The following is a 115,343-nucleotide window of genomic DNA, read 5'->3' on the forward strand; positions in this document are numbered from 1 at the left end:
CCGCTCCGTGACGGCCGGCCCGTGCTGATCACCGGCGACCGGGCCTACGACCTCGCGGTCCGCCTCACGGTGAACGGTGTGCCCTTCCGCCACGTAAAGACCTTCGACGAGGCGATCCAGGCATCTCCGCCCGGACGGCTCGAAGTGATCGCGAACTACACCGCCTTCCAGGACATCCGAGCGGAGCTGGACCGTGTCAACTGAAAGTGTTCTGCGGATCGTCTGGATCTATCCCGACCTGCTGTCCACCTACGGCGACCGCGGGAACATGCTGATCCTGGCCCACCGGGCGGCCCTGCGCGGCATCCCGGCCGAGACCCACGAGGTCCGCTCCGACCAGCCGATGCCCTCCACCGCCGACATCTACCTGATCGGCGGCGGGGAAGACGGCCCGCAGGCGCTGGCGGCCCAGCGGCTGATCGCCGACGGCGGCATCCACCGGGCGGTCGGCCAGGGCGCGGCGGTGCTGGCCATCTGTGCCGGTTATCAGCTCTTCGGGCACTCTTTCTTCGCCAAGGGGGCCAAGTTCGCCGGCCTGGGCCTGCTCGACCTGGAGTCGAACCGGGGCGAGACGCGGGCCGTCGGCGAGCTCCGGGGCGACATCGACCCGCGGCTCGGGCTGCCGCCGCTGACCGGTTTCGAGAACCACGGCGGGCGTACCCACCTGGGGCCGGACGTTTCGCCGCTGGCCCACGTGACCGCCGGCATCGGCAACGACGGGCAGACCGAGGGCGCCTGGCACGGCAAGATCCTCGGCTCCTACAGCCATGGCCCGGCGCTGGCCCGCAACCCAGCGATAGCCGATCTGCTACTGCGTTGGGCGACGGGCGCGGATAGTCTTGCCCCCGTCGACGATGCCTGGGCCGAGGCGCTCAGGTCCGAGCGACTCACCGCAGCAAGCGTCTGACCAGCCGAAACAGCCCGACGACACCAGGAGCGGTAAGCCTTTATGACTGACACCCTGATCGCCCCGAAGGCCATCACCTCCGCGGACCCTCAGGCTGCCTCTCCCCTGGCTGCAACCGCTACCGAGGGCGCTCCGGCCCCGGTCACCTGGCGGCGCCGGCTGGTCCGCTTCGGCACGCTGGGCCTGGTCGTGGCCGGCCTGGCCGTGGCCGCCGCGGTGCTGCCGCTGCGTGACATCGCCGCCTCGGTCGCCGGGCTGGGCCCGGTCGCCGCGGTCGGCGTGGCCGTGATCGGCGGCCTGCTGCTCTCCGTGCTGGTGCCCCGCACGGCCATCACGCTGGCCAGCGGCGCGCTGCTCGGCGCGGCCACCGGCGCCGCGGCCGCCCTCGCCGCCGCGGTGATCGCCGCCGCCGCCACCTACTACGCCGGGCGCTGGGCCGGCCGGGGCGCGCTCGGCGCCAAGGCCGACGGCCGGATGAAGCGCCTGGACGGCTGGCTCAACCGCCGCGGGCTGGCCGCGGTGCTGCTGGTGCGGTTCCTCCCGCTCGCGCCGTTCGGCCTGATCGGCTACGCGTACGGCACCACCAGCGTCTGCCGCAAGCGCTACCTGCTGGGCACCACGCTCGCGTCGATCCCGTCCGCGGTGTCGTACGCGGTCATCGGCGCCGCCGTCACCGCCCCCGGCTCGCTCAACCCGATGTCGCTGGCCCCGGCGCTGATCGGCTTCACCCTGACCACGACGATCGTGGTCCGCTGGCGCCGGGCCGCCCGCCGCGACGCCGCCCTGGCCGCCGCCACCGCCTGATCTCTGGCACTGTGGGCGGATGAATTTCCGCCATGCCTACCGCGCCGCCGCGGTCTCCTTCGCGGACCTGGTCAGCCGGGTCCCGGTCGACCGCTGGCACGTTCCCGCCCTCGGCGACTGGAGCCTGCTCGACCTGGTCGGTCACGTCGCCACCGAACTGCGCGACGTGCCCGAGGTGCTCGGCGCCCCGGCCGGCCAGGTCGAGATCCCGTCGACCGAGGCGTACTGGGCCTTCGCCCGGGTCGCGCCGGTCGACGTGGTGGCCAAGGCGCACGCCGAGTCGGGCCGGTCCGCCCGGGAGGCCGGCAAGGCGCTCGGCGGCGATCCGGCGGGCGCCGTGAACGAGCTCATCGGCCGGGCCACCCAGACCCTCGCCGCGGCCAAGGACGACGACGTCGTGACGACCGCGGCCGGCGGCATGCGCGTGCAGGACTGGGTGCCGACCCGGACATTCGAGCTGGTCGTCCATGGTCAGGACGTGGCCGCGGCGGCCGGGGTGGAGTTCTCGCCCGGCCTCGACGCGATGGCCGAGGCGGTCACCCAGGCGACCTTCGTGGCCGTCGCCGTGGGTGACGGCCCGCTCCTGCTGCGAGCGCTGACCGGACGCGCCGCGCTCCCCGACCGGTACTCGATCATCGGCTGAACCGCCAGTGGTGGCCGAGCCCGGTATCCGTGGCACGGATGCCGGGCCTGGCTACCACTGGTCGGGAGCTACCGGTCAGACGACCACGCTGACCAGGCGGCCCTTCACCACGATGACCTTCTTGGGCTCGCGACCGGCCAGCGCGTCGGCCACCACGGCCAGCGCGGCCGCGCGTACCTCGTCCTCGGCCGCGTCCGGCTGCACCTCGACCCGGCCGCGGACCTTGCCGTTGATCTGCACCGGATAGGTGATCGACTCGGCCACCAGCTGGGCCGGGTCGGCCACCGGGAAGTCGGCGTAGGCCAGCGTGCCCTCGTGGCCCAGCCGGCCCCACATCTCCTCGGCCAGGTGCGGGGCGAACGGCGCCAGCATCAGGGTCAGCGGCTCGACCGCCTCACGGGTGGACTCCGCCTGCGGGGTCAGCGCGTTGGTCAGCTCGATCAGCTTGGCGATGGCCGTGTTGAAGCGCAGCTCGTCCAGGTCTTCCCGGACGCCGGCGATGGTGCGGTGCAGGTGCTTGCGCAGCTTCGGGTCCAGCGGGGTGTCGGTCACGCGGACGGCGCCGGTCTCCTCCTCGACGACCAGGCGCCACACTCGCTGCAGGAAGCGCTGGGAACCGACCACCGCCCTGGTCTCCCACGGGCGGGAGACGTCCAGCGGGCCCATCGCCATCTCGTACACCCGGAAGGTGTCGGCGCCGTACATGTCGCACATCTCGTCGGGGGTGACGACGTTCTTCAGCGACTTGCCCATCTTGCCGTAGCTGCGGGTGACCTCCTGGCCGTCGTGGAAGAACTTGCCGTCGGTCTCGACGACCTCCTCGGCGGCCACGTAGAAGCCACGCGCGTCCTGGTAGGCGTACGCCTGGATGTAGCCCTGGTTGAACAGCTTGCGGAACGGCTCGAACGACGACACGTGACCCAGGTCGTACAGCACCTTGTGCCAGAACCGGGCGTACAGCAGGTGCAGCACGGCGTGCTCGACCCCGCCGACGTACAGGTCGACGCCGCCGCAGTCACCCGGCTCCCGCGGGCCCATCCAGTAGGCCTCGTTCTCGGGGTCGGCCAGCACCTTGGTGTTGTGCGGGTCGGTGTAGCGCAGCTCGTACCAGCACGAGCCCGCCCACTGCGGCATCGTGTTGGTCTCGCGGGTGTACGTCTTCGGCCCGTCGCCCAGGTCCAGCTCGACCTCGACCCAGTCCTTCTTGCGGGACAGCGGGGTCTCCGGCTCGCTGTCCGCGTCGTCCGGGTCGAAGGTACGCGGGGAGAAGTCGTCCACGTCCGGCAGCTCGACCGGCAGCATCGACTCGGGCAGCGCCACGGGCAGGCCGGTCTCGTCGTACACGATCGGGAACGGCTCGCCCCAGTAGCGCTGCCGGCTGAACAGCCAGTCACGCAGCCGGTAGGTGGTCGCGCCCTTGCCCTTGCCCCGCTCCTCCAGCCAGGAGATCATCGCGGCCTTGGCGTCGACGACGTTCATGCCGTCCAGCCAGTCGCTGTTGATCGCCGGGCCGTCGCCGGTGAACGCGCCCTCGAAGTCGGCCGGCGCCGCCACCGTACGGATGATCGGCAGCTCGAAGACCTCGGCGAAGGCCCAGTCGCGCTCGTCCTGGCCGGGCACCGCCATGATCGCGCCGGTGCCGTAGCCGGCCAGCACGTAGTCGGCGATGAACACCGGGACCCGCGTGCCGTTGACCGGGTTGGTGGCGTACGCCCCGGTGAAGACGCCGGTCTTCACCTTGCCGTCGGCGGTGCGCTCCTCCTCGGTCTTGGCCGCCGCCGCGGCCCGGTAGGCCGCCACCGCCGCCGCGGGCGTGCCGGCGCCACCGGTCCACTTCTCGTTGGTGCCGGCCGGCCAGGCCGCCGGGATGATCGACTCGACCAGCTCGTGCTCGGGCGCCAGCACCATGTAGGTGGCGCCGAACAGGGTGTCCGGTCGGGTGGTGAACACGCTGATGACCCGGTCGTCGATCGGGAAGTCGACGTGGGCGCCGCGGGAACGGCCGATCCAGTTGCGCTGCATGTGCTTGACCGGCTCGGGCCAGTCCATCACGTCCAGGTCCTCGACCAGCCGGTCACCGTACGCGGTGATCCGCATCATCCACTGCTTCAGGTTGCGCTGGAAGACCGGGAAGTTGCCGCGCTCGCTGCGGCCGTCCGGCGTGACCTCCTCGTTGGCCAGCACCGTGCCCAGCCCCGGGCACCAGTTCACCGGCGCCTGGCTGACGTAGGCCAGCCGGAACCCGTCGATCACCTGGCGGCGGTCCACGGCGGACAGGCCGGCCCAGGCGCGGCCGTCGGGTGTCGCGCGCGCGCCGCTCTCGAACTCGGCGATCAGGTCGTCGATCGGGCGGGCCTTGCGTACCTCGGGATCGAACCAGGAGTTGAAGACCTGCAGGAAGATCCACTGGGTCCAGCGGTAGTAGTCCGGGTCGATGGTGGCCAGCGAGCGGCGGTTGTCGTAGGCCAGGCCCAGCCGGCGCAGCTGACCGCGGTAGCGCTCGATGTTCGTCTCGGTGGTGGTGCGCGGGTGCGTGCCGGTCTGCACCGCGTACTGCTCGGCGGGCAGCCCGAACGCGTCGAAGCCCATCGGGTGCAACACGTTGAACCCGGCCATCCGCTTGTACCGGGTGTAGCAGTCGGTGCCGATGTAGCCCAGCGGGTGCCCGACGTGCAGGCCGGAGCCCGACGGGTACGGGAACATGTCCTGCACGTGCAGCTTCGGCGCCCCGAACCGCGGGTGGTCCGGGTCGGCCAGGTCGCCCACCGGGTTCGGCGCGGCGAAGGTCTCATGCTCCGCCCAGTACGCCTGCCAGCGCGGCTCGATCTCGCCGGCGGTCGCGGCCGTGTAGCGGAACGGCGGGGTCTCGGGGTCGCTCATCGTCACCATCTCGTCTTCAAAAGTCAACGGGCCACGGACGTTTCACGGCCTGCTTGAGGGCACAAAAAAGCCCCTCTCGCAGGAGGGGGCGCCGCGCTGACGTCAGGAGTGACGGGTCAGCACGGCCGGCTAAGAAGCAGGAACGACCGGGCCATGTGTTGCATGATACCGGTCGCCGCCGTGCGACGGCGACCGGTATCACCTGTTGCTACCTAGTGGCTCACGCCGTGGGAGATCCGTAGATCGCCAGCTCGGTGGAGTCCAGGAAGGTGCAGCCGCTGACCGCGGCCGGGCAGAGCCCCGCCGCCTGCGCCTGCGAGTTGACCATCGTGAACCGGACGTACCCGACGTTGGTGCCGCCGGCCGTGACCGGCACGACCTGCGGGGTCACCGTGTTGAGCGGGAACCGGCCGGACGCCGCGACGGTCCAGGTGGCGCCGTCCGCGGACGTCTCCACCCGGAAGTCGCCGGTGCCCGCGGTGGCGTCGTCGCCGCAGGTCGCGGACGGGTTGATCACCAGCTGGCTGATGGTGACCGCGGCCGGCAGCTTGACCACCGCGTTCTGGCCGTTGGCGGCCACGTCGGAGCCCCAGCCGGAGCCCTGACCCTGGTCGATCAGGCCGATCGGGCCGCAGCCGAAGGACGTGTAGTCCGGGCCGGTGGCCGACACGATCGTGGCGCCACCGCTGGCCGCCGCCCAGTCCCGGCGCACCGCCCAGTCCTTGCGGTTGGCGCCGGACCGGATCGAGATGGCCGCGACCGAGTTCGGGTCGTAGCCCGCACCCTGCGCGAACACCTTCGGGTAGGTGCCCGGGATGATCCCGCTGATCGTGTACGTGCCGTTGGCCGCCGTGACGGCCGCGTAGTCACCGGCGAAGCCGGAGGCGTGCCCGCCGAAGGCGACGGTCACACCGGGCGCCGGCCGGCTGGTCTCCTGGTCGGTGACCGTGCCGGTGAGCGAGCCGCGCGGCGAGTTCGGGTTCGGCGGCAACGAGAAGTCCTCGACCGGCGAGGTGTCGGCCGCGTTCAGCGCCCCGGCGAAGTAACCCATGCCCCGGTCGGCGAAGACCGTCCAGATCTTCTTCTGCAGCTTGCCGTCGTTGACGACCAGATCGGCCTGGAGGATCGAGTTGCGCATGTCCAGGAAGGTCGGGTCGGCCGGCGCGAGCTCCATCGCCCGGGTCACCAGCGAACGAGCCTTCTGGCTGCCGATCACCTTGCGCAGGTCCCACAGGGTCTGCGCCCAGATCTCACCGTCGGCGTGCACCTCGGGGACGCCGGACGGACGGATCCGGCCGTAGTCACCGTAGGTGTAGCCGCCCTTGCCCGCGGCCGGGGTGCCGGCACAGGCGGCGACGGTGCTGTTCAGCGAGCAGTCGGTCGCCTCGGTGCGGATGGAGCCGCCCGAGGACCAGTAGACGCCGACCTTGAGCTCGCCGTCCGTCGCGGTGTCCGGGAGCAGGCCCTGGGACGCCAGGTAGTCCATCGCGTACCAGTCGCTCCAGGCCTCGCCCATCGCGCCGGCCTGCTGGCTGTTCAGCGTGGAGTTGCCGGTCGCGTCCACCACCAGGCGGTTGGAGAGGCCGTGGGTGTACTCGTGGTACACCACGTCCGCCTCGTCGCCGGTGTTCGACGCGATGCGGGTGGCGGTGGGCAGCGTCAGGTACATCTGCATCCGCGGCGAGGTGCCGTCGGCCGGGGTGGCCATGTTGGCGTTGTCGTCGTGGTCGGCGTCGGGCAGGCCGTTCGCGGTGTTGGCGCCGTCCAGCGCGTTGCCCACGACCGCGTCGCCGTCGACCGCCTCGAAGTTGCCGGCCGCCCGGGTGAACCCGATCGGGGCGGCGGCCAGGTGGTCGTGCCAGTTGCCGAGGAACCAGTACATCTGCGTGGCGTTCTGGGACCGGTTGGTCTGCCAGGAGTTCGGCACGGCCGGGTTCCAGGAGCACTTGTACTGCGCCGAGCACCGGCCGCCGACCTGGGCCGAGAAGTCGGTGAAGGGGAAGTCGAAGCTGCGCTTGGCGGCCGGCAGGACCTCTTCGGTGGCCTGGGCGGTGTCGTCGTCGTTGACGTCGGAGAAGACGTGCGCGACGTTGCCCTCAAGCTTGGGGGCGTCGACCGGCAGCCACTTGTTCAGGTTGACCGTGTGCTGGGTGCCGCCGGACGGGGCACCCGGGTAGTTCTCCCAGGTCTGCGCGTGGTCGTTGGCGACGATGTTCTGCCGGAACAGGACCTTGCTGTCGGCCGCGTCGACCACGCTCAGGTAGCCCTCGTCCATCGAGGTCACCTGCCAGGCCAGCCGCGGGCCGGCGGCGGTGTTGAAGACGACCTGGCGGGCGTTGCCGCCGTCGCTGAACTTGGTGGTTCCGGCGGCGGCCGACTTCACCGTCGCCGTGGAGTCGCCGAAGACGTCCCGCACGGCCGCCTTCCGGGCGGCCGCCGCGTCGAGCTTCGCGGTGCCGGCCGAGGCGGGCAGGCCGGCGAGCGGGGAGCCGTCCACCGAGACGAGCCGGCCGTCCTTGGCGATGTGCGCCTTGACGCCGTTGCCGAATACCTCCACGCCGCCCACGCTCTGCGTGAAGCTCAGGTGGTGGGTGCCCGCGATGTCGACGTAGTCCTTGCGCAGCTTCAGCCCGGCGTTGTCGCCCGAGGTGAGACCGAAGACGTCGCTGTGCGCGGCCAGGTAGTCGCGGGCGATCTTCTCCGGCGCGGCCTTGCTGGCGGCGGTCAGGAAGCCGTCGAGCTTCGCGACCTGGCGGGGTGTACCGGTCGCCCGGTCGATCTCGACGACACCCTGCACGCCGAGCGCGGCACGCAGGTCGCGGGCCGGCGATCCGGCCTTGTCCGCGGCCAGGGTGCGCTTCGCGGCGGCCGTGCCGGTCCTGGCCGGAGCGAGATCACGCGCATCGAAGTTGGGCAGCTCGGCGGTTGTGTTCGCCGGCTGGGGCGCCGGGGCGGCGGGCGCGGCCTGCGCGGTCGCCGGCAGCAGCCCGGCGAGTAACACCACGCCCGCGGCGGAGGCCAGCCACCGCCGGCTGGGTGGTGCATACAGATTTGTCACTTCAGGTCCCCTCGGCCTGTCCGGGCCACGGCCGGGGCTCTCGTGGAGCGCGTCACGACCGGCAACCCGTTTGGGTGTTCCATCGATCGCCGATCCTTCTGCTCCATCGACTTAGGTAACCAGATCGATGTCCGATTCTTTACCCGACCGTGATGTTCGTCCGGTTGACCCTTACTGGCATCCTGTCCCCCGGCCGGGTCGGCGTCTCGCTGTGACCGGGCTAACCTGTGGAGAACGGGCGGCGAGCGCCGGAGGCCCACGGACCGCCGGCCGCCCGCGAACCTTCGGTGCCCTTTCGGTGTACGCACGTAGGAAAGGGCAAGGACGACATGGAGGAGGCCCGTGACAACCCCCACCTGGGATGAGCCCGGCGGACCGATGCAGCTCGACGAGTTCCGCGTCGCCACCGAGGCCATCATGGCGAACATCGAGCACGTCATCGAGGGCAAGCACGCCACCGTGCGGCTCGCCCTCGCGGTGATGCTGGCCGAGGGCCATCTGCTCATCGAGGATGTGCCCGGCGTCGGTAAGACCAAGCTGGCCAAGGCGCTCGCCCGCAGCATCGACTGCTCGGTCCGGCGGATCCAGTTCACGCCCGACCTGCTGCCCAGTGACGTCACCGGGGTGAGCGTCTACAACCAGGAGCAGCGCGACTTCGAGTTCAAGCCGGGCGCGGTGTTCGCCAACCTGGTGGTCGGCGACGAGATCAACCGGGCCTCGCCCAAGACCCAGTCGGCGTTGCTCGAGTGCATGGAGGAGCGCCAGGTCACGGTCGACGGCACCACGTACGAGCTGCAGGCGCCGTTCATGGTGATCGCGACGCAGAACCCGATCGAGATGGAGGGCACCTATCCCCTCCCCGAGGCGCAGCGCGACCGCTTCACCGCCCGGATCGCGATGGGCTACCCCGACCCGCGGGCCGAGCTGGCCATGCTCGCCGGGCACGGCGCCGTCGACCCGCTGAACGCCCTGCGTGCCGTGGCCGACGCGGCGATGGTCCGCCGGCTGATCGCCACGGCCCGCGACGTGCACGCCTCGGACGCCGTCCAGCAGTACGCGATCGCCCTGGTCACGGCCACCCGGGAGGCCCCCGAGATCCGTCTCGGCGCGTCCCCGCGGTCGACGCTCCAGCTGGTCCGCACGGCCAAGGCGGTCGCCGCGCTCGAGGGCCGCGACTACGTCCTGCCCGACGACCTGCAGGCGCTGGCCGTCCCGGTGCTCGCCCACCGCATCATCCCCACCACGGATGCTCAGCTGAACCGGCGCACCACCGACGCCATCGTGGCCGAGATCGTGCACCGGCTCCCGCTGCCGCACGACCGGGCGCGGTCGCCGTACGACACCCGCCAGGCCGGCGACAACCGGGGGAACACGTACGACACCCGGGGGCGCTGACCGATGCGCGAGGCCATGCGGGGCCTGACCACCCGCGGCCGGTCGTTCCTCGCCGCCGCGGCCGCCGCCGGACTGTCGGCGTTCATCCTCGGCGAGCGTGACCTGCTGCGGGTGGCCATCCTGCTGGCCGCGCTACCCCTGCTGGCCGCGGCGTACGTGGGACGTAGCCGCTACAAGCTCGCCTGCACCCGCTCGCTGGAGCCCGGCCGCACCCCGGTCGGCTCGAGCGCGCGGGTGATCCTGCGGCTGCAGAACCTGTCCCGGCTGCCCACCGGCACCCTGATGCTGGAAGACCGGCTGCCGTTCGCGCTCGGGTCCCGGCCGCGGGTCGTGCTCGAACGGCTCGGGGCCCATCAGGCCAGCTCGGTGGCGTACACCGTGCGGGCCGACGTGCGCGGCCGCTACCCGGTCGGCCCGCTGGTGATCCGGCTGACCGACCCGTTCGGGCTGTGCGAGCTGAACCGCTCGTTCCCCAGCATCGACCGGCTGACCGTGATCCCCCAGGTCGTCCCGCTGCCCACGGTGCGCCTGGCCGGGGAGTACGCGGGCACCGGCGAGAGCCGCGCCCGCTCGGTCGCGGTGCACGGCGAGGACGACGCGGCGACCCGGGAATACCGTCGCGGCGACGACCTGCGCCGGGTGCACTGGCGGTCCACCGCCCGCACCGGCGAGCTGATGGTCCGGCGCGAGGAACAGCCCTGGGAGAGCCGGGCGACCGTGGTCCTCGACACCCGGGTGTACGCGCACCGCGGTGAGGGCCCGGCGGCCAGCTTCGAGTGGGCGGTGTCCGCGGCGGCGAGCATCGCGGTGCACCTGCGCCACGCGGGCTACAAGTTGCGCCTGGTCACCGGCACCGGCATCGACGTCGACGCGACCGAGGTGGCCGGCGACGGCGTCATCCTGGACACCCTGGCCGACGTGACGACGGCCCAGAACGGCGACATCTCGGTGCTCGTCGAACAGGTCCGCCGCCGCTCCGACGGGGGCCTGGTGATCGGCCTGTTCGGCAGCCTGACCGTGGCCGAGGCCGAGGTGCTCAGCGGGCTCCGCGGCAACGGCGCCACCTGCATCGGGTTCGCCATCGACAGCACCACCTGGATCAGCCTGCCCGACCCGGAACGGCAGGAGGCCGACCGGGCGCAGGAGGCGGCGGCGCTGGCCCTGGTCCGCAGCGGCTGGCGGTCGCTGCCGGTACGCCACGGCGACACCCTGCCCGCGCTCTGGCCGGCCGCGGCCCGAGGCTCGCAGGGCTTCGCATGGCGCGCGGCGATGGCCGAGACGGTGGCCGGGGGCGGCCGGCGATGACCTTGATCCTTCGACCCGAAGGGACCCCTCGACGTGACCGGTCGTAGGCGACTCGGGCTGGTGGCCGCCAGTGCCACCCTCCTGGCGGCGGCGCCGCTCTCCGTGATCTTCGATTCGTGGGTCTGGTTGATGCAGTGCATCCTGGCGGTCGGGCTGACCGCCGGGGCGGCGGTGCTCACCCGTACCCTCCGCTTCCCCGGCTGGGGTCAGGGGCTCGCCCAGGTGGTGACCCTGCTGCTGATCCTGACCTGGACGTTCCCCAGCGGCGAGGAGTTCCTCGCGCTGATCCCCGGCCCCGAGACGTTCCAGCACTTCGGTCAGCTGTTCACCCAGGCCGGCGAGGACACCCGCAACTACGGCGTGCCGGTCCCCGACCGCGACGCCCTCCAGTTCATCACCGTCCTCGGCGTCGGCGGCTGCGCCATCGCGGTCGACGTGATGACCGTGCTGATGCGCAAGCCCGCCCTGGCCGGCCTGCCCATGCTCGCCATCTACTCGGTGCCGGTCGCCATCTTCGTCGAGAGCGTCCCGGTGCTCCCGTTCATCGTGGGCGCGGTCGGGTTCCTCTGGTTGCTGGTCGCGGACAACGTCGATCGGGTACGCCGGTTCGGCCGCCGCTTCACCGGTGACGGCCGCGACGTCGACGTGTGGGAGCCGTCCCCGCTGGCCGCCGCCGGCCGCCGGCTGGCCGTGATCGGCGTGGCCGCGGCGATCCTGCTCCCGGTGATCGTGCCCGGCCTCAACACCGGCCTCCTGTCCCGCCTGACCCAGGTCGGCACGGGCGCCGGTGGTGGCTTCGGCGGTGGTGGCAACGGCAAGGTCAACCTGTTCTCGTCGCTCAGCGGCTCGCTCAGCCAGAGCGAGACCAAGGACATGATCCAGGTGACCACGACCGAGGAGGACCCGTTCTACCTCCGCCTCGCCGTGGCCGACGTGGCCAGCGCGGCGGGCTTCGCCAACCGCAGCCCGTCCGGGCAGCCGGTCACCCGCCCCCTGCCCGACCCGCGCGAGATCCAGCGCAACGGCGTGCAGTACGCCCAGTACAACGCCAAGGTCAAGATCATCGACCTGACCATGGCGTACGCGCCGATCTACTCGGTGCCGGTGACCACCGAAGACCTGGGCAGCTCCTGGAACTTCGACCCGGCCACGACGGTCGTGTACTCGAACCGGCAGACCACCCGCGGCCGGGAGTACTCGTTCAACTACGTCCGGGCCCGCTACTCGCCGGCCGCGCTGCGCCGGGCCGAGCCGGTCACCGACAACACGCTCAAGGCCCTCACCACGGTCCCCGACGACGCGACCGTCGACCCGCTGGTCGAGCGCCTGACCAGGAACGCCGCCACCGAGTACGACAAGGTCATGGCGCTCTACAACTACTTCTCCAAGGACAACGACTTCACCTACAGCCTCCAGACGCAGAGCAGCGCCAACGGCCCGTCCAGCTCCGACATCGCCTCGTTCCTGGAGAGCAAGGCCGGCTACTGCCAGCAGTACGCCTCGGCGCTGGCCTGGATGGTCCGCGCGGCCGGCATCCCGGCCCGGGTGGCGTTCGGCTTCACCCGCGGCGGCGACCGCGACGGCAACACCTGGACGATCACCAACCGCAACGCCCACGCCTGGACCGAGGTCTACTTCGAGGGCTTCGGCTGGGTCCCGTTCGACGCCACCCCGACCTCCGGCGTCGTCGGCTCCAGCCGCTCCGACTGGGCGCCCGACGTCGACGCCCCCGACCCCGAGGCGTCGTCCTCGACCGCCCCCGTGGCGCCCAACGCGTCCTCGTCCGCGGGCCCCGCCGGCGCGGAACGCCCCGACCGCGACTTCAACGACCCCGGCCTGGCCGCGGGCGGCGGAACCGGCTCGTCCGGCGCCTCCACCACGGCCCTCCTGATCGTCGGCATCGCGGCCCTGATCATCGCCCTGCTCCTGGTCCCCGCCCTGCGCCGCAGCCTGACCCGGCGCCGCCGACACGCGGCCACGGTCAAGGAGAAACAACCGGCGGTGGCCAGCGCGACCGGCGCCCCCGACATCACCGTGACCGCGGAGACCACCCAGGCCCGGGCCGACGCCCACGCCGCCTGGGACGAGCTCATCGACACCATGATCGACTACCGGGTGCCGATCGACCCCACGGAGACCCCCCGGGTGACCGCCCAGCGCCTGATCCGCGAGGCCGAACTCGACACCCAGCCGGCCGACTCGGCCACCCTCCTGGGCCGGGCCGAGGAACGGGCACGCTACGCCAGGCGTCCCCTCCAGGGCGGCGAACTGAACCAGGCCCTCACCCACGTACGCAAGGGCCTGTCCCGCTCAGCCCCCCGCCGCACCCGCCTGGTAGCCACCCTGATGCCGCCGTCCGTGATGCTCCGCTGGCGCATCACCCTCGGCGACGCGTCCGCCGGAACGGTCGGCTTCTTCAGCCGCATCCGCGAGTCCCTGGTCCGCTTCAGCCCCCGCCGCCTGCTGGCCTCGAGGGCGCGCTGACCCAGCCTTCCCAAAGCGGCCCACCTGCCTCACGGTCGGTGGGCCGCTCTCTTCCCCAGCGCCTACCTCACCCGCCTCACCCCGCCGCGCGTCGCCCCGCCTCGCGCCGCACCGTCCGCCCCACCTCGCGTCGCACCGCCTCGCACCGCACCGTCCGCCCCACCTCGCGTCGCACCGCCTCGCACCGCCGCGCCTCGCCCCGCGTCGGCCCGGCCCGGCCCGGCCCGCGGAATGATCTTGCGATTTCGCGCGGCCGCCGCCACCTCCCCCACCCCTGAACTGGGTGGGTAGGAACGTAGCGGGGAAATTCGACGATCCTGTTGCCTGTCCACAGGCGGGAGTCACCGAAAGGACCGGGGCGCGGATTTCCGGACGTCGCGGCGGGGCTCGGTCAGGTCGGCCGAGCCAGGTGGGCGGCGATGGCTCGGGCCAGGCGGTCCTTCTCGTCGTCCGGGACTTGGGCAAGCGAGGGCTGGGCGAGATAACGGAAGATCTGTGGGCCGCGGTGGTCGGGTGGGAGGTCGGCCATGCGGGGGACGATGTGGACGTGGACGTGGGCGAAGCCGTTGCGTTCGGCCATCTGGATCACGTAGGTCTTCACGCAACCGGTCACCTCGCGCAAGGCCCGGGACAGGCGGACCTGCCAGGTGCCGAGGGTGGCCGCCTCGGCGTCGGTGAGGTCAGCGATCGCCGTGACGTGCCGCCGCGGCAGGAGCACCAGCCACCCCGGCAGCGCGCTGTCAAAACTGTGGGCCACGCGCCAGTGGTCGTCTTCGGCGATGCGTTCGCGGGGAGGCAGCGTCGTCCCGGCTGACGTCTGCCGGCAGGTGAAGCAGTCCATGGGTTCCACAGTGGTCCAGATCCAGCCGGCCGTCACGGTTGAAGGAGATCCAGTCGCCGGCACGGTGGATGAAGAGCTGGACGCCGGCACGGTGAAAAGGGCTAGGCGGCTGTCACGGTGAAGAGGGTGAAGGTGGCTACGAAGGGGGCGGTGGCCAGGCGGGACAGCCATGCCCTGGTGGCGTGGGGGTCGAGGGCGCCGGACTCGCGGCCTCGGCGGGCCTGCTCGGGCATGCGGAGGATGGCGTCGGCCTCGGCGTAGTCGGTGAAGAGGATGGCCTCGGCGGTCACCTCGACGCGGTCGAAGCCGGCGGTGTGGAGGAGGCGGGCCAACTCGCGGCCGACCGTCGCGTTGCGGATCACGTGGGTGGTCACATAGCGGGTGAAGGCGCGGCTGGTGGCCGTGTCGGGGTCGGCTATGGCCAGGGTGTCCCAGTCGGGGTCGGCGACCACGACGCGGCCGCCGGGGCGGACGACGCGGCGTAGTTCGGCGGCCGCCTTCGCCGGATCGGCCAGGTGTTGGAAGACGCGGTCGGCTCGGGCGCGGTCCACGCTCGCGTCGTCCAGTGGCAGGTGGTGGGCGTCCCCGGCCAGCAGCTCGATCGAGGCGTCGGTTTCGCAACGCCGCCGCGCCTCGTCGAGCATCATGGGATCGCGATCGACCCCGATCACCCGCCCCGCGTCGAACCCGACGAGGCGGCCGGTGTTCGGAAGGGCGCCTTCTGCCGGGGACACGGCGGGCAGGTGGGTGGCCGTGCCAGGGCGGACCGGCCGGGACATGGCGGGGAGATCGGAGGCCGAGCCGAGCGCAGGAGACCGGGGAGCCAGACCGGCCGGGCCGGAGCCCGCCATGGCGGGGAGACCACAGGCGAGGCCAGAGGTAACTGCGGCCGCCATAGCCGGAAGGTCAGGAGCGGCGCCAGAGGCGACCTCGGCCGCCATGGCCGGGAGGTCGGTGGCGGGGCCGCAGCCCACGTCGAGGACGGTCAGGCCGGGATGGAGGTCGAGCGCCGACATCAGGCGGCTCTTGTAGCGGCGGCCGGGGTCGGTGGTGGCGGCATGGTGCAGGTAGGCGACGGTCATGCTCGCAACATGTCAGGCGGATGTGGAGAAGCCGCGCCGGGATTGTGGGGATTGTGGGCGGAAAAAGGCGATGGCGGCCGTGGAGGCCGCCATCGTTGATCGCCCTCGCGCTAGCGGTGGCCCTCGGGGCGGTTCTTCCACCGCTCCTCGAGCCGGTCGAGCAGCCCGCCGGATTTGCGCGGGCGCCCGGTGCGGCGCGTGGCTGTGCCACCGACCGCGTGCAGATCGGTGCTCTGCCCCTTGCGCCGGCTGTGCATGGCGAAGGCGGCGGAGCCCAGCATGACGACGAAACCGCCCACGCCGAGCAGCGTGTTGCGGCTCACGGTGCCGTAGACGAGAAGAGCCAGCCCAGCGATGATCATGAACGCGGCGATCACCAAACGACGCCGTGCATGGAATCGCGGGTCGCTGGCCCGCACAGCCGAGGCGAACTTGGGGTCCTCGGCAAGCGACCGCTCGATCTGATCGAACAGCCGCTGCTCGTGCTCAGAGAGCGGCACGGCTTTCCTCCCCGGGCGCATGTCCGGCCCCGAGGCCGGGGTCGGGTCCGGCCATCTGACCGACACAACCAGTGTGACTGATATAACCACTGGACCCGACACATCGCTGTGGCGGATGTACCAGTGTGACACCGCTGACACCAGACAGACCACCGGCTGCCCTGGAGCAAGTCTACGAGTGGGTAGGCGGGTCGGAAAGCGGGACGACCGTCGAGTGCGGGTGATTTTCGGTTCTGCGCGGATCTCGGCGGCCGAGAAGGCTGGCCGGTCCGACGACAGATCGGCCGAAACGGGCAGCCGCGGCGTCGGCGGCGGCCTCCGCCTCACGCCAGCCACGCTCGGGCTCACCCAGGGTGAGCTGCCGCGATGTGGTTGAGGTGGGGCTGAGACCCTCGACGCGTACGCCGAGCAGCCGGATCTTGTCGGCCGGGCCGAGCGCGGTGAACAAACCCCAGGAGATCTCGAAGATCTCACGTGCCACATCGGTCGCGGTGGCAACTGTGCGGGACCGGTTGACGGTCTTGAAGTCGGCCAGCCGCACCTTGATCGCCACCGTGCGCCCGACCACCCCGGCCGCCCGCAGCCTCGCCCCGACCTTCTCGGACAGCGCCAGCAGGCTGCGCCGGAGCAGCTCGCGGTCGCCGCTGTCGGTGTCGAAGGTCATCTCGGCGCCGATCGACTTCTCGACCTGGTCGGGTTCGACCCGGCGCGGGTCGCGGCCCCAGGACAGCTCGTGGAGGTGGGCCGCGGACGCCTCGCCGAGGGCCGAGCGCAGCAGGCTGACCGGCGCCTGCGCGACGTCGCCGACCGTGGTCAGGCCCAGCCGGCGCAGCGACTCGGCGGCCCGCTCCCCCACGCCCCACAGCGCGTCGACCGGCAGCGGGTGGAGGAAGTCGAGGACCAGATCGGTCGGTACGACGATCATGCCGTCGGGTTTGGCCCGGGTGGAGCCGAGCTTGGCCACGAACTTGCTGCGGGCGACACCGACCGAGACGACCAGCCGCTGTTCGGAGAGGATGCGGTGGCGGATGGCACGGGCGATCACCGCGGGGCGGCCGAGGAGCCGCTGGGCGCCGGCCACGTCGAGGAACGCCTCGTCCAGGGACAGCGGCTCGACCAGCGGTGTCACGTCTCGGAACACCCGCATGACGGCCCGGGACGCCTCTCCATATGCCGCAAAATCGGGCGTCAGGAAGACCGCCTCGGGACACAGGGCGCGGGCGCGCATGCCGGGCATCGCGCTGCGTACGCCGAACCGCCTGGCCTCGTAGCTGGCCGAACTGACCACCCCGCGCGGACCCGCCCCGCCGACCACGACGGGCCGGCCCCGGAGCTCGGGCCGGCGGCGCACCTCGACCGACACGTAGAAGGAATCCATGTCGGCATGCAGGATCGTGCAGCCCGTGTCGTCGGCCTCGGGCCCGAACCGCGGGTCACGCCCCGTTCCGACCGCCTGGCTGCGTCCCATGATCTGGAGACTACTGAGACCCTCTGACAGAACTGAGCAGCGGAACCGTCATCTCGGCCGCGGTGACCGAGCCGTGATAGGCGACCAGCCGGCCGACCGAGGGCGGCTCGTAGGCGGACGCGAGCGCGACGACCCGGTCCAGGCAGACGATCACGACGTCGCCGATCCGGCCCAGGTTGCGATCGGCCACCGGACCGAAGACCTCGAGCGCCTCGGTACGCGACAGAACCAGCGCCGAGGACCCGAACAGCGACGCCGCGGCGGCTTGCACATCCTCCTGCGCGCCCGGGGCCACGTGCAGGTAGCGGACCCGGGGCTCGCCGGCGACGGCGACCAGCCCCTCGATGCCGGAGACGTCGAGCCGCGTGGTCGGGGGCACGTTGAGCTGCCCGTGGTCGGCCGTGACGAGCAGCGCCGAGCGCGGCGGCAGCCCGTCCACCAGCATCGCGACCAGCCGCTCGACCTCCCGGGCGGCCGCCGTCCACGCGGGCGACGCCACGCCGTCCTCGTGCCCGGCCCGGTCCAGGTCGCCGTGGTAGCCGTACACGATCCCCGGCCCGGCCCGCAGCGCCCCGAGGATGCCGGCGGCCTTCTCGTCGAGGGTCGAGGCGCCGACGAAGGCCGCGCCGCGATACGCCGACACGGTCAGCCCGGTGCCCTCGAACTCGGGCCGGGTGACCTGGGTGCACGCCACCCCGGCGGCCACGGCCCGCTCGAAGACCGTCGGCACCGGCTGCCAGCGCGCGGGCGGCGGGTCGTCGTTCCAGTGGATGTGGTTGAGGATCCGGCCGTCCGGCATCCGCGAGGTGAAGCCGAGCACCCCGTGCTGCCCGGGCGGCACCCCCGTGCCCAGCGTGACCAGGCTGACCGGTGTGGTGGAGGGGAAACCCGAGGTGAGGGTACGCGCGGCGAGCCCGTCGAGGCCCGGGAGCAACGGCAGCTGGTACGACCCCATGCCGTCGACCAGCAGCACGGCCACCCGGTCCACACCGTCGAGGGACTCCCGCAGACCGAGCACGTCAGCAGTGGCCGGAACGCCGAGCACCGCCGCCACCGAGGGCATGATCTCGGCCAGACTGCCCGTCCCGTACGCGGGCCGGACCTGCTCGAACGCGGAGTCGGGCAGGTCGTCCGGCGGCGTCACGGCCGCCGCGCGAAGACGTGCAGCTGGGACGCGATGTCCCGGAACGGTGGCTGGGCCGACAGCGACAGCTCCAGGTCGAGCAGCGCCTGCGGGTCGCCCTCGACCACCGAGGCGGGCAACAGGTCGGCGATCACCCGTACCCCATGGGCCTGCTCCACCTCGAGACCCGCCGAGCGCAACAGCGCCGACGCGCTCTCCACGTCGTAGCGCCGGCGCAGCGTGTCCCGCGGCCCGGACCGGCCGTCGGGGTCGGTGACCAGCGCCGCCGCCGCGCCGAGCTGGCCGTTGACGGCCCGGCCGAGCACCGCGGCGGCCCGACCGGCGACCAGCACGCTGACCGCGCCACCCGGACGCAGCGCGGATGTGATCGCGGAGACCACCCCGGCCGGGTCGTCGACCACCTCGAGCACCGAGTGGCAGAGGATCAGGTCGACGCTGCCGGGCTCGATCAGACCGGCCAGCGACTCGCCGTCACCCTGCACGGCGCGGACCCGATCGGCCACCCCGGCGTCGGCGGCGCGGCGGGTCAGCGCGGCGAGCGCGTCGGGGCTGGCGTCGACCACGGTCACCCGGTGTCCCGCCTCGGCGACCGGCACCGCGAAGCCGCCGGTGCCACCGCCCACGTCCAGCACGGTCAGCTCCCGGCCGGCCGGCCGCCCGAGCTCACGGTCCAGAACGGCCCAGACGGCGGCGTTACGCGCCGAGACCGGGCGGGGCGCGCGCGTCGGTGTGCTCTCCACCCGCGCAGCGTAGCGGGCCTGCCCGGGGCCGGAACGGACCGCTGCCATAGTGGGCTGATGGACTTCTACGCCGAGACCCGCGGGCCGTACCGCCTGTGGGCCCGCGCCACCGGCCCCTCGGACGCGCCCGCGCTGCTCCTGATCATGGGCGCCAACGCGAACGCCCTGACCTGGCCGCCGGCCCTGATCGAGGCCCTCGAGGAGAAATTCCGGGTGATCGTGTACGACCACCGGGACACCGGGCGGTCGACCTGGGCGTTCGACGAGCACCCGTACGGCATCGCCGACCTGGCCGAGGATGCCGTGGCCGTGCTCGACGCGGCCGGCGCCGACCGGGCCCACGTGGCCGGCATGTCGATGGGCGGCGTCCTCGTCCAGTTGCTCGCCGCCGACCACCCCGATCGCCTGCTCAGTGCGACCGCCTTCTGCACCGCCGCGGTGAGCGGGGACGGCCCGCCGATGCTCGACCCCGACCCGCGCCTGCTGGAACTGTGGGAGCACCTCGCCGACGAGCGCGACCGCGAGGCCGAACTGGACTGGCGGGTCGAGCACTGGCGGCTCCTCAACGGCGACAAGCTGCCGTTCGACGCCACCTGGTTCCGCGCGATCGAGGAGGCCTGCATCGACCACGCCGGCACGCCCCGGAACGCCGCCGCGCACGCCCGCGCCGACCAGTCCGGGCTGGCGCGTGACCTGTCCCGGGTCACCGTCCCGTTCCTGGTCATCGACGCGCCGGAAGACCCCGTCAACCCGCCGCCGAACGCCGCGCATCTGGCCGCTCAGGTTCCCGGGTCGGAGCTGGTCACCGTGCCCGGGATGGGTCACGCCCTGCCCCCGGCCGTCGTCCCCGACCTGGCGCGCATCCTGCGGTCACGGTGACGCGCGCCAGTCCAGCCGGGCGTCGATGAGGTCGGTGAGGTGCTGCCACCAGGCCGCCAGCGTGATGCGGTCGAGCTGGAGCCACTGTCTGATGTGGGCCTTGCGGGGCCGGGCACCGGCCGGGCGCAGCGCGTCGTCGAGCTGGTCGAGCGGGGCGCCCGGGCCGAGCAGCGGGTAGGCCTCCTGGATGTCCAGGGCCAGCATCAGCTCGTTGGCCATCGTGCCGGTCTTGACCATCAGGTCGGGCAGCCACCGTTCCGGCGGCATCTCCAGGTTGACGGCGGGCAGGCCGAGGTCGTAGCGGTTGGCGTCGAGCAACGGCAGGTACGCCCGGGACATCGACTGGCACAGCCAGTCCCAGTGCGGGATGCCGCTCAGGTCGTGCTCGCGGGTCGCCATCGCGAAGCCGGCCGCCTGCTCGGGGCGCGGCATCAGCGGGAGCCGGCCGGCCGTGCCGGCGAACACCGGCGTGGCCCAGCCGTCCTCCTCGGGGACGTAGGCCCGCAGCGTGTAGCCGGTCCGGTCGCCGATGGTCAGCTCGACGAGCTGGACCGGGAAGTCGGCGGGCAGGAACCCGCGCGGCCCCTGCGGATAGGCGGGCTGCTGGTGGCGCGGCTGCTGATAGGCCGGCGGCGGCCCTTGATACGGCGACGGTTGCCCCTGATAAGCCGGCGGCCGATAGGCGGGAGGCGGCGTGGGAGTGGGGGTCGGGGTGGGGGCCGGGCGATACGGCGGGGCCGAGATCGACGGTGGCGGTGTCATGGCCACGGTGGCGTCGGCGCGGGCCGCGGTGGCGAGCAGCGGCCGGGCCTGCTCGGCGGTCAACCGGCGGGCCGGGTCCTTCTCCAGCAGGCCGGCGATGATCGGCCAGAGGTGCCCGGCGTCGGCCGGCGCGGCCGGCGGCATGGCCAGGATGGCCGCGATGGTGCCCTGGGTGTCCTCCCGCTGGAAGGGCGAGCGCCCGTTCACCGCGGTGTAGAGCGTGATGCCGAGCGCCCACAGGTCGGCCGGCGGGGCCGCGGGCACGCCGTTGATCCGCTCCGGCGCCATGTAGGCCGGTGAGCCGATCATCATCCCGGTCGCGGTCAGCGCGGAGGCGTCGTCCATGGCCGCGATGCCGAAGTCGGTCAGCATCGCCCGGCCGGTCTCGATCAGGATGTTGGCCGGCTTCACGTCCCGGTGCACGGTGCCGCGCTGGTGTGCGGCCGTCAGCCCGTCGAGCACCTGGAGCCCGATCTCGGCGACCCGGCCCGGCGGCAGCGACCCGGACTTGGCGATCAGATCGGCCAGCGACGGCCCGTCGACCAGCTCCATCACGATCCACGGCCGGCCCCCGTCGAGCGCGACGTCGTGCACGGCCACGATGCTGGGGTGCCGCAGCCGGGCCGCGGCCTGCGCCTCGCGCATCGCCCGCCGGATCCGCGGGTCGTCCTGGTCGACCGGGCCGGAGTCGGCGCCCGCCAGGTAGATCTCCTTGACCGCGACGTCGCGGTCGAGCAGCGTGTCGGTGCCCTGCCACACGGCGCCCATGCCGCCCCGGCCCAGGATGCGATCGAGCCGGTAGCGGCCGGCGATCACCCTCGCGTCCGTCACATCGGAAATCTACCGAACGGGTCAGGCCGCCTAAAGCGCCAGTGCCTCCGTAGGCGGGAGAGCCGCCGCACGCATCGACGGATAGACACCCGCGAGCACGCCGACCACCACCGCGCCGACCGGGCCGGCCAGCGTCGCGGACAGCGGGATGACCGGCGGCCAGCCGTGGTAGGCCGCGTAGCCGACCGTCGCCAGCACGCCGAGCAGCGTCCCGGCGAGGCCGCCCAGCGCCGCCAGCGCCACCGCCTCGGTCAGGAACTGGCCGCGGATCTGCCCCTTGGTCGCGCCCAGGGCCCGGCGCAGGCCGATCTCGCCGCGGCGTTCGAGGACCGAGATCACCATGGTGTTGGCCACCCCGATGCCGCCGACCAGCAACGCCACCCCGGCCAGGCCGAGGAACAGGGCCGAGAACGCGTTCTCGGTGGCCCGTTTCGCGGCCAGCGCGTCGGACGGCCGGCTGACCACCACGTCGGCCGGCTGGGCCGGGTTCACGGTCTCCGGGAGCACCCCGCGCACCTGCTCGATCGCCGGTTCCCGGGACTGCACGTAGAGAACGGTGGGGTGGCCGTCGAAGCCGAGCACGGACTGGGCCGCGGGCCAGCCGACGAACACCGACCGGTCGATCTCCGGCAGCAGCGGGACGGCGGCGAGGATGCCGACGACGGTGAACCAGCGCTTGCCGATCATCAGTTGCTGCCCGGTGCCGGTGACGCCCAGGCGGACGGCCGAGACCGAGCCGAGCACGACGGCCGGGAAGTGTGATGTCGCCTCGTTCAGCCACTGCCCGTCCTGGACGCGGGCGTTGATCGCCGGCAGCAGGTCGAGGCGGCTGGCCAGCACGGTCAGACCCGAGCCGTCCTGCGGGTCGGTGCGGTCGGACCGGCGTACCACGGTGTGGGTGTTGGCGACCGCGCTGGCCCGGGTCACCGGCGCGATCCGCCGCACCATGCCGACCGACTCCTCGGGCAGCAGCACCGGCGGCTGCTGGTCGGGCAGCGCGCGGACCTCGAGCATGTTGGTGCCCAGGGCGCTGAGCTCGCGCATGAGCTGAGCCTGGCTGGACGCGGGGATGCCGGTGACGACGATCATGGTGGCGATGCCGATCGCGATGCCGAGGGCCGACAGCGCGGCGCGGGCCTTCCGCGTACGCAGGCCGAGAAACCCGAGTCCGAGCAGGTCGGTGACGGCCAGCCGGACCGGCGTGGTGTCCGGGGTCACGAGACCACCCGGCCGTCGCGCATGAAGACCCGGCGGGGCAGGGACGCCGCGATGTCCCGGTCGTGGGTGATGACCGCGATCGTCGTGCCCTCCTCGTGCAGCCGGTAGAGCAGCTCCAGCACGGCCTGGCCGGTGCGCGTGTCCAGCGCGCCGGTCGGTTCGTCGGCCAGCAGCAGAGCGGGATGGTGTACGAGGGCCCGCGCGATCGCCACCCGCTGCCGCTCACCACCGGAGAGCTGGTGCGGCCGATGCGCCACGCGATGCGACAGCCCGACCCGGTGCAGCGCCTCGACGGCCAGCGCCCTGCGTCGGCGGCGCGGCACACCGGCGTAGAGCAGGCCGGTGGCCACGTTCTCGGCGGCGCTGAGTCCCGCGGTGAGGTGGAACTGCTGGAACACGAAGCCCAGCCACCGGCCGCGCAGCGCGGAGAGGCGCCGGTCGGGCAGCCCGGCGATGTCCAGCCCGCCCAGCTCGACGGTGCCGGAGGTCGGGCGGTCGAGGGTGCCCATGATGTGCAGCAGCGTCGACTTGCCCGAGCCGGACGGGCCGACGATGGCCAGCATCTCGCCCGCCTCGATGTCGAGCGAGACACCGGCCAGGGCGACCACGCCGCCGGGATAGCGCATGGTGACGTCGCGTACGGAGAGGACGGTCACGAGGTCGTCACCACCTGGACGCCCTCGCCGATCCCGTCGCCGGTGACCTCGACCAGGCCCTTGGCGAACAGTCCGGTCTCGACGCCGACCAGGCGGTGGTCGGCGAGCTGCACGCCGTACCCGCCCTCGCTGAGCGCCACCAGCGCGCCCACCGGGACGGCCAGGACCCCCTCCCGGGTCTCCCCGGCCAGGTCGACCTGCACCTGCGCCTGGTCGATCCCGCCCAGCTCGGCATCGCTGTCCAGGGTCACGGTGACGGCCCGCTTGGGTTCCGCGGTCCCGGCGCCGCCCTGCTCATCCTGCTGGATCTCGGTGCCGACGGCCGCCACCTCGCCGGGCACCGACTTGTCGCCGGGCAGCACGACCGTGACCTTGTCGCCGGCCCGGATCGTGCCGGCCTCGGCGACGGCGGCCGAGGCGGTGACCACCTTCGCGGTCGACGTCACGGTCAGCAACGGGGTGGCGGCACTGTCCCCTTTGATCGCCGTGACCGAGTCGACCCGCACCGCGCCGGACAGCACCACGACGTCCCCCACGCCGATCCGGCCGGTCACGGGCATCCCGGCGTCCTTCTGCCACCGCTTGAGGGCCGATTTCAGGGCCGAGGTCAACACCCCTTCCCCCTTGCGTACGGTGACCCGCACGGTTTTGGCCTTGACCTTCGCCCCCGGGGAATTCGTCTCCCGGGAATCCGCCTCCGGGGAAGGGGCCGGGCCGGGGATCGACCGGGTGACCGTCTCCCCCGCGCCCGGCTGGTAGCCGATCGAGTACCCGAGGGCCTTCAGGTTGGTGGCGACGATCTTCACGTCGCGGCCGGCCGTCCCGGTCTCCCCGAGGTCGCGGTAGAGCGGCATCGACCCGTAGAACAGCGGCACCGGCCGGTCGTCGGCCCGATAGAGCTGCTGGCCGCGCTTGACCGCGGCGCCGGCGCGGGGCAGCCAGGTGATCACGCCGTCGCGCCCACCCTTCACCGGCTGCGCCCGGCCGTACCCGAGGCTGCCGGTCAGCGACTCGGTGACGGAGAGGTCGGTCTTCACCACGGCCACCGTCTGGACCGCGACCGGGGCGACGGCGGCCGGCGACTGCGGGTCCCGCCGCTCGTACCAGAGGACGCCGCCGGCGACGATCAGCACGAGGATCAGGACCGGCACGACGATCCATCGGCGGATCCGGCGCGGGGACGGGGATTGGTCGGGATGCACGGCCGAGATCCTGCCGACCGATTGTCAGAAGCCGGTTAGCTTCGGCGGATCTGACAGCCCTCTGACAATGCTCTGTGATGGTGCTCGGCATGCCTCAGAGAAAAATCGTCGCGGCGCTGGTCGCCGCCAGTCTTCTCGGCGGTGGTACCGGCCTGCTCGGCGGTTGCTCCGGTGAGAAGGCCGAAGCCCCGCCGGTGGCGACGCTGCAGAGCGCCGCCGCCCCGGCGGCGAGCTCGCCGGCCGTCAACGACGACCTGCGTCCCCTGGTGCGGCTGGACGCGACCGACGAGGAGCAGACCGCGCTCGTCAAGGTCTGGTCGACCTGTGTCCAGAAGGAGGGCGGCCCCGGGTACGAGGAGCCGAAGATGCTCTTCCAGTACTTGGCCGACAAGGACCCCAAGGCGATCCGGGTGGAGGCGGCCTGCCACAACAAGTTCCCGGAGAGCTACGAGGAACGGCAGAGGCGCAAGGACATCGCGGCGTTCCGGGACAACCAGCGGCAGTGGTACCGGTGCGCCCAGCAGGCCGGCTACAAGCTGACCACCCCGGACGAGGACGGCCAGTTCGGGATCACCGAGATCGGGCCGCAGGGCGACTTCCAGTCGCCCGGGATGGAGAACTGCCGCAAGGAGGCGTTCAAGGACTGAGCGGCAACCGCAGCGTCATCGTGGTGCCCTCACCGGGACGGCTCGCCGCGGTCAGCGTCCCCCCGTGTGCCTCGGCGAGCTTCCGGGCGATCGGCAGGCCCAACCCGCTGCCGCCGGTCGCCCGGGTCCGGGAGGAGTCGGCCCGCCAGAACCGGTCGAAGATCTTCGGCAGGTCGTCCGGCGCGATGCCGGTGCCGGTGTCCCGTACGGCGATGATCATCTCTTTTTCCGTTGAGATGGCCGACAGCGTGACCGTGCCGCCCGCCGCGGTGTAGCGGATCGCGTTGGACAGCAGGTTGCCGACCATCTGCCGGAGGCGCATCGGATCGGCCTCGACCGGAGGGTCACCACGCAGATCGGTGACGAGCTCGACCCCCGCCTGGTCGGCGGCGCCGCGCTGCGACTCGCCGATGTGCGTCAGCACGTCCCGCACCCGGATCGGCTCGGGGTGCAGCCGCAGGTCACCGGCGTCGGCGGCGGCCAGGTCGCTGAGGTCGTCGATGATGTGGTGCAACATCGTCGCCTCGTCGTGCAGCAGGTCCAGCAGGGCCGGGTCGGCCGGGACCACCTCGTCCTGGGCCGCCTCCAGCCACGCGCGGATGTTGGTCAGCGGGTTGCGGAGTTCGTGGGCGACGTCGCTGACCAGGTGGCGGCGCTGCTCCTCGGCCCGTTCGCGCCGCTCGGTCGCGTCGCTGAGGGCGCGCGCCAGGTAGCCGATCTCGTCCCGCCCCTTGATCGGCATCGGTGCGGGCGCACCAGCCGGTTCCATGGCCGCCTCGGTGAGCGCCCGCAACGGCCGGACCAGCCGGCGCCCGGTCAGCACGGTGAGCAGGATCGTCGCCAGCAGCACGGCGACGGTCACCCAGACGATCCGGACGGCGTTCTCGCCGGACAGGCTGAACACCGGCTCGTCGGCCGCGCCGGTGTGCGGGTCGGTGACGAAGAGCAGGGCGGGCTTGGCCACGTACGGCCGCAGCTGCCGGATCCGGGCCTGCGCCACGCACGACTGCACCTTGCGCAGGTCGAACCTCCGGTCCTTCAGCCCGAGCACCGAGAAGTTCCGGTCCAGGATGAGGATGCCGTGCTCGGTCACGTCGAGACAGTCCTCGGCCAGCCAGGCCAGGTCCTCCAGGGCCAGCGTCTCGGTGCCGGTGGTGCCGAGCGGGGCCTTGGCCCGGCAGAAGCCGACGACGAAGTTGGTGTCCGCGGTGGTGATCCGCACGGCCGGGCGGCCCTTGGCGTCGTCGATCACCTTGGCGTCGACCCCGCCCCCGCGGATGCAGTCCAGCTGGGTCCGGGCGGTCCGGCGGAGCTTCTCGCGTTCCCGCTCCGGCAGCAGGTAGGGGCCGGTCACCCGCGGGTCGATGCGGTCCGAGCTGTCGCTCAGCCCCGGGTCGAGCCGCAGGGCGTCGACCGTGGCCGAGGCCCGGGCGGTAGCCGGCGGGCGTTCCGGATGCGAGTCGGCGATGACCTGCCGGTCGTCGGTCATCAGGGTGATCCGCCGGCCCAGGCGCCGGGCCTCGCCGGCCACGGTCGGCTGGACCTTGGTCCAGTCACGGTGCGTGGCGGCGTACCCGATCATGGTGTCGTAGATGCTCTTGTCGTCGGCCAGCGAGCGGCCTTGCTCCTGGCGGATGGCCCGGCTGGTCGACTGGACGGCGAGCCAGGCGGTGGCCGCGATCGCCGCGACCGCGATCAGGATCGAGGTGGCGAGCAGGCGTCCGAGCAGGCTGCGGTGCAGGGGCACGCGGCCTGGGGTCACGTCGGGCTCGCCAGCTTGTAGCCCACGCCGTACACGGTCTGGAGCAGGGCGGGGTCGATCTTGCGGCGCAGGTTCATCACGTGGACGTCGATGGTGCGGCCGGTCGAGTGCCGGTCGATGCCGCGGGTCCGGGCGAGGAGTTGCGTCCGGGTGAAGACCCGGTCGGGCTGCCCGGCCATCGCGGCCAGGATCGCGAACTCGCCCGGTGTGCACTCGACGGGTACGCCGCCGGCCTCGACCCGGCGCCGCCCCGGGTCGACCACGAGCGGGCCGACCGTCAGCACCTCGCCCCCGGCCGGCGCCGTGGTGCGCCGGCGACGCAGCAGCGTCCGCACCCGGGCGACCAGCTCGCGAGGACTGTACGGCTTGGTCAGGTAGTCGTCGGCGCCGACGTCGAGCCCGGCCAGCAGATCGTCCTCGGCCGTCCGGGCGGTCAGCATCAGCACCAGCAGCTCACTGTCCCGGCGCAGCTGCCGGCACACCTCCAGCCCGTTCAGCCCCGGCATCATCACGTCGAGGATCAGCAGGTCGGGCGCCTTCCGCCGGGCCCGGTCGAGCGCGGCGTGACCGTCGTGCACCACGGTCACCTCGTGCCCACCGGCCAGGAGGTACTGCCGCAGCACTTCGGCCTGCCGTACGTCGTCCTCGGCCACCAGCACGTGCGCACACACGACGGCGACTATAGGTCGGTTCTTCCAGCCGTCGGAGAATCTGACAGGTTCCTGATCAGAACGTGAACAGGACGCCCGTGGCGCGCTTCATGTCGCAGGTGTTGCTGAACTTCTTCGACCAGGTGACGGCCTGACCGCGCCAGGTGCCGGTGACCGCGGCGGTGATCGGCGCGTACTCGAGCGTGCACATGGTCTTCGCCGGCTTGATCGTGGCCGGGTTGCCGTTCACCTTGGCCAGGGTCCGGCACACCTTCTCGGCCTGCGGGTGCACGCCGCCGGCCGGGTCGCAGGTCACCACCACCGCGGCGGCGAACCCGGCGGCGGCCTGGTAGGACAGCGTGAGCTCGGTCCTCGGCGCGCGGGCGCTCTCCTCCGGCCCGCCGGCCGCCGCGTTCGCCGGGCTGCCGATGAGAACCCCGATCAACGCCGCCGCCAGAACAATCTTCCGCATGATGCTCTCCCCCCGCTGGGTGGTGCCTATACGCGCTCAGAGCAAGACCCCTTGCTCTGAGCGCGTATAGGCACCGCTGGTCCGCATCCGGTATAGGGCACCAAAGGTGCAAAGGTTGCGGAACGGAATAAAGTCTGGCCGTTCAGCGGAAGTCGCGGGAGGGACCCACGATCGGCGGCGTGACCCCTTCGAGCCGGTCGGCGACCAGGTTGAGCACGCCCTCGGCCTTCTCCAGCCGGCCCCGCACGATCAACGCCGTGCTCGTCCTCGCCACCTTCCGGTAGCGCTGCCACAGCCCCGGCGAGCAGGTCACGTTGAGCATGCCGGTCTCGTCCTCGAGGTTGACGAACGTGACGCCGCCCGCGGTGGCCGGGCGCTGCCGATGGGTGACGATGCCGCCGACCCGGATCCGGGTGCCCGCCTCCACCGCGCCCAGCCGGGAGATGGGCAGCGCGCCGGCGGCGTCGAACCGGTCCCGCACGAACTGGGCCGGGTGCGCGTCCGGGGACAGGCCGGTCGCCCAGACGTCGGACACCAGCTTGCCGACGTCGTCCATGCCGGGCAGGGCCGGGGCGTCGGTGCCGGTCACCGTACCCGGCAAGCGGTCGGGTTTGTCCTGCGAAGCCGCGCCCGCGGCCCAGAGCGCCTCCCGGCGGGAGAGCCCGAAACCCGCGAAGGCGTCGGCGGTGGCGAGGGCCTCCAGGTGGGCGGTGGAACATCCGGTACGCCGGGCCAGATCGGTCATGCTGCGGTACGGGCCGTGCGCTCGCCGTTCCTCCTCGATCCGCTTCGCGAGGTCGTCGCCGATCGTGCGTACCCGCTGAAGCCCCTGCCGCACCGCGGGCCCGTGCAACCCCCACGCGTGCGGCGCCTCCCCGGCCAGCGCGCCCCACCTGGTCCGCGCGTCCGACTCGAGGGTGGCCGCGGCGGCGCTGAGGTTGATGTCCGGGCGGCGCACCTCCACCCCGTGCCGGCGGGCGTCGTCGACCAGCGTCTGCGGCGAGTAGAAGCCCATCGGCTGCGCGTTCAGCAGCGCCGCGCAGAACGCCGCCGGGTGGTACCGCTTCAGCCACGCGGACGCGTACACCAGGTAGGCGAAGCTCATCGCGTGACTCTCCGGGAAGCCGTAGCTGGCGAACGCGGAGAGCTTGACGTAGAGGTCGTCGGCCAGTTCGCCGGTGATGCCCCGCTCGGCCATCCCGTCGTAGAGCCGCGTCTTGATGCGCTCCATCTTCTCCATCGAGCGCTTCGAGCCCATCGCGCGGCGCAGCTGGTCGGCCTCGGACGGGTCGAAGCCGGCCACGTCGATCGCGAGTTGCATCAGCTGCTCCTGGAAGAGCGGCACGCCCAGCGTCTTCTCGAGCGCGTTCCACATCAACGGGTGCGGGACGGTCGCCTTCTCCTTGCCGTTCTTGCGGCGGATGAACGGGTGCACCGAGCCGCCCTGGATCGGGCCGGGCCGGATCAGCGCCACCTCCACCACCAGGTCGTAGAACTCGGTCGGCTTGAGGCGGGGCAGGGTGGCCATCTGGGCGCGGGACTCCACCTGGAAGACGCCCACCGAGTCGGCCCGGCACAGCATCTCGTACACCTCGGGGTCGTCCAGGCGCATCGTGCTGATGTCCAGATCGGACTCCAGCATGTCGTACGCGTAGTGCAGCGCCGACAGCATGCCCAGCCCCAGCAGGTCGAACTTGACCAGGTCGATCGCCGCGCAGTCGTCCTTGTCCCACTGGAGCACGGTCCGCCCCGGCATCCGCCCCCACTCCACCGGGCACACCTCGATGATCGGCCGGTCGCAGATGACCATGCCGCCGGAGTGGATGCCCAGGTGCCGCGGGAAGCTCTGCACCTCGTTCGCGAACTCCACCACCTGCGCCGGGATGTCGTCCACGTCCAGCGTCGCGATGCTGCCCCAGCGGTCGATCTGCTTGCTCCAGGCGTCCTGCTGGCCGGGCGAAAATCCAAAGGCCTTGGCCATGTCGCGTACGGCGGAGCGCGGGCGGTACGAGATCACGTTCGCCACCTGGGCGGTGTGTTCCCGGCCGTACTTCTCGTAGACGTACTGGATGGCCTCCTCGCGGCGGTCCGACTCGATGTCCACGTCGATGTCCGGCGGCCCGTCCCGCTCCGGCGCCAGGAACCGCTCGAACAGCAGGTCGTACTCGACCGCGTCGACGTTCGTGATGCGCAGCGCGTAGCAGACCGCCGAGTTGGCCGCCGACCCCCGCCCCTGGCAGTAGATCTTCTGCTCCCGGCAGAACCGCACGATGTCGTAGACGACCAGGAAATACCCCGGGAAGTCCAGCTCCTCGATCATCCGCAGCTCGTGTTCGATCTGCGCGTACGCCTTGGGATGCGCCTCCGGCGGCCCATAACGTTCCCGGGCGCCCTCCATGGTCAGGTGCCGCAGCCAGCTCATCTCGGTGTGCCCGCCGGGCCTTCGGAAGTCGGGCAGCTTGGGGGCGACCAGCCGCAGGTCGAAGGCCAGGTCACCGCCGAAGATCGCGGCGTTCTCGACCGCCTTCGGCCAGGCCGCGAACCGCCGGCTCATCTCGGCGCCGGACCGCAGATGGGCGGTGCCCGCCGCCGGCAACCAGCCGTCCAGCTCGTCCAGGCTGCGCCGGGCCCGCACCGCCGCCAGCGCGGTCGCCAGCCGCCGCCGGCGCGGGGTGGCGTAGTGCACGTTGTTCGTGGCCACCGGGAGCAGACCGCGGCTGTGCGCGAGCTCGAAGAGGAAGTCGTTGCGCTCGTCGTCGTACGGGTCGCCGTGCGCCGTCAGCTCGACCGCGACGTTCCCCTGGCCGAACAACGCCACCAGCCGGTCCAGCTCCCGAGCAGCCGCCGCGGGCCCCTGCTCGCGCAACGCCTTCGGGACGCTCCCCTTACGGCAGCCGGTCAGCACCAGCACGTGATCCCGGAGCTCGCTCGCGACGTCCTCCAGGTCGCCGTAGTCGGGCTTGCCCTTCTCGGCCCCCCTGAGCTGGGCCCGCGAGATGGTGCGGGCCAGCCGCGCATAGCCTTCCGCGCCGTGCGCCAGGCACAGCAGGTGCCGGCCTTCCGGGTCGGCCTCGCCGTTCTGCGGTTTCGTCAGATCAAGCGAGAGCTCCGCACCCACAATGGTCGGCAGCCCCAGCTCACGGGCCGCCTCGGAGAACCGCACCACCCCGTAGAACCCGTCATGGTCGGTGACGGCCAGTCCCTTCAACCCGAGCCGCGACGCCTCCTCGGCCAGTTCCTCCGGATGACTGGCCCCGTCCAGAAAACTGAAGTTGCTGTGGCAGTGCAGCTCGGCGTAGTCCACCGTGGACTCGGTCCTGACCAGCGCCGGCGCCTCATACCGTTGCCGCTTCCGGCTCCAGGCCGGCGAGTCCCCGCCGTCACCATCCCCCGCCAGCGGATCAACAACCCGCGGCTCCCCCCGCGGCCACCCGCCACTCCCCGCCTTCCCCCCGCCCTCTTCCCCGTCGCTCTTTCCTCCTCCGCCCTTTCCCCTCTCGCCCTTTTCGCCCGGCTTCTTCTCCCCGGAGAGCAGCCCTTCGAGTTCCGACCAGGACATCTTCGGGTTGTGGAAGCCCATCAGCCCGCCGCCCTAGTCATAGATCGCCTCGACGGCCCAGTGCCCACCCGCGAGCGAGAGCAACATGGCCCGCCCATCGGCGAGCGCCACCTGGAACCGGGCCCGCCGCCGCATCTCCTCAGCCGCCCACCACCGCTCCTCAACCGGCCAGGGCCCGGCCCACCCCACGATCTCCACCGCCGCCGCCCGCCCCAGCAACAACCCGACCGGCACCCCCGTCAACTCCAGCCGGGCACTGACCCGGACCGGCTCCCCCACCGCGTCCACCACCACCGCCCCCGGCTGCTGCAGCAACACCACGGCCGGCGCCGGCTTGGGCAACCGCCCCGGCCAGGGCGGCAACGCCGGCGCAACCCGCGCCTTCCGCCCCCGTCTCGCCACCGCCCCATCCCTCGTGCTCGGCCCAGCCGCGCCGGCAACCTCAGCTTTCGCCGCCACCCCACCGATTTCGCCGGCCTTCCCCGCCGCGCCAGCCCTTCCCTCAACCGCCTCTTCCCCACCTTCGTCCTCGTCCTCATCCGCACCAGGCATCGGAAGAAGCGACAAGGCCGCCCGGCCCTCTGATGTGGACACCAGCCGCAGGTCACCATCACCGCGACTTCCTCGCCCCTCGATGACCCGAAGGGCGGGCCTCTCCGCGCCTCGTGTTCCCTCTCCCGAGCCGGCCGCGGGGTTCGACATCGCCGCCTTCCCTTCCCGCACCTCGGACAAGGAGATCAACCCCGCCCCACTCTCCTTCCGCGGCGCCCCTTCCGCGGAGGGCCGGTCACCCAGGCCGGAAACCAAAGGCCCGCCGTCCGGGTCGGGGACGGCGGACAGCGGGAGCGGGATCGGGTCTGGGGTCACGGCCGTGATGGGGATGGTGGTCAGGCCCGGGTAGGGGTCTTGGGGGGCGGCGTTCGCGCGGGGCGGGGTTCGTTCGTCGCCCCAGGGGATGAGGGTGGTCTGGTCGTCGGCGGAGCGGCCTCCGGTGCGGACGGCGGTCATCACCGCGTCGGGGCCGAGCAGGCCCTGGATGCGGCTGAGGGCACGGTGGGCGCGTTCCCGCTCGGCGCCGGCGTCGCCCCACAGGCCCGGTTGCAGGCCCAGGTGGACGAGCACCCCGTCGGGAATCAGGCGCAACCGGACCAGTCCGGCGGTCGGCCGGTTGACGGCGCCGCGCCGCGCGCCGGTGAGCCAGCCGTCGAGTTGCCAGCGGACCCGTTCGGCGATCGCGGCCGCGGTGAGGGTGCCGTCGTGCCGCCACACCCGGTGCAGCTCCTGGCCGTCCGCGGTGACCGCTTCGATGCCGAGCCGGGTGCAGGCCAGCCCGTGCCCGGCGAGGATCTCGTGCAGCCGTTCGGCCAGCACCCGTCCCGCGAACGCCGCCACGTCCACCCGTTCCAGCGGTTCGTCGTACGTCTCGGAGACGTCCAGGTCCGGCGGCGGCCGGCGCACCGCGAGCGGCCGATGGTCGAACCCGGCGGCGAGCCGGTGGGCCAGCGCCCCGTCGAACCCGAACCGTGTCAGCACATCCGACGGCGGCAGCGCGGCGAACTCCCCCAGCGTCGTCACCCCGAGCCGGCGCAGCAGATCGGTCAGCTCCGGCCGGTCAAGAGCTTCGACCCCCACCCCGGAAAGAAATTCCCGGGTACGCCCCGGCGGAACGATGCGCCCCGCCCGAGCCGCCAGCCCCGCGGCGAAGACTCCTTCGGCGACCCCGGCCTGGCTCTCCACCTCACAGACCTGAGCCACCTGCTCGACGACCCGCTCGGCGGCCGCCTCCTCGCCCCCGAAGTACCGGGCCGGCCCCCGGGCCGCCAGCGCACAGGCCCCCGGCCGGATCACCTCGACCCCGACCGCGACCTCCTCGATCGCCGCGACCACCGGTTCGAACGCCCGGGCGTCCCGCCCCGCATCATGATCGACGACGACCAGCCGGGAACACCGCCCTTGCGCCTCCCGCCGCCGGAGCCCTCGCCGCACCCCGTCCGCCCGGGCCGCCTCCGAGCAGGCCACCACCCGATTCGCATGCAGCACCGCCACGGCCCCGTCGGAGGGAATCCCGTCCACGATCTCCGCCGCGACAACCGGCCAGTCCGGACACCAGATCATCAGCGTCCGAACCCCGGCCCGCTCGCTCACTCCCGCCCCGGCCCGGCTCCCGCCAACCCGAAGCCCCTGCGAATCCTGGCCACCCGGGCCGCCGAGCCGGCCGACAACCCCGACGCCCGAGACCCGGCCGACAACCTCGCCACCCCAGACCCGGCAGATAACCCCGCCACCCCAGACCCGACAGGCAACCCCGCCACCCCAGACCCGACAGGCAACCTCAAAGCCCTGGCGCCCGCAGACCGAACGCCTGCCGACGACCTCGAACCCCCGACGCCCAAGGACGACCTCGAAGCCCGGGCAACGGAACGCGCGGTCGCCGATCGCTCCGGCGCGGAGGCCCGAGCCGGAGCCCGAGCCGGAGTCGGAGTCGGAGCCGGCACAAATTCCCACCACACGGGCACGGCCGGCCGCACCGGCACCACCCGAACCGAACGAAGCCGACCCGCGGGCCGCGAGTCGCGAGTGGATCCGCGAGAACGCGACGGACGAGCGCCAACCGGCCGGACGCCCCCAGTCGGCGAGACATGACTCGCCACACACGACTGCGCCCCCGCCGCCGAGCCCGGCATCACCGCCAAACCAGACACCCCAAGATCCGCGGCATCATCCACGGACAAATCCACCACATCATCCGACCGGCGAAGCCGATCCGGCTCGCTCAAGGCGGAGGAGGGAGCCGGGGAGGAGAGAGCCGGGGAGGAGGACACAGCGGAAGAGGACACCGCCGAAGAGGAAGCGGACACGGCGGGAAGGGAAGACAGCGAGGGAGAACCAAGCGGAAGGAAGCGCGGGGGCAGCGCCGAGGATGTGGGAGCAGGGAGGGCCGGGGACGGTGCGGGAGAGGCAACCGCCGGGGACGGCGCGGAGGCGGAGGCCGGGGACAGCGGCGGACCGGGCAGGGTGAGCGGACCGGCCGGGCCGAGGGGCGGGAAGGTCGGCGGGGCGGTGGAGCCCGGCATCCACATCGTCGCCTCGCGCGGGCGGTCGGCGGCGCCCCGGCCCCGGGCCAGGACCGTGACGCGGCGGCGGCGCAGGCGGCCGTGGCCGTGGCCCAGGCCCTCCCAGGCGCCGGCGGTCACGCGCAGGGTGACGTCGGCGCCGGGCCAGGCGCCGAACGGCATCAGGACGCTGCCCCGCTGACGCGCCCGCGCCACCAGGCGGGCCGCCACCGGCGCGGCCACCGGGCCGGGGATCGCCGCCACCACCACGTCGACGCCGTCGATCAGGGCGCCGGCCACCGTCGGCCAGTCGGGGCCGGGGTTGGGGATCAGGGCGAGGCGGTCGAGCGCTATGCCGCTCTCTTCGGCGGCCAGGGCGCCCAGGTCGGGCACGCCGACCACCGCGCACCAGGAACCGGCCCGGGACGCCGCGGACAGCAGCGCCAGCATCAGCGAGACGGTGCCGGACCGGCCGGCGGCCACCGCGATCGTGCTGCCGCGGCGCAGGCCCCGGCCGGGCAGCAGGGCGCTCAGCTCGGGCACCACCGGCAGCATCCGGTGGAGGCCGGGCGCGTCGGTCTCGCTCGCCGGGCGGACCAGCTCGGACAGCGCGGCCGCCCCCTTGATCAGGCGTCCCGCCATGAAGCTCGCCTCTTCTCGGAAGGAAGGAAAGGGTGGATGGATCAGGCGGCCAGGCGACCGGCGGCGGGCAGCGGCGGCTGGTAGGCGATGCCCAGGGCGGTCTCGACGACCACCACGAACTGCTCGGCGGCGCGCAGCAGGTCGTCGGCCTCGCGCGGGCTGACCACGCGCGGGATGCCGGCCTCGGCGGCGGCGCGCTTGCCGGCGCCGAGGGCGAAGTAGTCGGCCCACTCGCTGAACTCGGGCGCGACCAGCACCAGCAGCGACCAGACGCTGGTCACCCGGGTGCGGCGGCCGGGCGCGGCGGGCCGGGCGCGGGCGGCGAGCACCGCGGCGGCGGCGCGCAGGGCGGCCATGTGTGCGCCGGCGTATCGCAGGCCGTCGGGACCGGTCTGTGCCGCCTCGGCCAGCCCGCCGCGAGCGATGCTCAGCAGCTGGGCGGGCGTGCGGTGGGGCAGCATGTGGGCGGGCACGGTGGGCGCGTCCGCGGACCGGGCCGCGGCGGTCGGCGCGTGTGCCAGACCGGTCACCACACCGGGGGCCGAGTTGCTCGCCATGGTCTTCTCCTCAGTACGTCACACATCCGATGAAGATGTCCGCCACGGAGGAAGAAACGCAGCGGGGAGGCCGTCGGCCGGGTGCGGGAGCTTCCCCACAACCACACCCGGCCGGACAGCGCCGGCGGGTCCGTCGCCCACCCCCGGGGGTCGGAGGGGGCGGGCGACGGTCCTGCCTTGGTGCGGGCCCGGATCCGCGAAAATCCAGGCCGCCTGCGGCGCTTCGCGGGCGCCGCACCGGGGCGGGAGCCGCGAATCTCCATCCCCGATCGCTAGCACGGCCGTTCTAATGATTCGAACAGACGTTCTAACTAGGGAAGAGAGTAACACCCGGGTACGACAAAAACGCAAGGCCGGAAAGGGGCTGGGGAGAAGGTGGCAGAAGGGGAGGTGTGATCACTCCCCGCCACTAAGAACATATATCAGACAGGGGGTCTTGCCGCAAGACCCCCGTAACCCCGCAAAATGGTCGACCGTGGCCACGAACCAGCGGGAGAGCAGCGTGTTCGACGTACCCCAGACCAAGGCCGACCCCGACCTGATCGCCCGCGACGAGGCGCACTTCGCCGCCATGGCGGACAGCCTCACCCGGACGATCGCCGGCCTGGCCGACCGGCTCGAGGTCGAGCGCCGGCGGCCGGCCGGCAAGGGCCGGCAGGCGGTGGACCGGGACGAGGAGGTGCAGCGGCTCTCGGCCCGCCTGCGTACGCTGCGCCGCTTCAGCCTCGACCTCTGCCTGGGCCGCATGATCGACGCCGACCGCCCGGACGAACCGATCTACATCGGCCGCCTCGGCCTGACCGACGACGACGGCCGCCGCCTGCTGGTCGACTGGCGCTCCCCGGCCGCCGAACCGTTCTTCGCCGCCACCCACGCCAAGCCGCTGGGCCTGATCAGCCGCCGCCGTTACCGCTGGTCGACCGGCTCGCCGCAAACGAGAGGGCGGATCACCGACTACTGGGACGAGGTGTTCACCCCGGAGGGCCTGGAGGGCCACGCCGCCCTCGACGACCAGTCCGCCTTCGTCGCCAGCCTGGGCAGCATCCGCTCGGCGCGGATGCGGGACGTCCTCAGCACCATCCAGGCCGACCAGGACGCGATCATCCGGGCCTCGTCGCACGGCGCCCTGGTGGTCGACGGCGGGCCGGGCACCGGCAAGACGGTCGTCGCGCTGCACCGCACGGCGTACCTGCTCTACTCCGATCCGAGGCTCGGCCGGCGGCACGGTGGCGTGCTGTTCGTCGGCCCGCACCAGCCCTATCTGGCGTACGTCTCGGACGTGCTGCCCAGCCTCGGCGAGGAGGACGTGCAGACCTGCACGCTGCGGGACCTGCTCCCCGAGGGCGCCGCGGCGCGCCCGGAGACCGATCTGGAGGTGGCGCGCCTGAAGTCGTCCGCGGCGATGGTCCGGGCGGTCGACGCGGCGGTCCGGTTCTACGAGGAGCCGCCGGCGACCGGAATGACGGTTTCGACAGAAGACGCCGAGGTACGCCTGACCGCCCGCGATTGGGCCGAGGCGTTCGCGTCGGTGTCCCCCGGCACCCCGCACAACGAGGCCCGCGAGGAGATCTGGGCCGAACTGGTCGCGATGACCGGCGGCGGGAGCGCCGAGCTGCGTACCGCGCTCCACCGGGCCTGGCCGATGCTCGACCCGGCCGACGTCGTCGCGGACCTCTGGTCGGTGCCCACCTACCTGCGCCGGTGCGCGCCCTGGCTGAGCGCGGAGGACGTACAACGGCTGCAGCGCGCCGAGGCGAAGACCTGGACCACCGAAGACCTGCCGTTGCTGGACGCCGCGCGGCAGCGCCTCGGCGACGCGGAGGCGACGCGGCAGGAAGCCCTGCGTACGGCGACCAGGAAAGCCGAACGCAAGCGGATGGACCGGGTGGTCGACGAGCTGATCGCCTCGCACGAGATGGACGACGGCCAGGGCCTGATGCCGATGCTGGTGCAGCCGGACCTGCGGGAGGTGCTGGACGACGACGCCGTGCTGCCGGGGAAGGATCCGGATCGGCTGGCCGGTCCGTTCGCGCACATCGTGGTGGACGAGGCCCAGGAGCTGACCGACGCGGAGTGGCAGATGCTGCTGCTCCGGTGCCCGTCGAGAAGCTACACCATCGTCGGCGACCGGGCCCAGGCCCGGCGCGGCTTCCCCGAGTCGTGGCCGGAGCGGCTGGAGCGCATCGGCCTGAGCCGGGTCGAGATGACCCGGCTGACCATCAACTACCGCACGCCGGCCGAGATCATGGCCGAGGCCGAGCCGGTGATCCGGGCCGCGCTCCCGGACGCCAACGTGCCCACGTCGATCCGCACCGGCGGCATCCCGGTGCGGTACGGCGACCCGGCCGACCTGGACGCGATCGCCGGCGCGGACACCGAGGGCACGACCTGCGTGATCGGCGTCCCGGGCCGGGGCCTCACGCCGGAGCTGGCCAAGGGGCTGGAGTTCGACCGGGTCATCCTCGTCGACCCGCAACGATGGGGCGCGGTCGACCGCTACGTCGCGATGACCCGGGCGACCCGGGAGCTGGTCATCCTCCGACGTGGATACCGGGACGCCTCGCCGGGTCGGGCTCGGACGAGCGGATGATCTCGCGTACGACCGGAGCGGTGTCGCCCCGGCCGAGGAGCAGGTAGCGGAACAGGTGCTTGAGCGGACTGCCCTCGGCCCACTCGAAGTAGCACCGCGGGCGTACCCCGGTCGCGTCGCGCAGCGCCAGCAGCACCGCGGCGATCGCGTTCGGCGCGGCCGGGCTCTGCACCCGCAGGATCCGGAAGCCCTCGACCTCGACCCCGCACACGTGCAGGGTCTCGCTGAACTCCGACGGGTCGACCACGTCCACCTCGAGGAAGAGCAGGTCGGCGACGCCGGGCACCGGGTTCAGGCCGCGCTGCTCGCGCTCCTTGGCCGCGTATTCGGCCTGGTCACCGGCCTGCCGGCGGTTGGCCACGATGTTGAGCTGGCCGTCGTGGGCGATCGAGTCGGCGATGAACGTACGCGCCGGCTCGTCGAACTCGATCTTGTCGGCCCGGAGTTCGGTGGTTCGCGCGACCCGGGACACGAGGGACACCAGGATGATCCCGGCCACGAAGACGGCGGAGATCGCGATGCCGTCCGGCTTCTCGATGATGTTGTCGCCCAGGGCGTACACCAGAACCAGGGTGAGCACGGCGAAGCCGATGCTCGCGCCGTGCTGCCGGGACCGGATCGCCGAGATGGTCACCGCGACCGCCCCGGAGACCATCATCGCCAGGATGCCGGTGGCGTAGGCGCCGGCCTGCGCGTTCACGTCGGCCTGGAAGACCAGCGTGATGCCGATGCTGATGGCGGTGTAGACCAGCACGACCGGCCGCACCGCCCGCGCCCACTCCGGCGCCATGCCGTACCCGGGCAGATAGCGGGGCACGATGTTGATCAGCCCGGCCATCGCCGAGGCGCCGGCGAACCAGAGGATCAGCACGCTGCTGATGTCGTAGACGGTGCCGAAGCCCTCGCCCAGCATCTCGTGCGCGAGATAAGCAAGAGCACGCCCGTTGGCCGGGCCGCCGGGCTCGAAAGCGGAATGCGGGATCAGCACCGTGGTCACGAAGCTGGTCAGGATCAGGTAGACGCTCATGATCAGCGCGGCGGTGGTCAGCAGCTTGCGGGTGTTCCGGATCCGGGCCTGCTTGTCCTCGGCCTTGATCAGCGGCATCATGCTGACCCCGGTCTCGAACCCGGACAACCCCAGGACCAGCGCCGGGAACGCCAGCACGGCCGGGCCGAAGGCGCCGAAGAAGCCGCCGTGCCCCTGGCTCAGCGCGTCCGTCCAGCCGCTGTAGTGGTCGGGGACGTGGGTCAGGCCGACGATGGTGACCACCGTGTTGAGGCCGAGGAAGATCGCGACCAGCGGGATCGCCACCACCACGGCCTCGGTGAAGCCGAGCAGGAAGACGAAGCCGAGGATCAGCAGCAGCACGATCGTGATCAGCACGTTGTGCCCGTGCAGGAAGCCGGGAAGGTTCGGGTTCTCGGCCATGTGCACGGTGGCGTCGGCGCCCGACAGGGTGATCGTGATGATCCACGAGGTGGCCACGAACCCGAGCAGGACCAGCACGAACAGCTTGCCCCACCAGAACGGCAGCAGCTTCTCCAGCATCGCCACCGAGCCCTGGCCGTTCGGGCTCTCGTGCGCCACCCGCCGGTACATCGGCAGCATGCCGGCCAGGGTGAGCGCCACGATCAGCAGCGTCGCGAGCGGGGACAGCGCGCCGGCCGCGAGCGCCGCGATGGCCGGCAGGTAGGACAGTGTGGAGAAGTAGTCCACCCCGGTCAGGCACATCACCTTCCACCAGGACTGCTGGTGGGTGCCCTCCTCGGACTCGGGCCCGACCGGCTGGACCCGGTTGGCGAGCAGCCACCGGCTCACCGCACGGCGCGGGACGTGCGGCCGGACGGGGCTGTCCACAGACTCCGGGACATCAATGTCAGTACTCACTGTGCTCTTTCCGTCACGTTCCGGGCTGCGCGTTCGATCGTCCGGTGCCAGGATGCACCAAGGAGAGTGCCAGGATGCACCAGGGAGACCAGCGGGGGGTACGCATGGCACGCACGATCCTGATCACCGGCGCGAGTTCGGGAATCGGCCTGGCCGCGGCCGAGCAGCTCGCCGCGCGGGGCGACGACGTGGTGCTGGTCGGCCGCGACGAGAAGCGCCTGGCAGCGGCGGTCGAACGGGTCACGGCGGCCGGTCAGGGGCGTGAGCCGCGGTGGTTCCGGGCCGACTTCGAGCGGCTGACCGAGGTGCGGAAGCTGGCCGAGCAGGTGCTCTCCGCGTACCCGAAGATCGATGCTCTGGCCAACAACGCGGGCGCGCTGGTGCCGTCGAAGCGGATCACCGAGGACGGCTTCGAGGCGACCATGCAGGGCAACCACCTGGCGCCGTTCCTGCTCAGCGAGCTGCTGCGGGAGGCGTTGCGGGGCGGGCGGATCGTCACCACCGCGTCCGACGCCCATCGCGGCGCCCGGGTCGACCCCTCGTCGTTCACCGGGCCGCGCGGACGTTACATGGGCTTTCCGGTGTACGGCGTGAGCAAGGCCGCGAACGTCCTGTTCGCCGCCGAGGCGGCCCGGCGCTGGCCGGACATCACCAGCGTGAGCTTCCACCCGGGCGTGGTCCGGTCCAACTTCGGCGGCGGGCCGCTGCTGAAGCTCGCCTTCCGCTTCACGCCGTGGCTGCGGAGCGCGGCCAAGGCGGGCGCCGACCTGGTCCACCTGCTCACCGCGCCGTCCCTGGTCAGCGGCGCCTACTACGTACGCGGCAAGGCGGCCTCGCCCTCCGCGACGGTGACCGACCCCGCGCTGGCCGCCCTGCTCTGGGACGCCAGCGCGGAGGCGGTTCACTCGCGGTAGAGCGAGGTCACCTCGATGTGGGTGAGCGGGCCGGTCGGTGGCCGCGATTGAGGCGTCCTGACCAGGGCATGATGGCGGAGTGTGGAACCATCCCAACGTGATCGCCGTGCCGGACGCCCCGAACGCGGCCGCGTAGACGCGATGTCGGTCAGCCTGCACGTCTGGCGGGTGCCGCGACGCCGGCTCGGCGCGGCCTTCCTGCGGATGGCGCTCGATCCGCGGCGGGTGCGCGCGCTGCCCGGTGTCACGTTCGCCAAATTCCTGGGTACGGGAACGGGCGTGTCCTTCGGCCCCTTCGACGCCGATCTCACGCGGTTCGCCGCGCTGGTCGTGTCCCGGGAAGCGGTGCCGTTGCCCTCGTGGGACCGCATCTGCTCGTCGTCCGCCGTGGTCGATCTGGCGCCGCTCCACAGCGTCGGGACGTGGTCGGGGCGAAAGCCGTTCGCCGCCGCTCCCGACAAACCGGACGGCCTGGTGCTCGCGCTGACCCGGGCGCGGCTCCGGCCCTCGCGGGCGCTGACCTTCTGGCAGGCCGTGCCCCCGGTGGTCGCCGCGCTCGACCGGGCGCCCGGCCTGCTCGCCCGGTTCGGTGTCGGCGAAGCGCCGATCGGCTGGCAGGGCACGGTCAGCGTGTGGCGGGGCGCGGCGGAGCTGAGGGACTTCGCGTACCGTCAGCCCGAACACCGTGCGGTGATCGATCGAACACCCACGGACAACTGGTATGCGGAAGACCTGTTCGCACGGTTCGCGGTCCGGGGCATCACCGGCGACCGCGACCTGCTGGGCTGGATGAACGAGAACAAGAACGAGTACGAGAAAGGGCGGGCGCAGCGATGAGGCTCGTGCCGTGGCAACCGGACGATCTGCTCCGGCGGCTGGACGACGTGGTGACGGTGTACGGCGAGGCGATGGGCTACCGCACCGAACTGCTGCAGACCCGCCGCGGCTACATCGGGGCCCACGTCCGCCGGCCCGGGTTCCGGTCGGTCGCCACGCTGTCCACCGAGGGGGCCCTGGCCGGTTTCGGGTACGGCTACACCTCGGGCCCCGGCCAGTGGTGGCACGACCAGGTGCGCGCGGCGTTGCCCTCGGACTCGCGGGAGCAGTGGCTGTCCGACTGCTTCGAGGTCGTCGAACTGCACGTCAAGCCGGCCGCCCAGGGACACGGCGTGGGCGCCCGGCAGCTGCGGGCGCTGCTGGCCATGGCCGACGGGCGTACCGTCCTGCTCTCCACCCCCGAGGCCGACGAGCAGCGGTCCCGGGCCTGGCGCCTCTACCGCCGCTTCGGGTTCGTCGATGTCCTGCGCGACTTCATGTTCCCGGGCGACGAGCGGGCCTTCGCGATCCTCGGCCGGGAACTGCCGCTGGCCGAACGCCCGGTCGACGCGCCGGGCATCGTCGGCATCTGAGGCCTTGATGCGGCGACTCCCCTGGGTGCTGCTCGGCGCCCTGGTGCTGGTGCAGATCTGCTACCCGCTCGCTTCCGACCGCGCTCTTTTTTCGGTGGCGACGGTGGTGCTCGGCTACTTGTTCTCGATCGTCCACGCTTTTCTCAGTCGGGGCCTTCCTGCTTTGCTGGCCCTCCTCGGCGTGACCGTGGGCGGGTTCCTGATCGAGGCGCTCGGGGTGGCGACCGGGTTCCCGTTCGGGTCGTACTCGTACTCCGGCGCCCTCGGGCCGCAACTGCTCGGCGTACCGTTGATCATTCCCCTGGCCTGGACCTGGATGGCCTGGCCGGCGTGGCTGGCCGCGACCCGCCTCGGTTCCTCCCGGTGGGCGCGCATCGCGGTCGGGGCCTTCGGGCTGGCGGCGTGGGATCTCTTCCTCGACCCGCAGATGGTGGCCGAGGGGTATTGGCGATGGCTCGACCCCACGCCCGCGCTGCCCGGGCTGCCCGGTATCCCGGCGGCCAACTTCCTCGGGTGGCTGGGGTTCGCGGTGCTGGTGATGGCCCTGTTGTCCACCGTCGGCGGGTTGTCCACAGGGGACGATCGACCGGCTCTGGCCCTCTGGTTCTGGACGTACGCTTCCTCCGTGCTGGCCCACGCCGTGTTCCTCGACCTCCCCGCCTCCGCGGCCTGGGGCGGCGTCACCATGGGCCTGGTCGTGCTTCCGCTGGCGGTCCGTCTCGCCCGCCGGCGGCCGGCGTGAGCTGGCTCCTCCTGGTGCCGCTGGTGCTGCTCACCGGGCACACCGTGGTGAACGCGCTGCTGCTGCGACGGCCGCCGCGGGGCGCGGTGACCGACCGGCGGGTGGCGGTGCTCCTGCCGCTGCGCGACGAGGCCGACCGCGTGACCCCGTGCCTGTCGGCGTTGCTCGGGCAGCGTGGGGTGCCACAGCTCGAGATCGTGGTGCTGGACGACGGGTCGTCGGACGGGACGGCCGAGGTCGTGCGGTCGGTGGCGGGCGACATGGTGCGGCTGCTGACCGGGGCCACCCCGCCGGACGGGTGGCTGGGCAAGCCACACGCCTGCGCCCAGCTCGCGGCGGCGGCGCCCGACGCCGAGGTGCTGGTGTTCCTGGACGCCGACGTGGTGCTCGCCCCCGACGCGGTGGCCGGTGGCGTGGTCGCGGCCGAGGGATTCGAGCTGCTCAGCCCGTACCCCCGGATCGTCGGCGCCGGCCGCCTGGTCCAGCCGCTGCTCCAGTGGTCGTGGCTGACGTTCCTGCCGTTGCGCGCGATGGAGCGGTCCCCCCGGCCGTCGCTGGCCGCGGCCGGTGGGCAGTGGCTGGTGGTGACCCGCGACGGCTACGACCGGGCGGGCGGCCACGCGGCGGTGCGCGACGAGATCCTCGAAGACATCGCCCTGGCCCGGGCGGTCAAACGCGCCGGCGGTCGGATCGCCCTGGCCGACGGCTCGGCGCTGGCCACCTGCCCGATGTACGACTCGTGGCCGGCCCTGGTCGCGGGCTACACCAAGTCGCTGTGGGCGTCCTTCCCCACGCGGCCGGCCGCCGGCTTCGTCGTGGTCCTGCTCCTCCTCCTGTACGCGGTCCCGCCCGTCCTGCTGCTCACCCGGTGGTGGCCGGTCGCCGCCGCGGCCTACCTCCTGGGCGTGACCGGCCGCCTGGTCACCGCCCGCGCGACCGGCGGCCGCGCCGTCCCCGACGCCCTGGCCCACCCGGCGTCCATCGTCACGTTCGCCTATCTGATCGCCGCCTCCTACCGGCGCCGCCGCAACGGCACCCTGACCTGGCGGGGCCGCGCCGTATGAGCCACGTCGTCGTGATCGGCGCCGGGGTCGGCGGGCTCGCCACCGCGATCCGTCTCGCCGCGGCCGGGCACCGGGTCGTCGTCCACGAGCAGGCCGGCGTCGTCGGCGGCAAGCTCGGCGTGTACGAGCGAGCCGGCTACCGCTTCGACACCGGTCCCAGCCTGCTGACGCTGCCGCGGGTGTTCGACGACCTCGGCCTCGGCCTCACGCCGGAGCGGCTGGACCCGGTGGTACGACACGTCTTCCCCGACGGCAGCGTGCTCGACTCGTCCTCCGATCCCGACGTGTTCCGCGAGCGGATCGCCGACGCCTTCGGGCGAGCGGCCGCCGACGACTGGGCCGCGTTCTGGGCGCGGGCCGAGCAGATCTGGGCCGCGTCCTGGGGCCCGGTGCTGCAACGGCCGGTCACCGCGGCGACGCTGCTGCGACTCTCGTGGCGGGTCAAGGACCTGCGGGCGATCGCCCCCGGCGCCTCGCTGCGCGGGCTCGGCCGCCGCTACCTGCGCGATCCCCGGCTGCGGGTGCTGCTCGACCGCTACGCCACCTACACCGGGGCCGACCCGCGCCGGGCGCCCGCCGCGCTGGCCGCGATCCCCTACGCCGAGCTGGCGTTCGGCGGCTGGTACCTGCCCGGCGGCCTCGGCACCCTGGGCGCGGCGCTGGCCCGGCGCGCCCACTCGCTCGGCGTCGAGATCGTGCTCGACTCCCCCGTCGCCGCCATCGAACAGTCCGGCGGCCGGGTCAGCGGGGTCCGCCTCGACAACGGCCTCCACGCCGCGGCGGACGTCGTCGTGTCCAACGTGGACGCGCTGGTCACCTATCGCGACCTGGTGCCGTCGGCCGGGCGGGTCGCCGGGCTGGCCGACCGGAGCCTGGCCGGCTTCGTGCTGCTGCTCGGGGTGCGCGGTGCGACGCCGGAACTGGCGCACCACACGGTGTTCTTCCCCCGGAACTACGACGCCGAGTTCGACGCGATCTTCGGCGATCCCGGCCGGGGCCGGCGCGCCCGGCCGGCCGACAACCCGGCGATCTTCGTGACCCGGGCCGACGACCCGGCGGTCCGGCCGGACGGGCGCGAAGCGTGGTTCGTGCTGGTCAACGCGCCGCCGCACGGCAGTGGGTGGAATGCGGTCGACTGGCGGCGGCCCGGGCTCGCGCCGGCGTACCAGGATCGGATCCTCGCCCTGCTGGCCCGGCGCGGCCTCGACGTGCGCGACCGGCTGGAGTTCGCCGAGGTGCGCACGCCGGCCGATCTGGCCGCGGCGACCGGCGCGCCCGGCGGCTCGATCTACGGGACGGCGGGTGGGCTGATGCGGTCGCCCAACCGCGGGCCGGTCCCCGGTCTCTACCTGGTCGGCGGCTCCACCCATCCCGGCGGCGGCCTGCCGATGGTCACCCTGTCGGCCCGCATCGTCGCCACCCAGATCGAGGCCGACCTCCGTCAGAGGTCGTAGGGGTAGACACGCTCCGATCCTCTCCCGCCCCACCGGCACCATCCGGCCCACGTGGCGCATCTCTCGCCCAAGATCCACAATGCAGTGACCAGGGGCACACGGGTTGATCGGAACTCACCGTCGATGGCACGGTCACGCTACGGTGGCTTGGCAACCGGACGGCAACCGGGTTGCGACGGTGACGCGACCCCAGAAACGCGACGATGGGGCGTTGGCGGGCGGAGGCGGGGGTGAGATGACGGCCGAGGTGGCGGTTCGTGACCATGTCGCGCTTCTGGCCGCGCTCGAGTGCTCCAGCAGCATCGACGAGTTCGCCGCCGTCCGCGCTCAGGCCGCTGAGCTGCGTGTTCTCGCCTCGGCGGCGGGAGATGACGAGGCGGCACACCGGTGCGACATGCTGATCGCCGACGTGCTCCTCCGCGAGGGGCAGCTGGGCGCCGGCGGCCGCAGCGCGCGGCGTACGCAGACGTGGGCCGAGCAGCACGCGAAGCCGTACGTCCTGGCCCGCGCCCATCGGGTGCTCGCGAACTTCTACCGGCTGCTCGGCGACTTCCCCGAGGCGCTGGCCCACGCCGTGCAGGGGGTGGCGAACCTGCCGGCCGACGCGCCGCCCGCGGTCCGCGCCCGCCACCTGCTCATGCTGGGCTGCGCGCTCGACGACAACGGCTCGTTCGACGAGGGTGAGCTGCGCTATCGCGAGGTGCTGCGGATCGCCGGCGAGCTCGGTGACGACGGGCTCACCCTGCGGGCGTTGAACAACCTGGCCTACAACGCGTACGAGGCGGGTGACGAACCCACGGCGAGCGCGCTGACCGGCCGGATGCGGGAGGTGGCACGGCGCGGGCGCCCGCTCGCGGCGAAGGAGCTCGACACCATCGCGCGCGTGGCGTTGATGGCCGGCCGCCATGACGAGCTCGAGGCCACGCTGGCCGGGGCGGTCGACGGCACCATTCTGGACACCGACGGCGACGGCGCGGCGGAATGCCTGCTCACGCTGGCCGAGGCGCGTCGCGAGACGGGACGGCCGGCGGCGGCGCAGGCCGCGTTGGACCTCGCGGTGCGGTGGTGCGAGCGCAACGGCCTGACCCGGGTACGCGTTCAGGTGCGCCGGGAGCAGGCGGCGTTGTTCGCCGCCGCGGGGCGGTACCGGGACGCGTACGAGGAGTTGCTGCTCTTCAACGACGGGCTGGCCGCCCTGCAGAGCACCCAGCGTGAGGCCCGCGCCCGGGCGATGCAGGCGGTGTTCGAGGCCGACGAGTTCCGCGAGCTGGCCAACCACGACTCGCTGACCGGGCTCTACAACCGGCGGTACGTCGACGAGCAGCTGCCCGCCCTGCTGGCGCGCGGCGGGTCGCTGTCGGTGGCGATCCTCGACCTCGACCACTTCAAGCAGGTCAACGACACGTTGTCGCATGCGACCGGTGACGCCGTGCTGCGGCAGATCGGCCGGTTGCTGCCCGACGGCACGGACGGCCCGGCGCTGGCCGCGCGCCTGGGTGGCGAGGAGTTCCTGCTGATCCTGCCGGGCTTCGACGCGGTCGCGGCGGTGCGCTGGTGTGAGGGGCTGCGGCTGACCATCCGCGACTTCCCGTGGGCCACGATCACCGGCGGGCTGCCGGTGACCGCGAGCATCGGCGTCGCCACCGCGTCCGGCCAGGTGACGGTCTCGGCGCTGCTGGCGGTGGCCGACGACAACCTGTACGCCGCGAAGCGGGCGGGCCGCGACCGCGTCGCCGCCTGAAAAAGCTCGTCCCAGCGGCAGGCTCATGGGCGGGCCGGCCCTGCCGATGGGAAGCGGCGAGTCCGGTGACCCACGCCGACGCCATCGCGAGGGAGGCGGCCCCGTGCCCAGTTCCGGCCAGCTGGACGACGCCCACGCGGCGGCGATCGAGCGGGCCTACGATCTGATCGGGCTGGCGCAGGGGCAGAAGGTGGACGCCGAGATCGGCGCGGCCGAGGCCGAAGGGGCCGCGCGGGGCTGGACCGACGTACGGCTGCTCCTGAAGTGGGCCCGCACGATGGCCGCGCGCGAGTCCGGGAGCGACAACTCGGCCTATCTGCAAGCCATGCACGACCTGGCCGAGTCCACCGGCGAGACGTCGTTGCTCGCGCTCGCGCTGGCCACGGCGGCGGCCCGGCGCGGCAAACTCGAGCGGGCCCTGGACGTGACCGAGTCCACCGCCACCCCGCTGGTGCGCGCCGTGGCGCTGCTCGACGAGGAGAGCGGCCCGGTGATCCACCGCGCGGCCGCCCTGATCGAGGTCGGCGTGGCCGCGCAGGACCGGGGGTTCTGGGAGCTGGCCGTCGAGTACTACGACCGGGCCGAACGGTACCTGGACGGCGCCGACGATCCGCGCCTGGCCGCGACGGTCCGGCTGCAGCGCCGGGTGCTCAGCTACAACCGGGCCGAGGTGGTGCTCGACTGGGCGAGCGCACAGGCCATGATCGGCGGCTGGGACTCGGCCGCGCTGAACGCCGCGGGTGCGCTGCCGTGCGGTTACGACGCCATCGACGGGGACTGGCCGGCCAGCTGGGAGATGGAGCACCGGGCCCATCTGCACCTGCTCACGGCCCTCGCCGGGATGCGCCCGTCCGACTTCGCCCGCCGGCGGGAGGAGGCCAGCACGGGCGTCTCGCGGGCCGCGGTCGTCGCGCTGGGCGAGGCCATCGGCGCCGCCCGCACCGCCGATACCGCCGGCGCGGCCCGGCTCGCCATGGACCTGGCCGACCGTCTCGGCTGGGCCACCCCGCAGGGCACCCGGCTGCTGTGCATGAGCATCGCCGCCCGGCAGCCGGGAACGCCGGCCGCGGTGGCCGCGTACGCCGACGAGCTGGCGCTGCTGCGCTGGAACGCCCGGCTCGACCAGGCGACCGGCCTGCGGGACGCGATCGACGTCGAGCGTCAGCGGCGCGACCACGAGCAGCTCCGCCGGCAGGTGCTGGTCGACGAGCTGACCGGCCTGGCCAACCGGCGGGGCTACCGCGCCTATCTCAACGCGAGGCTGAACCCGGGGGCCGCCTCGGAGGAGCCGCGGGAGTACGCCGTCATGATGGTCGACGTCGATCACTTCAAGCGGGTCAACGACCGCTTCGGCCACGATGTCGGCGACCTCGTCCTGGCCCGGATCTCCCAGGTCCTGTCCGCGCAGGTGCGCCCGGTGGATCTGGCCGCGCGGCTCGGCGGCGACGAGTTCGTCGTGGTCCTCGCGGGGGTCGGGCCGGACCATCCGGAGAAGCGGGCGCAGGAGATCATCGACACGGTCCGAGAGCAGGCGTGGGACGAGGTGGCGCCCGGCCTCACGGTGTCGATCAGCATCGGTGTCCACCGCGGCGGCGTCCAGGAGCTGCCGACCCTGCTGACCGACGCCGACCGCAACCTCTACCACGCCAAGAACACCGGCCGCGGCCGGATCGCGGCGACCCGGCGGTAGGGCGTACGCCCTGATCGTTTTTCAAGCGAGAAGCGAAAGACCCAGATCGGTCGCCGCGTACGTGACCGAGCGCCCGGTTCGCGTCCGGCTGACCAGCCCGGCCGCGTGCAGCACGGCCAGGTGCCCGCCGACCGTGCCGAGACCCACCCCGAGCTGCGCGACGAGCTGACTGGTGGTGGCGGGCGCGGCCAGGGCCCGCAGCACGGCCGCCCGCCCGGCCCCGAGCAGCGGACCGAGCGCGTCGTCGTGTGGTGGAACCGGCGGCCCGAGCAGGTCGGCGATCCCCCGCGCGCGGTAGACGATGGTGAACGGCTGCGGCGGCTTGGACCGGACGATCAGGTCGCTGAAGATGCTCGGCGTGAACATCAGGCCCTGGCCCTTCACCTCGTACACCTCCGGATCGGACATCCGGATCGCGATGCCGCCGCCGGCCCACGTCACCCGCGGGTGCAGCTGGTCGAGGGCGGACGCCCAGCCGTAGGCGGCGAGGCGGCCGGCGCGCTGCACGATGTCGCGTTCGAGGACGGCGCGCAGCCGCGGCCATTCCGGCTCGATCAGGGTGTGCCAGGCCATCTCGAAGGCGTCGGCCAGCGCGTCGACCACCTCCGGGGCGTCGAGGATGCCCGGCTTCTGCCGCCCCGGGAAGGTGAGGTCGATCTCGGTGCGGGCCAGCGCGAGCGGCGTGGCCCGCAGCCCGGCCAGCTCGCCGGCGAACGAGCTGTGCGGTCCGATCGGCGGCGGCAGCAGGAAGTCGGCGTTGTAGCCGCCCTTCCGGAACATCGCGATCAGCGCGCCCACCTTGGGCTCGGCGCGGCGCAGCTCGGCCAGCCGCGCCCGGCGCCGCTCCACCCACGGCCGGATCGCGCCGGCCGGATCGACACCGCTCAGCAGGCGCAGCGCGGTATGCGTCTCGATCAGCGGCGAGATCGCGTAGCTGCACGAGGCGAGCCCCGACTCACCCAGTTTGATCAGCATGTTTCGCCCACCGACGAAACCTTAGACGCTGGGATACGCGGTGACGACAGTGTTCCCATGACGACCTACCGGCAGGTCTTCGCCGTGGGCGAGTTCCGGGCGCTGCTCGGCGGCTTCGCCCTGATGCTCACCGGCGAGACCGTGAAGATGCTGGCCCTGGCCGTGCTGGTCTACGCCGGCACCGGCTCGCCGCTGCTGGCCGCGCTGGCCTACGTGGCCGGCTTCCTGCCCCAGGCGTTCGGGGGCACCCTGCTGCTGTCCCTGGCCGACCGCTGGCGTCCCCGCACCGTCCTGGTCGCCTACGACCTGCTGCGCCTGGCCGCCGGCGTGGTGCTGGCCGCCGGTTGGCTGCCGCCGCTGGGCATGATGCTGCTGGTCTTCGTGACCGGCGCCGTGTCACCCATCGCGATGGCGGCCCGCACCGCGGTGCTGCCCGACCTGCTCACCGGCGACCGATACGTGCTCGGCCGGTCCCTGTTCACCCTGGTGTCGGCCGGGATGCAGGTGGTCGGCGCGGCGGTCGGCGGCGTGCTGCTCGCGGTGGTCGGCCCGGCCGGCGCCCTCTGGCTCGCGGCCGCCTCGTGTGCGGCATCGCTGCTGGTCAGCCGGTTCGGCGTTCGCGACTGGCCGGCCCGCGGCGTCTCCTCGGGCGGAGCGGTCCGGGAAACCTTGCGGGTCAACGGCCTGCTGCTGCGCGACCGGCCGCTGCGTGGCCTGCTGCTGGCGCACTGGGCGCCGGTCGTGCTGATGGTCGGGGCCGAGGGCGTGGTCGTCCCGTACGCCGCGGGCCTCGGCCGGGAGTCGGCCACCGGCGTCCTGCTGGCCGTGGCGGCCGGTGGGATGCTGGCCGGCGAGTTCCTGGTCGGCCGCTTCCTGCCGCCCCGGCGCCGCGAGCGCCTCACGCCCTGGCTGGCGCTGCTCCTCGGCGTACCCCTGTTGCTCTTCCTGTGGCAGCCCGGCGTGCTCGTGGCGGCGGTGGCCCTGGGCCTGGCCACGGCCGGGATGTCCTACCACCTCGGCCTGGCCCGGCGCTTCCTGGAGGCGGCGCCCGAGGCCCACCGGGGCCAGGCGTTCGGACTGCTCACCACCGGGATGATGACCCTGCAGGGCCTGACCATGGCCGGCGCCGGCGCGCTGGCCGAGTGGTGGTCCCCCGGCACAGTGATGGCCATGGCCGGCGTGGCGTCCCTGCTGGCGACGGCCACCCTGTGGCCCCGCCTCCGCCCGCCCACCGCGAACGCCCTGCTCGACGCCCCGGAGCGGTCCGAACCTCGACCGTGAACCGAAGGCGCCGGCCTCTCCGATCAGGACGGCCGGGCCACGTAGCCCGTCTTGACCGTGGACGAGAAGCCGCAGGACCGGTAGAACGCGTGCGTCGACTCCCGGCGCGAGCCGGTCATCAGCATGGCCTTGTAGCAGCCCGCCGCCCAGGCCGTCCGCAGCGTCTCGGCCATGATCCGCTTGCCGAATCCCTGGCCCCGCAACGACTCCTCGACCACGACATTCTCGATCACCGCGTACGGGGACGCCGACCGGCTGATGTTCGGGATGATGTTGAGATAGGTGGACGCGATCACGGCGCCCTCATGTTCGAGGACGAACAGGGTCAGCACCGGATTGCCGAGGATCCGGTGGAAAGCCGCCACATCGGATCCGTCGTCGAGAATCGGGTCGTCGGGGGCCAGCTGGCGGTAGAGGCGCATGACGTCGTCGAAATCGCCCGGCTGGGCCGCACGGAACATCGCCTGAGCGTAACAACCGGCCGGACCACCGATCTCCGCCCGGCGGTCGCGGCACGGGCCGGACCGGCCGCCTCCTCGCGGAGTGGGGACAGGGCCGTGGTGTGCGCGTACCCGTCAGAGGTTTTTGAGAACCGTCACGCCGGCGGGGAGGGCGTCGGGCAGAGAGATGTGGGTGAGGACGACGTTGCGGAGCGCGGCGGCCGCGTGGGGGAGGACGACGCGGCGGCGATGGGCCAGGGCGATCGTGCGGCGCAGGCCCGGCGCGGCCAGCGGGGTGGCGCGGAGCAGGGGGCGTTTGGCCAGCACCATGCTCGGGACCAGCGCCACGCCCAGGCCGGCCTCGACGAAGGCCAGGACCGCGTCCATCTCGCCGCCCTCGACCGCGAAGCGTGGTGTCACGCCGGCCTCGCGGCAGGCCGCCAGGGTCACCTCGCGCAGGTCGTAGCCGGGGCGGAACATCACCAGCGGCGTGTGGGCCAGCTCGGTCAGCTCGAGGTGCGGGGAGATCGTCGGCGGCGGGCCGGCCAGGCGGGAGGCCACGACCAGGCTCTCGGTCAGGATCGGCTCGGCCCGCAGCGCCGGGTCGGCGCCCGCGCCGGGCTCGACGATCAGGGCCAGGTCGAGGGTGTGTTCGAGCAGGCCGGCGCTGAGGTCGGGCGAGCTGCCCTCGGTGACGTGCAGGCGGATGTCGGGGTGCGCCTTCCGGTACGTACGCAGGACCGCCGGCACCAGCGACGAACAGAGGCTGGGCGTCGCGCCCAGCCGTACCTCGCCCCGGCGCAGCCCGACGACGTCGCGCACCGCGCCCACCGCCGCGTCGGCGTCGGCCACCATGCGCTGGGCCATCGGCAGCAACGTCTCGCCGGCCGCGGTCAGCGTCACCGCCCCGCGCACGCGGTCGAAGAGTGGCGCGCCGAGCGACGCCTCGAGCGTGTGAATCTGCTTACTCAAGGTTGGCTGCGCCACACCCAGCAAATCGGCTGCTTGCGTGAAATGCCGGGTTTCCACCACTGCGAGGAAGTAACGCAGCTGTTGCAACTGCATCTGAATAGCCTCCCTCTATCGAAACCTACCCCATCATGCATTGGACGAATCACGCCGCCACGACCTACCGTCCGGGACGTGGCGGTAATGACAAAAGCGCCGGTTCGCAGACCGGTCCCGGCGGCGCGCAGCACGGTCTCGCTGAAGCTCCTCATGGCGGTGACCGGTGTCCTGCTGGTCGCGTTCCTCTTCGCGCACATGGCCGGCAACCTCAAGCTCTTCGTGGGGGCCGAGAACTTCGACCACTACGCACACTGGCTGCGCACGCTGGGCACGCCGCTGCTGCCGGAGGCCTGGTATCTGTGGATCCAGCGGGCCGGCCTGACGGTGGCCCTGATCGGGCACGTCGCGGCCGCGGTGATTCTCGCGCGGCGCGCTCGCAAGGCCAGGCCCGTCCGGTACGCGCACCGCCCCAAGGTCCAGGGCTCGTACGCGGCCCGGACCATGCGCTGGGGCGGCGTCATCATCCTGCTCTTCGCGATCTTCCACATCCTCGACCTGACCACCGGCACGGTGAACCCGGCCGGCGGCGACAGCGAGCCCTCGGCCCGGGTGATCGCCGGCTTCGCGCCGGACCGCTGGTACGTGACGCTGTTCTACACCCTGGCCATCGTGGCGGTCGGATTCCATCTGCGGCACGGCATCTTCAGCGCCGTGCGTACCCTCGGCCAGCGCTCGGCGCGTGGTGAGCGACGTGCCCGTCAGGTCGCGCTGGTCCTGTCCCTGATCCTGGTGATCGGCTACCTCTCGGTGCCGTTTGCCGTCCTCACCGGATTGGTGAAATGACCATGGACCTCTGGCAGACCGGTGACCCCATCCGTGACCAGGCCGCGCCGGACGGGCCGGTCGAGACCCGCTGGGAGCGGCGGCGCTTCTCGGCCAAACTGGTCAACCCGGCCAACCGTCGCAAGCTTTCGGTGATCGTGGTCGGCACGGGACTGGCCGGCGGCTCGGCGGCGGCGACGCTGGCCGAGGCGGGCTACCGGGTGCGGTCGTACTGCTATCAGGACAGCCCGCGGCGCGCGCACTCGATCGCGGCGCAGGGCGGCATCAACGCGGCCAAGAACTATCGCAACGACGGCGACTCGGTCTACCGGCTGTTCTACGACACCGTGAAGGGCGGCGACTTCCGCGCCCGCGAGTCCAACGTGTACCGGCTGGCCGAGGTGTCGGTGAACATCATCGACCAGTGCGTGGCGCAGGGTGTGCCGTTCGCCCGGGAGTACGGCGGGCTGCTGGACAACCGGTCGTTCGGCGGCACGCAGGTGTCCCGCACGTTCTACGCCAGGGGCCAGACCGGTCAGCAGTTGCTGCTCGGGGCGTACCAGGCGATGGAGCGGCAGATCGCGGCCGGGAACATCGAGATGCACGCCCGGCACGAGATGCTCGAGCTCATCGTGGTCGACGGCCGCGCCCGCGGCATCGTGGTCCGCGACATGGTCACCGGCGAGATCACCACCGACCTGGCCGACGCGGTGGTGCTGGCCTCGGGCGGGTACGGCAACGTGTTCTTCCTGTCCACCAACGCCAAGGGCTGCAACGTGACGGCGACCTGGCGGGCGCACCGCAAGGGCGCGCTGTTCGCCAACCCGTGCTACACCCAGATCCACCCCACGTGCATCCCGGAATCGGGTACGCACCAGTCGAAGCTGACGCTGATGAGCGAGTCGCTGCGCAACGACGGCCGGGTGTGGGTTCCGCTCTCGGCCGCGGACTGCGGCAAGCCGGCGGCCGAGATCCCGGAAGAAGCTCGCGACTACTACCTCGAGCGGATCTATCCGTCGTTCGGCAACCTGGTCCCCCGCGACATCGCGTCGCGTGCGGCCAAGAACGTCTGTGATGAAGGTCGTGGGGTCGGGCCGGGTGGGCTCGGGGTCTATCTGGACTTCGCGGACGCGATTTCGCGGCTGGGCCGGGACGCGGTGGAGGCCAAGTACGGCAACCTGTTCGAGATGTACCAGCGGATCACCGGCGAGGATCCCTATGAGGTCCCGATGCGGATCTATCCGGCGGTGCACTACACGATGGGCGGGCTCTGGGTCGACTACGACCTGCAGTCCACGATCCCGGGCCTCTTCGTGATCGGTGAGGCCAACTTCTCGGATCACGGGGCGAACCGGCTGGGCGCGTCGGCGCTCATGCAGGGGCTCGCCGATGGCTACTTCGTGTTGCCCAACACGATCAACAACTATCTGGCCGCCGGGCCCTTTCCTGACATTTCTGACAGTGATCAGGTCTCGGAGGCGACCACGGCGGTCAAGGAGCGGATCGACAAGCTGCTGGCCGTGAACGGCGACCGGACCGTCGACTCCTTCCACCGCGAGCTCGGCCACATCATGTGGGAGTACTGCGGCATGGAGCGCACCGAGGAGGGCCTGACCAAGGCGATCGGCCTGATCCGCGGCCTGCGCGACGAGTTCTGGACCCGGGTCAAGGTGCCCGGCGCCGGCGAGCAGCTCAACCAGAACCTGGAGAAGGCCGGCCGGGTCGCCGACTTCTTCGAGCTGGCCGAGTTGATGTGCATCGACGCGCTGCACCGGCGGGAGTCGGCCGGCGGCCACTTCCGCGCCGAGTCGCACACCCCCGACGGCGAGGCGTTGCGCCACGATGACGAGTTCTCGTACGTCGCGGCCTGGGCTTTTTCGGCTGACGGAAAGCCGACGCTGCACAAGGAAAACCTCGACTTCGAGTACGTCCACCCGAGCACCCGGAGCTACAAGTAATGGACATCCAGGTTCGCGTCTGGCGCCAGTCCTCAGCCGAGGACCGCGGCCGGATGGTCAGCTACGACGTCAAGGACATCTCCCCCGACGCCAGCTTTCTGGAGATGCTCGACGTACTCAACGAGAAGTTGATCCTCGACGGCGACGACCCGGTCGCCTTCGACCACGACTGCCGCGAGGGCATCTGCGGCATGTGCGGCATGATGATCAACGGTGTGGCGCACGGCCCCGAGCGCGCCACCACCACCTGCCAGCTGCACATGCGCCACTTCAACGACGGCGACGTGATCGACGTCGAGCCGTGGCGCGCCGCCGCCTTCCCGGTGATCAAGGACCTGGTGGTCGACCGCGGCGCCTTCGACACGATCATCCAGGCCGGCGGCTACATCTCGGCGCCCACCGGCACCGCCCCCGACGCCCACGCGACGCCGGTGCCGAAGTCCGACGCCGACGCCGCCTTCGAGGCCGCCACCTGCATCGGCTGCGGCGCCTGCGTGGCCGCCTGCCCGAACGGCTCCAGCATGCTGTTCACCGCGGCCAAGGTCGCCCACCTGGGCCTGCTCCCCCAGGGCCAGCCCGAACGCGACACCCGCGTCATCGACATGATCACCGCCCAGGACGAGGCCGGTTTCGGCGGCTGCACCAACGCCGGCGAGTGCACCACGGTCTGCCCCAAGGGCATCCCGCTGACCCTGATCGGCCGCCTCAACGCCGACTACCGCAACGCCCTCCGCAAGCGTTAGTCAGTTCTTGCCGGCGATGGCGGCGTGGATGAAGTCGGTGAGGGTGTCGACGACCTCGTCGCCGCCCTCCCAGGTGGCGATGAAGCCGTGCAGCAGGGTGGTGATCATCCTGGCCACGGTGAGCGGGTCGGGCAGCGCCAGCTTGGCCAGGTGGTCGGCGATGTGCTGGACGTCGGGCTCGACCATCTCGCGCATCCGGCGGGCGAAGGACGCGTCCACCGTGGCCGCCTGCTCCAGGGCCACCATGACCGTGCGGTGCCGGCGGTAGAAGTCCCAGTAGACGGCCACGTGCCAGCGGACGGCGGACCGGTCGCGGAAGTCGTCGCTGTGGCCGGCCGCCGCCGCGCTCTCGTCGCCGATCTTCAGCAGGTCGGCCAGGAGCGCCTCGAGCAGCGCCTCCTTGTTGGCGTAGTGGGTGTAGAACGAGCCCGCGGCCCGGCCCGCCTCGGCCGTGATGTCGGTGATCTTGGTGTTCAGGTAGCCGAGCCGGCCGAACGCGCGGACCGCCGCCAGCTTCAACTCGGCCCCGGTCTGAGCCGCCTGCTCCTTGCGCATGGCGACGAGCCTACCGTACGGTGAATCCATGTTCAGTGAATCAGAATTCAATGAATCCGTAGCCATCGTCGGGGCGGGGCCGACCGGGCTGACCCTGGCCATCGAGCTCCAGCGCCGCGGCGTACCCCATCGCATCTTTGAAGCGTCGCCCGGGCCGTTCGAGGGATCGCGGGGCAAGGGCCTGCAGCCGCGGACCCTGGAGGTGCTCGACGACCTGGGCGTGCTCGACCGCTTCCTGGCCCACGGCTCGGAATATCCGGCGATGCTGGCGCACCTGCCCGACGGCGAGCGGCGCGTGTGGCGGATGGGCGATTTGCACCCGCCGACGCCGGAGGTGCCGCGCCCGAACTCACTGATGGTTCCCCAGTGGCGCACCGGCCAACTCCTGCTGGAACGGCTCGTCGAGCTGGGCGGCCGGGTCGAGTTCGGCGCCGCGGTGACCGGCCTTCAAGACACCACGATCACGCTGGGTACGGGTGAGCAGGTGCACGCCGGCTACGTGGTCGGCTGTGACGGCGGGCGCAGCACCATCCGCAAGCTGCTCGGCGCCACGTTCGAGGGCGAGACGTACGAGTCGGAGCGGATGCTGATCGCCGACGTGCGCCTGACCGGCCTGGACCGCGACTACTGGCACGTCTGGCCGGTCGGCCAGGGCTTCCGCCTCAGCCTGTGCCCGCTGCCCGGCACCGACGACTACCAGCTCACCGCCCCCGGCGCCACGGTCGGCGAGATCGAGTCGCTGCTGCCGCCCGGCGTCACGCTCACCCACGTCGGCTGGACGTCGGAGTACCGCGCCAACATGCGGATGGTGTCCCGGTTCCGCTTCGGCAACGTGTTCCTGGCCGGCGACGCCGCCCACGTGCACTCGCCGGCCGGCGGGCAGGGCCTCAACACCGGCATCCAGGACGCCTACAACCTGGGCTGGAAGCTGGCCACCGGCTCGTCCGAGCTGCTCGACACCTACCAGGCCGAGCGCCTGCCGGTGGCCGTCGGCGTCCTCGGCGTCAGCACCGCCCTGCACCGCTCCCCCTCGACCGACCGGAACGACCCGAGGCTGCGGCAGCTGTCACTGTCCTACCGGGACGGTCCGCTGGCCGGCCCGACGCTGCCCGGCCCGGTGCAGTCCGGCGACCGCGCTCCCGACGCGCCGTGCGGCACGCTCCGCATCTTCGACGCGCTCCGCGGCCCGCACGCCACGCTGCTGGCCTTCGACGTTCCCGACGCGGCACTTCCCGCGGACACACCCGATCTCCACGTCCGCCGCGTCGTCCAGCCCGACGCGCCGGCCGGTCCGCGCGCCCTGGTCGACCTCTCCGGTCACGCCCATCGCGCCTACGGCGTTCAAGATCCGACCCTGTTCCACGTACGCCCGGACGGCTACGTCCGCAGCGTCGCCAGGCCCTGACCGCCCAGGGCGCCGATCACGCTCCGCACCAGCAGGTCGACCCGCGCCCCCTGGTCGTCGTCCACGCCCGCCAGGTCGGGCGCGCCGGCCGGCAACTGGTCGACCTCGCTCAGCAGGGCCAGATAGACCCGGCAGCACCAGGCCGGCCCGGCCGCGGTGATCAGGCCGGCGTCGTGCATCCGGGTGAACAGCAGTTGCAGCCCGGCCACGACCTCCGGGCTCAGCGACGGGCAGAGGGTCACCGGGTCGGCGGTCGCGTTCATCGCGAACCGGTGGGTGACCTTGAGCTCGAAGACCGTCTCGGTCAGCCGGTGCAACGCGACGATCGGCGGCGCCGTGTCGACCCGGGCCTGCTTGAGACCCTGCAGGTAGCGCTCGTTCAACTGCACCGTCAGGGCCTCGACCAGCGCTTTGCGCGAGGCGAAACGCCGGTGGACGGTGGCCCGGGCCAGGCCGGCCACGTCGGCGACCCGCTCCAGCGAGGCGTTCGGATCGTCGGCCAGCACCGTGGCCGCCGCCTCCAGGATGCGCGCCGTGCTGCGTTCCGCGTCTGCCCTCATCACACCTCCCTGCGTCACCGCACACTCTACTAGACCATTAACTGAGTCTCGTACGTCTCACTTATTGACATTACGCGTACGTACGTGATGCAGTTTCTGGCATGGATCTCAAACTTTCCGGCAAGCGCGTCCTCGTCACCGGGGGCAGCAAAGGCATCGGCCTGGCCGTCGTGCGGGCCTTCCTCGACGAGGGCGCCGAGGTCGTCGCCGCATCACGGACCAAAACCCCCGAACTCGACGCCACCGGCGCCACCTTCGTGGCCGCCGACCTCGCCGAGCCCGACGGCCCGCGCCGAGCCGTCGAGGCCGTCCTCGCCGCCGACCCCCGGCTCGACGTGCTGGTCAACAACGCCGGCGGCGGCACGATGCCGGACGGCGCCTTCGACGACCTGCTCGACGGCAGCGACGACGCCTGGACCGACGCGTTCGCGCTCAACCTCAACGCGGCCGTACGCACCACCCGCGCCGCCCTGCCGGCCCTGCTCCAGACGCGGGGCGCCGTCGTCACCATCGGCTCCACCGCGGCCCGCGACCCCCGCGGCGGGCCACTGCCCTATGTGGCGGCGAAGGCGGCGGTGACCGCGTTCTCCCGGGGCCTGGCCGAGAAGTACGCCGGCGCCGGAGTCCGGTTCAACGTCGTCACACCGGGCACCACCCGCACCGACGTCTTCGAGAGCAAGGACGGCTACGCCGCCCAGCTCGCCACCCACCTGGGCCTCGAACACGCCGCCCTGGTGGCCGCGCTGCCCACGCAGAACGGCATGCTCACCGGCGCGATGATCGAGCCCGACGAGATCGCCCGCGCGGTGCTCCTGCTGTCGTCGCCGACCATGCCCAGCGCGGTCGGGTCGAACTGGCTGGTGGACGGCGGGGCTCTCAAGACCGCCGCCTGAGTGACCCCGACTGTCCGCCACTCCGGCTGTCCCGCCACTCCGGCTGTCCCGCCACTCCGGCCCACTTGTGGGGCGCCCGGTCTGTGGGCCGCTGTCGGCTCCGGTTGTGGCCGGGGTTGGGCGCGCTAGCGCCCTGCTCCCTATCGCCCGGAACGCGACCACCTGTGGATAACTCCACAGATCGTCACAATCGCGCGCTACATTTCCTGCCCACCCACAGGGGTGGGGGTGGCGGCGGTGGCCGCGACAATTTCAAGATCGGCTGTTCCGCCACTCCGGCTCATTGTGGGGCGCCCGGCCCGTCGGCCGCTTTCGGCTCCGGTTGTGGCCGGGGTTGGGCGCGCTAGCGCCCTGCTCCCTATCGCCCGGAACGCGACCACCTGTGGATAACTCCACAGATCGTCACAATCGCGCGCTACATTTCCTGCCCACCCACAGGGGTGGGGGTGGCGGCGGTGGCCGCGACAATTTCAAGATCGAGTATTTCGCCACTCCGCCCTTTTGTTCGGTGCCCGCTTGGCGGGCGACTCTCGGCTCCGGGCGGGCCCGGCGCGCGGACGCCTCGCTGCTTCTTGTGGGCGGGGCGCCCGCGCTCGGGTGGCAAGGGACGACGGTTGCGCTCAACCGGCAGGGCGATTGTGCCCAGGCGGCGGGGCGCGGCTAGACGCCTGCGCTCAGGCGGCGGGGCGAGGCTTGACGCCTGTGTTCAGGCCGTGGGGCGAGGCTTGACTCCTGCGCTCAGGCGGCGGGGCGAGGCTTGACGGCTGTGTTCAGGCAGTGGGGCGAGGCTTGACGGCTGTGTTCAGGCGGTGGAGTAGAGCTCGAGGGTGGAGAGTTGGCCGGCGGGCCAGCCTGTGTTGGCGGTGAAGGTCAGGCGCACATATCGGGCCGACGTTGGTGTCCACGTCGCCGTCACCGTGTTGGCGGCGGCCGGGTCGAAGGTGCGGGCCGTGGTGGCGGCGAGGGTTGTGAAGGACGAGCCGTTGGTGCTGCCCGCGATCGTGAGGGTCTGCGTTCGGGCGCCCCACGCCGGTGGGAGCTTGAGGACCGCGCGGCCGACTGTTGACGTTGCGCCCAGGTCGACCTGGATCCACTGGGGGAACGCGTTGTTGGCGCTCTCCCAATAGCTGCCGCTGTCACCGTCGACGGCGTTTGCGGGTACGTAGCCCTGGGTGTGATCGCCGGCCGAGGTCGCGCGCCCGCGGGCCAGGTCGGTGACCGGGGGCGGCGGGGTGCCGGTGGTCGGCGGGGTGGGGCGGACGGCGGTCAGGGGGATCTGGCCCTTGAGCATCCGGCCGCCGTCCGAGGTGATCCGCAGGTAGTAGTCGGCGGAGCAGAAGGTGCCGTCCTCGTCGAGGGCCCGGATGCCGCTGCCGGCCGGCACCGAGGCGGCCGTCTCGGCGGTCTTGGCGATCTGGTTGCCCTCGTTGTACTCGTCGAACATCGACACGTAGAGGCCCTGGGCGCCGAGCCGGATCATGTTGTAGAGGCTGCGCCAGTAGAAGTCGCCGTGCCGGCGGGCGCCGCTGGACAGGTCGCCGGGCAGCACACAGGGCTGGTAGTCGATGCCGTGCGCGTTGCAGTCGGCCTGGTCGGCGGTGTTGACGTTGGTGTAGAACCAGTCGAGGCCGTCGAGTGTGCCGGTGCGGCCGACCATCCACGGCGAGATCATGTGGAAGGCGTGGTAGACGTCGAGGAAGCCGGGCCGGCTGTCGTTCTTGCCCTCGCGCCAATAGGTCGGCACGCCGCCGATCACGTAGAGGCCCAGCGCCTTGAGCCGGTTGACCACGTCGAGGCAGGCGGCGGGTGCGAACGGGCGGCCGTCGTCGTCGAAGCCGAAACCCCAGACGCAGACGACCGGTTTGCCGTTCTGCCGGGCGTACGCCGGGGACGAGGCGTGCGCCGACATCTTGGTGACCCAGTCGTTGACCAGCTCGGACTGCATGTTGGTCCAGCCGGTGACGTCGTACATGACGTAGAACTTGCGGCCGGTCGCCTCGGCCGCCGAGCGCACCTTCTGGGTCATCGCGTCGCGGGTCGGGCCTTCGTCGCCGACCGGGTTGAACCGTTGCAGGGCGGCGGTGTCGATGCCGTACGTCTGCATCCAGCGGAAGTGGGTGTCGACGGTCTGCTGGTCGTACGAGGAGAACAGCGTGGCCGGGCGGCCGTCACCGAGATTGGGGTACGCGGTCGGGTAGACGCGTGTGTAGTCGCGGTTGTCCGGCCAGGACACGATCGTGGTGTTGCTGGGGGACGGCGGCTGGAAACGGTCGCGGCTCCAGTGCCACCAGCCGCCGATCGGCGCGCCGTCGCCGGGGCACGAGAACCAGCCCTGGTAGCCGACGCTGATCTTGCCGACGACGTCGCCGGGCGGCGACCCGAGAACGTCGCCGGGCGGGGACCCAAGGACGTCGCCGGGCGGGGACGCGGCGGAGGCTGGTGTGAAGCCGGCGAGCAGGGGCGCGGCCGAGCCCAGGGCCGCAGCGGAGAGAACGGTACGTCGGGTGACGGCCATGGGGAACTCCAGCGATCCGAGAACGGGGATGGGGACAGATTGACAGTCATCTTTACAGTCGTCGTCACGCGCTCGCAATAGTTGGACCGTTCATTGCAATAGTTCGTGTCTTGCGCTGGAAATCCGACGCAGGGCGATCAGGCCGGCCGCCGCGCTCACCACGATCGCCACGACCAGGGCGACCGGCGCCCCCAGATGCACCGCGGCTGCGAACTTGGGCTGACCAGGGTCAATGTAGTCAACGGAACGTTGACGACTCGACCCTCATCCGAGCCGGATGGCGAGGAACGGCCTGGCGTCGCAGCAAGGCCGCCGAGAGGGCGGGACCGTGTGCCCGTCGTACCCCCATCTGACGTTGACTTTGATCTTTATCTAGTTGTCCGGGATGGAGGGTCGCCATAGCGTTACTGGCAGCGACGTACGGCCGGCGGGTTGGCACGGGGGCAGACCCGCCGGCCGTACCTGTCACGGGATTATCCGGAAGCAGATGATCCCGCGATAGGATCAGTTCATGGCCACTCACTCCCCCGAGCGCACCGAGCGTGACATCACCGGCCTGCTCAACATGGCCGGTCACGCCCTGTCCAACCGGCTCGCCGCCGCCCTGGCCGACATCGACCTGACCCCACGCATGCAGTGCGTGCTCGTCCACGCCATGGAGGGTGAGCGCACGCAGATCCAGTTGGCCGCCCTGGCCGACCTCGACAAGACGACGATGGTCACCACAGTTGACGAGCTGGAACGCCGGGGTCTCGCTGAGCGACGACCGTCGAGCACGGACCGTCGCGCCCGCATCATCGCTGTCACCGAGGGTGGCCGGGCCGCGGCCGAGCACGGGCAACGGATCGTCGACGCCGTGCACGCCGACGTGCTGTCCGGCCTGCCGCCGGCCGAGCGGGAGGCGTTCCTCGAGACCCTCGGCCGGCTCGCCGACAACCGGGAGACCGGCCCCGTGCGCCGGGCCCGAGGTAGGTGACTTACAGATAGTCTACTAACAGATTATCTGTTACGGTCGGAGCCATGACTGCTTCGACCGATCGCCGCGGCGCCGCCCTCGCGGTGCTCTGCGCCATGGCCCTGATGATCGTCCTGGACAGCACGATCGTGGCCGTCGCGATCCCCGACATCCAGCGTGACCTGGGCTTCTCCGAGGCCGGCGTGGCCTGGGTGGTGAACGGCTACCTGATCTCCTTCGCCGGCCTGCTGCTGCTCTCGGGCCGGCTCGGCGACCTGATCGGCGCGTGGCGCGTCTTCCTGGCCGGCCTGGTCGTGTTCACGCTGGCCAGCACGCTGTGCGGGTTCGCCCCGACGGCCGGCCTGCTGGTCGCCGGGCGCTTCCTCCAGGGCGCGGGCGGCGCCCTGGCCGGCGCCGTCGTCATCGGCATGATCGTGCGGCTCTACCCCACGCCCGGCGCGCAGGCCCGAGCGATGGGCATCTACAGCTTCGTGCAGGCGGGCGGGGCCGCGGCCGGCTTCGTGCTCGGCGGCATCCTCACCGAGGCGGCCGGCTGGACCTGGATCTTCCTGATCAACGTGCCGGTCGGCGTGCTGGTGGCGATCTTCGCGCTGCGTACGCTCCCCCGCGAGCCCGCGCCCGGCCTCGGCCGCGGCCTCGACGTCGCCGGCGCGGCGCTGATCACCGCGGGCCTCTCCGCCGGCGTGTACGCGATCGTGCAGACCACCTGGCCGCTCGGCCTGGTCGCGGTGCTGCTGATCGCCGCCTTCGTCCTCCGGCAGAGCCGCGCCACCGAGCCGCTGATCCCGCTGCGCCTGCTCGCCCGCCCCTGGTTGCTCCTGGTCAACGCCACCGTGGTCCTGGTCTTCGCGACCGGCATGGGCTTCCAGTTCCTCAACGCCCTGTACGTACAACGCGTGATGGGCTTCGACGCCCTCGGCACCGGGCTGGCCTTCCTGCCCACACCGATCGTGATCGGCCTGGTGTCACTGTTCGTCGCGCCGCGCGTCACGGCCCGCTTCGGCCCACGCCCGGTGCTCGCGGCCGGCCTGACCCTCCTGCTGGGCGGCCTGTTGCTTTTGGGTCAGACCCCGTCCGCGTACGCCACCGGCATGCTGCCCGCCCTCATCGTCATGGGCCTGGGCGTCGGAATCACCGTCCCGCCGATCATCATGCTCGCCATGGCCTTCACCGCCTCGTCGGACACCGGCCTGGTCTCCGGCCTGACCAACACCGCCCAGCAGGCCGGCGGCGCCCTGGGCCTGGCCGTCCTGGCGGCAACGGCGGCCGCGGTGTCCGGCCCGAACCCCACAGTGGACGCCCTGCGAACCGGCTACGGGGTGGCCTTCCACGTCGACGCGGCCTTCGTCCTGGGCGCGCTCCTCCTGACCCTGCTGGCCCTCCCGTCAGCGCACCCTGACGAAGTCTCGAATTATTTGCTGAACGCGTGAACCGGGGCGGTTTGGTGCCCGTGGTGGCGGTGAACCCGGGCCGCTCCGGACCGGGTGATCACCCTGTGGAGGGCATCATGCGGAAAGCGTCTTTCGTGACCGGTCTGGCGTCGGCGGCCCTGGTGACCGGTGTGGCGTTGGTGCCGGCGTCGGCGGCCAGCGCTGCGACCTACGGGCCGGTCGCCACCGCTGACATCAATCGCGCAGTGAGGAGAACTTCCCGTCTCCTCGCGGACTCTCACGCAGGTGGCGGATCCGGTGGCAGCGCGGCCATTTCGAAGCGCTTCCGCAGCCAGGGCAGAAGTTGCCGGTACGCGACCAGGGTCTGCGGCTTGTCCAAGTCGTGGCTGAGGATGACCGCGCCGGCCTTTGTCTCTCGCCGCACCCGTGCGGTCATGTGCCGGACCATCGCTCTGCCGGTGCCGTAGCGGTCACTGAGGTAGCACTGGTCGTCGACGCTCCAGCCCAGTGGAATCATGTTCAGACGGCTCGCAACGTGGATCAGCCCCGGGGTGAAGTTTCCGTACGGTGCCCGGAAATATCGGATCGGCACACCCGGCACGGCCCGGTGGATCTCGGCGCTCGTCCGTTCGAGATCCCGCGCCATCTGCGCGTCGCCGCGTTTGTACAGGTACTCCGCGTGGTCCCAGCTGTGGTTGCATAACGTGTGCCCCTCGGCGGCGATGCGAGCCGTCAGTCTCGGATAAAGCTTGACCCGCTCGCCGACCAGGCAGAACGTCGCGGACACGTGATGGGTCCTGAGCAGGTCCAGCAGTTGCGGTGTGACCCTCGGATCAGGGCCGTCGTCGAAGGTCAGCGCAACCATCGCCGAGCCCGTGGTGAGCCGGCTGCCGGCGAGACCCGCCGTGACAGGCTCGGGCCGCGGCTTCGGCGAGGTCACCGGCGGCGACGGGGGCGCTGACGACGCCGCGGACGGCGCCACCACTGTCGGCGACGGCACCGCCGAGGCCGGCGGGATTCCCCGAGCTGCGGGAGGAGTGCCAGCACCGCCGCACGAGGCCAGCGCCAGCAGTGTGGCAGCCCACGCGACCATGTGGACGTACGAGCGCAAGGCGCCTGTCGATATCTGCTCAGCCATCCGGCGCGTCACACTACCCGCTCCGCGCCGAGTTCGGGTCGCCGGACCGCCCGGCCGTGCCGTCGACGACGTCGAGGCGCCCCGAAAGCGGGGAACTCATTCCGTGATGGTCTCGGGGCGAGCGGCCCATGCAGTGCGATCCCGCGGCGTGCACATGGTGGAGACACCGCTGGACACCTGGGCGCGGTCCGGCCGGATGCCTCGTCGCAGTCCTTACCAGCGCACACACGTCCACGGACTGGTCTGCCCTCGGCGGTCCGTACTGGGTTCCGGTCCAGCGGGTGATGCGCAGCCTCGACCAGGCCGGAGGTTGCCGGGCGGCCGTCGCCGAGGCAGGGTCGAGGCATGGGGCTTGATCAGATGTCGGCGGTCGCGTTGCTGCGGCGGGTCGAGGCGGATCCGGGGTGGGATCGGCGGTTCGTGCGGGCGGCGCTGGCCCGGGTCCGGCAAGCGCTGCGGGCGGCCGCCCCGATGGCCGGTGCCCGGTGATCCGTGGAGTCCTGTTCGACGCCGGTGGTGTGCTGACCCGGCCGGTCGGTGGGCGCTGGAACCCGCGCCACGACTTCGAATCCGTCGTCATGAGGCATCGTCCCGATGTGGACGCGGGGCGCTTCCCCGAGGCGATCGCCGCGGGTCAGCGCTTCCTTGACGCCGGGGACCGGACGGCCGACCGCGCTGACTACCATCGCGTGCTCCTCGGCGTACTCGGCGTCTCGGCTTCGAAAGATCTGCTCACCGAACTCGAAGCACCGGCGAGCGGGCCGGTTCTCGAGCTCTACCCGGACGCCCGGCCCGCGTTGGAGCGACTGCACGCCGCCGGCATCCGCATGTCGGTGGTCTCGGACAACTGGGCGGCCGGGTTCGACGAGACGTTCCGCGAGCTGGGGATCGCGCGGTTCTTCGCCGGCTACGTCATCTCGGAGCTGATGGGGTGCACCAAACCCGACCCCCGGATGTACGCCGCCGGCCGCGACCTGATCGGCCTCGAAGCGCACGAGTGCCTGTTCATCGACGACGACCCGGCGCTGGTGGCGGCCGCGGTCGACCTCGGCCACGACGGCGTGGCCCTGATCCGCGCGGGTGAGCGGCCCACCGCGGTCGAGAGCATCACGACGTTGGACGCTCTTCCGGCTCGGTGCACCCGGTGACGTCGAACGACCTTTCCTTCGCCGTGATCCCGGTGCACGTCTCGACGGTGACCCGCCGGGGGCCGAATTTGTCCTGGCGCGTGTCGGTGACCACTTCGACGCGGCCGTCCGGACCGCTGCTGTAGGTGGTGATGATCGGGTCGCCCTCGTCGGTGTTCGAGGAGATCTGGAGCCGGGCCGGCCGCCCCTCCGCCACGGATTCGGTCAGGCACCGGGCCGCCGTGGCCGGAAGCGGATCGGTCAGCTTCAGGTCGAAGGTGCCGCAGCTGACGACGAGCGAGGTCACCGGAACGGGTTGCTCGGTGCGGGGCATGTCATCGGGCGCGCAGGCGGCGAGCGCCAGCGGTACGGCCAGGATCAGGACTCGTCGCATGGGAGGTGGGACGCCGCCGCGCGGTTCACCGTTCCCGGCCGGATCCGGCACCATGTGACCATGGTCGACGCCGCTGCCCTGCTGGCCGCCTACGACGCGCAGATGCGCATGCCGGCCGGCGCCGTCCCGGCCGGCCTGACCTACGAGCACGACGGCCCGGTGCTCCGGATCGTCGGCGGGCACATGGGCCGGATCCGGGCGCCCCGCGACGTCGGCGTCACCGGCGCCGCGCTCGACCGTCTGATCGTCCGCCAACGTGACTTCTTCCAGGTCCGTGGCCAGGCCGTCGGGTGGAAGCTCCGGACCCACGACCGGCCCACGGATCTGGCTGAGCGCCTGGTCGCGGCCGGTTTCGTCCCGGAGCAGCCGTGGACCGTGCTGGTCGGCCTCGCCGCCGAGGTGGCCGCCGAACCGGTCCTGCCCGGCGGCGTCGTGCTGCGACAGGTCAGCGAGGCCGAGGACCTACGCCGCATCGCCCTTCACCAGACCGAGGTGTGGGGGTTCGACTGCTCCTGGGTGGCGTCCGACCTGGTGGGCCGGGTGTCGGCCGATCCCGGCCAGATCTCCATCCTGATCGCCGAGGCGGCGGCCGGATCGTCAGTTCCGCCTGGTCGGTCTACTGGCCGGGCACCGAATTCGTCGCGCTGCTCGGCGGCACGACGCTGCCGGAATGGCGGGGACGCGGTCTCTATCGCGCCCTGCTCGCGGCCCGGGCCCGGGAGGCCGTCGCCCGCGGCTTCCGGCTGCTGCACGTCGACGCGTCGCCGGACAGCGCGCCCATCCTGCGCCGGTGCGGTTTCCACGAGATCGCCACCTCGAGGCACTACCGGTGGACGCCACAGGATCTGCACAACTGAGGCACACCGGCTCCATGAGCCGGGCCTACCTTCGGGGCGTGCGTGTGACGATGATTCTGCCCGCCCTGACCGAGGCGACCAGCCCGCTGTTCCGGCCGATCAAGTACTCGCTCTTCCCGCCGCTCGGCCTGGCCACCCTGGCTGCCTATCTGGACGATGCCGACGAGGTGACGATCCTCGACGAGCACGTCGAGCGGATCGACCAGGTCATCGCCGACGACCGGCCCGACCTGGTGGTGATCCAGGCGTACATCACGTCGGCCCGGCGGTCGTACGAGATCGCCGACCGCTACCGCGCCCATGGCGTGTTCGTCGCCATGGGCGGCCTGCACGTGACCTCGCTGCCGGACGAGGCGGCCGAGCACGCCGACGCGATCTTCCTGGGTCCCGGCGAGGACACCTGGCCACGTTTCCTGCGCGAGTTCCGGCGCGGGCAAAGCGATTCACGGTACGCGTCGTCCGAGCGTACCCTCGCGAATCTCCCACCTATCCGGCGCGATCTCATCAAGCGCAACCGCTATCTGGTGCCGAACTCGATCGTCGTCTCGCGTGGCTGCCCGCACCATTGCGACTTCTGCTACAAGGACGCGTTCTTCGAAGGCGGGAAGTCGTTCTACACCCAGCAGGTCGACGACGCGCTGGCCGAGATCGAGCGGCTGCCGGGAAAGCATCTCTACTTTCTCGACGACCATCTGCTCGGCAACCGGAAGTTCGCCGAGGCGCTGTTCGACGGGATGAAGGGCATGGGCCGGGTGTGGCAGGCGGCCGGCACGGTCGACTCGATCCTGCGCCCGGGGCTGCTGGAGAAAGCGGTGGAAGCGGGGCTGCGCAGCATGTTCGTCGGATTCGAGACGATCAATGCGGCCAATCTGGCGGAACAGCGCAAGCGGCAGAACGTGGGGCACAGTTACGAAGCGGTCGCGCGGCGGCTGCACGACGCGGGCGTGATGGTCAACGCCAGCTTCGTGTTCGGGATGGACGGTGACGGGCCGGACGTCTTCGACCGCACGGTCGAATGGGCGGTCGGGGCCGGGCTGGAGACGGCGACGTTCCACATCATGACGCCGTATCCGGGGACGGCGTTGTTCCGGCGGATGGAGGCGGCCGGGCGGATCGTGCACCGCGACTGGCACCGCTACGACACGCGGCATGTCGTCTACCGGCCGCAGGGGATGACGCCGGACCAGCTCGAGGCCGGCTACTGGCGGGCGTACCGCGACTTCTACCGGTGGAAGAACATCTGGCGTGGCGCCGCCCAGAAGGACGCCTTCGGTGACCGGGCAAGGCACCTTTCGTACGCGGGAGCCTGGAAGAAGTTCGAACCGGTGTGGGACTTCCTGATTCGTACGCGAAATGTCCTGCACGCCCTGCCCTTGCTCGAGAGATCGCTGAGCAGTTTCGGCAAGCGTCCACTTTGACAAGTGCCTACATATCGAGACTTGTCGACGTATCGTACGGTCGTCGGGGTCGCCGGTGCCCGCCGGCGACTCACCGTTCGGAAGGGCATCTGAATGAGAGCCACACACCGATTCCTCGCCGGAGGAATCGCCGGCCTGCTCATCACCGGGCTGGCCGCCGTACCGGCATCCGCGGCGGCCGCACCAGCCGCCGACCGCACCAGCGCCGCCGAGGCCCGCCGCGTCGACCGGGTGCCGACGCCGCAGCTCGACTGGTACTCGTGCTACGAATGGGCCGAGTGCGAGACGGTCGACCTGCCGCTCGACTACGACCGGCCGAACGGCCCGACCACCGAGGTCGCCGTGCTGCGGGTGAAGGCCCGCGACCAGGAGCACAAGATCGGCAGCCTGTTCCTGAACCCGGGCGGCCCCGGCGGCTCCGGCACCTCGATCGCGCTGTCGTCGCCGTTCTTCCTCGGCTCGGAGCTGCTCGACAAGTTCGACATCGTCGGCTTCGACCCGCGCGGCATCGCCAGCAGCGACAACGTGAAGTGCTTCAAGAACACCCAGGAGCAGACCGAGAAGCTGCGCGGGATGAACGTGCTCTTCCCGTACACGCCCGAGGAGGAGGCCGCGTACATCGCCTCCGCCAAGGAGCTCGGCAAGGCCTGCTCGACCACGGGCAAGAAGCTGGCCGGGGCGACGTCCACGGCCGAGGTGGCCCGCGACATGGACGTGCTGCGCCGCGCCGTCGGTGACGAGAAGCTCAGCTACCTGGGCTTCAGCTACGGCACCGCGCTGGGCCAGTACTACGCGAACATGTTCCCGGACCGGTTCCGGGCAATCACCGTCGACGGCGTCATCGACCCGACGAAGTGGACCGGCGACCAGCAGACCAAGGACCAGACCCTGGACGACCGGCTGCGCAGCGCGGACGGCGCGTACAAGGCGCTGACCGAGATCTTCCAGCGCTGCGACGCCGGGGGCGAGGAGCAGTGCGCCGAGGCCGGCCGGTTCGCCGCCGACTTCGAGCTGGTCGCCGACCGGCTGCGCGCCGAGCCGCTGGAGCTCGAGGACGCGGCCGGCAAGTACTATTTCCGCTACTCCGACCTGGTCAACACCGCGCTGAGCATGCTGTACGGCCCGTACGGCTACGAGGATCTGGTCTTCATGACCCAGGACCTGCTGGGGCTGACCGACCCCGACGCCTCCGACCAGACCGCGGCCGCCGCCCGCAAGCGGCTCACCTCGCGTCTCGACGGCCGGGGACGCGACTTCCCCTACTACAACGGCGCCGAGGCCAGCTCGGCCGTCATCTGCACCGACGGCGTGCACCCGCAGGACGCCGCGCTGTGGCCGGCGCTGACCGCCGCGGCCGACGAGCGGGCGCCGTACTTCGGCCGCGCCTGGGGCTGGGGCGACGCGACCTGCGCGGGCAACACCTGGACCGTCCAGGACGAGGACGCCTACCGGGGCCCGTTCACCAAGCGGACCGCGGCGCCGGTGCTGGTGGTCGGCAACTACTGGGACCCGGCGACCAACTACAACGACGCGGTCGCCTCGGCCGCCCTGCTGCCCAACAGCCGGCTGCTGTCCAGCGACAGCTGGGGCCACACCGCGTACGGCACCTCGGCCTGCGCCACCGGCGCCGTCGACCAGTACCTGCTGACCGGCGCCCTGCCGGCCGAGGGAACCCTCTGCGTCGGCGACGTCCAGCCGTTCCAGGCCGCCACCGCGAAGGCCCGCGGCACGGCACGGACCGAGCGTGTTCCGGCCGACCTCGCGTCGGTGGCCAAGCTGACCCCGCCGGCCGCCGGTGAGGCCAAGCTCCTGCCGCCGGTCGTCCGCCTGCGATAACCGTTCGCTCGCAGGGGTGGGTGACCGAATCTGGCGCTTACCCCTGCGAGCCTCGGGCCGGACGGCATCCAGGTCCCACCACGTCGACCATCGCACCTCGCCGCGGGCCTGCTCACCGGCCGCTTCCGCCTCGGCGGCGAACCGATCCCGGCCACCACGCTGCGCTGGCTGCCCCGCCACATGACCGACGAGGCCGAACACGCCGCGATGGAACAACTCGTCCCGACCGCCCTTGACCGGCTCTCACTCAGCCCCAGCCTGCGCCGCCGTTAGTCCTTGCAGTACTTGCCGTTGTTCGTCGACCAGTAGGTGACCTGCGGCGGCACCTTACCGACCGGCTTGGTATAGGTGACCTTCAGACAGGCGCCCCGCGCTCCGTGCCGCTCGGCCGCGTCCTCGACCTCCTGCGCGATCCACGCACCCTGCACCGTCGCCGCCACCCCGCACGCCACCCCGATCGGCGTCAACGGCGGCGGCGCCAACGGCGCACACACGATGAGCCCGACCCCGGCATACCCACCCCCAGCCAGCGTCAGCTTCTCGTTCACCGCCTTGGTCGCCGACCGCGACAGATACGCGCTACACGTGACGACCCCACAGTTCGTCGTGACCGGCCCGTACGTCGCCGCGCTGGCCGCCGACGCCGGCACCAACGCCACACCGGTCACCAGAGCCGCCGACGCCAGACCGGTCACGAAAGACGCTTTCCGCATGATGCCCTCCACAGGGTGATCACCCGGTCCGGAGCGGCCCGGGTTCACCGCCACCACGGGCCCCGCACGACCCTGGTTCACGCGTCGCGCCGAAATTCCCGGCCGAGGCCAACAGGGTGTCGAGCAATGCGCCGAGGAAGGGGATACGGGACTGCCCCGTCGTCACCGGGCTCCCCGCAGCGCGCCAGAACCGGAGCAGGTTGTGGTCAAGAGCCGATCGACTCGGGACCCTTGGGGCTGCCAGTCACGCGACCGCTGAGTGCGCAGGCTTGGAGAGCGTGTTTGGTTACACCCTCACGACTTCGAATCGCGTAACGCCCGCAAGCTTGAGTAGAGCAGAGGCGAGCGTCAGGTGAGGGCGCGGCGGACGGCCACGGCGAGCTGGGCCAGGCCGATGAGCTGAAGAGCCAGCCAGACGGCGACCGCGACCGTCGCGACCGGCAACGGGAGGATCAGCGCCGACAAGCCGGCGAAGAGCAGGCCCGGGATCGAGACCGCGATGCGGGTAGGCCGCTCCCCCACGGTCACCGCGCCGATGTCCGACATGCCGGCGGCGGCGCCTCTGGCCCGTACGTATTCGTGGAGCCAGCTCAGACCGCCCGCCGTGACCACCAGCCAGGCCGGCGCACCGGTCAGCCAGAAGGCGACCAGCCAGGCGGCCTCGCCGACGCGATCGGAGGCCGAGTCGACGACGTAGCCCAAGCGGGACGCCCGGCCGGTGACCACCGCGACCGCGCCGTCGAAGGAGTCGGCAAAGGCGGCCGCGGCGACCAGGACACCGGCGAGAACGAACCCGAGCGGGCCGAGCAACGTTGCCAACGGCACCAGCAGGCACAAGACCAGCCCGGCCAGGGTGACCGCCATGGGCCCCAGGCCAAGGCGGGCCAGCAAGACCCCGGCCCGCCAGGCGATGCGAACCCAGCCCCGGACCAGCGGCGACGCTTGCCGCGGGTCGAACCCGCCATGCAGGTCAGCCCACGCCGAAGCGTATGAATCCCAGGTCACGAAGACAGAGCGGGCGTCGGGGCCAGCTGCTGCCAGACCTCGCGCGTCGCGGTGGAGCGGTTGAGCGTGATGAAGTGGATGCCGGGGACGCCCTCGTCGAGGAGCCGCTGGCACATTTCGCTGCACAGGTCGACGCCGAGCGCGCGGACCGCGGCCTCGTCGCCGGCGACCTGCTCGAAGCGGGCGAGGAGGTGGGGCGGGAAGGGGGCGCCGGAGAGCTGGGTCGACCGCTCGATCGTGGCCATTCTGGTCACCGGCATCACGCCGGGGACGATGGGGGTGTCGCAGCCGGCCGCCGCCACGCGGTCGCGGAGGCGCAGGTATTCGTCGGCGTCGAAGAACATCTGGGTGATGGCGAAGTCGGCGCCGGCCCGGCACTTCTCGATGAAGTGGCGGGTGTCCGACTCGACATCCGACGACCTGGGGTGTTTGTACGGGAAGGCCGCCACGCCGACGCTGAAGTCGCCGACCTCGCGGAGCAGGCGGACCAGTTCCGACGCGTACGAGATGCCGTGGGGATGTTTGACCCAGGAGGCCTGCGGGTCGCCGGGCGGGTCGCCTCGGACCGCGAGGACGTTGCGGATGCCCGCGCCGGCCAGGCGGCCGATCACGTTGCGCAGTTCGGCGACCGAGTGGTTGACCGCGGTCAGGTGGGCCATCGGCAGCAGCGTGGTCTCGGTGGCGACCCGCTCGGTGACCGCGACCGTGGTGTCGCGGGTGGTGCCGCCGGCGCCGTAGGTGATCGACACGAACGAGGGACGCAGCGACTCGAGCTCGCGGATCGCCTGCCACAGCAGCTGTTCGCCGGCCGGGGTCTTGGGCGGGAAGAACTCGAACGAGAAGGTCGGCGTGGCGCCCTTGATCAACTCACCGATGCTGGGCGAGGCGGGGAGCTTGGACGGCAGACCGAGGGACACGGTAGGACTCTACCGGGTGCAGCGGCTAGGTTGACGCGGTGACCATCTCGCCCCTGGAGTATGCGGGCCTGCGCGATCGGGTCGACAAGGCGCTCACCGTGTTCCTCGCCGACCAGCGCGCCCGGATGACCGAGATCGACCCGGCGCTGGCCGACGTGGCCGACGCGCTGGAGGCGTTCGTGCTGGGCGGGGGCAAGCGGCTGCGGCCGGCGTTCGCCTACTGGGGTTTCCGCGGGGCCGGCGGGCTGGACAGCGACCCGCTGGTGGCCGCCGTGGCCTCGCTGGAGCTGGTGCAGGCCAGCGCGCTGATCCACGACGACCTGATGGACCGGTCGGACACCCGGCGTGGTGAGCCGGCCGTGCACCGGCGGTTCGCCGTCCGGCACGAGGCGGCGGGCTGGCGGGGCGGCGCGGAGCAGTTCGGCGACGCGGCCGCGGTGGTGCTCGGCGACCTGGCGCTGGTGTGGTCGGACGAGATGCTGCACGGCTCGGGCGTCGACCTCGCCGACCTGGCCCGGGCCCGGCCGACCTTCGACGCGATGCGCAGCGAGGTCAGCATCGGGCAGTACCTGGACGTGCACACGCAGGCCACCGGCGACACCTCGCTGGAGCGGGCGGGGCTGGTGGCCCGGTTCAAGGCCGCGAAGTACACGGTCGAACGGCCGCTTCTGCTGGGCGCCGCGCTGGCCGGTGCGCCGGCCGCGCTGAGTGCCGGCTATTCGGCGTACGGCATGCCGTTGGGTGAGGCCTTTCAGATGCGCGACGACGTGCTCGGGGTGTACGGCGACCCGGCCGTGACCGGCAAGCCGGCCGGCGACGACCTGCGCGAGGGCAAGCGGACGTACCTGGTGGCGGCGGCGTTCCAGACGGCGCCGGCGGCGGACCGGGCGGTGCTGGACGCGGCCCTCGGCGACCCCGAGCTGGACGACGCGGGGGTGGAGCGGCTGCGGGCGATCATCCGTGACTCCGGGGCGCTGGCCCGCACCGAGGAGCGCATCGTCACGCTGACCACCGAGAGCCTGGCCGCGCTGGCCGCCGCCGACGTCGAGGACGAGGCGCGGGGTGTGCTGCTGGAGCTGGCCGAGGCGGCTACCCGCCGGAAGGTCTGAGCCGCACCCAGATCGACAGCGAGAAGAGCACCAGGGCGAAACCGAAGAAAAGATCTTCAACCGGTGCGTACGCCACCCGCACGCCGATGATCGCCTGCGGGTCGTAGACGACGATGTGGCGGCCGGTCAGGATGCCGTTCGACAGCAGCTGGAAGACGATGACGATCGGGTACGTCGCCCAGAACACGAGCCGGGTCACCAGGCGGGTACGCAGCACGAACAGGTCGACGAGCACCGCCACCAGGACGCCCAGGAGCGCCGCGGCCGTGTAGGTCACTTCTTCAGGACCTTCCGGACCGCCTCGAAGCCGAGGATCGCGCAGATCGGCACGACGACGAAGAACAGCACCTCGTCGAGCGGCAGCCCGCCCGGGAAGACCACGCCGGTGGTCTGCCCGGGGTCGAAGGTCCAGTGCCCGGCCGCGATCGCCGCCAGGTCCCACAGCACGAAGACGAGCAGCACCGGCAGCACGGTCAGCAGCAGCCGCCGCCCCTGCCGGAGCACGCCGACCTTGAGCACCGGTTCGAGCCACAGCGCCGCGACGAGGCACCCCGCGAGCACGAACAGGTAGGAGAAGTGCCGCACGAGGCTCTCAGAACCCGAGCGCCTGCGCGCGCCGCTTGACCTCGCGCGCCCGGTCGCCGCCGAGACCGAGGGCGGCGTTGCCGTCGAGACTGTCGTCGGGCTCGTAGAGCCACCGGACCGCCTCTTCGTCGTTGTACCCAGCGTCGCGGAGCAAGGTCAGCACGCCCGGGAGGTGCTTGAGCACGGTGCTGTTGGCCAGCAGTTCCGCGGGAACGACCCGGATGCCGTCGCGTTTGACGGCCAGCAGGTGGCCGTCGCGCACCATCTGGTTCACCTTGCTGATGGACAGGTCCAATTTGTCGGCAACGTCCGGCAATGGGACCCAACCGGCCGGACCTGCCGTGGGCGTGGACGACGACGTAGATGACTCACTCACGGCATTCAGCCTGCCACAACCCGCCGAGCAGATTGCGAGCACGGATCCCATGACCATGTGGCGGAAGACCCGCACCGAGATGGCCGGCGCCATGCGGTCGCTGCAGTACGACCTCGGCCGGCGCGAGCCGTCGCCCGAGAACCCAGTGGTAGGCCAGGACGGCATCGGGGTGCCGGATGCCGCTCCGGGCTACCACCGGGCCCCGGACGGCCCCGAGGTGACGTCCACCGGGATGAGCACGTTCGGTGGCGCCGCCGAGGCGGCCCGACCCGGCGACGACCAGGGCCCGCGCCGGCGACCGCCCCGCCGGATCGCCGCCGTCACCGCGTTCGCGGCGCTGACCGTGGCGGGCGCCGCGGGCAGCTACTTCGCGGTGGTCAACGGGCTCGGCGGGCTGCTCGGCGAGAAGCCGGCGACGGCCGAGCCGTACCCGCTGGCGATCGGCGAGCAGGCCCAGGACCCGATGGCGGCCAACGCCGGGATGGGGCGGGGCAGCGCGGCGGAACCGGTCGCGGCCACGCCGGCCATCACCGTCGTGCCCGCGGCGACGCCGGCTCCGGGCGTACCCCTGGCGCCTCTCGCCCAGCCCGCGCCGCGGACGGTGACCGTGACCAAGGTGGTGACCGCGCCGCACGCGCCCGGACCGACCAGCGAGGGCTGCGGGGACTGCAACACGCCGCCGGTGCCGACGCCGACGTCGGTGCCTAGCACCACGCCGGCGCCGACCGAAAGCAGCTCGCCGTCGCCGTCGCCGACCGAAACGTCCGCTTCGCCGGAGCCGACCGAGAGCAGCAGCTCGGCGCCGGCGAGCGCGGACGGCCGGCGGGCGCACCGCCGGCACTGAGTTCCACGGCGGTCCGGCACAGCTCACACTGTGCCGGATCCGCTGGTCAGGAGCAGTGTGGCCTACCCGTTAGGTCTCAGCTGTGGCATCCTGAACCGTCGCCAACAGAAAGACACATACACTTCACGCCGATGGACACGACTGTCGCCGACTCGTTGATCGGCACGACGATTGACGGCCGCTACCGGATCACCGGTCGCGTCGCTCGTGGTGGCATGGCCACGGTCTACGGCGCCGTCGACGAGCGCCTCGAGCGCACGGTCGCTCTGAAGATCATTCACCCGTCACAGGCGACCAACGTCCACTTCGTGGACCGGTTCACCGACGAGGCCAAGACGATCGCGCGGCTGACCCACCCCAATGTGGTCGCCGTCTACGACCAGGGCCGCCACCAGGGCCTGCCCTACCTGGTCATGGAGTACGTGCAGGGCCGCACCCTGCGTGACCTGCTCACCCAGCGCCGCCGGCTCAACCCGGTGGAGGCGCTGGCCATCCTCGAGCAGATGCTCGCCGCGATCGCCGCCGCCCACCGGGCCGGCCTGGTCCACCGCGACGTCAAGCCCGAGAACGTGCTGGTCGCCGAGGCGCCCAGCGGCGGCATCGCCAACCTGGTCGACAGCGTGGTCAAGGTGGCCGACTTCGGCCTGGCCCGCGCGGTCGAGGCGAGCAGCAACGACGACTCCGGCCAGCTGATGGCCACGGTGGCGTACGTGGCGCCGGAACTGGTCGCCAACGGCCACGCCGACGCCCGCACCGACGTCTACGCGGCCGGCATCGTGCTCTACGAGATGGTCACCGGCCGGGTCCCGTTCGACGGCGACGACCCGGTCCAGGTGGCCTGGCAACACGTCGACAACGACGTGCCGAAGCCGTCCGCCCTGGTCCGCGGGCTGCCCACGGCGATCGACGACCTGGTCGCCCGGGCCACCCGCCGCGATCCGGGCGCCCGGCCCACCGACGCCGGCGCGCTGCTGGCCGAGGTGCAGGTGGTCCGCGACGACCTGGGCGCGGCGAACGTCGAGACGGCTCTGCTGCGCCAGGTCCCGTCGCGGCACACGGCCGACCGCACGGCGATGATTCCGGCCGTCACCACGACGTTCCCGCAGACCGACCGGCCGACCTGGTCGCGGCTCCCCCAGCAGAGCGGCAGCGTCCACCGGACGACGCCGGCCCGGCGCGGCTTCTTCGCCGAGGGCGGCAAGCGCCGCATCCTGATCCCGGCCGCGATCCTGGTGATGGTCCTGGTCGTGGTCGGCAGCACCTGGTGGGTCACCCTGGGGCGGTACACCGAGGCGCCGACCTTCGTGAACATGACCAAGGCGCAGGCCGAACAGCGGGCCGATCAGGCCGGCTTCGAGCTGATCTACGGCGACGGGCGCTACGACGAGACGGTCGCCAAGGACGTCGTGCTGAGCCAGAACCCGCCGGCCGACGAGAAGATCGTCAAGGGCGGCATCATCACGCTCACGGTGTCGCTGGGCCCGGAACGCTACCCGGTGCCCGACCTGGCCGGCATGGAACTGGCCGCCGCCAAGGGCGAGCTCGACAACGTCAAGCTCAAGCTCAAGGAGGGCAAAGCTCAGTACAGCGATCAGGTCGGCGAGGGCTTCGTGATCTCCAGCGACCCCAAGGCGGGCACCCAGCTGCGCCCCGGTGACACGGTCACGCTGGTGGTCAGCAAGGGCAAGGCGCCGATCACCGTGCCCGACCTGAACGGCAAGAACATCAACGAGGCCCGCCAGATCCTGCAGCAGCTCGGGCTGTCCGCGGTCGAGGCGCGCAAGCAGAACGACGCGCCGCGCGACTCGGTCATCGGCCAGAGCCCGAAGGCGGGCGCCGGGGTCGAGAAGGACACCGAGGTACGCCTCGACGTCAGCGAGGGCCCGCCGTTCGTGACCGTCCCGCGGGTGGTCGACCAGCCGTGCCCGCAGGGCCAGCAGGCGCTCCAGGCGCTCGGGCTCCGGGTCCGCGTCGACTTCAACCCGAACGGCACGGTCCGCGCCCAGCAGCCGGCCGAGAACACCCAGGTCGAACCGAACTCCGAGGTCGCGATCCAGTGCTTCTGACGTCGCCGATCGGCTCGCACACGTCGACCTCGGGCGGGCTGGCCAAGACCGGTCTTCGGTACGCCGACGCGGCCGGCTCCGAGGCCGTCCAGGTGTACGTGTCCAACTCGCGCGGCTGGGCCCTGCCGCCCGGCGACCCGAAACAGGACGTGCTGTTCCGCGACGGCATCGGCGAGCGCGGCGTCCCGGCCTACATCCACGCGTCGTTGCTGGTCAACCTCGGTTCGCCGACCACACTGACGCTGGAGCGCTCGGTCGACGTGCTGGAGCACGCGCTGCGCCGCGGCGCCGCGATCGGGGCGACCGGTGTGGTGTTCCACGCCGGCTCCTCGGTCGACCCGGCCCACGACGCGAAGGCCATGCACCAGCTGCACGAGGCGTTGCTGCCGCTGCTCGACCGGGCCGCCGCGGCCGGGCTGCCCCGGCTGCTGGTCGAGCCGAGCGCGGGTGGCGGCCGGAGCCTGGCCTCCAAGGTGGAAGACCTGGCGCCCTACCTGGACGCGGTGGAGGGTCACCCGTGGCTGGGTGTCTGCTTCGACACCTGCCACGCCTGGGCCGCCGGGCACGACCTGGCCACGCCGGGCGGGATGACCGCGACGCTGGACGCGCTGATCGCGGCGGCCGGACCGGGGCGGCTCCAGCTCATCCACGCGAACGACTCGAAGGACGAGTGCGGCTCGACGCGCGACCGGCACGAGACCATCGGTCAGGGCCGGATCGGCTCGGCCGCGTTCGCCGAGCTGCTGGCCCACTCGGCGGTGGCCGGCCTGCCGGTGATCGTGGAGACGCCGACCGAGAAGCACGAGGGCCACGCGGCCGACATCGCCCTGCTCAAGTCGTTAAGAGCTGTTTGAGTACGTCGATCGCCTGATCCACGTCATCGTCGGTGACGTCGAGATGGGTGATGATCCGGGCCACCCGCGGGAGCATGGCGACGATGTGCACGTCCTGTTCGGCGGCCGCCGCGACCAGGCCGGGCGCATCCCAGCGCGTTCCCGACAGGTCGAGCAGGACGATGTTCGTCTGAGCGGTCGTGTCCAGGGCCTCGGCCAGCCGCTTCGCGCGGGCGTGGTCGTCGGCCAGCCGCGTGATGTGATGTTCCAGGGCGTACCGGCCGGCGGCGGCCAGGATGCCGACCTGGCGCATGCCGCCGCCCATCCGCTTGCGCAGCACCCGGGCCTGGGCGATCCGCTCGGCCGAGCCGATGACCAGCGAGCCGACCGGGGCGCCGAGGCCCTTGGACAGGCAGACCGACATGGTGTCGAAGAGCGGGCCGTAGGCGTCGAGCGGGGTGCCGGTGGCGACGTGGGCGTGCCAGACGCGGGCGCCGTCGCAGTGCATCGGGAGGCCCGTCTCCCTCAGGGCGGCCAGCGTGGCGAGCGGGACGACCGTACCCCCGGCCAGGTTGTGGGTCTGTTCCACCGCGATCGCCCGCGTGGGGTTCGACGGGTAGCCGGCCGGGCGGATCATCGCCGCGATCGCGGCCGGGTCGAGGTCGGCGCCGACCGGGCCCCAGGTCCGGGTGGAGACGCCACCGAGCGCGGCGGCCGCGCCCAGCTCGTACGACAGGACGTGCGCGTCGGCCCCGGCCAGCAGCTCACCGCCGGGCGGCACCAGCAGTTGCAGGGCGATCTGGTTGGCCATCGTCCCGGACGGGCAGAACAGCGCCGCCTCGTGCCCGAACATCGCGGCGACCGACGCTTCCAGCGCGTTGACCGTCGGGTCGTCGCCGAACACGTCGTCCCCGACCGGCGCGGCCGCCATGGCCGCACGCATCTCGGTCGTGGGCTTCGTGACGGTGTCCGACCGGAGATCAGCCACGCAACATCTCCGCGACCAGGAACGCCAGTTCCAGGCTCTGCTGGGTGTTCAGCCTCGGGTCACAGGCCGTCTCGTACCGGTCCGGCAGGTCGAGGTCTTCGATGCCCTGCGCGCCGCCCAGGCACTCGGTGACGTCCTCGCCGGTCAGCTCGACGTGGATGCCGCCCGGGTGGGTGCCCAGCCCGCGGTGCACCTCGAAGTAGCCGAGCACCTCGTCGACGATCCGGTCGAAGTGCCGGGTCTTGTAGCCGTTGGACGACTCGTGCGTGTTGCCGTGCATCGGGTCGCACTGCCAGACCACCTTGGCGCCGGCCGCCGTCACCTTCTCGACGATCGGCGGCAGCGCGTCGCGGACCCGGCCGTTGCCCATCCGGCTGATCAGCGTGAGCTTGCCCGGCACGTTGTCCGGGTTGAGCTTCTCGCACAGCTCGATGGCCTGCTCGGGGGCGGTGCCGGGGCCGAGCTTGACGCCGATCGGGTTGGCGATCCGGCTGATGAAGTCGATGTGCGCGCCGTCGATCTGCCGGGTGCGTTCGCCGATCCACAGGAAGTGGCCGGACAGCCCGTAGGCGCGGCTGTCCGAGACGCGGGTCAGCGCCCGGTCGTACTCCAGCGCGAGCGCCTCGTGCGAGCAGTAGAGGCTGACCGTACGCAGGGCCTCGTCGTCGGTCATCCCGCAGGCCCGGATGAAGTCGAGCGTGCGGTCGATCTCGCGGGCGATCGCCTCGTAGCGCTCCCCGGCCGGCGACGCGCGGACGAAGTCCTTGTTCCAGTCGTGCAGGCCGGCCAGGTCGGCCAGACCACCCGCGAGGTACGCCCGGAGCATGTTCATCGCGGCCGCCGAGTTCGCGTACGCCCGGATCATCCGCTGCGGGTCGGCCACCCGCGCCTTCTCGTTCGCGTCCAGCGAGTTGATCATGTCGCCGCGGTAGGCCGGCAGCCCCAGCGCGTCCGTGGCGGCCGACCTCGGCTTGGTGTACTGCCCCGCGACCCGGGCCACCTTGACCACCGGCATCGACGCGCCGTAGGTCAGCACGACCGCCATCTGCAGCAGCGTGCGGGCGTTGGCCAGCAGGTGGCTCTCGGTGTTGTCGGCGAAGGTCTCGGCGCAGTCGCCACCCTGGAGCAGGAACGCCCGGCCCTCGCACACGTCGGCGAGCTTGACCCGGAGCTGGTCGACCTCGTAGGGCGCGACGATCGACGGCACATTCTCGAGGACCTGGCAGACCTCGGCCACCTCGGCCATGTCCGGCCATGGCGGCATCTGCACCCGCGGCTGGTCACGCCACCGGTCGAGGCCGAGAGCCGAGTCCTCGGCGGAGTCGGTGGACGGACGGGAGGTCTGCAGGGCCTGGTTGCCGAACCCCGGATAGCTGAGCTGATGCCACTCTCGGCGCATGCCGCCAGCCTAATGACGCCCGCACCACGCGAAGGAGCGGGGCACCGAACCGGTGCCCCGCTCCTTCTGGTGAGGAAGGGAGGATCAGAGGTTGTTCTTGATGGCCGAGATCAGTTCGCCGTTGCTGGTGTCACCGGAGAACTCCCAGAAGAACGCGCCACCGAGGCCCTGGTTCTTCACGTAGGTCATCTTGGTCCCGACGGTCGACGGGGTGTCGTAGCCCCACCAGTTGCTGCCGCACTTGGCGTAGGCGGTGCCACCGGCGGTGCCGGTCGCCGGGCAGCTGTTCTTGAGGACCTTGTAGTCCTCGATGCCCGCCTCGTAGGTGCCCGGTGCCGCCCCGCTGGCGGAGCCACCCGGTGCGGCCTGCGAGACACCGGTCCAGCCGCGTCCGTAGAACCCGATGCCGAGCAGCATCTTGTTCGCCGGCACGCCCTTGGCCTTGAGCTTCTGGATCGCGGCGTCCGACCAGAAGCCGTTGGTCGGGATGCCCGAGTAGGAGGTCAGCGGCGAGTGCGGCGCCGTCGGACCCTGAGCGCTGAACGCGCCGTAGTAGTCGTAGGTCATCGGCATCACGAAGTCGAGCTTGCTGATGCCCGAGGCGTAGTCGGCCGCGTCCAGTTTGCCGCCGTTCGACCCGTCGGCCGAGATCGCCGAGGTGACCAGGAAGCTCGAGCCGAACTTGTTGCGCAGCGCGGAGACCACGTTGTTGTACGAGGCCGAGCCGCTGGAGTCACAGCTCAGGCCACAGGCGTTCGGGTACTCCCAGTCGACGTCGATGCCGTCGAAGACGTCGGCCCAGCGGGAGTCCTTGACCAGGTTGTAGCAGGAGTTGGCGAAAGCCGTCGGGTTGGCCGCGGCCTGGGTGAAGCCGCCGGACCAGGTCCAGCCGCCGAACGACCAGATCACCTTGATGTTCGGGTATGCCCGCTTGAGCTTGCGGAGCTGGTTGAAGTTGCCGCGCAGGGCGCCGGCGTCCCAGGTGTCGGCCACGCCGTCGACGCTGTTGGCCGAGGTGTAGGCCATGTCGTAGTCGGCGTACGAGTCACCGATCGAGCACTGGCCGCCGGTGGTGTTGCCGAACGCGTACAGGATGTGGGTCAGCTTGCTGGCCGAGCCCGACGTGACGATGTTCTTCACGAAGTACTGGCGGCCGTAGACGCCCCACTCGGCGAAGTAGCCGACGACCTTCTTGCCGCCGTTGCCCGGCGGGTCGGTGGGGGGATCGGTGGGCGGGGTGGTCGGCGGGTCGGAGGGCGGGGTGGTCCCACCGCAGGCCCCGAGGTTCTTCCAGACATCCCACTCGCCGCTCTTCTGCGCCGGGTTCTCGTTCTGGGTCCACCACTTGGCCTGGTAGTTCTTGCCCTGATAGGAAGCGGTGTTGCCACCGTTGTAGACCTGCGTGGCGCTCCATGCGGGCGCACAAGCTTCCGCTGCAGACGCCTGGACCATGGGCATCGCGGCGGCCGTGACCGCAACGATCGCCCCGGCCCATAGAGCGCGGCGTAGGGATTTCTGCACGGCGTCTCCTCATGACCTGAACATTTAGGAAACTTTCCAAAACGAAAGTTGAGGAGACGGTAGTCACATTCATCGACGTCAGTCAAGATGGTCCACACGGATTGAGCACAGGCTTAAGTTTTCGACAGTCAGCAGTACGGCGTGCACTCAAACCACCACGGCGCGTAGTCTGCGGTCATGACCAACAACGCCGAGGGCATCGACCACCGTCGGTCCCCAGAGGGCGTGCGATGACCGTGAACGTCATCGGCGTCGACGCATATGCCCTGGGCTGGGTGGGTGTGGAGCTGCGCGAGGGCCAGTTCGGCCGGGCGCTGCTGGCGTCCACCCTGTACGAGATCGTGGCCGGGAGCTCGGGCGCCGCGGTGATCGGGGTGGACATTCCATTAGGCATGCTGCCCGACCGGTGGCGCGCCGCTGACACCCTCGCCGCCGACCAGCTCGGACCGCGCCGCGGCAGCGTCTTCCGGGTGCCGCCGCGGGCGGTCTGGCAGGAATCGGATTTCGCCACCGCGAACCGGCGCTGCCGCGAGCTGACCGGGTCGGGGCTGAGCCGGCAGTCCTGGGCGCTGCGGCCCAAGCTGCTGGAGGCGAACGCGATCTGGGAACGCCACCCGGGACTCCTCTTCGAGGCGCACCCCGAGGTGTCGTTCCGGCAGATGGCCGGCGAGCCCCTGGCGTACGCCAAGAAGACCTGGACCGGTCAGGCCCGCCGCCGGGAACTGCTCGCGCGGCACGGGATCGTGCTCCCGGACAATCTCGGACCGGCCGGGCAGGCGCCGCCGGACGACATCCTGGACGCGGCCGCCGTGGCGTGGAGCGCTCATCGGATGGCCACCGGCTCAGCCATGTCGCACCCCTCGCCGCCCGAGGAGGCCAACGGTGCCCGGATCGCGATCTGGTACTGACGCGCCGCCCGGCTTCGACAACAACGCCACCGACAGCCAGAGCACGCCGGCCGAGCCGGCCACCAGGCCACCCAGGTAGACGGCCTCGGGCACGGTGGCGCGTAACGCGGCCGCGCTCAGACCGGCAACGTAGAGCGCGACCGCGCCGCGCGGCAGCACCCCGGCCCGCCACGACGCCACGCCGAAGAGGACCACCCCGGTCAGGAACGTGAAGGCCACCACCACGAAGTACGGCCGGCCGGGGCCGGTCAGCACCTGCTCGCGGGTCGCCGCGTCCTGGAACTGGAGCACGGCGTGGGTCAGGAACTCGACCGCGAACAGGCCGCTGAGCCCGAGGTGGTTGAGCACGAAGCCGGTCAGCCCGAGCCGCCCGGCCCGCTCGCGCTGGACCAGGTAGAACGCGGTCAGGGTGAGCAGCAGCAGCGCGGTCGCGGGCGGGGCCAGGGCGTGGGTGAACGAGTTCTCAGGGATCAGGCCGGCGCGGCGGGCGGCGGCGATCAGCGTGAGCGCCCCGCCGAGCAGACCGGCGTAACCGGCCAGGCGATAGTGGTTCATGCCGGCCACGGTGCCGAAGCCACCCGGTCCGCCGACAGTGCCGATCGGCACCGGCGCGGCACATGACTATCGGCACTGTCCGAGAGCCACCGAACCTCCCTACCGTGGTGCGCATGGCTCCCCCGTTGCGCTGGATGGCTTCGGTGCTCTACCTCGCGGTGTTGAGCACCGGGCTCTACTACGCCGCCGCGGGCCTCTCCCCCGGCTGGTCGCCGGTGTGGTTCGCGGCCGCGCTGGTCGCGCTGCTCGGGGTCGAGCAGATCAAGCCGACCGGACGAGGCATCGGGCTGCTGCTGACCCGCATGGCGCTGATCGAAGTGGTGGTCGCGTTCGACGACGCGGGCTTCGCCCGGCCGCTCTACGTCCTGGTGCCGTTCTTCGCCTACTTCTCCCTCGGCCGCCGGTGGAGCATCGGCCTGGCGGCGGGCTACCTGGCCGCCGGGACGATCCGGGCGTCGTTCACGCCGGGCTGGGCCACCGACCCCGAGATCGTCTCCGACCTGCTGATGCTCTTCGTCGGCATGGTGCTGACCATCGCCACCGCCGCGGTCGCCGACCGCCAGCGCCGCAGCCGGGTGCGCGCCGAGCGGCTGTTCGCCGAGCTGCACGAGGCACAACAACAGGTGGCCGAGCTGAGCGCCACGGCCGAGCGCAACCGCCTGGCCCGCGACATCCACGACAGCCTGGGCCACCACCTGACCGCGATCAGCGTCCAACTCGAGAAGGCCGAGGCGTTCCGGGAACGCGACCCGACGGTCGCCGACCGGGCCGTCGGCGACGCTCGCTCGGCGACCGGCCGGGCCCTGTCCGAGGTACGCGAGTCGGTGAGCACGCTGCGCGCCGATCACTTCTCGCTGACCCGCGCGGTGGCGGTGCTCGCCGACGGGCTCGACGACCCGGGCTTCTCGGTCTCCGTCGAGCTGACCGGCACCGAGGGCGGGCAACGCCGCGACGAGCTCGAGACGCTCTACCGGGTGGCACAGGAGGCGCTGACCAACGCCCGGCGACACGCGCGGGCCGACGTGGTCTACGTGTCGGTGCGGTTCGGCGAGGTGAGGGTCGAGCTCGAGGTCGAGGACAACGGGCGCGGCTTCGTGCCGGAGCTGGCGACCGGCAACGGGCTGGCCGGGATGCGTGAGCGGGTGGCCTCGGTCGGCGGGGCGCTCCACATCGAATCCGAGCCCGGCCGCGGCACCCGGGTCACAGCCCGGGTGGGGGCCTGATGACCGACGTCCGCGTCATGGTCGTCGACGATCAGGTGCTCGTCTGCGAGGGCATCGCTTCCCTGCTCGGCCTCCAGGAGGGCATCACGGTGGTCGGCACCGCCGGGGACGGGCGCGAGGCGGTCGAGCGCGCCCTCGAGGTCAAGCCCGACGTGGTGCTGATGGACATCAAGATGCCGGTGCTCGGCGGGATCCGCGCGGCCGAGATGATCCGCGACGAACTGCCCTCCTGCCGGGTGCTGATGCTGACCACGTTCAACGACGAGGAATACGTGCTCGACTCCATGCGCGCCGGGGCCAGCGGCTACCTCTTCAAGGACCTGCCGGTGCGCGAGCTGGCCCAGGCCGTGCGGCTGGCCCACGCGGGCGTCGACCAACACGACGCCGCGGCGGTCCGGCGGCTGATGTCCGCGCTCGACCTGGCGAGGCCGGCCGCCCGGCGGCGACCCGACCTGACCGAGCGCGAGTTTGATGTGCTCAAGCTGGTCGCGCGGGGCGAGACCAACCGCCAGATCGCCAAGGAGCTCTTCCTCAGCGAGGGAACGGTGAAGAACCACGTGTCGCGGATCCTGAACCGGCTCGGCCTCCGCGACCGGGTACAGGCCGCGCTGCACGCAAAGGACAACGGTTGGCTCTAGCCGCGGGCGCGGCAGGAAAGGACGCGCGGTTAGCCCGGCCGAGCGGAAGGGACGCGGTCCCGCCAAGCTGGAGGAAAGCCGGACAACGCATCCAAAGGCGACGAAGCGGGGACCAACCAGGGGTGAGAATTACGCCGGACGTCGGGTAGCGCAAATAGGGCCGGAGTGGCGGTCAGCCGGAGTGGCGGTCAGCCGGAGTGGCGGTCAGCCGGAGTGGCGGTCAGTCAGCCGGCGCTCTGCTCGGCGATCTCGCGGGCGCGGTCACGGGCCGCTTCGAGGGCGGCGAGCATGGCCGCGCGTACCCCGTGATTCTCCAGCTCGCGGATGGCCGAGATGGTCGTGCCCGCGGGTGAGGTGACCGCCTCGCGCAGCTTCACCGGGTGTTCGCCGGAGTCGCGCAGCATGATCGCCGACCCGATGGCGGTCTGCACGATCAGCTCGTGGGCCACCTGCCGGGGCAGCCCGAGCAGGATGCCCGCGTCCACCATGGCCTCGACCAGCAGGTAGAAGTAGGCCGGGCCCGAGCCGGAGAGCGCGGTGACCGCGTCCTGCTGGGACTCGGGCACCCGGATGACCGAGCCGAGCGGCCGGAACATGTCCTCGGCGATCTCCAGGTGTGACGCGGTCGCGTGCGGACCGGCCGAGATCGCGGTCATGGCCTGGTCGACCACCGCCGGGGTGTTGGTCATGACCCGTACCACCGGGGTGCCCTCGGGCAGCCGATCGGCGAAGAACTTGGTGGGCAGGCCGGCGCAGAGCGAGACGACCAGCTTGCCCGGCGGGATCGCGGCCCGGATCTCGTCGAGCAGCGTCCCGGCGTCCTGCGGCTTCACCGCGATGGCCAGGATGTCCGCTTCCTGCACGGCAGTCACGTTGTCGACCACCCGGACGCCGTAGCGTTCGTGCAGCTCCTTGCCCCGCTCGGCCCGACGGGCGGTGATCAGCAACTCGGACGCCGGCCGCCCGGCCCTGAGCAGTCCGCTCACAACCAGCTCGCCGATCTTCCCAGTGCCAATCACCGCAACCGTCATGAAACCCCTCCGAAGAGATCACCCGCCGACGAAGCCCAGCCCCTGCAGTAGAGACCAGCCCAACCTGCCGCCCGGCACCCGAATGCCCAAGTTCTCCCTGCGCAAATAGGGCCGGAGTGGCGGACAGCTCAGCTGCCGAAGAAGACTTCGGCCTCGTCGTACCGCTCGATCGGGACGGTCTTCAGCTCGCCGGTGCCGTCGGCCAGCGGAACCCGCGCGATGTCGGTGCCGCGCAGGGCCATCATCTTGCCGAAGTCGCCCTCGTTGACGGCGTCGATCGCCTGCAGGCCGAAGCGGGTGGCGAGTACCCGGTCGAACGCGGTCGGCGTGCCGCCGCGCTGGATGTGACCGAGGACGACCGTGCGGGCCTCCTTGCCGGTCTTCTCCTCGAGCTGCTCGGCCAGCCACTGGCCGATGCCGCCCAGGCGCACGTGACCGAACGAGTCCTTCTCCTGGCTGACCAGCTGCATCTGGCCCTCGAGCGGCTGCGCGCCCTCGGCGACCACGACGATCGGCGCGTACTCGACCTGGAAGCGCTTGGTCACGTAGGTCGCGACCTGCTCCACGTCGAAGTTGCGCTCGGGCAGCAGGATCACGTTCGCGCCACCGGCCAGGCCGGCGTGCAGCGCGATCCAGCCGGCGTGCCGGCCCATGACCTCGACGACCAGCGTGCGGTGGTGCGACTCGGCGGTGGTGTGCAGCCGGTCGATCGCCTCCATCGCGATGTTCACCGCGGTGTCGAAGCCGAACGTGTAGTCGGTCGCGTTCAGGTCGTTGTCGATCGTCTTCGGCACGCCGACAACATTCACGCCCAGGTCGAACAGCTTGGTGGCGACGCCGAGGGTGTCCTCGCCGCCGATCGCGACCAGCGCGTCGACGCCCTGGTCGGCCAGGTTCTGCTTGATCCGCTCGACGCCACCCTCGATCTTGAACGGGTTGGTGCGCGAGGAGCCGAGGATGGTGCCGCCGCGCGGCAGGATGCCACGCACCTCGGCGATGCCGAGCGGCTTCGTCAGACCCTCGAGCGGGCCCTTCCAGCCGTCCCGGAACCCGACGAACTCGTGTCCGTACGTGGCGACGCCCTTGCGCACCACCGCCCGGATCACCGCGTTCAGACCGGGGCAGTCGCCGCCGCCGGTGAGCACGCCGATACGCATGATGACTCGTCCTTCCAAAGATGGAACGCGAGACGCCCGGCACGCCTCCTCGACATTTCGGCAACGTTGCCGTTCCGGGGGCCCGGGGCCGCATGCGCACTGTAGTGGGCGTCACGACCCCGGATCAAAACGGCCCGTCGTTCATCTTCTGCCAGCGGGCAAGATTATGTTTCGCGTCCACCAAAGCGTCATGTCGGCCGGTCGCGGTGGGTAACGGCGGCCGCCCCCGATCGTCCCAGAGCTGGCGGAGATCCTTGGTGAAACGCGGGATCTCCCGGGGCAGGGCCGGCATCGCGCCCCAGAGCTGGGCCAGCGCCACGTGGTCGTACGCCGCGTACCAGGCCCAGAGCTCGATCTGCTCGTCGCGGCCCTTCACCGGTTCCATCAGGAAGGCGTGCAGGTCGTCGCGGATCCGCTCGCGGGAGCGCCAGGCCGGGTCGGCCGGGCTGGGCAGCTTGTCCAGCACGTTGCGGCGCACCCAGGGCACGGCCCGGGTGTCGTCGAACTGGGTGGAGACCGCGTAGAACTCGCGGCCGAACTCGTCGACCACGCCGATCGAGACGAGGTCGACCAGGCGGCCGTCCTCGATGAACTCGCAGTCGTAGAAATAGCGGTAGACCATCGGGTCCATCCTCGCCCATGGCTAAAGGCCGGGTGACTCCAGGGCCTCCCGTGCGGTCGCGAGCGCCTGGCGCGCCTCCGCCGGGCACGCCCCGCCACCGGCGAGCTGCCGCGCCGACCAGTCCGCCTGCACCGCCCAGCGGAACCGGATCAGCACCGGCAGCGCGGCCTCCACCTCGTCGCGGTGCACCGGCCCGGCGGCCAGGTAGCCGTCCAGGAACTCGGCGGCGGCGGGCGGGCCGCCGGCGTACACCACGGCCGCGGCGACGTCGTAGGCCAGTGGTCCGGTGCCGCTCGCGCCGCAGGTGAACAGGCCGGCCCGCCCGGTGTCCGGGTCGACCACGAAGCCGGCCGGGGCCGGGTCGCCGTGCAGCACGCCGTAGGTGAGGCGGTCGGTGACGGTGAGCCGGACGGCGGCGTTGACCGCGTCGGTGACCGCGGGGCGCAGCCACGGCTCGACGCCCAGGTGCGGCGCGTCCAGGTCGATCAGCTGCCAGGCGCGCAGGCCCGGGTGGTGGAACCGCTGGAGCACCCGGTGCATGGCGCCGAGCCGGTCGCCCCACCACTGCTGGTCGACCGGGTCGCAGCCGGCCAGGGACCGGCCCGGCACGCGGTGCGAGACGGAGAGGACGCCGGTCGAGGTGGTCGCGGTCAAGGCCCCGGCGAGGGTACGGACGGGAGCGCCGACCGCGATCCCCCAGTCGCGCAGGTGTTCCGCCGCGGCCAGGCCGGCCTCCACCGGGCGGGCGGCATAATCGTCGACCAGCCGGCACACGTACCGCTCGTCGCCGGCGAGCACCTCCCAGGCGCAGGACATCTGACCCCACTCGAGGGCGGTGATCCGGCTCGGCGCGAGATGCCAGTGATCACGCAGAAGGGATCGAAGGAGGTCGTCGTCCGGCACGGCGGAGGATTATTCCGGCACGCCGCGTACATCCGACGGACACCGTGGGCGACAATCACGCTTCGCGATTGTCGTCTATACAGAAAGCGATTGCTGGAGCATGATCGGAGGGGGACAGCGCCTCGCGACGCGAATTTTGCAACTGACGTATCACGTGGCACCCCGGGCGCTCTTCATGCTATGAGTGATCGTCGCTCATCGGGATGGCGTCCCCCGAGCAGCGCGATCAAGGCCCTGACCGGGGAGGATGGAGTCGTGGACCATCGCCTGCCGGATCCCGGTGATCCGCTGGCCAGCGTGGATATGTTCGCCGGCCTCGAACCAGAGGTACGCGCCCGTGTACTGGGTGCGGCGGTTCCGCGCACCTATCGCAAGGGCCAGATTCTTTTTGTGGAGCATGACCCTGGCGAATCATTGATCATCCTCAAGCGTGGGGCGGTCGCCGTCTTCCGCACCGCACCCTCAGGCGAACGCGCGGTGCTCACCGTGGCGCGCCCACCCGATGTCCTGGGCGAAGTCTCGCTGCTCGACGCGTCGACCCGGTCCGCCTCGGCCGAGGCGATCGAGGACACCCAGGCCCTGGCCCTGTCCCGGGCCGCGTTCATGGAACTGGTCCATTCCAACCCCCGCATCCTCGACGCGGTGATGCGCTCGGTCGGCGCGCTGATCCGGCGGCTCACCGAGCAGAACACCGACCACGTCTTCCTCGACCTGCCCGGCCGGGTGGCCAAGACCCTGGTCCGGCTGGCCGGCGAGAGTCAGGCGCCGATGATCACCATCGAGCTCAACCAGAGTCAGCTGGCCGAGATGGCCGGCGGCTCGAGGCAGAGCGTCAACCAGGCGATCGGTTCCTTCGCCAACCGGGGGTGGCTGCGCACCGAGGGCCGGCGGATCGTGGTCACGGACGTTTCGGCGCTGCGGCGTCGCGCGGGGATGGAGGCGCCTCGCTAGCGGCGGGCTCGGCGGGGCCCCCGGCCTTCGGCGCGGGGCTCCCGGCCGGCGCCTTCGGCGCGGGGCTCTCGACCGTCGTCTTCAGCGTGGAGGCGTAGACATCGACGTAGGGGCGGCCGGTCAGCGTCATGATCTCGTACATGATCTCGTCGGTGACCGCCCGCTCGACGAACCGGTCGCCGCGGCGGTCCGCGTACCGGGAGAAGTCGAGCGGGGCGCCGAACCTCATCCGTACCCGCTTGACCTTGGGAATCATCTTTCCGGTGGGCTGGATCTCGTCGGAGTTCAGATGGGCCACCGGCACCACCACCGCCCCGCTCTCCAGGGCGAGGCGGGCGACGCCGGTCTTGCCGCGGTAGAGCCGGCCGTCCGGCGAGCGGGTGCCCTCGGGATAGATGCCCGCGACGTCACCCTCGCGCAGGACCCGCAGCAGCGTGTCCAGGGCCGCCTGGGCCGCCTTGCCGCCCGAGCGGTCCACCGGGATGGTCCCGGTGCCGGAGAAGAACTGGCGCATCAGCCAGCCTTTGACCCCCTTACCGGTGAAGTACTCCGCTTTCGCGACGAACGTCACCCTCCGCCGGACGATCAGCGGTGTGAAGATCGAGTCGGAGAAGGAAAGGTGGTTGCAGGCCAGGATCACCGGCCCCGACCCGGGCACGTTGGCCAGACCGTCGACCCGCGGGCGGAAGAGCAGCAGCAGAACCGGCCCGAGCAGGACGTACTTGAGCAACCAGTAGAACACCGATGACCTCTCCGAGTGCGTCAGGTCACACGAGAGTACCGGGAGCGCGCCGCGACGACGCACTCCCGTAAAGGGGCCCTGTCGTGTCACCATTGCCGACAGGACGGGCGAGGGAGAGTGCCAGGGTGTCTACGGGTGGCGCCCGTCGCGGGCGGCGGGACAACGGGCTCGACGCTGCCGATTACGCGGTGGCCGGTGATGTGGATCCGCGCGTGGGCGAACACCTGCTCGACGTGCTGGCCGCGGCGGGCATCGCGGCGTATCTCCAGCCGTCGGCCGATCTCAACCCGGTGCTGCGCACCACCACCCTCCCGGGCCGGCCGACCGACCGGCTCTTCGTCGACCGCACCCAGCTCGAGGCCGCTCGCGAGCAGCTGCACAAGCTGACCGGCGGGGTGAGCCCGACGCCGCCGCCGCGGCCCGAGGTCAGCCAGACCGAGGTCGACGCCGAGTGGGCGAAGATCATCGCCGGCTTCCACACCCTGCCCGAGGAGAAGGCGGCCGAGAGCGCCGACCAGCCCCGCCCGTCTCCCCCGATGCCGTCCGCCACGGACATCTCAGGGATCACCCTGAACCGCCGGCGCACCGATCCGCAGCCCGCGCCGGAACCGTCGTTGCTGGACGGTCTGGACACCTTCGGCGCCGACGTCCCGGACGACGACGAGGACCGCTACATCCCGCCGCCCCCGCCGCCGCTCCCCCGGTTCAGCAAGTACGCGGTCGCCGGCGTGCTGGCCATCGTGGTCGGGTTCGTGCTGTTCCTGCGCCCGACCCTGATCCCGGTGGACGGCGATCTGGTCACGCTGTTCGGCTTCAGCGCGATCGTGGCCGGCGCGGTCACGCTGGTCTGGCGCCTGCGGTCCGGCGATGACGACGACGAGGATTACGACGACGGCGCCGTTGTGTGATTTATCCCCGCCGATACTTCGGTGCGTAGTTGTGGCGTAACCTGTCGTGGTGCGTCAGAGCTCACTGGTGGTAGTTGCCAACCGTTTGCCCCTGGACGACAACGCGGCCCCCGACGGTGCCTGTGAATGGAGACGCAGCCCCGGCGGTCTGGCCAGCGCCCTGCACGCGATCCTGCAGAACACGCCGGCCACCTGGGTGGGCTGGGGCGGCGGCATCGGCGACGCGCCCGCCCTCCCCGACATCGGCAGCCTGCGCATCCGCCCGGTCGGGCTGAGCGAGGACGAGCTGCGCGGCTACTACGAGGGCTTCGCCAACTCCACCCTCTGGCCGCTCTACCACGACGCCGTCGAGCCGCCGGTCTTCGACCGCGGCTGGTGGGAGACCTACCGCGCGGTCAACCGGCGGTTCGCCGAGGCCGCGGCCGAGGTGGCCGAGCCCAAGGCCGCGGTCTGGGTGCAGGACTACCACCTCCAGCTCGTCCCGGCGATGCTCCGGCAACTGCGGCCCGACCTGCTGATCGGCTTCTTCCTGCACGTGCCGTTCCCGCCGCCGGAGCTCTACATGCAGCTCCCCCGCCGGGTCGAGCTGCTGCGCGGGATGCTCGGGGCCGACCTGGTCGGCTTCCAGCGGCCGCAGGCGGCCCACAACGTCGCCCAGCTCGCCACCAAGCTGCTGGGGGCGGCGGCCACCGACGACGAGATCGTGCTGAGCTCGCCCGAGGGCGACCGGGTCGTGCGTACCCGAGCCTTCCCGGTCTCGATCGACGTCGCCGAGATGAGCGCCCTGGCCGCCCGGCCGGACGTGATGAACCGCGCGCGGCAGCTGCGGTCCGACCTGGGCCAGCCGAAGCGGGTGCTGCTCAGCGTCGACCGGCTCGACTACACCAAGGGCATCGAGCACCGGCTGACCGCGTACAGCGAACTGCTGCGGGACCGGCGGGTCAAGGTCCGCGACACGGTGATGGTGCAGGTGGCGGTGCCCAGCCGCGAGCGGGTGGAGAGCTATCAGACGCTGCGCGACCGGATCGAGGGCGAGGTCGGGCGGATCAACGGCGAGTACGGCCGGGTCGGCGAGCCCGCCATCCACTACCTGAACCAGCCGTTCGACCGGGCCGAGCTGGCCGCGCTCTACCGCACCGCCGACCTGATGGTCGTGACGCCACTGCGCGACGGGATGAACCTGGTGGCCAAGGAGTTCGTGGCCGCCCGCACCGACGGGACCGGCGCGCTGGTGCTCAGCGAGTTCGCCGGCGCCGCGGCCGAGCTGGAAGAGGCGTTCCTGGTCAACCCGCACGACGTGGACGGGCTGAAGGCGACCCTGCTGGAGGCCATGGACACCCGGCCGGACGACCTGTCGAAGCGGATGGTGGCGATGCGCGACCACCTGAGCCGGCACGACATCGTCCGCTGGGCGCGCGACTATCTCACCACATTGGACCGGACCGGCCGGATCGCCGAGCTGATCCCGCCGCCGGCTCAGACCGTCAGTTCCTTGCCCAGCCAGTCGAGGATCGCGTCGATCGGCTCGGCCCAGCCGTCGCCCACCATCAGGTCGTGACCCATCCCGGGGAAGAGCAGGGGCGCGCCGCCGTACCGCGCGGCCGTGCGGTCGAGGGAGGCGCGCGGCACCACCTTGTCGTCGGGGCTGCCCACCACGAGCACGGGCGGGTCGCCGACCGGCTTCTCCATCTGGAACGCCGGCAACCGCGCCGGGATGGAGCCATGACCGGCCTGCCGCCGGTTGAGCCGCATCCGGCCGCCGAAGATCGCCGGGATCGCGCCGGCCGGGTTGACCGTGAGGGCCTGCCGGATCGTCGCCCACCGGTCGAGCACCGGGCCGGCGAGCACGATCGCCCGCGCCGGGTAGCGGGTGGCGGCCCGGGCCACGATCATCGCGCCGACGCCGTGCCCGACCAGCACGGCCTGCCGGGGCAGGGCCGCGGCGGTCTGGACGACGTCGTGCGCGTACTCGCGGAGGGAACCGTTCTCACGGGCGGTCAGCGCGTGGGCCGGGAAGCCGCGACCGGCCGTGTGGGCCAGCCAGTGCTCGGCGAACACCCCGGCGCCGAACGCCGGGCCGGGCACGAACAGCACCGGCGGCTCGGACGCGTCGGCCGGCACCTCGCTCAGCACCCGGCGGCGTACCGGCCGCACCGGCGATGTCCAGTCCTCGAAGCGCAGTAGGTTCATGGCGCCGGCTCCAACCGCTTCAACAGCTCCGCGAGCACCTTCAGATAGTCGACGCCGCTCACCTCGAACCAGTGACGCGCCGTCGGCACGGTCTTGCTCCGCGACCACTGCTCCAGGGGGCGCTTCGACTCGGCCTGCTGCACGGCCGCCGCGCGCACCGGGTCGGCCGTACGCAGCCGGAGCCAGCGCGCCACGGCGACGTTCTGCCAGTGGGCCAGCGGGAGCAGCCCCGGCGAGTCGGACTGGAGCAGGCCGACCACGGCGAGCGTCGGGTGCCGCCGGGCGAACGCGTGCAGATGAAGATCGGGCCGGCCATCGTCGTCGAGGTCGAGCAGCTCCGGCGCCAGGAACTCGAACTGCGGCCGGTAACCGGTCGCCGCGATCACCAGGTCGGGCTCGACCCGGGTGCCGTCGGTCAGCTCGACCGCGGCGTCGTCGAACCGGGCGACGTCGGGCACCGGGGTGATCCGGCCGTGGCCCAGGTAGTGGATGAGCTGGCTGTTGACGACCGGATGGGACTCGTACGGGCCGTGGTCGGGCGTCGGCAGCCCGAACCGCGCCGGGTCGCCGGAGGTGGCGAGCACCGTCCGGCGGTAGAGCCAGTCGCGCAGCCACATCGGCAGGCGCAGGCGCCGCATCAGGGCGGCGGACTGGTCGGCGGGGCGGCCGAACACGTACTTCTGGGCGTACCAGTAACCGCGCCGGGTCGAATGCCACACCTCGGCGGCCTGCTGGGCCGCCTCGACCGCGATGTCGCAGCCCGAGTTGCCGCCGCCGATCACCAGCACGCGGCGGCCACGCAGAACCGCCGGGTTCTTGTACGCGCTCGCGTGCAGGAAGCGCCCTCGGAACTCGCCCTCGATCTCGGGCATCCGCGGCGCCCAGTTGTGCCCGTTCGCCACCACGACGGCCGCGTACCGCTGGGTGCGCTCGGCCCCGCCACCGGTGCTGTGGGTGGTCACGTCCCACCGGCCGTCCCCCACCGGCACGACCGACGCCACCTCGGTGCCGAACCAGACATGCTCGCCCAGCCCGAAGTGTTCGGCGTACCGCTCCAGATAGGACAGGACCTGGGCGTGGTGTGGATAGTCGGGCCAGTCGTCGGGCATCGGGAAGTCGGGGAACTCGGAGAGCGGGCGGGACGAGATCAGGTGGGTGGCGGACGAGATCGGGCTGCGGTCATGCCGCCAGTTCCACCCGCCGCCCACGGACGTCTCGCGCTCGTAGCAGTCGACCGCGAACCCGTGCTCGCGCAGGTTCTTGATCGCGGTGAGGCCGCTCGCGCCCGCGCCGATGACGCACACGGCATCTCGGCGGTCGGCGACTCCGGGTGTCTCTGGCACCCGCGAATCCTCGCAGAGACTCCCGCTTATGCGGAAGGGAGTCTCAGGTCCGCGATGACCGGAAGATGGTCGGACGCCAGACGTGCCTGGTCCGTGTCGATCACAGCGTATTTGTCGATGGTCACGCCCGGGTGGGCGAACACCGCGTCGAGCTGGTGCTGGGGCAGCCGCGCCGGGAAGGTGAGGATGCCGGCGTCGTCGGTGCCGAGACCATCGGCGACCGTACGCCAGGCGCCCCCGCCCGGCCCCTCGTTCATGTCACCACCGGCGATCACGATGCCGTCGATCGCCGACAGCTCCTGCTTCCAGCGGGCCGCCTGCTCCGGGCGCTCGACCGGATCGGTCGACAGGTGCGAACCGGAGACCGTGAACTCGGCCCCCCGCACCGCGCACGTCGCGAAGGCGGCGCCGCGCATGTGCCGTCCCGGCGTCAGCGGATAGCGGACGCACCACGATCGCAGCACCCTGAGCCGCAGGCTGACCAGGATCAGGTTGCCCAGCGACGGCAGGCCGCCGGCGCCGACCACCATGCCGGCGTCGTCGGCCAGCGCCGCGCACTTGTGCCGCCACCGGAACCGGCGCGGCGCCTCCTGCACCAGCACGACATCGGGCTCGGCGTCGCGGATCAGGCCGGTCAGGGCCGCCCGGTCGTCCTTGAGACCGTGCACGTTGTAGGTCATCACCCGCAGCGGGATCCCGGTCATGATCAGATCCGCCGGGCCAGGTCGGCCGCGCCGAGGACACCCGCGGTGTTGCCGGTCTCGGCCGCCTTGACCTCGGCCACCGGGAAGCGGCCCCGGGCGGCCAGCTGATCGCGGTAGGTGCTCTCGGTCGGGCCCATCAGCAGGTCACCCGCGTCGATCACGCCGCCGCCGATCACCAGGATCTGCGGGTCGAAGGACTGCGCCAGGTCGGCCATGGCCACGCCCAGCCAGTAGCCGATCTGGGCGAACGCGTCCCGGGCCACGCCGTCGCCGTGGTGGGCCGCCTCGGTGATCTGCCGGCCGGTGATCGCCAGGGGGTCGCCGCCGGCCAGGTCGAGCAGCAGCCGGGCGCGGTCCGGTTCCTGCCGCGCCCCGGCCCGGGCGAAGCGCACCAGGGCGTTGCCGCTGGCGTACTGCTCCAGGCAGCCGAGCCGGCCGCAGCCGCACGGGTGGCCGTCGTTCACCGACTGGATGTGGCCCAGCTCGCCGGCCATCCCGTTGGCGCCGCGCCACAGGCCGCCGTTGATCACGATCCCGCCGCCGATGCCGGTGCCCACGGTGATCATCACCATCGAGTCGTCGGCGTTGCGGGCCGCCCCGAACCGGAACTCGGCCCAGGCCGCCACGTTGGCGTCGTTCTCCAGGACGGTGGGCAGACCGACCGCCTTGGACACGTAGTCGCGCAGCGGCTCGTCCCGCCAGGCCAGGTTGGGGGCGAACAGGACGGTCGAGCCCGCGGCGTCGATCCAGGCGGCCGCGCCGATGCCGATGGCCGTCGCCTCCGGATGTTCCCGGGCCAGCTCGGCGGCCACCTCGACGATCGTGTCCCGGGTCCCGGCCTGGTCCTCCGCGGGCGTGGGCTTGCGGTTGGACGCCAGCACGGTGCCGTGCTCGTCAACCACCCCGCCGGCGACCTTGGTCCCACCGACATCGATTCCGATGGTCAGCGTCACGCTGCCCGTCCCCTCTGGCCCTGTCCCGCATGCCTTTTGACCGGCTTGCCCCGTCGATCAGTCGCGGGCCGCGTCGCCCGTCTCATCATGATCCACGGTGGGCCCGCCGGTCGCGCCGCCAACCCCGGGATCTGCGGTGGCCCGGGCCCAGACATCACCCGCCCGGTCGCCGCCGCCCCAGCCCCACGGCCGCGCCTCGCCGCCCGCCGGGGTCGGGCCCGGGCCACCGGTCGCGCCCTCGACATCGGCCTTCGCGGCCTCTGCCTTTGCCTGGGCGGCGGCCTCGGCGCGGGCCAGCCTCGCCCGCGCGGCCGACTCCGCCTTCGCCTTGGCGACCCGCTCACGCTCGGCCCTGGCCAGCGCCGCCCGCTCGGCCGCCTCCTTGTTGGCCTCGCTGTTGGCGGCCCGGGTCGCGGCCGTCCACGGTGACTGGTCGTCGGGCGCGTCCGCGACATCGACCGGCGCCGAGCCGCGCCGGGTGGCCGCCGACCAGGCGAGATCGGGGTCGGGCGGAGGCGGCGGCGCCGTTCTGCGCCGGGGCGGCTTGGGCCTGGTGCCGGACATCGCCGAGAACGCCCGCATCAGCGTGGCCACGCCGGTCGCGATGTCCCCCGCGCCGGTCGCGAGCCGTTCCGCCGTGTGGGGGGTCGGGTTCCGCATCGAGGCGATCGTCCGGCAGACCGGGCAGACACAGCACTCGACGCTGCCGGTCGACCAGCCGTAGCTCACGTGCGTACCCGGCCGATCGTCACCGCCCTGACCCATCACCCGCCGCACCGCACCGGTGGCCCAGGCCCACGGATCACCCTCGTCGGCCGGCGACGGCGGCGCCGTCGCACGGGCCCAGGGGTCGCCCTCGGCCGTGGTCTCTGTCTCGGCCGCGCTCTCGTGCTCGGCCGCGCTCTCGTGCTCGGCCGCGCTCTCGTGCTCGGCCGCGCTCTCGTGCTCGGCCGCGCTCTCGTGCTCGGCCGCGCTGTCTCTTTCGGCCGCGCTGTCGGTCGCCGATGATGGGGACGCCGTAGCCCGCGCCCACGGATCACCCTCAGCCGCGGGCTTCGGCCCGGTCCTCGGCTCGTCGGGCTCGCCTTCCGGCGCCGCCGACGTCTTCGAGGCCTCCGCCGTCTTCGAGGCCTCCGACCCGCCTGAAGCGGCCGCCGATCCCCCCGACGCGGCCTCGGTCGCGCGGGTCACGAAACCCGCCACCGTCGAGCCCATCTGGCCCAGGCCGGACACGATCCGGTCGGCCGTCGCCGCGACCGTGTCGTCGGACGCCTGGCTCGTCATCGCGAGCACGGTGGCGACCAGTCGCTCGGCCTCCTGCCGCGCCGAACCCGTCTCTCCCGCCATACCGCGCTCCTCGCCGGTCACGCCTCCGCAGAGGCCTCCACACGACGCTTGAGCTGCTTCAGCGCCGTATCCATGATCATCTTTTCGGCCTTGCGCCGGAACATGCCGAGCATTCCCACCGACAACTCCACCGCGAGCGTGTACGTCACCGTAGTCGCCCCGTCACCGTCCGCCTCCAGATCGTAGGAGCCGTCCTGCGACTTCTGCGTCTTGGACGGCTTCACCAGGCTCCACTCGATGTGGGAGAGATCCTCGGCGTACGAGTATTCGAGCGTGTAGTCGTCGGCCAGCACACCGGCGTCGATGACGAACCGGACCTCGGCCGCGTACCCATCCTCGTACTCACTCAGCACCTCGACCTGTTTCATCGCGTCGGCCCACTCGGGGTATCGCGCGAAATCGCAGATCACCGCCGCGACCCGATCGAGGGGCGCGGCGATCCGGATCGACTGTGTCGAGGTGTCCGCCATGCCCCGGAGGTTACCGCGCACCCACGACAAACTGACCGTGCAGGGTTGCCCAAACCCGGGTCCCCGAATTCTGGTCCGGGGCGTCAGCACCGGCGGCGAATGGGGGACCCGGGTTCAGCGCCGGTCCGCCGATGGGCCGTTCACCGACCATGCCGCTACCATCCGTGACGTGCCCGGATCCCCCACCGCCCCCACCCGCGTCCAGCCCCTGGCAGTGGCCGCGCGCATCGTCATGCTCGCCCTCGTGGCGGCGCTGACCCTGATCGCGACGGAAGACATCGGCCAGCTCCGCTGGATCGCGCTGCTGCTGGTCGCCGCGCTGCCCGCGTTCCTCGCGCCGGACCACCGGTGGCTGGCGCCGCTCGGGCGGGTGGCCGAGGTCGCGATCACCGGCCTCGCCGCCGGCTCCGTCGCGGCCGCGGCCGACCGGATCGGCGAGTACGCCGGGTTCGGCGCCGAGGTGATCCTCCCCTACCTGGCCGTCCCGCTGCTGACCGCGAGCCTGCGCCGCCGGCCGACCGAAGGCGCCGCCCTGCTCGGCGTGGCCGCGGTCTCGATGGTCGCGGGCGGCACCCTGATGGGCGACCCGCTGCCGATCACCCAGCCCGGCTTCCTCGCGGCCGGCGGCCAGTGGCTGGTCCTCGGGGCGATCGTCACCTTCGCCGCCGACACGATGCGCCAGTTCATGGCGCCACCCCCACCCACGCCCCAGCCGTACGCCGAGGCCACCCGGCTGCTGACCCAGCTGCGCAGCGTCGCCCGTTCGCTGCCCGGCGCCACGCTCGACCCGGGCGGCATCTCCGAGCACCTGCTCGACGAACTGCGCCAGGTCGCGCCGGGCGAGCGGGCCGCCGTGCTCTCGACCAGCGGCGGCGGGCGGCTCGTGGTGCTCGCCCAGAGCGGCGCCGAGCGGGTCGACTGGGAGACCACGCTGGACGCCGACTCGGCCATCGCCGACGCCTGGGCCACCCAGCAGCCACAGACCGCCAACCGTTCCCAGGCCCGCTCCCACCGCGGCGGCGACGCGTCATCGTCGCTGGTGGTGCCCCTGGTCGCCGGTGTCCGTACGATCGGCTTGGTGATCCTCGAGGCGGACATCGCGCAGGCGTACCCCTCACCGGTCGTGGCCCAGGTGACCGACGTGACCGGCCCGGCCGCGCTGCGCCTCGAGGCCGCCCTGCTCTTCGACGACGTGCGATCGCTGGCCACCAACGAGGAACGTCAGCGGCTGGCCCGTGAGATCCACGACGGGGTCGCGCAGGAACTGGTGATGGTCGGGTACGGCATCGACAACGCCCAGGCCACCCTGCCCGAGGGCGCCGAGGAGACGGCCGAGGAACTGCGGTCGCTGCGGGCCGAGGTCACCCGGGTGATCACCGAGCTGCGGCTGAGCCTGTTCGAGCTGCGCTCGGAGGTCGATCGCAACGGCGGCCTGGCGGCGGCCATCGCCGAGTACGCCCGGACCATCGGCACGCCGGCCGGCCTGCGCGTGCACTTCACCTTCGACGAGTCCACGGCCCGGCTGCCCGCCGCGACCGAGGCGGAATTGCTGCGCATCGCCCAAGAAGCAATCACCAATGCGCGGAAGCACGCAGGGGCGTCCAATCTATGGGTCACCTGCACCATCGATCCGCCGTACGCCGAGATCACCGTCTCGGACGACGGCAAAGGTTTCGCGGACGACCGCCCCGACGGTCGTTACGGGCTCACCATCATGGCCGAACGTGCCGAACGAATTCGCGGGAAGCTCAAGATCACGCCACGACACCCCAGCGGGACAACCGTAGCCGTGGTGCTTGGCACAGCCGCTAGGCGCGATAGCGTGCGGGATAGCGTTCCCGCTCCAGAAGGGGAGTAACCCGAGCATGTCGACCAGTCCTGCGCCGACGACGCGCACCAAGGTCCTCCTTGTCGACGATCATGACTTGATTCGTAAGGGGCTGCGACACGCATTCGAGCGCGACCGGCAGTTCGAGGTTGTCGGTGAGGCCGCCACGGCGGCCGAGGCCGTACGCCAGGCCGGCGCCCTGCAGCCCGACGTCGTGATCATGGATCTCCGGCTGCCCGACGGCAGTGGCCTCGAAGCCACCCGTGCCCTCCGCAAGAACAACGCCAACATGGGCATCGTGGTCCTCACCATGTACGCGGGCGACGACCAGCTCTTCGGCGCTCTCGAGGCCGGGGCCAGCGCGTTCGTCCCCAAAACGGCGCCCGCCGACGAGGTGGTGGCGGCCGCCCGGCACGCCGCCAGCGCACCCAGCGCGTTCACCGCCGCCGACCTGGCCGAGGCCATGAAGCGCCGCCTGGCGCCGAGCGGCCCGCAACTGTCGCCACGCGAGGGCCAGGTTCTCCGCCTGCTCGCCGACGGCATGAGCGTGGCCGGCATCGCCAAGCAGCTCTTCGTCTCCGAGTCCACGGCCAAGACCCACATCTCCAAGCTGTACGAGAAACTGGGCGCCGCCAACCGCGCCCAGGCCCTGATGACCGCCCTCCGCCTCGGCCTCCTGGAAGCCCCGGACGCCCCCAAGTTCTGACCCGCACCACCCCGTTGACCCGCCCGGCCGCTTCACCGCGCCCGGGCGGTCGGCGTTCCGGGCTGATTTTCGGGCGTTCCGGGGCTGAGTGATCGGCGTTCCAGGGCTGGGTTGTCGGTCTTCCGGGGCTGGATTGTCGGTCTCCCGGGGCTGGATTGTCGGCCTTCTCGGGCTGGATTGTTGGGGTTTCACGGGCTGAGTGATTGGCGTTCCGGGGCCGAGGCGAACGGCTCTTCCGGGGCCCTGGCGGCCGGCGCTTCGGCAGCGGCGTGAGGCTTGCCGCTCCGGCGGTTCCCGGCATTCCCGGCTTCTACGGCGATTCCTGACGGCCGGATCTTCGGCCCTTTCTCGTCACCGATCCGGCACCCGGCCATTCACCCGATCGGGGGATTCTTCGCCCGAGCACCCCATGACGGACGGCTTCACGCGGGTTCGAGCGCGGTCGGCACAACCATCAACATCGCCGGGCTCTGCGCCGCGCGGCGCAGAATCTCGCTTTGGCGATTTCAATTGATCTTGCTTCGCAGCTCGCGCGCCACCGCCTCCCCCGCCCTTGTGGGTGGGCAGGAATGTAGCCGCCGGGTACGACAGAACGACGAGTTGTCCACAGCGGCAGCGGAATGTGGATTTAGGCGACGAGGTTGCGGGCGGTCGACGGCCAGCGACAAACGACGCGGTTGCGGGCGGCCGTCAGGCGGCCGAGTTGCGGGCGGCCGAGTTGCGGGCGGCCGAGTTGCGGGCGGCCGAGTTGCGGGCGGCCGAGTTGCGCGGCCGTCAGGCGGCCGAGTTGCGGGCGGCGGTCAGGCGGCGCAGGGCCAGGTAGGCCTCGCAGCCCAGGCAGAGGCCGAAAGCTGCGTTCAGGAAGGCGGCGACCAGCCCGAGGCCCGCGAAGATCAGACCGACGACCGGCGCGCCGGCGAAGAAGGCGATGGTGGCTGCGCCCAGGAAGGCCAGGCCTACGGTTTGGGCGAAGCGGACGGGGGCGGCGGGCTCGCGTTCGGCGGGTGGGCCGACGTGGGGCAGGACGAACTGGCGGAAGAGCAAGGCGTAAGGACCGCGGCGGGGGTTGGTGGCGGTCAGCGCGAAGACCGCGGTCTGGGCGAGGGCCAGCCAGGGGGATCTGGTCACCAACACCAGGATTATCACGACGCTGGTGATGGACGCCGCGAAGCGCTGGCCTCGGGGGTCTAGCTCCATGTCATGACTGTCGCACCTTGCGGGCGGGACGCGGCCGTGAGTGACATCACCATTGTTGAAGTGCAGTTCAGCGGTCGAGCACGTCGCCCAGGGCGGCGATCAGGTGGGGCTTGCCGGGCACCCCGGTGGCACGCCTTACCTCGCGGCCGTTGCGGTCAAGGACCAGGAGCGTGGGGGTACGCCAGATGTTCAGCGCCCGCACGGCCTCCAGGTGGCTCTCGGCGTCGACCTCGACGTGTCGCACCCCGGGCACCATCGCCGCGACCTCGCCGCTGATCCGACGGACTGCGCGGCAGGGCTGACAGAACGCCGACGAGAACTGCAGCAACGTCGCCTCGGCGTTGCGGTCGACGCCAAGCGCCTCGAGCAACGCCGGCGAAATCCCGGCCGCGGAAGCGTCGTCATCGACAGCGCCGGAAGAGGCGCCGCCGGAATCAGAAGCGCCGGACTCGGCCGCACCGGAAGGGGAGAGGGCGGGCGAAGAGACGCCGGAAGGGGACAATCCGGGCGAGGAGGCGCCGGAAGAGGAGACGCCGGGCGAGAAGGCGCCGGAGTGGGAGGCACCGGGCGAGGGCCCAGCGAGGGAAGAAGAGCCAGAAGAAGGCGCGATCGAAGAATCAGCGCTGAGCGAAGGCGCGGCGAAAGATGCGGCGCGGCCAGAAGGGGCCGCCCGGAGGCGCCCATCCGACGCGCGCCGCCACAGACCGATCACCGTCGCACCCACCAGCGCGACGGCAACCACGACCAGCCCGACCGTCATGTCCCGACTGTGGCACGCCGCAAGCCGAACCGACCAGGTGATCCCACCCACCAATCCCACCGGCAAGGGGGATCAGGCGAAGGAGACCTGGCAAGCGTGCGTCCGGCGAAGGAGACCCGGCAAGACAGCGTCCAGCGAAGGAGACCCAGGGCAAGGGAGCAAACCCGGCGGAGGGGAATCAGGCGTTCTGGTAGGCGCTCGCCTGGAGGGTGAACATCTGGGCGTAGATGCCGCCACGGGACATCAGCGACGAGTGATCACCTTCTTCGACCACCGCGCCGTGGTCGAGGACGAAGATGCGGTCGGCCTCGCGGACGCTGGCCATGCGGTGGGTGATCAGGATGACCGTGCGGCCGGCGGCCAGTTCGCGGAGGCGCAGGTACACCGCGTGTTCGGCCCGGGCGTCCAGGTTGGCGGTCGGCTCGTCGCAGATCAGCAGCGGCGCGTCGCGGTAGAAGGCGCGGCTCACGGCCAGGCGTTGCCACTGGCCGCCGGACAGGTCCGCTCCCCCGGTGAAGTGCCGCGACAGCAGCGTGTCGTACTGCCGGGCCAGCTCCATCACGAAGTCGTGGGCGTCGCCGGCCTGGGCCGCGACCTGCACCAGGTCGTGGTCGGTGGCGCGGTCGTGGCGGCCGATGGTGATGTTCTGGCGTGCGGAGAAGGGCCACCGGGTCGGCTCCTGCATCACCACGGCCACCCGGTCGCGGATGGTTTCGGGCGAGAAGGCCCGGAGGTCGGCGCCGTCCCATCGGACGATGCCGGATTCCGGCCGGTACAGTCCGGCCATCACGGCCGCGAGGGTGCTCTTGCCGGACCCGTTCTCGCCGACGAGGGCGATGATCTCTCCCCTCCGTACCGTGAGGGAGATGTCTTGGATCGCCGGCCGCTCCGCGTCGGGGTAGGTGAAGGTCACGTTGGCGAGGCTGATCTCGTCGAGGCCGGGCGAGGGGGAACCGGGGACGGGCGGCTGCTCGGCGCGGGCCCGCGACATCTCGCAGAAGCCCTCGAAGTCGGCGAAGTACAACCCCTGCTCGAACACCCGGTTGGCCGAGTACGCCAGCTCGGAGAGCTTGCCGATGCCCACATTGATCGCGTACGCGGCCGCGCCGCCCGCCGCCAGCGCCATCTCGCCGGTCCACAGCAGCCACAGCAGCACGCCGTAGGTGAGGCCGGTGATCAAGCCGCTCAGCACGCTCCCGACCAGCGTGGTGCGCACGACCGTGTCGGACAGGGCGATCTCCCGCTTCGTGGCCATCGCGAGCAGCCGCCGCACCTCGTCCAGCAGGAAGCCGCGCAGGGTGAACGCGCGCAGTTCGGGCGCCGGTTCGCGGGCGGCGAGCAGGTGCGCCAGCATGTGCTGGCGGCGCCACATGGCGATCATCTTGAGCAGGCTCTGGTGCCGCAGCCGGGCGCCGCGGGCCGACGCCCAGGCCACCGGCAGCACGGCGAGGATCAGCAACGGCAGCAGGGCCGGGTGCAGGGCGGCGAGGACACCACCGGCGGCGATCAGCCCGATCACGTTGTTGAGCACCTCGATCGCCTGGTTGACGACCTGTTCGGCGGCGCTGATCCCCCGGTCGCGGGCGCGCTGCATGGCGTCCCGCCACTCCGGGTCGTCGAACGTGGTCAGCTCCACCTGCGTCGTCACGGTGAGCAGGCGCATCTCGGCCGCCTGGAAGACCTTGGGGGCGAGCCGGCCGTTGGCGCTCGCGGCCGCGGAGGTGAGGATTCCGCGTACGGCCACCGCCGCGACCAGCAGCACGAGGGAGGGAGCGGCCGCGCGTACCCGCTCGGGGGTCGCGCCGTCCCGGAGGAGGCCGTCGAAGACGCCGACGACGCTGATCAGCCCGATCGCGCTGACCACACCGGACAGCGCCTGGAGCACGACCACGGCCGTCGTGGTGCGCGGGCTGGCCTCCCAGGCGATGCGCCCGGCCGCGAGCAGCAGCTTGGGCAGCCGCCGCAGCATGGCCCGGAAGCCGGTGGTGGCCGCCTCGGAGGTGCTGGTCAGCCAGTAGGGCAGGGCGAGTTCCGATTCGTCGTCCTCGTCGGGCTGCATGACGCCTTGATACGCCTCGACGACGCTCCGTGTCTATTCACGTGCGAAGAGTGAACGATTCACGTGAGGAGGTGACGGAGCCGGTCGGCCTGCCGTTCCCACCGCCACTCCCGCTCCACCCAGGAGCGTCCGGCCGTACCCATCGCCTTGGCCTTGATCGGGTCGGCCAGCAGCTCGGCGACCCGGCCGGCGATGGCCGGCACGTCTCGGCCACCCACCACGTGCCCGGTCTCGCCCTCGATCACCGCGTCGGGCGCGCCGCCCGAGTCGCCGGCCACCACCGGCAGCCCGGTGGCCGACGCCTCCAGATAGACGATGCCGAGGCCCTCGACGTCGAACCCGCCGGCCCGGGTGCGGCACGGCATCGCGTAGACGTCGCCGGCCGCGTACAGCTCGGGCAGCGCCGGCCACGGCACCGAGCCGGTGAACACCACGTGCTTGGCCATCGCGGTGTCGCGGGCCAGGCGTTCCAGCTTGGCGCGGTACGGCCCGCCGCCGCCCAGCAGCAGCGCCGCGCCCGGCGCCCGGCGACGGATCTCGGGCAGCGCGCGGATCAGCATGTCTTGACCCTTGCGCGGGACCAGCCGGGAGACGCAGACCACGACCGGCCGGTCGGACAGGCCGTACTTGGCTCGCATGGCCGACCCGTCGACGCCGGGATGGAAGGTGTCGGCGTCGACGCCGGGGGCCAGACGCTGGAGGTCGGTCAGGCCGTGGAGCGCCCGGCCGAGGCGGACCCGCTGATAGTCGGTGAGGTAGGTGACCACGTCGTTGCCGCGGGCGATGCGCCGCAGCAGGTGGCGGGCGCCGGGCAGCGCGGCCCAGCCGATCTCGTGCCCGTGGGTGATCGCCACCGCCCGCTCGATCCCGGCGTCGCGGCGCAGACCGGCGGCGAGCAGGCCGAGCGGGGCGGCCGCGCCGAACCAGACCCGGTCGCAGTCGCGGGTGCGGGCGATCTCGGCGGCCCGGCGGGCGACCGCGGGCGTCGGCAGCAGCATGCCGGTGTCCTCACGGATCACCTCGAACGGCTGCTCGGCGTCGAACTCGGCCGCCCCCTTCCAGGTCGAGGCGTAGACCACCACCGAGCCGGCCGGCTGCCGCACGGCCAGGTTGTGGATGAACTGCTGGATGCCGCCGGGCCGGGGCGGGAAGTCGTTGGTGATCAGCAGCGTGCGGGCCATCAGCGCTCCCCGCGGGCCCAGGCGCGGGCGGCGGCCATCCGCTCCACGGTGGACGGGTGGGACGCGAACAGGACCTGTTCCCACGCCGGCGGGTCGGGTTCGGCGAGGTTGACCGAGCCGAGCTTGCGCTGCATCGACTCGAAGGTGGCCGGATCTTGGGTCAGCTCGAGCGCGTGGTCGTCGGCCCGCGCCTCGATCTGGCGGGTGACGAAGGACTGTGCCGGCGTGGCCACCAGGCCGGCCACGGCGGCGATCGCGACCAGCAGGCCGAGGGCGCGGGGTTCGGCGATCGAGTCGACCCCGGCCGTACGCAACAGAGCGCTCCAGAAGCCCAGCAGGTAGAGGCCGATGACCGCGGCGGCCGTGCCGAGCGCCCCGAGCAGCGTGCCGATCAGCACGTCCTGCGCCTTGGCGTGGCCCAGCTCGTGGGCGGTCACCGAGACCACCTCGGCCGGCGTCGCCTCGGTCAGCATGGTGTCGTAGACGACGATCCGCCGGGTCGGCCCGAACCCCGAGACGTAGGCGTTCACCGCCCGCGTGCGGCGGGAGGCGTCGGCGACCAGAACATCCTTGACGGGTACGCCGTCCCGGTCGGCCAGCCGCATCAGGTCGGTGCGTAACGGCCCGGCGGCCATCGGCGTGAACTTGTTGAACACCGGCTCGACCAGCACCGGCAGCACGAACGACAGCAGGATCACCAGGATCGCCGCGCCCGCCGCGCCCCACGCCCACCACCAGCGCGGCGCGAGCCGGACCACGGCGAAGAAGCCGAGCAACGCCACCCCGCCGATCACCGCGCCGACCGCCCAGCCCTTGACCAGGTCGACGGCCCAGGGGCCCCAGCTCTGGGTGGAGATGCCGTAACGCACCACGATGGTGTGCCGCCAGGCCGCGAACGGCAGCGTGACCACCTCGGAGACCAGCACGATGAGCAGGCCGCCGAGCAGCGCCCGGGCGACCCAGTGGCCACCGAACGGGCGCCCGGCCAGGGTGACCAGGCCCGCGCCGAGCGGGGTCAGGCCGAGCACCAGCGCGACGACCAGACCGATCAGCATCGACCCGTACGACCCCGGCCGCAGCGCCCGGTGGAACGCCTCGGCCTTGTCGACCTGGCTCTGGTCGAACTCGCCGAGCGCGCTGAGCTGGTCGGCCCGCGGCGCCGGCGGCCGGTGCCACGGGATCAGCACCGCGGCGAGCACCACACCGGCCACGACCAGCACGCCGAACGCCATAAGAGCCCAGCCCCGCACTGTCACGCGGCGACCCTACCCGTCAGGCCACGTCGCGCCGGAAGGGCACCACGACGGGAGGTTCCGGCGTCGACAGTAACTCCACGTCGAAGCCGGCCAGCTCGAAGACCTCGATGGCCCGCATCTCGCTGGGCGTCAGGTCGGTGATCTCCTCGGGGGTTTCGGCGAGCACCCGGACCAGGCAACCGCTGCACTCATCGGCCCGCTCGGCGCAACGCCCGCAGTCGATGATCATGGCTCCTCCTCCATGCGAAGTCGTGACGGGTGACCGCCACACCCATCACGCTACGGAGGGGGTACGACAAAAACGTCAGCTGCGCGAGAGCCGGCGGATGAGGCTGTCGGCGCCCATCGGATACGCACCGTGGCGACGGACCCCGTCGGCCACCTCGCGGTCGGACGAGACCACCACCACCGGCCGGCCGTCGGGCTCGGCGCGGGCCAGCCGCCGGATCAGCTCGTCGGCGGTCTCGCCCTTCTTCGAGAAGAGCACCCGGACGTTGCGCGGCGCCGGCGGCAGCCCGTGGACCCGCTCGGCGCCGTCGAAGACCACGGTCACCTCGTCGCCGGTCTGCGCGGCGATGCCGCCGAGCCCGGTGATCAGGCGTTTGCGCTGCTGTTCCAGGGACATCTCGGCGAAGCCGCGCTTGGTGACGTTGTACCCGTCGACGATCAGGTGGGCCCGGGGCAGGGCGAGCAGCTGATCGAGGCGGGCCGGGTCGTCGGTGTCCTGGGCGCGGGCCCGGGAGCGCTCGGGCTGACCGGGACGCTCGGCCGCGGTGTCGGCGACGTAGTCGGCCGGGAGCCGGTCGGACGGGCCGAGGGCAAGCTCGCGGCGCAGCCCGGAGGCGGCCTGGCCGATCGTCTCGAGCAGCAGCCAGAGCCGGGTGTCGTCGGCCGACCGCGCCTCCTTGGCCGCCGCCTTGCCGGTGGCGGCGATGGCCTCGGCGTCGGCCAGTTTGGCGCGCAGCCGGCGTACCTCGGTCTCGTGTTCGGCCTTGGCCTGCGTCGCGCGACCCTTCTCGGTGGCCAGCAGGTCACTCGCCCGTTTCTGGGCCACCAGGGCCTCACGCAGCGATTTCGCCGTGGCCCGGTGTTCCTCGCGCAGCTGGCCGAGCTCTTCGCGGACCCGGGCCAGCTCGTCGCGCAGCTTGTCGGCCTCGACCTTGGCGACCGCCCGGTCGTGGTCGGCGCGGGCGGCCCGCTGCTCGGCGTCGCGGATCTGGCTGATCACCGCGGCGCTGTCGACATCGGCGCGGACCGCCTCGCCGGCCTCGGCGACCAGCTCACGCCAGCCGTCGGGCCGGCAGAGATAGGCGATCGCGGCGACCTCGACCGGGTCGGCGGCGGCCGGGGACAGGCCGGCGGCGACGGCCGCGCCCAGATCGCCGGAATCGTCGGCGACCCGGCGGCCGATCCGCTGGCGGAAGAGCGGGTCGGCGGTGAGCTGGGCGGCGATCGCCTGACCGCCGAGACGAGCGCGACGATTCGGGGCGAACCGGGCGACCTTCCGTAGCACGACCGGAACCTCGTCGGCCGAGAGGGCGGGGATCGCGGCGGCCGCGAGGGCGGTCACCCGCTGGCGGACGGGCTCGGGCAGGGTCGGCTCGGCCGCGTCCGCGGACCCCTCGGCGGGGGTGTCGGAGAACGGCTCGAGCGCGGACATGAATTCATTCTCCCACCCTGTGGAAGGCAACCGCCCAATCCGTGAAGTGATCTTTTCGGGCGCGCGGCCGGGAATTGTCGTACCCATGTCCTAATCTCCCCGCCGTGGCACAACCGGCATACGTCCAGGGCACTCTGGACACGCTCCTGTCCGCCGACGGCTCGGTCGATCCGGCCGCGCTGTCCCTGGCCGACACCACCTTCACCGTGCTCGATCTGGAGACCACGGGCGGCGCTCCGGACGGCGGCGGCATCACCGAGATCGGGGCGGTCAAGGTGCGCGGCGGCGAAGAGCTGGGGGTCTTCGGCACCCTGGTCAACCCGGGTGAGCGGCTGCCACCGTTCATCACCGTGCTGACCGGCATCACCGAGGCGATGCTGGCCCCGGCCCCGTCGATCGAGACCGTGCTGCCCAGCCTGCTCGAGTTCCTCCGCGGCACGGTGCTGGTGGCCCACAACGCGCCCTATGACGTGGGCTTCCTGAAGGCCGCCTGCGCCCGCCACGGTTACCAGTGGCCCCAGGTCAGGGTGCTCGACACGGCCGCGGTGGCCCGCCGGGCGCTGACCCGTGACGAGGTGCCCAACCGCAAGCTGGCCACGCTGGCCCGGTTCTTCCGGGCCCGGGTCGAGCCGACCCACCGCGCGCTCGACGACGCCAAGGCCACGGTCGACGTGCTCCACGGGCTGATCGAGCGCCTGGGCAGCTACCGGGTCTACACGTTGGGCGACGCGGTCGAGTTCGCCAAGGCGGTCAGCCCCGAGCAGCGCCGGCAACGGCACCTGGCCGACGGTCTGCCGCATGTCCCCGGCGTCTACATCTTCCGAGCTCAAGATGGTCGCCCCCTCTACGTCGGCACGTCCAACGACATCGGCAAGCGGGTCCGGTCCTATTTCACGGCGAGTGAGAAGCGGGCGCGCATCTCCGAGATGCTGGCCGCGGCGGTGCGGGTCGAGGCGGTCGAGTGCGCCCACCCGCTGGAGGCTGAGGTACGCGAGTTACGCCTGATCGCGGCCCACTCCCCGCCGTACAACCGCCGGTCCAAGCATCCCGATCGGGTGGTCTGGCTCAAGCTCACCCAGGAGGCGTACCCGAGACTCTCGGTGGTCCGGGCGCTGGCCGACGACGGCGCGTCCTACCTCGGCCCGTTCTCGTCGCGCCGCACGGCCGAGCTGGCCGCGGCCGGCTTCCACGACGCGGTCCCGCTCCGGCAGTGCACCCACAAACTCTCGACCAAGACCAAGACGCCGGCCTGCGCGCTGGCCGAGCTGGGGAGATGCCCGGCGCCCTGCGAGCACGAGATCTCCACCGAGGAGTACGCCCAACGCGCCGCGGTTCCGTTCCGGACGGCCACCGTGGGCGACCCGCGGCCGATCGTCGACGCCCTGATGGCCCGCATCGACCAGTTCTCCGACCGGGAGCGTTATGAGGAGGCGGCGGTCGTCCGGTCCCGGCTGATCGCGGTGCTCCGGGCCACCGTGCGGATGCAGCGGCTGGGCGCCCTGACCAGGCTCTCCGAGCTGGTGGCGGCCCGCCGCGACGCGGTCGGCGGCTGGGAGATCGTGGTGGTCCGCCATGGCCGGCTGGCCGCGGCGGCCTCCTCGCCGCCCCGGCAACACCCGCGCCCCACGCTCGATGTCGCCCTGCAGACGGCCGAGACGGTCCTACCCGGACCGGGACCGGTTCCGGCGGCCACGGCGGAGGAGACCGAGCGGATTCTCACGTGGCTCGAGAAACCCGACACCCGATTGGTGGAGACTTCCGGCGACTGGGTGTCACCGGCTCGTGGCGCCGCGCGTTTCACTAGCCTTCTCACCAGGGCCGAGGCCGCGGTTGGGTCACGAGACTCATCCGTTCGCTCATCGGTAACTGACCGTTCGGACGACGCTCGCTCGCTTAGGCTGTAGGACAACACGGGGTTACCGACCGGTTTGGTCGGTCCGTGGTGGTCTCGGCGCGCGCGCAGGCTCGCCGGGGTGGCCGCGAGGGGTGAGGAGGTGTCCGGGTGGACGTCGACGCCGGCCACGGCGCCGCGCTCAGCCGCGGGCACAGTTCCGCGCCCCGAGAGACAACGCTCTCACAGCGGCTCCGCTCCTTTCTGAGTTTTCAGGGAGGCAGCGATGACGACCCGGTCACCAAGCTGACCCGAACCCACCGCACCATCCATCCGTCGGCCGACGCCGGCGTGTTGCGACGCGGCTTCAACATCGCCGAGAACATGCACCGCGGTCAGATGCGCAAGAGCGGCGAGCCGTACATCACCCATCCGCTCGCCGTCGCGCAGATCTGCGCCGAGCTCGGCATGGACACCACCACGCTGGTCGCGGCGCTGCTGCACGACACCGTGGAAGACACCAGCTACACGCTCGAGGCGCTGACCGGCGACTTCGGCCCCGAGGTGGCCCACCTGGTCGACGGCGTGACCAAGTTCGACAAGGCGTTCTACGGCAAGGCGGCCGAGGCCGAGACGATCCGCAAGATGATCGTCGCGGCCGGCAAGGACGTCCGGGTGCTGGTGATCAAGCTGGCCGACCGGCTGCACAACATGCGCACGCTGGGTGTCCGCTCCCCCGCCTCGCGCGCCCGCATCGCCACCGCCACGCTCGACGTGCTCGTGCCGCTCTGCGACCGGCTCGGCATCCAGGCCCTCAAGCGCGACCTCGACGACGTGGTGCTGTTCCACCTCGAGCCCGATGCGTACGCGCGCATCGAGGAACACGTGAACAACCGCCCCGGCTGGTCCGAATACCTGCACAACGTGATCGGCAAGGCGCGCACCTCGTTGCGCCGCCAGCGGGTCACCGCCGACGTGCACTGGCGGCCCCGGCACTACTACTCGATCTGGAAGGACACCGTCGCCGGCGGTCACGCGGTTCCCCTCGACCTGCCGCGCATCGCGGTCGTGGTCGACGGCCCCGACACCGACTGCTACGCCGCGCTCGGCGCGATCCACGGCCAGTGGCGCCCGGTCGCCGGCCGGTTCAAGGACTTCATCGCCTCACCCAAGAACAACCTCTACCGGTCGCTGCACACCACGGTCACCGGGCCCGACGGCAAGCTGGTCGAGGTGCTGATCCGCACCCAGTCGATGCACCGCTGCGCGGAATACGGGGTGGCCGCCGGCTACCGCTACCCCAAGTCGTCCTTCGGCACCGACGCGATCCCCGGCACCGACCAGCTCACCTGGCTCAAGCGGGTGCTCGACTGGGAACAGGACACCACCGACCCGCTGCAGTTCCTGGCGTCGCTGCGGTGCGACCTGTCCGAGGGGCAGATCCAGATCTTCGCGCACGGCAACACGGTCGAGCTGCCGGCCGCCTCCACGCCGGTCGATCTGGCCTATGAACTGAGCCCCGAGAAGGGTGAGCAGTGTCTGGCCGCGACCATCAACGGTCGTCTCGCCCCGCTCAGCTCGCAGTTGCACGACGGCGACGTCGTCGAGATCTTCACCGAGACCGACGGTCACGTGGACGCCGAGCCCAACGCGCCGCGCGGCCCCCGCAAGGAATGGCTCGGGTTCGTCAAGTCGAGCCAGGCCCAGATGCAGATCAACAAGTACTTCGCCGAGGACAACGAGCCCGGCATCAGCATCGCCGACAAGATGCGCCTCGGCCGCGCCACCATCGGGCTCACGCTGCGCAAGCACGACCGCGGCCTGGCCAGCGAGGTGCCGCTGCGCCGGCTGGCCGACGACCTCGGCTACCCCGACCTCGAGACCATGCTGGTGGCGGTCTTCGAGCGCACCCTCGACCCCGACATGGTGGTCGAGCAGC

General features: G+C 71.9%; 100 protein-coding genes and 1 pseudogene (2 of these 101 running past the window's edge). 45 read left to right on the forward strand and 56 right to left on the reverse strand.

What is annotated here, in order from left to right; translation table 11 throughout:
- The 4 genes in view from AB0M54_RS07915 to AB0M54_RS07930 are tightly spaced (at most 42 nt apart) and all read left to right on the forward strand, a layout consistent with a single transcriptional unit that may run on beyond the window.
- A protein-coding gene (locus AB0M54_RS07915) for a MurT ligase domain-containing protein (protein ID WP_364470043.1) crosses the window boundary here: on the forward strand, positions 1–204 show its final stretch. Its footprint begins 1,020 nt before the window's first position; 204 of the gene's 1,224 nt are visible here — the last part of the coding sequence; the start codon falls outside the window, past its left edge; the stop codon is at positions 202–204.
- Positions 194–907: a glutamine amidotransferase gene (locus AB0M54_RS07920; protein WP_364325494.1), complete on the forward strand. Its 714-nt coding sequence runs from the start codon at positions 194–196 to the stop codon at positions 905–907. Before AB0M54_RS07915 ends, AB0M54_RS07920 begins: the two co-directional genes overlap by 11 nt.
- A gap of 42 nt (positions 908–949) precedes the next feature.
- Entirely contained in the window at positions 950–1,711 is a 762-nt protein-coding gene (locus tag AB0M54_RS07925; protein ID WP_364325497.1) for a VTT domain-containing protein, read from the forward strand.
- 19 nt (positions 1,712–1,730) lie between these two features.
- The gene (locus tag AB0M54_RS07930) at positions 1,731–2,354 is read left to right on the forward strand and encodes a maleylpyruvate isomerase N-terminal domain-containing protein (protein WP_364325500.1); all 624 of its coding nucleotides are present in this window, start codon (positions 1,731–1,733) and stop codon (positions 2,352–2,354) included.
- 75 nt (positions 2,355–2,429) lie between these two features.
- Here the strand turns inward: AB0M54_RS07930 and leuS are convergent, their stop codons facing one another.
- Together leuS and AB0M54_RS07940 are read right to left on the reverse strand one after the other, a co-directional pair.
- Positions 2,430–5,243, reverse strand: a complete 2,814-nt coding sequence (leuS, locus tag AB0M54_RS07935; RefSeq protein WP_364470045.1) for a leucine--tRNA ligase — start codon at positions 5,241–5,243, stop codon at positions 2,430–2,432.
- A gap of 211 nt (positions 5,244–5,454) precedes the next feature.
- Positions 5,455–8,292, reverse strand: a complete 2,838-nt coding sequence (locus AB0M54_RS07940; protein ID WP_364469806.1) for a M36 family metallopeptidase — start codon at positions 8,290–8,292, stop codon at positions 5,455–5,457.
- A gap of 342 nt (positions 8,293–8,634) precedes the next feature.
- Here AB0M54_RS07940 and AB0M54_RS07945 point away from each other — a divergent pair, with 342 nt between their 5' ends.
- The 3 genes from AB0M54_RS07945 to AB0M54_RS07955 are packed head-to-tail and all read left to right on the forward strand — an operon-like array spanning position 8,635 to position 13,476.
- Positions 8,635–9,687 carry a MoxR family ATPase gene (locus AB0M54_RS07945; protein ID WP_364325506.1) on the forward strand — a complete coding sequence of 351 codons (1,053 nt, stop codon included), beginning with the start codon at positions 8,635–8,637 and terminating at the stop codon, positions 9,685–9,687.
- A 3-nt stretch (positions 9,688–9,690) separates the two neighbouring features.
- Positions 9,691–10,992 (forward strand): DUF58 domain-containing protein, encoded by a 1,302-nt coding sequence (locus tag AB0M54_RS07950; protein ID WP_364325509.1) that lies wholly within the window; start codon positions 9,691–9,693, stop codon positions 10,990–10,992.
- A gap of 33 nt (positions 10,993–11,025) precedes the next feature.
- Positions 11,026–13,476, forward strand: coding sequence for a DUF3488 and transglutaminase-like domain-containing protein (locus AB0M54_RS07955; RefSeq protein ID WP_364325511.1), 2,451 nt, complete (start codon positions 11,026–11,028; stop codon positions 13,474–13,476).
- Between the two features lie 391 nt (positions 13,477–13,867).
- Here the strand turns inward: AB0M54_RS07955 and AB0M54_RS07960 are convergent, their stop codons facing one another.
- From AB0M54_RS07960 to AB0M54_RS07985, 6 genes are all read right to left on the reverse strand, one after another.
- Positions 13,868–14,353: an HIT family protein gene (locus tag AB0M54_RS07960; protein WP_364469808.1), complete on the reverse strand. Its 486-nt coding sequence runs from the start codon at positions 14,351–14,353 to the stop codon at positions 13,868–13,870.
- A gap of 65 nt (positions 14,354–14,418) precedes the next feature.
- On the reverse strand, positions 14,419–15,399 hold the full coding sequence (locus AB0M54_RS07965) for a methyltransferase domain-containing protein (protein ID WP_364469809.1): 981 nt from the start codon (positions 15,397–15,399) through the stop codon (positions 14,419–14,421).
- A gap of 110 nt (positions 15,400–15,509) precedes the next feature.
- Positions 15,510–15,899 carry a DUF3040 domain-containing protein gene (locus tag AB0M54_RS07970; RefSeq protein ID WP_364332295.1) on the reverse strand — a complete coding sequence of 130 codons (390 nt, stop codon included), beginning with the start codon at positions 15,897–15,899 and terminating at the stop codon, positions 15,510–15,512.
- Positions 15,900–16,071: 172 nt separating this feature from the next.
- Complete coding sequence (dinB, locus tag AB0M54_RS07975; protein WP_364469811.1) at positions 16,072–17,367, reverse strand: DNA polymerase IV; 1,296 nt, start codon at positions 17,365–17,367, stop codon at positions 16,072–16,074.
- 10 nt (positions 17,368–17,377) lie between these two features.
- On the reverse strand, positions 17,378–18,511 hold the full coding sequence (locus AB0M54_RS07980; protein ID WP_364469813.1) for a nucleotide pyrophosphatase/phosphodiesterase family protein: 1,134 nt from the start codon (positions 18,509–18,511) through the stop codon (positions 17,378–17,380).
- Complete coding sequence (locus AB0M54_RS07985) at positions 18,508–19,251, reverse strand: methyltransferase domain-containing protein (protein ID WP_364469815.1); 744 nt, start codon at positions 19,249–19,251, stop codon at positions 18,508–18,510. Before AB0M54_RS07985 ends, AB0M54_RS07980 begins: the two co-directional genes overlap by 4 nt.
- A gap of 57 nt (positions 19,252–19,308) precedes the next feature.
- Between AB0M54_RS07985 and AB0M54_RS07990 the strand changes: the two genes are divergently transcribed.
- The gene (locus tag AB0M54_RS07990; RefSeq protein ID WP_364469817.1) at positions 19,309–20,130 is read left to right on the forward strand and encodes an alpha/beta fold hydrolase; all 822 of its coding nucleotides are present in this window, start codon (positions 19,309–19,311) and stop codon (positions 20,128–20,130) included.
- Here AB0M54_RS07990 and AB0M54_RS07995 read toward each other — a convergent pair.
- Genes AB0M54_RS07995 through AB0M54_RS08010 form a run of 4 tightly spaced genes read right to left on the reverse strand, consistent with a single transcriptional unit; the run spans position 20,122 to position 24,799 of the window.
- Positions 20,122–21,723, reverse strand: coding sequence for a serine/threonine-protein kinase (locus AB0M54_RS07995; RefSeq protein ID WP_364469819.1), 1,602 nt, complete (start codon positions 21,721–21,723; stop codon positions 20,122–20,124). The two genes, AB0M54_RS07990 and AB0M54_RS07995, sit on opposite strands and share 9 nt — an antisense overlap.
- A gap of 30 nt (positions 21,724–21,753) precedes the next feature.
- Positions 21,754–22,941, reverse strand: a complete 1,188-nt coding sequence (locus tag AB0M54_RS08000; RefSeq protein ID WP_364469821.1) for an ABC transporter permease — start codon at positions 22,939–22,941, stop codon at positions 21,754–21,756.
- Positions 22,938–23,567 (reverse strand): ABC transporter ATP-binding protein, encoded by a 630-nt coding sequence (locus AB0M54_RS08005; protein WP_364332464.1) that lies wholly within the window; start codon positions 23,565–23,567, stop codon positions 22,938–22,940. The genes AB0M54_RS08000 and AB0M54_RS08005 overlap by 4 nt, the downstream gene beginning before the upstream one ends.
- Positions 23,568–23,593: 26 nt before the next feature.
- A complete protein-coding gene (locus AB0M54_RS08010) occupies positions 23,594–24,799 on the reverse strand; it encodes a hypothetical protein (protein WP_364469823.1) in 1,206 nt (401 codons plus the stop codon).
- A gap of 89 nt (positions 24,800–24,888) precedes the next feature.
- Here AB0M54_RS08010 and AB0M54_RS08015 point away from each other — a divergent pair, with 89 nt between their 5' ends.
- Positions 24,889–25,446, forward strand: coding sequence for a hypothetical protein (locus AB0M54_RS08015; RefSeq protein ID WP_364332318.1), 558 nt, complete (start codon positions 24,889–24,891; stop codon positions 25,444–25,446).
- Here AB0M54_RS08015 and AB0M54_RS08020 read toward each other — a convergent pair.
- The 7 genes and pseudogenes from AB0M54_RS08020 to AB0M54_RS08050 form a co-directional block, all read right to left on the reverse strand.
- Complete coding sequence (locus tag AB0M54_RS08020) at positions 25,436–27,208, reverse strand: HAMP domain-containing sensor histidine kinase (protein WP_364332321.1); 1,773 nt, start codon at positions 27,206–27,208, stop codon at positions 25,436–25,438. The two genes, AB0M54_RS08015 and AB0M54_RS08020, sit on opposite strands and share 11 nt — an antisense overlap.
- Positions 27,205–27,879 carry a response regulator transcription factor gene (locus AB0M54_RS08025; protein WP_364332324.1) on the reverse strand — a complete coding sequence of 225 codons (675 nt, stop codon included), beginning with the start codon at positions 27,877–27,879 and terminating at the stop codon, positions 27,205–27,207. The genes AB0M54_RS08020 and AB0M54_RS08025 overlap by 4 nt, the downstream gene beginning before the upstream one ends.
- A 55-nt stretch (positions 27,880–27,934) precedes the next feature.
- Entirely contained in the window at positions 27,935–28,330 is a 396-nt protein-coding gene (locus tag AB0M54_RS08030; RefSeq protein WP_364332327.1) for an SSI family serine proteinase inhibitor, read from the reverse strand.
- 142 nt (positions 28,331–28,472) lie between these two features.
- A complete protein-coding gene (locus tag AB0M54_RS08035) occupies positions 28,473–31,910 on the reverse strand; it encodes an error-prone DNA polymerase (protein WP_364469825.1) in 3,438 nt (1,145 codons plus the stop codon).
- 12 nt (positions 31,911–31,922) lie between these two features.
- Positions 31,923–34,004 (reverse strand): DNA polymerase Y family protein, encoded by a 2,082-nt coding sequence (locus AB0M54_RS08040; protein WP_364469826.1) that lies wholly within the window; start codon positions 34,002–34,004, stop codon positions 31,923–31,925.
- A gap of 950 nt (positions 34,005–34,954) precedes the next feature.
- Positions 34,955–35,584: pseudogene (locus tag AB0M54_RS08045) on the reverse strand (hypothetical protein); the annotation flags it as partial.
- Between the two features lie 41 nt (positions 35,585–35,625).
- Entirely contained in the window at positions 35,626–36,141 is a 516-nt protein-coding gene (locus AB0M54_RS08050; RefSeq protein ID WP_364332336.1) for an SAV_6107 family HEPN domain-containing protein, read from the reverse strand.
- Positions 36,142–36,616: 475 nt separating this feature from the next.
- On the opposite strand from AB0M54_RS08050, the gene helR reads away from it, so the two are divergent.
- Positions 36,617–38,731, forward strand: a complete 2,115-nt coding sequence (helR, locus tag AB0M54_RS08055) for an RNA polymerase recycling motor ATPase HelR (RefSeq protein WP_364469828.1) — start codon at positions 36,617–36,619, stop codon at positions 38,729–38,731.
- Here helR and AB0M54_RS08060 read toward each other — a convergent pair.
- Complete coding sequence (locus AB0M54_RS08060; RefSeq protein ID WP_364469830.1) at positions 38,673–40,619, reverse strand: amino acid transporter; 1,947 nt, start codon at positions 40,617–40,619, stop codon at positions 38,673–38,675. The genes helR and AB0M54_RS08060 overlap by 59 nt on opposite strands.
- Before the next feature lie 104 nt (positions 40,620–40,723).
- Here AB0M54_RS08060 and AB0M54_RS08065 point away from each other — a divergent pair, with 104 nt between their 5' ends.
- From AB0M54_RS08065 to AB0M54_RS08100, 8 genes are all read left to right on the forward strand, one after another.
- Entirely contained in the window at positions 40,724–41,533 is an 810-nt protein-coding gene (locus AB0M54_RS08065) for an SDR family NAD(P)-dependent oxidoreductase (RefSeq protein WP_364469832.1), read from the forward strand.
- A gap of 141 nt (positions 41,534–41,674) precedes the next feature.
- A complete protein-coding gene (locus AB0M54_RS08070) occupies positions 41,675–42,370 on the forward strand; it encodes a monooxygenase (RefSeq protein ID WP_364469834.1) in 696 nt (231 codons plus the stop codon).
- Entirely contained in the window at positions 42,367–42,942 is a 576-nt protein-coding gene (locus tag AB0M54_RS08075) for a GNAT family N-acetyltransferase (protein ID WP_364469837.1), read from the forward strand. Before AB0M54_RS08070 ends, AB0M54_RS08075 begins: the two co-directional genes overlap by 4 nt.
- Before the next feature lie 7 nt (positions 42,943–42,949).
- The gene (locus AB0M54_RS08080; RefSeq protein ID WP_364469839.1) at positions 42,950–43,684 is read left to right on the forward strand and encodes a carotenoid biosynthesis protein; all 735 of its coding nucleotides are present in this window, start codon (positions 42,950–42,952) and stop codon (positions 43,682–43,684) included.
- Positions 43,681–44,748, forward strand: coding sequence for a glycosyltransferase (locus tag AB0M54_RS08085; protein WP_364469841.1), 1,068 nt, complete (start codon positions 43,681–43,683; stop codon positions 44,746–44,748). Before AB0M54_RS08080 ends, AB0M54_RS08085 begins: the two co-directional genes overlap by 4 nt.
- Entirely contained in the window at positions 44,745–46,202 is a 1,458-nt protein-coding gene (gene crtI, locus AB0M54_RS08090; protein WP_364469843.1) for a phytoene desaturase family protein, read from the forward strand. Before AB0M54_RS08085 ends, crtI begins: the two co-directional genes overlap by 4 nt.
- A 235-nt stretch (positions 46,203–46,437) precedes the next feature.
- Positions 46,438–47,943, forward strand: a complete 1,506-nt coding sequence (locus AB0M54_RS08095; RefSeq protein ID WP_364332361.1) for a GGDEF domain-containing protein — start codon at positions 46,438–46,440, stop codon at positions 47,941–47,943.
- A 103-nt stretch (positions 47,944–48,046) separates the two neighbouring features.
- Positions 48,047–49,633: a GGDEF domain-containing protein gene (locus AB0M54_RS08100; protein WP_364469845.1), complete on the forward strand. Its 1,587-nt coding sequence runs from the start codon at positions 48,047–48,049 to the stop codon at positions 49,631–49,633.
- Positions 49,634–49,654: 21 nt separating this feature from the next.
- Here the strand turns inward: AB0M54_RS08100 and AB0M54_RS08105 are convergent, their stop codons facing one another.
- A complete protein-coding gene (locus AB0M54_RS08105; RefSeq protein ID WP_364469847.1) occupies positions 49,655–50,608 on the reverse strand; it encodes an ArsR family transcriptional regulator in 954 nt (317 codons plus the stop codon).
- A 33-nt stretch (positions 50,609–50,641) separates the two neighbouring features.
- Between AB0M54_RS08105 and AB0M54_RS08110 the strand changes: the two genes are divergently transcribed.
- Positions 50,642–51,889 (forward strand): MFS transporter, encoded by a 1,248-nt coding sequence (locus tag AB0M54_RS08110; protein WP_364470047.1) that lies wholly within the window; start codon positions 50,642–50,644, stop codon positions 51,887–51,889.
- 23 nt (positions 51,890–51,912) lie between these two features.
- Here AB0M54_RS08110 and AB0M54_RS08115 read toward each other — a convergent pair whose 3' ends face one another.
- Complete coding sequence (locus AB0M54_RS08115; protein WP_364332372.1) at positions 51,913–52,350, reverse strand: GNAT family N-acetyltransferase; 438 nt, start codon at positions 52,348–52,350, stop codon at positions 51,913–51,915.
- Positions 52,351–52,464: 114 nt separating this feature from the next.
- Positions 52,465–53,400 (reverse strand): LysR family transcriptional regulator, encoded by a 936-nt coding sequence (locus AB0M54_RS08120; RefSeq protein ID WP_364332467.1) that lies wholly within the window; start codon positions 53,398–53,400, stop codon positions 52,465–52,467.
- A gap of 81 nt (positions 53,401–53,481) precedes the next feature.
- Between AB0M54_RS08120 and AB0M54_RS08125 the strand changes: the two genes are divergently transcribed.
- Genes AB0M54_RS08125 through AB0M54_RS08135 form a run of 3 tightly spaced genes read left to right on the forward strand, consistent with a single transcriptional unit; the run spans position 53,482 to position 56,860 of the window.
- The gene (locus tag AB0M54_RS08125; RefSeq protein ID WP_364332375.1) at positions 53,482–54,180 is read left to right on the forward strand and encodes a succinate dehydrogenase cytochrome b subunit; all 699 of its coding nucleotides are present in this window, start codon (positions 53,482–53,484) and stop codon (positions 54,178–54,180) included.
- 2 nt (positions 54,181–54,182) lie between these two features.
- A complete protein-coding gene (locus tag AB0M54_RS08130) occupies positions 54,183–56,117 on the forward strand; it encodes a fumarate reductase/succinate dehydrogenase flavoprotein subunit (RefSeq protein WP_364470049.1) in 1,935 nt (644 codons plus the stop codon).
- A complete protein-coding gene (locus tag AB0M54_RS08135) occupies positions 56,117–56,860 on the forward strand; it encodes a succinate dehydrogenase/fumarate reductase iron-sulfur subunit (protein WP_364469849.1) in 744 nt (247 codons plus the stop codon). Before AB0M54_RS08130 ends, AB0M54_RS08135 begins: the two co-directional genes overlap by 1 nt.
- On the opposite strand, the gene AB0M54_RS08140 is transcribed toward AB0M54_RS08135, so the two are convergent.
- Complete coding sequence (locus AB0M54_RS08140) at positions 56,861–57,415, reverse strand: TetR/AcrR family transcriptional regulator (RefSeq protein WP_364332381.1); 555 nt, start codon at positions 57,413–57,415, stop codon at positions 56,861–56,863. It abuts the gene before it with no gap.
- A 28-nt stretch (positions 57,416–57,443) separates the two neighbouring features.
- Between AB0M54_RS08140 and AB0M54_RS08145 the strand changes: the two genes are divergently transcribed.
- Positions 57,444–58,820: an FAD-dependent monooxygenase gene (locus tag AB0M54_RS08145; protein ID WP_364469851.1), complete on the forward strand. Its 1,377-nt coding sequence runs from the start codon at positions 57,444–57,446 to the stop codon at positions 58,818–58,820.
- Here the strand turns inward: AB0M54_RS08145 and AB0M54_RS08150 are convergent.
- Positions 58,793–59,380 (reverse strand): TetR/AcrR family transcriptional regulator, encoded by a 588-nt coding sequence (locus tag AB0M54_RS08150; protein WP_364332386.1) that lies wholly within the window; start codon positions 59,378–59,380, stop codon positions 58,793–58,795. The two genes, AB0M54_RS08145 and AB0M54_RS08150, sit on opposite strands and share 28 nt — an antisense overlap.
- Positions 59,381–59,481: 101 nt before the next feature.
- On the opposite strand from AB0M54_RS08150, the gene AB0M54_RS08155 reads away from it, so the two are divergent.
- Entirely contained in the window at positions 59,482–60,273 is a 792-nt protein-coding gene (locus tag AB0M54_RS08155; RefSeq protein WP_364332388.1) for an SDR family NAD(P)-dependent oxidoreductase, read from the forward strand.
- Positions 60,274–61,075: 802 nt separating this feature from the next.
- Here AB0M54_RS08155 and AB0M54_RS08160 read toward each other — a convergent pair.
- Positions 61,076–62,788: a discoidin domain-containing protein gene (locus AB0M54_RS08160; protein ID WP_364469853.1), complete on the reverse strand. Its 1,713-nt coding sequence runs from the start codon at positions 62,786–62,788 to the stop codon at positions 61,076–61,078.
- Between the two features lie 511 nt (positions 62,789–63,299).
- Between AB0M54_RS08160 and AB0M54_RS08165 the strand changes: the two genes are divergently transcribed.
- Positions 63,300–63,764, forward strand: coding sequence for a MarR family winged helix-turn-helix transcriptional regulator (locus AB0M54_RS08165; RefSeq protein WP_364469855.1), 465 nt, complete (start codon positions 63,300–63,302; stop codon positions 63,762–63,764).
- 44 nt (positions 63,765–63,808) lie between these two features.
- A complete protein-coding gene (locus tag AB0M54_RS08170; protein WP_364469857.1) occupies positions 63,809–65,194 on the forward strand; it encodes an MFS transporter in 1,386 nt (461 codons plus the stop codon).
- 238 nt (positions 65,195–65,432) lie between these two features.
- On the opposite strand, the gene AB0M54_RS08175 is transcribed toward AB0M54_RS08170, so the two are convergent.
- A complete protein-coding gene (locus tag AB0M54_RS08175; RefSeq protein ID WP_364469859.1) occupies positions 65,433–66,305 on the reverse strand; it encodes a polysaccharide deacetylase family protein in 873 nt (290 codons plus the stop codon).
- 333 nt (positions 66,306–66,638) lie between these two features.
- On the opposite strand from AB0M54_RS08175, the gene AB0M54_RS08180 reads away from it, so the two are divergent.
- On the forward strand, positions 66,639–66,782 hold the full coding sequence (locus tag AB0M54_RS08180) for a hypothetical protein (protein ID WP_364332403.1): 144 nt from the start codon (positions 66,639–66,641) through the stop codon (positions 66,780–66,782).
- The gene (locus tag AB0M54_RS08185; protein WP_364332405.1) at positions 66,779–67,441 is read left to right on the forward strand and encodes an HAD-IA family hydrolase; all 663 of its coding nucleotides are present in this window, start codon (positions 66,779–66,781) and stop codon (positions 67,439–67,441) included. Before AB0M54_RS08180 ends, AB0M54_RS08185 begins: the two co-directional genes overlap by 4 nt.
- On the opposite strand, the gene AB0M54_RS08190 is transcribed toward AB0M54_RS08185, so the two are convergent.
- Entirely contained in the window at positions 67,401–68,069 is a 669-nt protein-coding gene (locus AB0M54_RS08190) for a DUF4362 domain-containing protein (protein ID WP_364469861.1), read from the reverse strand. The two genes, AB0M54_RS08185 and AB0M54_RS08190, sit on opposite strands and share 41 nt — an antisense overlap.
- A gap of 239 nt (positions 68,070–68,308) precedes the next feature.
- Here AB0M54_RS08190 and AB0M54_RS08195 point away from each other — a divergent pair, with 239 nt between their 5' ends.
- From AB0M54_RS08195 to AB0M54_RS08205, 3 genes are all read left to right on the forward strand, one after another.
- Positions 68,309–68,671 (forward strand): hypothetical protein, encoded by a 363-nt coding sequence (locus AB0M54_RS08195; protein WP_364469863.1) that lies wholly within the window; start codon positions 68,309–68,311, stop codon positions 68,669–68,671.
- Between the two features lie 38 nt (positions 68,672–68,709).
- Positions 68,710–70,089, forward strand: a complete 1,380-nt coding sequence (locus AB0M54_RS08200) for a radical SAM protein (RefSeq protein ID WP_364469865.1) — start codon at positions 68,710–68,712, stop codon at positions 70,087–70,089.
- A 93-nt stretch (positions 70,090–70,182) separates the two neighbouring features.
- Positions 70,183–71,925 (forward strand): alpha/beta hydrolase, encoded by a 1,743-nt coding sequence (locus AB0M54_RS08205; protein ID WP_364332414.1) that lies wholly within the window; start codon positions 70,183–70,185, stop codon positions 71,923–71,925.
- 269 nt (positions 71,926–72,194) lie between these two features.
- On the opposite strand, the gene AB0M54_RS08210 is transcribed toward AB0M54_RS08205, so the two are convergent.
- The 3 genes from AB0M54_RS08210 to metF all read right to left on the reverse strand — a co-directional run bounded on the left by AB0M54_RS08210 (position 72,195) and on the right by metF (position 74,560).
- Positions 72,195–72,638 (reverse strand): hypothetical protein, encoded by a 444-nt coding sequence (locus AB0M54_RS08210; RefSeq protein WP_364469867.1) that lies wholly within the window; start codon positions 72,636–72,638, stop codon positions 72,195–72,197.
- 348 nt (positions 72,639–72,986) lie between these two features.
- A complete protein-coding gene (locus AB0M54_RS08215) occupies positions 72,987–73,643 on the reverse strand; it encodes a CDP-alcohol phosphatidyltransferase family protein (RefSeq protein ID WP_364469869.1) in 657 nt (218 codons plus the stop codon).
- Positions 73,640–74,560 (reverse strand): methylenetetrahydrofolate reductase [NAD(P)H], encoded by a 921-nt coding sequence (gene metF, locus AB0M54_RS08220; RefSeq protein WP_364332423.1) that lies wholly within the window; start codon positions 74,558–74,560, stop codon positions 73,640–73,642. Before metF ends, AB0M54_RS08215 begins: the two co-directional genes overlap by 4 nt.
- A 53-nt stretch (positions 74,561–74,613) precedes the next feature.
- Here metF and AB0M54_RS08225 point away from each other — a divergent pair, with 53 nt between their 5' ends.
- Positions 74,614–75,669 (forward strand): polyprenyl synthetase family protein, encoded by a 1,056-nt coding sequence (locus tag AB0M54_RS08225; RefSeq protein ID WP_364470051.1) that lies wholly within the window; start codon positions 74,614–74,616, stop codon positions 75,667–75,669.
- On the opposite strand, the gene AB0M54_RS08230 is transcribed toward AB0M54_RS08225, so the two are convergent.
- Genes AB0M54_RS08230 through AB0M54_RS08240 form a run of 3 tightly spaced genes read right to left on the reverse strand, consistent with a single transcriptional unit; the run spans position 75,650 to position 76,639 of the window.
- Positions 75,650–75,946 (reverse strand): lycopene cyclase domain-containing protein, encoded by a 297-nt coding sequence (locus AB0M54_RS08230; RefSeq protein ID WP_364332426.1) that lies wholly within the window; start codon positions 75,944–75,946, stop codon positions 75,650–75,652. The genes AB0M54_RS08225 and AB0M54_RS08230 overlap by 20 nt on opposite strands.
- Positions 75,943–76,254, reverse strand: coding sequence for a lycopene cyclase domain-containing protein (locus AB0M54_RS08235; protein WP_364469871.1), 312 nt, complete (start codon positions 76,252–76,254; stop codon positions 75,943–75,945). Before AB0M54_RS08235 ends, AB0M54_RS08230 begins: the two co-directional genes overlap by 4 nt.
- Positions 76,255–76,261: 7 nt before the next feature.
- Positions 76,262–76,639, reverse strand: a complete 378-nt coding sequence (locus tag AB0M54_RS08240) for an Rv2175c family DNA-binding protein (RefSeq protein ID WP_364332476.1) — start codon at positions 76,637–76,639, stop codon at positions 76,262–76,264.
- 40 nt (positions 76,640–76,679) lie between these two features.
- Between AB0M54_RS08240 and AB0M54_RS08245 the strand changes: the two genes are divergently transcribed.
- From AB0M54_RS08245 to AB0M54_RS08255, 3 genes are all read left to right on the forward strand, one after another.
- Positions 76,680–77,474 carry a hypothetical protein gene (locus AB0M54_RS08245; protein ID WP_364469873.1) on the forward strand — a complete coding sequence of 265 codons (795 nt, stop codon included), beginning with the start codon at positions 76,680–76,682 and terminating at the stop codon, positions 77,472–77,474.
- 131 nt (positions 77,475–77,605) lie between these two features.
- Positions 77,606–79,540: a Stk1 family PASTA domain-containing Ser/Thr kinase gene (gene pknB, locus AB0M54_RS08250; RefSeq protein ID WP_364469875.1), complete on the forward strand. Its 1,935-nt coding sequence runs from the start codon at positions 77,606–77,608 to the stop codon at positions 79,538–79,540.
- Positions 79,531–80,394 carry a deoxyribonuclease IV gene (locus tag AB0M54_RS08255; RefSeq protein WP_364469877.1) on the forward strand — a complete coding sequence of 288 codons (864 nt, stop codon included), beginning with the start codon at positions 79,531–79,533 and terminating at the stop codon, positions 80,392–80,394. Before pknB ends, AB0M54_RS08255 begins: the two co-directional genes overlap by 10 nt.
- Here the strand turns inward: AB0M54_RS08255 and AB0M54_RS08260 are convergent.
- From AB0M54_RS08260 to AB0M54_RS08270, 3 genes are all read right to left on the reverse strand, one after another.
- Complete coding sequence (locus AB0M54_RS08260; protein ID WP_364469879.1) at positions 80,372–81,361, reverse strand: GntG family PLP-dependent aldolase; 990 nt, start codon at positions 81,359–81,361, stop codon at positions 80,372–80,374. The two genes, AB0M54_RS08255 and AB0M54_RS08260, sit on opposite strands and share 23 nt — an antisense overlap.
- The gene (locus AB0M54_RS08265) at positions 81,354–82,760 is read right to left on the reverse strand and encodes a class II 3-deoxy-7-phosphoheptulonate synthase (protein WP_364332444.1); all 1,407 of its coding nucleotides are present in this window, start codon (positions 82,758–82,760) and stop codon (positions 81,354–81,356) included. Before AB0M54_RS08265 ends, AB0M54_RS08260 begins: the two co-directional genes overlap by 8 nt.
- Positions 82,761–82,844: 84 nt before the next feature.
- Positions 82,845–84,281 carry a glycosyl hydrolase family 18 protein gene (locus tag AB0M54_RS08270; RefSeq protein WP_364332447.1) on the reverse strand — a complete coding sequence of 479 codons (1,437 nt, stop codon included), beginning with the start codon at positions 84,279–84,281 and terminating at the stop codon, positions 82,845–82,847.
- A gap of 230 nt (positions 84,282–84,511) precedes the next feature.
- On the opposite strand from AB0M54_RS08270, the gene AB0M54_RS08275 reads away from it, so the two are divergent.
- Positions 84,512–85,189: a DUF429 domain-containing protein gene (locus AB0M54_RS08275; protein ID WP_364332450.1), complete on the forward strand. Its 678-nt coding sequence runs from the start codon at positions 84,512–84,514 to the stop codon at positions 85,187–85,189.
- Here AB0M54_RS08275 and AB0M54_RS08280 read toward each other — a convergent pair.
- On the reverse strand, positions 85,124–85,744 hold the full coding sequence (locus AB0M54_RS08280; protein WP_364469881.1) for a hypothetical protein: 621 nt from the start codon (positions 85,742–85,744) through the stop codon (positions 85,124–85,126). The genes AB0M54_RS08275 and AB0M54_RS08280 overlap by 66 nt on opposite strands.
- 113 nt (positions 85,745–85,857) lie before the next feature.
- Between AB0M54_RS08280 and AB0M54_RS08285 the strand changes: the two genes are divergently transcribed.
- Both AB0M54_RS08285 and AB0M54_RS08290 read left to right on the forward strand, forming a co-directional pair.
- Complete coding sequence (locus tag AB0M54_RS08285) at positions 85,858–86,967, forward strand: sensor histidine kinase (protein ID WP_364469883.1); 1,110 nt, start codon at positions 85,858–85,860, stop codon at positions 86,965–86,967.
- Positions 86,967–87,605: a response regulator transcription factor gene (locus AB0M54_RS08290; protein ID WP_364469885.1), complete on the forward strand. Its 639-nt coding sequence runs from the start codon at positions 86,967–86,969 to the stop codon at positions 87,603–87,605. Before AB0M54_RS08285 ends, AB0M54_RS08290 begins: the two co-directional genes overlap by 1 nt.
- Positions 87,606–87,829: 224 nt before the next feature.
- Here the strand turns inward: AB0M54_RS08290 and proC are convergent, their stop codons facing one another.
- The 4 genes from proC to AB0M54_RS08310 all read right to left on the reverse strand — a co-directional run bounded on the left by proC (position 87,830) and on the right by AB0M54_RS08310 (position 91,318).
- A complete protein-coding gene (gene proC, locus AB0M54_RS08295; protein ID WP_364328390.1) occupies positions 87,830–88,636 on the reverse strand; it encodes a pyrroline-5-carboxylate reductase in 807 nt (268 codons plus the stop codon).
- Positions 88,637–88,764: 128 nt separating this feature from the next.
- Positions 88,765–89,793 carry a 6-phosphofructokinase gene (locus tag AB0M54_RS08300; protein WP_364328387.1) on the reverse strand — a complete coding sequence of 343 codons (1,029 nt, stop codon included), beginning with the start codon at positions 89,791–89,793 and terminating at the stop codon, positions 88,765–88,767.
- Positions 89,794–89,917: 124 nt separating this feature from the next.
- Positions 89,918–90,415, reverse strand: coding sequence for a polyadenylate-specific 3'-exoribonuclease AS (locus AB0M54_RS08305; protein ID WP_364328384.1), 498 nt, complete (start codon positions 90,413–90,415; stop codon positions 89,918–89,920).
- Positions 90,416–90,436: 21 nt separating this feature from the next.
- Entirely contained in the window at positions 90,437–91,318 is an 882-nt protein-coding gene (locus AB0M54_RS08310; RefSeq protein ID WP_364469887.1) for a phosphotransferase, read from the reverse strand.
- A 255-nt stretch (positions 91,319–91,573) separates the two neighbouring features.
- On the opposite strand from AB0M54_RS08310, the gene AB0M54_RS08315 reads away from it, so the two are divergent.
- A complete protein-coding gene (locus AB0M54_RS08315; protein ID WP_364328378.1) occupies positions 91,574–92,269 on the forward strand; it encodes a Crp/Fnr family transcriptional regulator in 696 nt (231 codons plus the stop codon).
- Here AB0M54_RS08315 and AB0M54_RS08320 read toward each other — a convergent pair.
- Positions 92,217–93,011 carry a lysophospholipid acyltransferase family protein gene (locus AB0M54_RS08320; RefSeq protein ID WP_364328375.1) on the reverse strand — a complete coding sequence of 265 codons (795 nt, stop codon included), beginning with the start codon at positions 93,009–93,011 and terminating at the stop codon, positions 92,217–92,219. The two genes, AB0M54_RS08315 and AB0M54_RS08320, sit on opposite strands and share 53 nt — an antisense overlap.
- Positions 93,012–93,136: 125 nt before the next feature.
- On the opposite strand from AB0M54_RS08320, the gene AB0M54_RS08325 reads away from it, so the two are divergent.
- Both AB0M54_RS08325 and AB0M54_RS08330 read left to right on the forward strand, forming a co-directional pair.
- On the forward strand, positions 93,137–93,919 hold the full coding sequence (locus AB0M54_RS08325) for a DUF308 domain-containing protein (RefSeq protein ID WP_364328372.1): 783 nt from the start codon (positions 93,137–93,139) through the stop codon (positions 93,917–93,919).
- Positions 93,920–93,968: 49 nt separating this feature from the next.
- The gene (locus AB0M54_RS08330) at positions 93,969–95,477 is read left to right on the forward strand and encodes a trehalose-6-phosphate synthase (RefSeq protein ID WP_364328369.1); all 1,509 of its coding nucleotides are present in this window, start codon (positions 93,969–93,971) and stop codon (positions 95,475–95,477) included.
- Here AB0M54_RS08330 and AB0M54_RS08335 read toward each other — a convergent pair.
- Genes AB0M54_RS08335 through AB0M54_RS08360 form a run of 6 tightly spaced genes read right to left on the reverse strand, consistent with a single transcriptional unit; the run spans position 95,396 to position 100,926 of the window.
- Positions 95,396–96,109: an alpha/beta fold hydrolase gene (locus tag AB0M54_RS08335; protein ID WP_364328366.1), complete on the reverse strand. Its 714-nt coding sequence runs from the start codon at positions 96,107–96,109 to the stop codon at positions 95,396–95,398. The two genes, AB0M54_RS08330 and AB0M54_RS08335, sit on opposite strands and share 82 nt — an antisense overlap.
- Positions 96,106–97,452 (reverse strand): NAD(P)-binding domain-containing protein, encoded by a 1,347-nt coding sequence (locus tag AB0M54_RS08340; protein WP_364328363.1) that lies wholly within the window; start codon positions 97,450–97,452, stop codon positions 96,106–96,108. Before AB0M54_RS08340 ends, AB0M54_RS08335 begins: the two co-directional genes overlap by 4 nt.
- 26 nt (positions 97,453–97,478) lie before the next feature.
- Complete coding sequence (locus AB0M54_RS08345) at positions 97,479–98,156, reverse strand: endonuclease/exonuclease/phosphatase family protein (RefSeq protein ID WP_364328360.1); 678 nt, start codon at positions 98,154–98,156, stop codon at positions 97,479–97,481.
- Between the two features lie 2 nt (positions 98,157–98,158).
- On the reverse strand, positions 98,159–99,109 hold the full coding sequence (locus tag AB0M54_RS08350; protein ID WP_364328357.1) for an ROK family glucokinase: 951 nt from the start codon (positions 99,107–99,109) through the stop codon (positions 98,159–98,161).
- A gap of 57 nt (positions 99,110–99,166) precedes the next feature.
- Positions 99,167–100,456, reverse strand: a complete 1,290-nt coding sequence (locus AB0M54_RS08355; RefSeq protein WP_364469888.1) for a hypothetical protein — start codon at positions 100,454–100,456, stop codon at positions 99,167–99,169.
- A 17-nt stretch (positions 100,457–100,473) separates the two neighbouring features.
- Positions 100,474–100,926 (reverse strand): SRPBCC family protein, encoded by a 453-nt coding sequence (locus AB0M54_RS08360; RefSeq protein WP_364328351.1) that lies wholly within the window; start codon positions 100,924–100,926, stop codon positions 100,474–100,476.
- Between the two features lie 232 nt (positions 100,927–101,158).
- Between AB0M54_RS08360 and AB0M54_RS08365 the strand changes: the two genes are divergently transcribed.
- Positions 101,159–102,784, forward strand: coding sequence for a GAF domain-containing sensor histidine kinase (locus AB0M54_RS08365; protein WP_364470052.1), 1,626 nt, complete (start codon positions 101,159–101,161; stop codon positions 102,782–102,784).
- Between the two features lie 7 nt (positions 102,785–102,791).
- Positions 102,792–103,460: a response regulator transcription factor gene (locus AB0M54_RS08370; RefSeq protein ID WP_014688640.1), complete on the forward strand. Its 669-nt coding sequence runs from the start codon at positions 102,792–102,794 to the stop codon at positions 103,458–103,460.
- Positions 103,461–104,234: 774 nt separating this feature from the next.
- On the opposite strand, the gene AB0M54_RS08375 is transcribed toward AB0M54_RS08370, so the two are convergent.
- From AB0M54_RS08375 to AB0M54_RS08405, 7 genes are all read right to left on the reverse strand, one after another.
- Positions 104,235–104,657 carry a DUF4395 domain-containing protein gene (locus tag AB0M54_RS08375; RefSeq protein ID WP_364469890.1) on the reverse strand — a complete coding sequence of 141 codons (423 nt, stop codon included), beginning with the start codon at positions 104,655–104,657 and terminating at the stop codon, positions 104,235–104,237.
- Between the two features lie 67 nt (positions 104,658–104,724).
- On the reverse strand, positions 104,725–105,027 hold the full coding sequence (locus AB0M54_RS08380) for a thioredoxin family protein (protein ID WP_364328345.1): 303 nt from the start codon (positions 105,025–105,027) through the stop codon (positions 104,725–104,727).
- Positions 105,028–105,595: 568 nt separating this feature from the next.
- Positions 105,596–107,476, reverse strand: coding sequence for an ATP-binding cassette domain-containing protein (locus tag AB0M54_RS08385; protein WP_364328342.1), 1,881 nt, complete (start codon positions 107,474–107,476; stop codon positions 105,596–105,598).
- Between the two features lie 59 nt (positions 107,477–107,535).
- Positions 107,536–108,657, reverse strand: a complete 1,122-nt coding sequence (locus AB0M54_RS08390) for a glycosyltransferase family 4 protein (RefSeq protein WP_364469892.1) — start codon at positions 108,655–108,657, stop codon at positions 107,536–107,538.
- Complete coding sequence (locus AB0M54_RS08395; RefSeq protein WP_364328336.1) at positions 108,657–109,913, reverse strand: M48 family metallopeptidase; 1,257 nt, start codon at positions 109,911–109,913, stop codon at positions 108,657–108,659. The genes AB0M54_RS08390 and AB0M54_RS08395 overlap by 1 nt, the downstream gene beginning before the upstream one ends.
- Before the next feature lie 16 nt (positions 109,914–109,929).
- Positions 109,930–110,142, reverse strand: a complete 213-nt coding sequence (locus AB0M54_RS08400) for a hypothetical protein (protein WP_364328333.1) — start codon at positions 110,140–110,142, stop codon at positions 109,930–109,932.
- 75 nt (positions 110,143–110,217) lie between these two features.
- Positions 110,218–111,573 (reverse strand): NYN domain-containing protein, encoded by a 1,356-nt coding sequence (locus AB0M54_RS08405; RefSeq protein ID WP_364328330.1) that lies wholly within the window; start codon positions 111,571–111,573, stop codon positions 110,218–110,220.
- A 104-nt stretch (positions 111,574–111,677) separates the two neighbouring features.
- Here AB0M54_RS08405 and AB0M54_RS08410 point away from each other — a divergent pair, with 104 nt between their 5' ends.
- Together AB0M54_RS08410 and AB0M54_RS08415 are read left to right on the forward strand one after the other, a co-directional pair.
- Positions 111,678–113,477, forward strand: a complete 1,800-nt coding sequence (locus tag AB0M54_RS08410) for a DEDD exonuclease domain-containing protein (RefSeq protein ID WP_364328327.1) — start codon at positions 111,678–111,680, stop codon at positions 113,475–113,477.
- A gap of 98 nt (positions 113,478–113,575) precedes the next feature.
- On the forward strand, positions 113,576–115,343 hold the 5' portion of the coding sequence (locus AB0M54_RS08415; RefSeq protein ID WP_364328325.1) for an HD domain-containing protein. 29 nt of this gene lie beyond the right edge of the window; only the first 1,768 of its 1,797 coding nucleotides appear in the window; the start codon lies at positions 113,576–113,578; its stop codon lies off the right edge, out of view.

It is taken from the genome of Actinoplanes sp. NPDC051470 (assembly GCF_040682035.1).
In the GTDB taxonomy this organism is placed as follows: Bacteria; Actinomycetota; Actinomycetes; order Mycobacteriales; family Micromonosporaceae; genus Actinoplanes.

Excerpts from the sequence above, each read along its gene's own strand:
- AB0M54_RS07925 (WP_364325497.1), top strand. The coding sequence starts at position 950 with ATGACTGACACCCTGATCGCCCCGAAGGCCATCACCTCCGCGGACCCT.
- AB0M54_RS07930 (WP_364325500.1), top strand. The coding sequence starts at position 1,731 with ATGAATTTCCGCCATGCCTACCGCGCCGCCGCGGTCTCCTTCGCGGAC.
- leuS (WP_364470045.1), bottom strand. The coding sequence starts at position 5,243 with ATGGTGACGATGAGCGACCCCGAGACCCCGCCGTTCCGCTACACGGCC.
- AB0M54_RS07950 (WP_364325509.1), top strand. The coding sequence starts at position 9,691 with ATGCGCGAGGCCATGCGGGGCCTGACCACCCGCGGCCGGTCGTTCCTC.
- AB0M54_RS07965 (WP_364469809.1), bottom strand. The coding sequence starts at position 15,399 with ATGACCGTCGCCTACCTGCACCATGCCGCCACCACCGACCCCGGCCGC.
- dinB (WP_364469811.1), bottom strand. The coding sequence starts at position 17,367 with ATGGGACGCAGCCAGGCGGTCGGAACGGGGCGTGACCCGCGGTTCGGG.
- AB0M54_RS07990 (WP_364469817.1), top strand. The coding sequence starts at position 19,309 with ATGGACTTCTACGCCGAGACCCGCGGGCCGTACCGCCTGTGGGCCCGC.
- AB0M54_RS08005 (WP_364332464.1), bottom strand. The coding sequence starts at position 23,567 with ATGCGCTATCCCGGCGGCGTGGTCGCCCTGGCCGGTGTCTCGCTCGAC.
- AB0M54_RS08015 (WP_364332318.1), top strand. The coding sequence starts at position 24,889 with ATGCCTCAGAGAAAAATCGTCGCGGCGCTGGTCGCCGCCAGTCTTCTC.
- AB0M54_RS08030 (WP_364332327.1), bottom strand. The coding sequence starts at position 28,330 with ATGCGGAAGATTGTTCTGGCGGCGGCGTTGATCGGGGTTCTCATCGGC.
- AB0M54_RS08035 (WP_364469825.1), bottom strand. The coding sequence starts at position 31,910 with ATGGGCTTCCACAACCCGAAGATGTCCTGGTCGGAACTCGAAGGGCTG.
- AB0M54_RS08040 (WP_364469826.1), bottom strand. The coding sequence starts at position 34,004 with ATGATCTGGTGTCCGGACTGGCCGGTTGTCGCGGCGGAGATCGTGGAC.
- AB0M54_RS08050 (WP_364332336.1), bottom strand. The coding sequence starts at position 36,141 with ATGGCGAGCAACTCGGCCCCCGGTGTGGTGACCGGTCTGGCACACGCG.
- AB0M54_RS08065 (WP_364469832.1), top strand. The coding sequence starts at position 40,724 with ATGGCACGCACGATCCTGATCACCGGCGCGAGTTCGGGAATCGGCCTG.
- AB0M54_RS08070 (WP_364469834.1), top strand. The coding sequence starts at position 41,675 with ATGTCGGTCAGCCTGCACGTCTGGCGGGTGCCGCGACGCCGGCTCGGC.
- AB0M54_RS08075 (WP_364469837.1), top strand. The coding sequence starts at position 42,367 with ATGAGGCTCGTGCCGTGGCAACCGGACGATCTGCTCCGGCGGCTGGAC.
- AB0M54_RS08080 (WP_364469839.1), top strand. The coding sequence starts at position 42,950 with ATGCGGCGACTCCCCTGGGTGCTGCTCGGCGCCCTGGTGCTGGTGCAG.
- crtI (WP_364469843.1), top strand. The coding sequence starts at position 44,745 with ATGAGCCACGTCGTCGTGATCGGCGCCGGGGTCGGCGGGCTCGCCACC.
- AB0M54_RS08095 (WP_364332361.1), top strand. The coding sequence starts at position 46,438 with ATGACGGCCGAGGTGGCGGTTCGTGACCATGTCGCGCTTCTGGCCGCG.
- AB0M54_RS08105 (WP_364469847.1), bottom strand. The coding sequence starts at position 50,608 with ATGCTGATCAAACTGGGTGAGTCGGGGCTCGCCTCGTGCAGCTACGCG.
- AB0M54_RS08115 (WP_364332372.1), bottom strand. The coding sequence starts at position 52,350 with ATGTTCCGTGCGGCCCAGCCGGGCGATTTCGACGACGTCATGCGCCTC.
- AB0M54_RS08125 (WP_364332375.1), top strand. The coding sequence starts at position 53,482 with ATGACAAAAGCGCCGGTTCGCAGACCGGTCCCGGCGGCGCGCAGCACG.
- AB0M54_RS08130 (WP_364470049.1), top strand. The coding sequence starts at position 54,183 with ATGGACCTCTGGCAGACCGGTGACCCCATCCGTGACCAGGCCGCGCCG.
- AB0M54_RS08135 (WP_364469849.1), top strand. The coding sequence starts at position 56,117 with ATGGACATCCAGGTTCGCGTCTGGCGCCAGTCCTCAGCCGAGGACCGC.
- AB0M54_RS08140 (WP_364332381.1), bottom strand. The coding sequence starts at position 57,415 with ATGCGCAAGGAGCAGGCGGCTCAGACCGGGGCCGAGTTGAAGCTGGCG.
- AB0M54_RS08145 (WP_364469851.1), top strand. The coding sequence starts at position 57,444 with ATGTTCAGTGAATCAGAATTCAATGAATCCGTAGCCATCGTCGGGGCG.
- AB0M54_RS08150 (WP_364332386.1), bottom strand. The coding sequence starts at position 59,380 with ATGAGGGCAGACGCGGAACGCAGCACGGCGCGCATCCTGGAGGCGGCG.
- AB0M54_RS08155 (WP_364332388.1), top strand. The coding sequence starts at position 59,482 with ATGGATCTCAAACTTTCCGGCAAGCGCGTCCTCGTCACCGGGGGCAGC.
- AB0M54_RS08160 (WP_364469853.1), bottom strand. The coding sequence starts at position 62,788 with ATGGCCGTCACCCGACGTACCGTTCTCTCCGCTGCGGCCCTGGGCTCG.
- AB0M54_RS08165 (WP_364469855.1), top strand. The coding sequence starts at position 63,300 with ATGGCCACTCACTCCCCCGAGCGCACCGAGCGTGACATCACCGGCCTG.
- AB0M54_RS08170 (WP_364469857.1), top strand. The coding sequence starts at position 63,809 with ATGACTGCTTCGACCGATCGCCGCGGCGCCGCCCTCGCGGTGCTCTGC.
- AB0M54_RS08180 (WP_364332403.1), top strand. The coding sequence starts at position 66,639 with ATGGGGCTTGATCAGATGTCGGCGGTCGCGTTGCTGCGGCGGGTCGAG.
- AB0M54_RS08205 (WP_364332414.1), top strand. The coding sequence starts at position 70,183 with ATGAGAGCCACACACCGATTCCTCGCCGGAGGAATCGCCGGCCTGCTC.
- AB0M54_RS08210 (WP_364469867.1), bottom strand. The coding sequence starts at position 72,638 with ATGCGGAAAGCGTCTTTCGTGACCGGTCTGGCGTCGGCGGCTCTGGTG.
- AB0M54_RS08245 (WP_364469873.1), top strand. The coding sequence starts at position 76,680 with ATGACCATGTGGCGGAAGACCCGCACCGAGATGGCCGGCGCCATGCGG.
- pknB (WP_364469875.1), top strand. The coding sequence starts at position 77,606 with ATGGACACGACTGTCGCCGACTCGTTGATCGGCACGACGATTGACGGC.
- AB0M54_RS08265 (WP_364332444.1), bottom strand. The coding sequence starts at position 82,760 with ATGCGCCGAGAGTGGCATCAGCTCAGCTATCCGGGGTTCGGCAACCAG.
- AB0M54_RS08275 (WP_364332450.1), top strand. The coding sequence starts at position 84,512 with ATGACCGTGAACGTCATCGGCGTCGACGCATATGCCCTGGGCTGGGTG.
- AB0M54_RS08280 (WP_364469881.1), bottom strand. The coding sequence starts at position 85,744 with ATGAACCACTATCGCCTGGCCGGTTACGCCGGTCTGCTCGGCGGGGCG.
- AB0M54_RS08285 (WP_364469883.1), top strand. The coding sequence starts at position 85,858 with ATGGCTCCCCCGTTGCGCTGGATGGCTTCGGTGCTCTACCTCGCGGTG.
- AB0M54_RS08290 (WP_364469885.1), top strand. The coding sequence starts at position 86,967 with ATGACCGACGTCCGCGTCATGGTCGTCGACGATCAGGTGCTCGTCTGC.
- proC (WP_364328390.1), bottom strand. The coding sequence starts at position 88,636 with ATGACGGTTGCGGTGATTGGCACTGGGAAGATCGGCGAGCTGGTTGTG.
- AB0M54_RS08300 (WP_364328387.1), bottom strand. The coding sequence starts at position 89,793 with ATGCGTATCGGCGTGCTCACCGGCGGCGGCGACTGCCCCGGTCTGAAC.
- AB0M54_RS08305 (WP_364328384.1), bottom strand. The coding sequence starts at position 90,415 with ATGGTCTACCGCTATTTCTACGACTGCGAGTTCATCGAGGACGGCCGC.
- AB0M54_RS08335 (WP_364328366.1), bottom strand. The coding sequence starts at position 96,109 with ATGAACCTACTGCGCTTCGAGGACTGGACATCGCCGGTGCGGCCGGTA.
- AB0M54_RS08345 (WP_364328360.1), bottom strand. The coding sequence starts at position 98,156 with ATGACCGGGATCCCGCTGCGGGTGATGACCTACAACGTGCACGGTCTC.
- AB0M54_RS08355 (WP_364469888.1), bottom strand. The coding sequence starts at position 100,456 with ATGGCGGGAGAGACGGGTTCGGCGCGGCAGGAGGCCGAGCGACTGGTC.
- AB0M54_RS08360 (WP_364328351.1), bottom strand. The coding sequence starts at position 100,926 with ATGGCGGACACCTCGACACAGTCGATCCGGATCGCCGCGCCCCTCGAT.
- AB0M54_RS08365 (WP_364470052.1), top strand. The coding sequence starts at position 101,159 with ATGCTCGCCCTCGTGGCGGCGCTGACCCTGATCGCGACGGAAGACATC.
- AB0M54_RS08370 (WP_014688640.1), top strand. The coding sequence starts at position 102,792 with ATGTCGACCAGTCCTGCGCCGACGACGCGCACCAAGGTCCTCCTTGTC.
- AB0M54_RS08375 (WP_364469890.1), bottom strand. The coding sequence starts at position 104,657 with ATGGAGCTAGACCCCCGAGGCCAGCGCTTCGCGGCGTCCATCACCAGC.
- AB0M54_RS08385 (WP_364328342.1), bottom strand. The coding sequence starts at position 107,476 with ATGCAGCCCGACGAGGACGACGAATCGGAACTCGCCCTGCCCTACTGG.
- AB0M54_RS08390 (WP_364469892.1), bottom strand. The coding sequence starts at position 108,657 with ATGGCCCGCACGCTGCTGATCACCAACGACTTCCCGCCCCGGCCCGGC.
- AB0M54_RS08400 (WP_364328333.1), bottom strand. The coding sequence starts at position 110,142 with ATGATCATCGACTGCGGGCGTTGCGCCGAGCGGGCCGATGAGTGCAGC.
- AB0M54_RS08405 (WP_364328330.1), bottom strand. The coding sequence starts at position 111,573 with ATGTCCGCGCTCGAGCCGTTCTCCGACACCCCCGCCGAGGGGTCCGCG.